The sequence below is a fragment of the Campylobacter showae genome (genome assembly GCF_900573985.1).
Taxonomy (GTDB): domain Bacteria; phylum Campylobacterota; class Campylobacteria; order Campylobacterales; family Campylobacteraceae; genus Campylobacter_A; species Campylobacter_A showae_E.
This window is the reverse complement of the sequence record NZ_UWOK01000001.1, coordinates 1-113,478: the sequence shown is the minus strand read 5'-3', so window position 1 is coordinate 113,478 and position 113,478 is coordinate 1. Positions and strand designations below refer to the sequence as shown.

At 47.3% G+C, this 113,478-nt stretch carries 120 protein-coding genes and 2 pseudogenes (1 of these 122 only partly in view); 60 read left to right on the top strand and 62 right to left on the bottom strand.

The window, feature by feature from the left end:
- The 7 genes from EE116_RS00585 to EE116_RS00555 all read right to left on the bottom strand — a co-directional run.
- A protein-coding gene (locus tag EE116_RS00585; protein WP_122872787.1) for a DIP1984 family protein crosses the window boundary here: on the bottom strand, positions 1-301 show its 5' portion. It extends 158 nt beyond the left edge of the window; the window shows 301 of its 459 coding nt (coding positions 1-301); the start codon lies at positions 299-301; its stop codon lies beyond the left edge, outside the window.
- A 16-nt stretch (positions 302-317) separates the two neighbouring features.
- Entirely contained in the window at positions 318-998 is a 681-nt protein-coding gene (locus tag EE116_RS00580; RefSeq protein WP_122872786.1) for a DUF799 domain-containing protein, read from the bottom strand.
- Positions 988-1,542, bottom strand: a complete 555-nt coding sequence (locus EE116_RS00575; protein WP_122872785.1) for a DUF4810 domain-containing protein — start codon at positions 1,540-1,542, stop codon at positions 988-990. The genes EE116_RS00580 and EE116_RS00575 overlap by 11 nt, the downstream gene beginning before the upstream one ends.
- A 9-nt stretch (positions 1,543-1,551) precedes the next feature.
- On the bottom strand, positions 1,552-2,220 hold the full coding sequence (locus tag EE116_RS00570) for a CsgG/HfaB family protein (RefSeq protein ID WP_002952372.1): 669 nt from the start codon (positions 2,218-2,220) through the stop codon (positions 1,552-1,554).
- Positions 2,221-2,327: 107 nt separating this feature from the next.
- Positions 2,328-3,491 carry an exodeoxyribonuclease VII large subunit gene (xseA, locus tag EE116_RS00565; RefSeq protein ID WP_122872784.1) on the bottom strand — a complete coding sequence of 388 codons (1,164 nt, stop codon included), beginning with the start codon at positions 3,489-3,491 and terminating at the stop codon, positions 2,328-2,330.
- Entirely contained in the window at positions 3,485-4,201 is a 717-nt protein-coding gene (gene ubiE, locus EE116_RS00560; protein WP_122872783.1) for a bifunctional demethylmenaquinone methyltransferase/2-methoxy-6-polyprenyl-1,4-benzoquinol methylase UbiE, read from the bottom strand. The genes xseA and ubiE overlap by 7 nt, the downstream gene beginning before the upstream one ends.
- Before the next feature lie 9 nt (positions 4,202-4,210).
- On the bottom strand, positions 4,211-5,629 hold the full coding sequence (locus EE116_RS00555; protein ID WP_122872782.1) for a CYTH and CHAD domain-containing protein: 1,419 nt from the start codon (positions 5,627-5,629) through the stop codon (positions 4,211-4,213).
- A gap of 143 nt (positions 5,630-5,772) precedes the next feature.
- On the opposite strand from EE116_RS00555, the gene serC reads away from it, so the two are divergent.
- The gene (gene serC / locus EE116_RS00550; protein WP_122872781.1) at positions 5,773-6,849 is read left to right on the top strand and encodes a 3-phosphoserine/phosphohydroxythreonine transaminase; all 1,077 of its coding nucleotides are present in this window, start codon (positions 5,773-5,775) and stop codon (positions 6,847-6,849) included.
- 184 nt (positions 6,850-7,033) lie between these two features.
- Here the strand turns inward: serC and EE116_RS00545 are convergent, their stop codons facing one another.
- The 10 genes and pseudogenes from EE116_RS00545 to EE116_RS00505 form a co-directional block, all read right to left on the bottom strand.
- The gene (locus EE116_RS00545; protein WP_122872780.1) at positions 7,034-7,234 is read right to left on the bottom strand and encodes a hypothetical protein; all 201 of its coding nucleotides are present in this window, start codon (positions 7,232-7,234) and stop codon (positions 7,034-7,036) included.
- Between the two features lie 56 nt (positions 7,235-7,290).
- Positions 7,291-8,523, bottom strand: coding sequence for a DUF2920 family protein (locus EE116_RS00540; RefSeq protein WP_122872779.1), 1,233 nt, complete (start codon positions 8,521-8,523; stop codon positions 7,291-7,293).
- Positions 8,510-9,796, bottom strand: coding sequence for a DUF2920 family protein (locus EE116_RS12545; RefSeq protein WP_206159252.1), 1,287 nt, complete (start codon positions 9,794-9,796; stop codon positions 8,510-8,512). Before EE116_RS12545 ends, EE116_RS00540 begins: the two co-directional genes overlap by 14 nt.
- Before the next feature lie 18 nt (positions 9,797-9,814).
- A pseudogene (locus EE116_RS12540) lies at positions 9,815-11,044 on the bottom strand (DUF2920 family protein); the annotation flags it as partial.
- A 170-nt stretch (positions 11,045-11,214) separates the two neighbouring features.
- Entirely contained in the window at positions 11,215-12,177 is a 963-nt protein-coding gene (locus EE116_RS00530; RefSeq protein ID WP_122872777.1) for a beta-ketoacyl-ACP synthase III, read from the bottom strand.
- A gap of 19 nt (positions 12,178-12,196) precedes the next feature.
- On the bottom strand, positions 12,197-13,186 hold the full coding sequence (plsX, locus tag EE116_RS00525) for a phosphate acyltransferase PlsX (protein WP_002952384.1): 990 nt from the start codon (positions 13,184-13,186) through the stop codon (positions 12,197-12,199).
- A gap of 5 nt (positions 13,187-13,191) precedes the next feature.
- Entirely contained in the window at positions 13,192-13,338 is a 147-nt protein-coding gene (gene rpmF / locus EE116_RS00520; protein ID WP_002943740.1) for a 50S ribosomal protein L32, read from the bottom strand.
- 11 nt (positions 13,339-13,349) lie between these two features.
- Positions 13,350-13,706 carry a YceD family protein gene (locus EE116_RS00515; RefSeq protein ID WP_122872776.1) on the bottom strand — a complete coding sequence of 119 codons (357 nt, stop codon included), beginning with the start codon at positions 13,704-13,706 and terminating at the stop codon, positions 13,350-13,352.
- Positions 13,707-13,720: 14 nt separating this feature from the next.
- Positions 13,721-14,134, bottom strand: coding sequence for a nucleoside-diphosphate kinase (ndk, locus tag EE116_RS00510; protein ID WP_002952387.1), 414 nt, complete (start codon positions 14,132-14,134; stop codon positions 13,721-13,723).
- Positions 14,135-14,229: 95 nt separating this feature from the next.
- Positions 14,230-14,514, bottom strand: coding sequence for a DUF362 domain-containing protein (locus tag EE116_RS00505; protein WP_002952388.1), 285 nt, complete (start codon positions 14,512-14,514; stop codon positions 14,230-14,232).
- Between the two features lie 165 nt (positions 14,515-14,679).
- Here EE116_RS00505 and EE116_RS00500 point away from each other — a divergent pair, with 165 nt between their 5' ends.
- The 8 genes from EE116_RS00500 to EE116_RS00460 all read left to right on the top strand — a co-directional run bounded on the left by EE116_RS00500 (position 14,680) and on the right by EE116_RS00460 (position 23,670).
- Positions 14,680-15,279, top strand: coding sequence for a peroxiredoxin (locus EE116_RS00500; RefSeq protein WP_122863178.1), 600 nt, complete (start codon positions 14,680-14,682; stop codon positions 15,277-15,279).
- Positions 15,280-15,444: 165 nt separating this feature from the next.
- Positions 15,445-16,167, top strand: a complete 723-nt coding sequence (locus EE116_RS00495) for a PilZ domain-containing protein (RefSeq protein ID WP_122872775.1) — start codon at positions 15,445-15,447, stop codon at positions 16,165-16,167.
- Positions 16,168-16,306: 139 nt separating this feature from the next.
- Positions 16,307-18,610 (top strand): ATP-binding protein, encoded by a 2,304-nt coding sequence (locus EE116_RS00490; RefSeq protein ID WP_122872774.1) that lies wholly within the window; start codon positions 16,307-16,309, stop codon positions 18,608-18,610.
- A 672-nt stretch (positions 18,611-19,282) separates the two neighbouring features.
- Positions 19,283-19,897: a glycerol-3-phosphate 1-O-acyltransferase PlsY gene (gene plsY / locus EE116_RS00480; protein ID WP_122872772.1), complete on the top strand. Its 615-nt coding sequence runs from the start codon at positions 19,283-19,285 to the stop codon at positions 19,895-19,897.
- Positions 19,894-20,208, top strand: coding sequence for a dihydroneopterin aldolase (locus tag EE116_RS00475; RefSeq protein ID WP_122872771.1), 315 nt, complete (start codon positions 19,894-19,896; stop codon positions 20,206-20,208). The genes plsY and EE116_RS00475 overlap by 4 nt, the downstream gene beginning before the upstream one ends.
- 73 nt (positions 20,209-20,281) lie before the next feature.
- Positions 20,282-20,953 (top strand): homeostatic response regulator transcription factor HsrA, encoded by a 672-nt coding sequence (gene hsrA, locus EE116_RS00470; protein WP_002947350.1) that lies wholly within the window; start codon positions 20,282-20,284, stop codon positions 20,951-20,953.
- 38 nt (positions 20,954-20,991) lie between these two features.
- The gene (locus EE116_RS00465; protein ID WP_122872770.1) at positions 20,992-22,221 is read left to right on the top strand and encodes a sensor histidine kinase; all 1,230 of its coding nucleotides are present in this window, start codon (positions 20,992-20,994) and stop codon (positions 22,219-22,221) included.
- The gene (locus EE116_RS00460) at positions 22,222-23,670 is read left to right on the top strand and encodes a Ppx/GppA phosphatase family protein (protein WP_122872769.1); all 1,449 of its coding nucleotides are present in this window, start codon (positions 22,222-22,224) and stop codon (positions 23,668-23,670) included.
- A 62-nt stretch (positions 23,671-23,732) separates the two neighbouring features.
- On the opposite strand, the gene EE116_RS00455 is transcribed toward EE116_RS00460, so the two are convergent.
- From EE116_RS00455 to trpB, 5 genes are all read right to left on the bottom strand, one after another.
- Entirely contained in the window at positions 23,733-24,671 is a 939-nt protein-coding gene (locus EE116_RS00455) for an excinuclease ABC subunit A (protein ID WP_122872768.1), read from the bottom strand.
- A complete protein-coding gene (fliN, locus tag EE116_RS00450; RefSeq protein ID WP_034957998.1) occupies positions 24,668-24,964 on the bottom strand; it encodes a flagellar motor switch protein FliN in 297 nt (98 codons plus the stop codon). The genes EE116_RS00455 and fliN overlap by 4 nt, the downstream gene beginning before the upstream one ends.
- 56 nt (positions 24,965-25,020) lie before the next feature.
- The gene (locus EE116_RS00445) at positions 25,021-25,434 is read right to left on the bottom strand and encodes a chemotaxis protein CheX (RefSeq protein WP_122874408.1); all 414 of its coding nucleotides are present in this window, start codon (positions 25,432-25,434) and stop codon (positions 25,021-25,023) included.
- A 65-nt stretch (positions 25,435-25,499) separates the two neighbouring features.
- Entirely contained in the window at positions 25,500-26,249 is a 750-nt protein-coding gene (gene trpA, locus EE116_RS00440; protein ID WP_122872767.1) for a tryptophan synthase subunit alpha, read from the bottom strand.
- Positions 26,242-27,423 carry a tryptophan synthase subunit beta gene (gene trpB / locus EE116_RS00435; protein ID WP_122872766.1) on the bottom strand — a complete coding sequence of 394 codons (1,182 nt, stop codon included), beginning with the start codon at positions 27,421-27,423 and terminating at the stop codon, positions 26,242-26,244. The genes trpA and trpB overlap by 8 nt, the downstream gene beginning before the upstream one ends.
- 212 nt (positions 27,424-27,635) lie before the next feature.
- Between trpB and EE116_RS00430 the strand changes: the two genes are divergently transcribed.
- The 3 genes from EE116_RS00430 (at position 27,636) to EE116_RS00420 (ending at position 29,258) form a co-directional block, all read left to right on the top strand.
- The gene (locus EE116_RS00430; protein ID WP_122872765.1) at positions 27,636-28,256 is read left to right on the top strand and encodes a hypothetical protein; all 621 of its coding nucleotides are present in this window, start codon (positions 27,636-27,638) and stop codon (positions 28,254-28,256) included.
- 54 nt (positions 28,257-28,310) lie between these two features.
- Positions 28,311-28,559: a hypothetical protein gene (locus tag EE116_RS00425; protein ID WP_122872764.1), complete on the top strand. Its 249-nt coding sequence runs from the start codon at positions 28,311-28,313 to the stop codon at positions 28,557-28,559.
- A gap of 270 nt (positions 28,560-28,829) precedes the next feature.
- Entirely contained in the window at positions 28,830-29,258 is a 429-nt protein-coding gene (locus tag EE116_RS00420) for a hypothetical protein (protein WP_122872763.1), read from the top strand.
- A gap of 72 nt (positions 29,259-29,330) precedes the next feature.
- On the opposite strand, the gene EE116_RS00415 is transcribed toward EE116_RS00420, so the two are convergent.
- From EE116_RS00415 to EE116_RS00395, 4 genes are all read right to left on the bottom strand, one after another.
- Entirely contained in the window at positions 29,331-29,930 is a 600-nt protein-coding gene (locus EE116_RS00415) for a phosphoribosylanthranilate isomerase (protein ID WP_122872762.1), read from the bottom strand.
- Complete coding sequence (trpD, locus tag EE116_RS00410) at positions 29,927-31,540, bottom strand: anthranilate phosphoribosyltransferase (protein ID WP_122872761.1); 1,614 nt, start codon at positions 31,538-31,540, stop codon at positions 29,927-29,929. Before trpD ends, EE116_RS00415 begins: the two co-directional genes overlap by 4 nt.
- Before the next feature lie 417 nt (positions 31,541-31,957).
- Positions 31,958-33,313 (bottom strand): anthranilate synthase component I family protein, encoded by a 1,356-nt coding sequence (locus tag EE116_RS00400; RefSeq protein WP_122872760.1) that lies wholly within the window; start codon positions 33,311-33,313, stop codon positions 31,958-31,960.
- A gap of 48 nt (positions 33,314-33,361) precedes the next feature.
- Complete coding sequence (locus EE116_RS00395; protein WP_122872759.1) at positions 33,362-33,790, bottom strand: DUF302 domain-containing protein; 429 nt, start codon at positions 33,788-33,790, stop codon at positions 33,362-33,364.
- Between the two features lie 77 nt (positions 33,791-33,867).
- On the opposite strand from EE116_RS00395, the gene EE116_RS00390 reads away from it, so the two are divergent.
- Entirely contained in the window at positions 33,868-34,620 is a 753-nt protein-coding gene (locus tag EE116_RS00390) for a sulfite exporter TauE/SafE family protein (RefSeq protein WP_122872758.1), read from the top strand.
- Between the two features lie 89 nt (positions 34,621-34,709).
- Here EE116_RS00390 and EE116_RS00385 read toward each other — a convergent pair whose 3' ends face one another.
- The 3 genes from EE116_RS00385 to EE116_RS00380 form a co-directional block, all read right to left on the bottom strand.
- The gene (locus EE116_RS00385; protein ID WP_206159222.1) at positions 34,710-35,972 is read right to left on the bottom strand and encodes a methyltransferase regulatory domain-containing protein; all 1,263 of its coding nucleotides are present in this window, start codon (positions 35,970-35,972) and stop codon (positions 34,710-34,712) included.
- Between the two features lie 34 nt (positions 35,973-36,006).
- Positions 36,007-36,294 (bottom strand): class I SAM-dependent methyltransferase, encoded by a 288-nt coding sequence (locus EE116_RS12535; RefSeq protein WP_206159221.1) that lies wholly within the window; start codon positions 36,292-36,294, stop codon positions 36,007-36,009.
- 93 nt (positions 36,295-36,387) lie between these two features.
- Entirely contained in the window at positions 36,388-38,013 is a 1,626-nt protein-coding gene (locus EE116_RS00380) for an SLC13 family permease (protein ID WP_122872757.1), read from the bottom strand.
- Between the two features lie 175 nt (positions 38,014-38,188).
- On the opposite strand from EE116_RS00380, the gene uvrA reads away from it, so the two are divergent.
- Together uvrA and EE116_RS00370 are read left to right on the top strand one after the other, a co-directional pair.
- Positions 38,189-41,044, top strand: a complete 2,856-nt coding sequence (uvrA, locus tag EE116_RS00375; RefSeq protein ID WP_122872756.1) for an excinuclease ABC subunit UvrA — start codon at positions 38,189-38,191, stop codon at positions 41,042-41,044.
- 115 nt (positions 41,045-41,159) lie between these two features.
- On the top strand, positions 41,160-41,600 hold the full coding sequence (locus tag EE116_RS00370) for a pyrimidine dimer DNA glycosylase/endonuclease V (RefSeq protein ID WP_122872755.1): 441 nt from the start codon (positions 41,160-41,162) through the stop codon (positions 41,598-41,600).
- A 447-nt stretch (positions 41,601-42,047) separates the two neighbouring features.
- Here the strand turns inward: EE116_RS00370 and EE116_RS00365 are convergent, their stop codons facing one another.
- Positions 42,048-43,676, bottom strand: coding sequence for a formate--tetrahydrofolate ligase (locus EE116_RS00365; protein WP_122872754.1), 1,629 nt, complete (start codon positions 43,674-43,676; stop codon positions 42,048-42,050).
- Between the two features lie 134 nt (positions 43,677-43,810).
- Here EE116_RS00365 and EE116_RS00360 point away from each other — a divergent pair, with 134 nt between their 5' ends.
- A complete protein-coding gene (locus EE116_RS00360; protein WP_122872753.1) occupies positions 43,811-44,407 on the top strand; it encodes a DJ-1/PfpI family protein in 597 nt (198 codons plus the stop codon).
- Between the two features lie 115 nt (positions 44,408-44,522).
- Here the strand turns inward: EE116_RS00360 and EE116_RS00355 are convergent, their stop codons facing one another.
- Genes EE116_RS00355 through EE116_RS00345 form a run of 3 tightly spaced genes read right to left on the bottom strand, consistent with a single transcriptional unit; the run spans position 44,523 to position 47,394 of the window.
- The gene (locus tag EE116_RS00355) at positions 44,523-44,858 is read right to left on the bottom strand and encodes a hypothetical protein (RefSeq protein ID WP_122872752.1); all 336 of its coding nucleotides are present in this window, start codon (positions 44,856-44,858) and stop codon (positions 44,523-44,525) included.
- Between the two features lie 29 nt (positions 44,859-44,887).
- Positions 44,888-46,804, bottom strand: a complete 1,917-nt coding sequence (locus EE116_RS00350; RefSeq protein WP_122872751.1) for a hypothetical protein — start codon at positions 46,802-46,804, stop codon at positions 44,888-44,890.
- Between the two features lie 20 nt (positions 46,805-46,824).
- Complete coding sequence (locus EE116_RS00345; RefSeq protein ID WP_122872750.1) at positions 46,825-47,394, bottom strand: YcxB family protein; 570 nt, start codon at positions 47,392-47,394, stop codon at positions 46,825-46,827.
- Positions 47,395-47,617: 223 nt separating this feature from the next.
- On the opposite strand from EE116_RS00345, the gene EE116_RS00340 reads away from it, so the two are divergent.
- Entirely contained in the window at positions 47,618-50,071 is a 2,454-nt protein-coding gene (locus EE116_RS00340) for a molybdopterin-dependent oxidoreductase (protein WP_122872749.1), read from the top strand.
- A 202-nt stretch (positions 50,072-50,273) separates the two neighbouring features.
- A complete protein-coding gene (gene polA, locus EE116_RS00335; protein WP_122872748.1) occupies positions 50,274-52,928 on the top strand; it encodes a DNA polymerase I in 2,655 nt (884 codons plus the stop codon).
- A 281-nt stretch (positions 52,929-53,209) separates the two neighbouring features.
- On the opposite strand, the gene EE116_RS00330 is transcribed toward polA, so the two are convergent.
- The 8 genes from EE116_RS00330 to EE116_RS00295 form a co-directional block, all read right to left on the bottom strand.
- Positions 53,210-53,839, bottom strand: coding sequence for an arylesterase (locus tag EE116_RS00330; protein WP_122872747.1), 630 nt, complete (start codon positions 53,837-53,839; stop codon positions 53,210-53,212).
- A gap of 277 nt (positions 53,840-54,116) precedes the next feature.
- On the bottom strand, positions 54,117-54,728 hold the full coding sequence (ttdB, locus tag EE116_RS00325; RefSeq protein WP_122872746.1) for a L(+)-tartrate dehydratase subunit beta: 612 nt from the start codon (positions 54,726-54,728) through the stop codon (positions 54,117-54,119).
- Positions 54,725-55,624: a L(+)-tartrate dehydratase subunit alpha gene (gene ttdA / locus EE116_RS00320; RefSeq protein WP_122872745.1), complete on the bottom strand. Its 900-nt coding sequence runs from the start codon at positions 55,622-55,624 to the stop codon at positions 54,725-54,727. Before ttdA ends, ttdB begins: the two co-directional genes overlap by 4 nt.
- On the bottom strand, positions 55,617-56,087 hold the full coding sequence (locus EE116_RS00315) for a ribosomal maturation YjgA family protein (protein WP_122872744.1): 471 nt from the start codon (positions 56,085-56,087) through the stop codon (positions 55,617-55,619). Before EE116_RS00315 ends, ttdA begins: the two co-directional genes overlap by 8 nt.
- A 53-nt stretch (positions 56,088-56,140) precedes the next feature.
- Positions 56,141-56,887 (bottom strand): nickel pincer cofactor biosynthesis protein LarB, encoded by a 747-nt coding sequence (gene larB, locus EE116_RS00310; RefSeq protein WP_122872743.1) that lies wholly within the window; start codon positions 56,885-56,887, stop codon positions 56,141-56,143.
- Positions 56,874-57,656, bottom strand: coding sequence for an ATP-dependent sacrificial sulfur transferase LarE (larE, locus tag EE116_RS00305; protein WP_122872742.1), 783 nt, complete (start codon positions 57,654-57,656; stop codon positions 56,874-56,876). The genes larB and larE overlap by 14 nt, the downstream gene beginning before the upstream one ends.
- Positions 57,628-58,869 carry a nickel pincer cofactor biosynthesis protein LarC gene (larC, locus tag EE116_RS00300; protein ID WP_122872741.1) on the bottom strand — a complete coding sequence of 414 codons (1,242 nt, stop codon included), beginning with the start codon at positions 58,867-58,869 and terminating at the stop codon, positions 57,628-57,630. The genes larE and larC overlap by 29 nt, the downstream gene beginning before the upstream one ends.
- Before the next feature lie 2 nt (positions 58,870-58,871).
- Positions 58,872-60,122, bottom strand: a complete 1,251-nt coding sequence (locus EE116_RS00295; protein ID WP_122872740.1) for a lactate racemase domain-containing protein — start codon at positions 60,120-60,122, stop codon at positions 58,872-58,874.
- A 213-nt stretch (positions 60,123-60,335) separates the two neighbouring features.
- Here EE116_RS00295 and EE116_RS00290 point away from each other — a divergent pair, with 213 nt between their 5' ends.
- Positions 60,336-62,015 (top strand): anaerobic C4-dicarboxylate transporter, encoded by a 1,680-nt coding sequence (locus tag EE116_RS00290; protein ID WP_122872739.1) that lies wholly within the window; start codon positions 60,336-60,338, stop codon positions 62,013-62,015.
- 587 nt (positions 62,016-62,602) lie between these two features.
- On the opposite strand, the gene flhB is transcribed toward EE116_RS00290, so the two are convergent.
- Positions 62,603-63,679, bottom strand: coding sequence for a flagellar biosynthesis protein FlhB (flhB, locus tag EE116_RS00285; protein WP_122872738.1), 1,077 nt, complete (start codon positions 63,677-63,679; stop codon positions 62,603-62,605).
- An 89-nt stretch (positions 63,680-63,768) separates the two neighbouring features.
- On the opposite strand from flhB, the gene EE116_RS00280 reads away from it, so the two are divergent.
- The 28 genes from EE116_RS00280 (at position 63,769) to EE116_RS00145 (ending at position 86,378) form a co-directional block, all read left to right on the top strand.
- Positions 63,769-64,380 carry a hypothetical protein gene (locus EE116_RS00280; RefSeq protein WP_206159220.1) on the top strand — a complete coding sequence of 204 codons (612 nt, stop codon included), beginning with the start codon at positions 63,769-63,771 and terminating at the stop codon, positions 64,378-64,380.
- Positions 64,325-65,308: a hypothetical protein gene (locus EE116_RS00275; RefSeq protein WP_122872737.1), complete on the top strand. Its 984-nt coding sequence runs from the start codon at positions 64,325-64,327 to the stop codon at positions 65,306-65,308. The genes EE116_RS00280 and EE116_RS00275 overlap by 56 nt, the downstream gene beginning before the upstream one ends.
- A gap of 550 nt (positions 65,309-65,858) precedes the next feature.
- On the top strand, positions 65,859-66,893 hold the full coding sequence (locus EE116_RS00270; RefSeq protein ID WP_122872736.1) for a cytochrome-c peroxidase: 1,035 nt from the start codon (positions 65,859-65,861) through the stop codon (positions 66,891-66,893).
- A 151-nt stretch (positions 66,894-67,044) separates the two neighbouring features.
- Entirely contained in the window at positions 67,045-67,359 is a 315-nt protein-coding gene (rplU, locus tag EE116_RS00265) for a 50S ribosomal protein L21 (RefSeq protein ID WP_002947447.1), read from the top strand.
- An 11-nt stretch (positions 67,360-67,370) separates the two neighbouring features.
- A complete protein-coding gene (rpmA, locus tag EE116_RS00260) occupies positions 67,371-67,628 on the top strand; it encodes a 50S ribosomal protein L27 (RefSeq protein WP_122871695.1) in 258 nt (85 codons plus the stop codon).
- 272 nt (positions 67,629-67,900) lie between these two features.
- Positions 67,901-68,956 (top strand): GTPase ObgE, encoded by a 1,056-nt coding sequence (gene obgE, locus EE116_RS00255; RefSeq protein WP_122872735.1) that lies wholly within the window; start codon positions 67,901-67,903, stop codon positions 68,954-68,956.
- A 126-nt stretch (positions 68,957-69,082) separates the two neighbouring features.
- Entirely contained in the window at positions 69,083-69,424 is a 342-nt protein-coding gene (locus EE116_RS00250) for an EF-hand domain-containing protein (protein WP_122872734.1), read from the top strand.
- A gap of 116 nt (positions 69,425-69,540) precedes the next feature.
- Positions 69,541-70,461, top strand: a complete 921-nt coding sequence (gene fmt, locus EE116_RS00245) for a methionyl-tRNA formyltransferase (protein WP_122872733.1) — start codon at positions 69,541-69,543, stop codon at positions 70,459-70,461.
- Between the two features lie 90 nt (positions 70,462-70,551).
- A complete protein-coding gene (locus tag EE116_RS00240; RefSeq protein WP_122872732.1) occupies positions 70,552-71,187 on the top strand; it encodes a biotin--[acetyl-CoA-carboxylase] ligase in 636 nt (211 codons plus the stop codon).
- Positions 71,188-71,347: 160 nt separating this feature from the next.
- The gene (locus tag EE116_RS00235; RefSeq protein WP_002947459.1) at positions 71,348-72,130 is read left to right on the top strand and encodes a ParA family protein; all 783 of its coding nucleotides are present in this window, start codon (positions 71,348-71,350) and stop codon (positions 72,128-72,130) included.
- A gap of 3 nt (positions 72,131-72,133) precedes the next feature.
- Positions 72,134-72,988 (top strand): ParB/RepB/Spo0J family partition protein, encoded by an 855-nt coding sequence (locus tag EE116_RS00230; RefSeq protein ID WP_122872731.1) that lies wholly within the window; start codon positions 72,134-72,136, stop codon positions 72,986-72,988.
- A 98-nt stretch (positions 72,989-73,086) separates the two neighbouring features.
- Entirely contained in the window at positions 73,087-73,509 is a 423-nt protein-coding gene (locus EE116_RS00225; RefSeq protein ID WP_122872730.1) for a F0F1 ATP synthase subunit B family protein, read from the top strand.
- 1 nt (position 73,510) lies between these two features.
- Complete coding sequence (locus EE116_RS00220) at positions 73,511-74,008, top strand: F0F1 ATP synthase subunit B (protein WP_122872729.1); 498 nt, start codon at positions 73,511-73,513, stop codon at positions 74,006-74,008.
- Entirely contained in the window at positions 74,008-74,538 is a 531-nt protein-coding gene (locus EE116_RS00215; RefSeq protein ID WP_122872728.1) for a F0F1 ATP synthase subunit delta, read from the top strand. The genes EE116_RS00220 and EE116_RS00215 overlap by 1 nt, the downstream gene beginning before the upstream one ends.
- 12 nt (positions 74,539-74,550) lie before the next feature.
- Positions 74,551-76,068 carry a F0F1 ATP synthase subunit alpha gene (gene atpA / locus EE116_RS00210; protein ID WP_002952438.1) on the top strand — a complete coding sequence of 506 codons (1,518 nt, stop codon included), beginning with the start codon at positions 74,551-74,553 and terminating at the stop codon, positions 76,066-76,068.
- A gap of 9 nt (positions 76,069-76,077) precedes the next feature.
- On the top strand, positions 76,078-76,962 hold the full coding sequence (atpG, locus tag EE116_RS00205; protein ID WP_009494955.1) for an ATP synthase F1 subunit gamma: 885 nt from the start codon (positions 76,078-76,080) through the stop codon (positions 76,960-76,962).
- Positions 76,963-76,975: 13 nt separating this feature from the next.
- The gene (atpD, locus tag EE116_RS00200; protein WP_002947477.1) at positions 76,976-78,373 is read left to right on the top strand and encodes a F0F1 ATP synthase subunit beta; all 1,398 of its coding nucleotides are present in this window, start codon (positions 76,976-76,978) and stop codon (positions 78,371-78,373) included.
- 17 nt (positions 78,374-78,390) lie between these two features.
- Positions 78,391-78,780: an ATP synthase F1 subunit epsilon gene (atpC, locus tag EE116_RS00195; protein ID WP_002952434.1), complete on the top strand. Its 390-nt coding sequence runs from the start codon at positions 78,391-78,393 to the stop codon at positions 78,778-78,780.
- 116 nt (positions 78,781-78,896) lie between these two features.
- A complete protein-coding gene (locus EE116_RS00190) occupies positions 78,897-79,361 on the top strand; it encodes a MotA/TolQ/ExbB proton channel family protein (protein WP_420886353.1) in 465 nt (154 codons plus the stop codon).
- The gene (locus EE116_RS00185; protein WP_009494953.1) at positions 79,358-79,750 is read left to right on the top strand and encodes a biopolymer transporter ExbD; all 393 of its coding nucleotides are present in this window, start codon (positions 79,358-79,360) and stop codon (positions 79,748-79,750) included. The genes EE116_RS00190 and EE116_RS00185 overlap by 4 nt, the downstream gene beginning before the upstream one ends.
- Positions 79,743-80,567, top strand: coding sequence for a TonB C-terminal domain-containing protein (locus EE116_RS00180; RefSeq protein ID WP_122872726.1), 825 nt, complete (start codon positions 79,743-79,745; stop codon positions 80,565-80,567). The genes EE116_RS00185 and EE116_RS00180 overlap by 8 nt, the downstream gene beginning before the upstream one ends.
- 10 nt (positions 80,568-80,577) lie before the next feature.
- Positions 80,578-81,852 carry a Tol-Pal system protein TolB gene (gene tolB, locus EE116_RS00175; protein ID WP_122872725.1) on the top strand — a complete coding sequence of 425 codons (1,275 nt, stop codon included), beginning with the start codon at positions 80,578-80,580 and terminating at the stop codon, positions 81,850-81,852.
- 53 nt (positions 81,853-81,905) lie between these two features.
- Positions 81,906-82,424, top strand: coding sequence for an OmpA family protein (locus EE116_RS00170; RefSeq protein ID WP_039895131.1), 519 nt, complete (start codon positions 81,906-81,908; stop codon positions 82,422-82,424).
- Positions 82,425-82,432: 8 nt separating this feature from the next.
- Positions 82,433-83,332: a tetratricopeptide repeat protein gene (locus EE116_RS00165; protein ID WP_122872724.1), complete on the top strand. Its 900-nt coding sequence runs from the start codon at positions 82,433-82,435 to the stop codon at positions 83,330-83,332.
- 59 nt (positions 83,333-83,391) lie between these two features.
- On the top strand, positions 83,392-84,003 hold the full coding sequence (locus tag EE116_RS00160; RefSeq protein WP_122872723.1) for an FKBP-type peptidyl-prolyl cis-trans isomerase: 612 nt from the start codon (positions 83,392-83,394) through the stop codon (positions 84,001-84,003).
- Positions 84,004-84,013: 10 nt separating this feature from the next.
- On the top strand, positions 84,014-84,934 hold the full coding sequence (gene fabD, locus EE116_RS00155; RefSeq protein ID WP_122872722.1) for an ACP S-malonyltransferase: 921 nt from the start codon (positions 84,014-84,016) through the stop codon (positions 84,932-84,934).
- Positions 84,931-85,614, top strand: a complete 684-nt coding sequence (locus EE116_RS00150) for a 5'-methylthioadenosine/adenosylhomocysteine nucleosidase (RefSeq protein ID WP_122872721.1) — start codon at positions 84,931-84,933, stop codon at positions 85,612-85,614. The genes fabD and EE116_RS00150 overlap by 4 nt, the downstream gene beginning before the upstream one ends.
- Positions 85,611-86,378 carry a tRNA 2-thiocytidine biosynthesis TtcA family protein gene (locus EE116_RS00145; protein WP_122872720.1) on the top strand — a complete coding sequence of 256 codons (768 nt, stop codon included), beginning with the start codon at positions 85,611-85,613 and terminating at the stop codon, positions 86,376-86,378. Before EE116_RS00150 ends, EE116_RS00145 begins: the two co-directional genes overlap by 4 nt.
- A gap of 101 nt (positions 86,379-86,479) precedes the next feature.
- Here EE116_RS00145 and EE116_RS00140 read toward each other — a convergent pair whose 3' ends face one another.
- Entirely contained in the window at positions 86,480-87,649 is a 1,170-nt protein-coding gene (locus EE116_RS00140; protein WP_122872719.1) for an ankyrin repeat domain-containing protein, read from the bottom strand.
- Positions 87,650-87,710: 61 nt separating this feature from the next.
- Here EE116_RS00140 and EE116_RS12950 point away from each other — a divergent pair, with 61 nt between their 5' ends.
- A complete protein-coding gene (locus EE116_RS12950; protein WP_277418934.1) occupies positions 87,711-87,833 on the top strand; it encodes a hypothetical protein in 123 nt (40 codons plus the stop codon).
- Between the two features lie 6 nt (positions 87,834-87,839).
- On the opposite strand, the gene recO is transcribed toward EE116_RS12950, so the two are convergent.
- From recO to EE116_RS00065, 15 genes are all read right to left on the bottom strand, one after another.
- On the bottom strand, positions 87,840-88,454 hold the full coding sequence (gene recO, locus EE116_RS00135) for a recombination protein RecO (RefSeq protein WP_122872718.1): 615 nt from the start codon (positions 88,452-88,454) through the stop codon (positions 87,840-87,842).
- Positions 88,455-88,456: 2 nt separating this feature from the next.
- Positions 88,457-89,377 (bottom strand): tRNA dihydrouridine synthase, encoded by a 921-nt coding sequence (locus EE116_RS00130; RefSeq protein ID WP_122872717.1) that lies wholly within the window; start codon positions 89,375-89,377, stop codon positions 88,457-88,459.
- The gene (locus EE116_RS00125; RefSeq protein ID WP_122872716.1) at positions 89,371-90,408 is read right to left on the bottom strand and encodes a fatty-acid--CoA ligase; all 1,038 of its coding nucleotides are present in this window, start codon (positions 90,406-90,408) and stop codon (positions 89,371-89,373) included. Before EE116_RS00125 ends, EE116_RS00130 begins: the two co-directional genes overlap by 7 nt.
- Positions 90,409-90,417: 9 nt before the next feature.
- Complete coding sequence (gene dksA / locus EE116_RS00120) at positions 90,418-90,771, bottom strand: RNA polymerase-binding protein DksA (protein WP_122872715.1); 354 nt, start codon at positions 90,769-90,771, stop codon at positions 90,418-90,420.
- 9 nt (positions 90,772-90,780) lie between these two features.
- Positions 90,781-91,236: a 23S rRNA (pseudouridine(1915)-N(3))-methyltransferase RlmH gene (locus EE116_RS00115; RefSeq protein ID WP_122872714.1), complete on the bottom strand. Its 456-nt coding sequence runs from the start codon at positions 91,234-91,236 to the stop codon at positions 90,781-90,783.
- A 2-nt stretch (positions 91,237-91,238) separates the two neighbouring features.
- Positions 91,239-92,132 (bottom strand): acetyl-CoA carboxylase, carboxyltransferase subunit beta, encoded by an 894-nt coding sequence (accD, locus tag EE116_RS00110; protein ID WP_122872713.1) that lies wholly within the window; start codon positions 92,130-92,132, stop codon positions 91,239-91,241.
- A gap of 298 nt (positions 92,133-92,430) precedes the next feature.
- Positions 92,431-92,859: a ribosome maturation factor RimP gene (gene rimP / locus EE116_RS00105; RefSeq protein ID WP_122872712.1), complete on the bottom strand. Its 429-nt coding sequence runs from the start codon at positions 92,857-92,859 to the stop codon at positions 92,431-92,433.
- Positions 92,846-93,217, bottom strand: coding sequence for a 30S ribosome-binding factor RbfA (rbfA, locus tag EE116_RS00100; protein ID WP_002943703.1), 372 nt, complete (start codon positions 93,215-93,217; stop codon positions 92,846-92,848). Before rbfA ends, rimP begins: the two co-directional genes overlap by 14 nt.
- A complete protein-coding gene (gene infB / locus EE116_RS00095; protein ID WP_122872711.1) occupies positions 93,214-95,907 on the bottom strand; it encodes a translation initiation factor IF-2 in 2,694 nt (897 codons plus the stop codon). Before infB ends, rbfA begins: the two co-directional genes overlap by 4 nt.
- On the bottom strand, positions 95,873-96,157 hold the full coding sequence (locus EE116_RS00090) for a YlxR family protein (protein ID WP_002947517.1): 285 nt from the start codon (positions 96,155-96,157) through the stop codon (positions 95,873-95,875). Before EE116_RS00090 ends, infB begins: the two co-directional genes overlap by 35 nt.
- Positions 96,158-96,182: 25 nt before the next feature.
- Entirely contained in the window at positions 96,183-97,067 is an 885-nt protein-coding gene (gene thrB, locus EE116_RS00085; RefSeq protein ID WP_122872710.1) for a homoserine kinase, read from the bottom strand.
- Between the two features lie 8 nt (positions 97,068-97,075).
- Positions 97,076-97,402 (bottom strand): glycoprotease family protein, encoded by a 327-nt coding sequence (locus EE116_RS00080; protein WP_009494930.1) that lies wholly within the window; start codon positions 97,400-97,402, stop codon positions 97,076-97,078.
- A 125-nt stretch (positions 97,403-97,527) separates the two neighbouring features.
- Positions 97,528-98,412, bottom strand: a complete 885-nt coding sequence (lpxC, locus tag EE116_RS00075) for a UDP-3-O-acyl-N-acetylglucosamine deacetylase (protein WP_122872709.1) — start codon at positions 98,410-98,412, stop codon at positions 97,528-97,530.
- A gap of 63 nt (positions 98,413-98,475) precedes the next feature.
- Entirely contained in the window at positions 98,476-99,843 is a 1,368-nt protein-coding gene (pgp6, locus tag EE116_RS00070) for a peptidoglycan metallopeptidase Pgp6 (protein WP_122872708.1), read from the bottom strand.
- Between the two features lie 73 nt (positions 99,844-99,916).
- On the bottom strand, positions 99,917-100,747 hold the full coding sequence (locus EE116_RS00065; RefSeq protein ID WP_122872707.1) for a prephenate dehydrogenase: 831 nt from the start codon (positions 100,745-100,747) through the stop codon (positions 99,917-99,919).
- An 80-nt stretch (positions 100,748-100,827) separates the two neighbouring features.
- Between EE116_RS00065 and bamA the strand changes: the two genes are divergently transcribed.
- Complete coding sequence (bamA, locus tag EE116_RS00060) at positions 100,828-103,098, top strand: outer membrane protein assembly factor BamA (protein WP_122872706.1); 2,271 nt, start codon at positions 100,828-100,830, stop codon at positions 103,096-103,098.
- A gap of 147 nt (positions 103,099-103,245) precedes the next feature.
- On the opposite strand, the gene EE116_RS00055 is transcribed toward bamA, so the two are convergent.
- Entirely contained in the window at positions 103,246-103,704 is a 459-nt protein-coding gene (locus EE116_RS00055) for a DUF3137 domain-containing protein (RefSeq protein WP_122872705.1), read from the bottom strand.
- A gap of 216 nt (positions 103,705-103,920) precedes the next feature.
- Between EE116_RS00055 and ribD the strand changes: the two genes are divergently transcribed.
- Complete coding sequence (ribD, locus tag EE116_RS00050) at positions 103,921-105,012, top strand: bifunctional diaminohydroxyphosphoribosylaminopyrimidine deaminase/5-amino-6-(5-phosphoribosylamino)uracil reductase RibD (RefSeq protein ID WP_122872704.1); 1,092 nt, start codon at positions 103,921-103,923, stop codon at positions 105,010-105,012.
- A gap of 46 nt (positions 105,013-105,058) precedes the next feature.
- Positions 105,059-105,913, top strand: coding sequence for a sulfur carrier protein ThiS adenylyltransferase ThiF (gene thiF / locus EE116_RS00045; protein ID WP_122872703.1), 855 nt, complete (start codon positions 105,059-105,061; stop codon positions 105,911-105,913).
- 324 nt (positions 105,914-106,237) lie between these two features.
- Here thiF and EE116_RS00040 read toward each other — a convergent pair whose 3' ends face one another.
- The 3 genes from EE116_RS00040 to mqnF all read right to left on the bottom strand — a co-directional run bounded on the left by EE116_RS00040 (position 106,238) and on the right by mqnF (position 109,265).
- On the bottom strand, positions 106,238-106,726 hold the full coding sequence (locus EE116_RS00040) for a hypothetical protein (RefSeq protein ID WP_122872702.1): 489 nt from the start codon (positions 106,724-106,726) through the stop codon (positions 106,238-106,240).
- Between the two features lie 279 nt (positions 106,727-107,005).
- A complete protein-coding gene (gene sppA, locus EE116_RS00035; RefSeq protein ID WP_122872701.1) occupies positions 107,006-107,875 on the bottom strand; it encodes a signal peptide peptidase SppA in 870 nt (289 codons plus the stop codon).
- A 163-nt stretch (positions 107,876-108,038) separates the two neighbouring features.
- Positions 108,039-109,265, bottom strand: a complete 1,227-nt coding sequence (gene mqnF / locus EE116_RS00030) for an aminofutalosine deaminase family hydrolase (protein WP_122872700.1) — start codon at positions 109,263-109,265, stop codon at positions 108,039-108,041.
- A 92-nt stretch (positions 109,266-109,357) separates the two neighbouring features.
- Here mqnF and aroQ point away from each other — a divergent pair, with 92 nt between their 5' ends.
- The 9 genes and pseudogenes from aroQ to EE116_RS00005 form a co-directional block, all read left to right on the top strand.
- The gene (gene aroQ, locus EE116_RS00025; protein WP_122872699.1) at positions 109,358-109,846 is read left to right on the top strand and encodes a type II 3-dehydroquinate dehydratase; all 489 of its coding nucleotides are present in this window, start codon (positions 109,358-109,360) and stop codon (positions 109,844-109,846) included.
- A gap of 13 nt (positions 109,847-109,859) precedes the next feature.
- A complete protein-coding gene (locus EE116_RS00020) occupies positions 109,860-110,885 on the top strand; it encodes an aminopeptidase P family protein (RefSeq protein WP_122872698.1) in 1,026 nt (341 codons plus the stop codon).
- A complete protein-coding gene (gene folK / locus EE116_RS00015; RefSeq protein ID WP_122872697.1) occupies positions 110,882-111,382 on the top strand; it encodes a 2-amino-4-hydroxy-6-hydroxymethyldihydropteridine diphosphokinase in 501 nt (166 codons plus the stop codon). Before EE116_RS00020 ends, folK begins: the two co-directional genes overlap by 4 nt.
- Positions 111,383-111,494: 112 nt before the next feature.
- Positions 111,495-111,704, top strand: a complete 210-nt coding sequence (locus EE116_RS13185) for a hypothetical protein (RefSeq protein ID WP_241091602.1) — start codon at positions 111,495-111,497, stop codon at positions 111,702-111,704.
- Between the two features lie 17 nt (positions 111,705-111,721).
- Entirely contained in the window at positions 111,722-111,904 is a 183-nt protein-coding gene (locus EE116_RS13180; RefSeq protein ID WP_241091601.1) for a hypothetical protein, read from the top strand.
- A gap of 50 nt (positions 111,905-111,954) precedes the next feature.
- Positions 111,955-112,413, top strand: coding sequence for a flagellar biosynthesis protein FlhF (locus tag EE116_RS13175; RefSeq protein ID WP_420886347.1), 459 nt, complete (start codon positions 111,955-111,957; stop codon positions 112,411-112,413).
- Positions 112,400-112,537 carry a hypothetical protein gene (locus tag EE116_RS13170; protein WP_420886352.1) on the top strand — a complete coding sequence of 46 codons (138 nt, stop codon included), beginning with the start codon at positions 112,400-112,402 and terminating at the stop codon, positions 112,535-112,537. The genes EE116_RS13175 and EE116_RS13170 overlap by 14 nt, the downstream gene beginning before the upstream one ends.
- Positions 112,534-112,932, top strand: coding sequence for a flagellar biosynthesis protein FlhF (locus EE116_RS13165; protein ID WP_420886346.1), 399 nt, complete (start codon positions 112,534-112,536; stop codon positions 112,930-112,932). The genes EE116_RS13170 and EE116_RS13165 overlap by 4 nt, the downstream gene beginning before the upstream one ends.
- A 78-nt stretch (positions 112,933-113,010) precedes the next feature.
- A pseudogene (locus tag EE116_RS00005) lies at positions 113,011-113,478 on the top strand (AAA family ATPase); the annotation flags it as partial.

The window sequence follows — 113,478 nt, the reverse complement described above, 5'->3', positions numbered from 1 at the left end:
GCGCAGAAGCTTGCGCGAAAGCCCGCAGCGCGCCAGCTTTTAGCGTGAGTACGTCGCGTTTGGCGATCAGCTCGGTTAGGCTCTTGCCGTCCGCTCTTGCGGTGCAGTTGGTTAAATTTATCCGAACTATCAGGCGCTCAAGCTCGCTTGTGAGTGCGTCTAGCTCGGCCAGTAGCGTATTAGGCTCTTCGCTGGGCTTCTCGCCCTCTTGCACCTTTGCGTTATCTGCGAGCCTTGATTTTAGCTGCTCGATGCGTTTCTGTATGTCGGCGCGCAGTATCAGCGCCTCGGCTAGTTTCATTTTCGTCCTTTTAAATTTATTTGCCGCCGCCAAGCTGTCGATCTTGTCCGTAGTGCGGGGAATACGGGCCGTAGAGCAGGCAGTCTTTGCAATCGGTGCTAAACAAAATCGCGTCCGCGCGCGCAGAGAGATCAAAGCTCGCGTCCGAGACCGAGTCGGCGATCTGTTTAACTAGCGCGGAGACTAGCATGCCGATGAGGTTGCCGCCGCCGTCGCCCGAGTCGTTTGCCGCGGTGGCGCTTTTTTGCCAGAGTACGGCGCCCGTGTTTAGATCTACTAGAGTCGCCGTTACGCTCACGCGCGTGACGCTGCTAATGAGCATATACGAGGTGCCGTAGTCGGCGATGTTAAGGTAGAGCGCGGCGTCGGCGCCGAATATCTGCTTTAGCTTGTACGTAGAGATCTGCGCGATCTCGCCTGCGTCGTAGATGCCGTTGTTTTTAAAGGTCTCGTTTACGAGTGCGGGCGAAAATACGTAATACCCCGCCTCGCTAAGCGGATAGAGCGCGTTTGCCAGCACCGCTGCGGAGGCCTTTATCTCGGCTGAGTCGCTGGTTGGCATCATGACGACGATCGAGCGAGGCTTAGTCTGTAAAAACGCCGAATAGTCGTAAACCTCGGGCTGCGATCCTGCGCACGCTCCCAAAAACAGCACTGCAAACGCGCAAAGAAGCGCCGATTTTATTTTATTTTTCATTTTGGCTTCCTTTTGCGGTTTTGCTCGTTTTGGCTGGTTTTGTTTGCTTTTTTTTCAAATCTTGCTTGCTTGTTTGCTCGCTTAAATTTGAGCTTTTGTCATTTAAATTTGACTCGCTCGCGCCTGATTTTTCCTTCGTCTGCTCACTCAAATTTGCCGCAGTTTTGACCGCCGCGCCTTTAGTTTTGCTATTTTGATTTAGCAAAAACATCGCGTAGTCGCGCGACTCGGGATAGAGCTCGGCTTCTTTTTCGACGTAGGCTTTAAATTTAGCCCCGTTTCCTTGCGAAAGATAGAGTAAGCCTAGATGCGCGTGTAGTCCGGGCGGAGCTTTGGCGGCTCTTTGATAGGCTTTTTGCAGGCTCTCCTCGAGTGCGGCGATCTGCGCGCCCGCGTCGCCCTCCTGGGTTAGGTACTCGTAGACCGAGCTCGTGTAGGCGCCATCCCAGTAGTATAGCTGCCTAGGCGAGTCGTCCGCGCAGCCCGAGAGTAGCATGGCGGCGGCGGAGGCGAGCGCGAAATTGGCTAGAGTTTTAAAGCGCAAAATTTATCCTTATTTCGCGTTAAAAGCGCCGCTTTCAAGCCCGCGCGTTAGGTTGTTTACGGCCTCGATGATGGCTAGGCTTAGCACCTTGCCGTTTAGCGTAGAATCATACCCAGCGCTTCCGCCAAAGCCCAGCACCTCGCGATTTGATAGTTCATACTCGCCGGCACCCTGAGTGGAGTAGATCACCTCGGAGTTTTTCACGTCCACGACGTTAAGATTTACCTTCGCGTAGGCGGTTTGGGTTTTGCCTTTGCCAAGTATCCCGAAAAGCTGGTGATCGCCAGTTGTTTTACGGCCAAACTCCGTCACGTCGCCCGTGATGACGTATCTTGCGCCCTTGATGTTTTGCGCCTCTTTGTTTAGCGCGCTTTCTTCTTTGATGGCGCGCATGTTGCTGCGGTCAAGCACCGAAAAGCGCCCGCTTTGTTGTAAATTTGAGATGAGGATGGTTTGGGCTTGGTTGCCTAGTCTGTCCTCGCCGTCTGAAAATACGCCGTTTTGGTATGAGGACTGGTTGCTAAAGCGACCGATCGAGACGGCGATCTTTTGTCCTTGATAGGCGGTGTTTAGGGTTTGAACTTTTGGCGTTTCGACTACGCGAGATCGCTCTGTCGCGCAGCCGGTTATCAGCATCGCAGCGCACGCGGCTAGTAAAAATTTTACGTTCGTTTTCATATCGCTCCTTTAAATTTTGATTTGCGTTATTATCTTACTATTTTTAGCTTAAAAATTTTTAACCTGCCTAAAAACTTAAGCCGCGGCGTCGGCTGGGTCAAATTTGATTATAAAATTTCCGCCTCTTTGCTTGCGTTTACCGAGCTTAGCGCGATGCGGTCGCCCGGTTTTAGCTCGCTTAGATTTACCGTTTTGCCGTCTTTTTGCACTCGGACGAAATTTGAAATCTGCGCGAAAAACGACTCTTGCTGCGCATATGCAGCGCGAGCGAGCTTGAGCGCGTTTTCAAATTTGAGCAGTTTGGTTTGCACGGCGGCGTTTAAAGCTTGCCGTAAATTTAGCAAAATTTGCTCTTTGCGAGCGATTTTTTGCGTTAGGCTCGCCTGAGAAAATCTCGCTCTCATCATCGCTAGAGCGTTAAATTTACGCTCCCAAACGCGCACGAAAGCCGCGTCCGCCGCCTCGCTTAGCCCGTCTATGCTTTGCATTAGCTCGCCCACATCGGGCAGTAGCGCAGCCATCGCCGCGCTTGGAGTCGGAGCGCGAAAGTCCGCCGCAAAGTCGCTGATCACGTAGTCAATCTCGTGCCCAACGGCCGAGATCACGGGCGTGCGCGCCGCGTAGATCTCGCGGGCTAGATTTTCGTCGTTGAAGCACCACAGATCCTCTCTGCTGCCGCCTCCTCGGGCGAGCACGATCGCGTCAGCACCGCTGGCGCCCGCTCTTTTTAGCGCGCGTATGAGCGAGGCGGGCGCGGTTTCGCCTTGCGTTAGCGAGTCAAAAATTATGATTTCCGCCAGCGCCCAGCGCTGCGAAGCGATACGCAGCATGTCTTGCAACGCGGCTGATGTTTTTGATGTTACGAGCGCGATCTTGCGCGGAAATTTAGGTAGCGGTTTTTTGCGCGAGATATCAAAAAGCCCTTCGCTCTCAAGCCGCGCTTTTAGCTGTTTAAATGCAAGCTCGAGCTCGCCTTCGCCGCTTGGGCGTATGAGGGTTGCTATAAACTGATAGCTGCCGCTTGGCGAGTAGAGCGAAATTTTGCCGTAGAGAGCGACTTTCATACCGTCTGCGACGTCAAATTTGAGCTTGGTGGCGTTAAATTTATAAATGACCGCCGAGATCGCGGCCTTTTCGTCTTTTAGCGTGAAGTACCAGTGGCCCGAGCCGTGTTTAACGAGCCGCGAGATCTCGCCCTCTACCTCGACGTAGGAAAACGTCGTCTCAAGCAGCGTTTTGGCCTGCTCGTTTAGCTCGCTGACGCTTAGCACTCACGCGCCTTTTGCGCGATGAAAAGGGTAGAAATATCCATCGAAAAGCTCTTGCAAAGGCGCATCTCAAAGCCAGCGCTAGCAAGTTCGTCTGCAAAGCTAGCCGCGTCTAAAAAGCTCTCGATCGAGTTTGGCAGATACTCGTAGGCTTCTTGATTTTTGGAGATAAAGCCGCCTATCTTAGGCAAAATTTTACCTAGATAAAAGTCGCGAGCGCTCGCGAAAAGCCCGCTTTTTTTGCGCTTAGTAAATTCTAGCACTACGACGTATCCGCCCGTTTTTAGCACCCTGTTAAACTCTCTTAGAGCGGCCTCGCGCTCGACCACGTTTCTGATGCCGTAGCTGATGCTTAGCACGTCCACCGAGCCGCTATCAAGCGTCGTTTGAGTCGCTAGTGCCTCGATAAATTTAAACTCGGGAAATTTTTGTTTAGCGACTGCTAGCATACCGCTTGAGGGATCGACGCCGATTAGATTTTCGATTTTTGCGTTAAACTCCCCCGCCGTCTTTTGCCAAAAGCCCATCATATCGCCCGTGCCGCATGCGACGTCTACGATATTTACGCTTGAGTCTTTGAAATTTGACAAAACCGTTTTGCACGCGATCTTGCGCCAGCTCACGTCCGCGCCCATGCTTAGCACGCGGTTTGCTAGGTCGTAGGTAGGCGCGATGTCGTTAAACATCTGAACTATTTTTTCTTGTTTTTCCATTTTTTCTCTTTAGATATAGTAGATTTTTAAGCCGTGCGAAAGCTTTGTGAGGCTTTTTAAAATTTTAGGCTTTGAGTCTAAAATTTCGCTTCGTAGCTCGTAGATTTTTTTGTAAATTTTAGCTTGGAGTTTGTTTATGCGCTTTTGCTCGGCGCCGCTTTTTATGTGCGCTAGCAGGCCTAGCCAGACGTCGGCGTCTTGCAATGAGCCGAAAACTTCTTGTAAAATTTTGTTCTTTTTAAAGCATTTTTTAGCCGCAGGGAAGTCAAAACCGCCGCCGGAAATCTCGCTTAAGTATCTCAGCCTTTTTATCTCGATGCGGCACTTGTGAAACTGCGCATTCTCGGTTGTTTGGCTTAAATTTGAGAGAGATTTTTTAAGGCGTAAAATTTGAGCTCGCATGGATTTTGCGACGAGTTTTTTTATCGGCGCGTCTCCTAGCTCGCCTTTAAAAAAGTCGCTCCCCTCGCGTAAAAATACCTCCCAGTCGCGCAAAATTTCGTTCGCTTCGTCGCTTTGTAGCTCGGCTTGGACGCTTTTAGCTATGGTTTTGCTTAAAATTTCTAGCTCGCTAGCTAGCGCTTCAAAACCTTTTTGTTTTTGCAAAAACTCGCAAAATACGTCTATATCGCGCTTTTGGTTAGTTAGCTCGGCTAGTTTTTTAAAATTTAGCAGAAAATAACAAGCCGTTTTTTGGTCAAAAACTGGAGTGAAAATTTTAAGTAGAGAGCGCGTTTTGCGCAAATTTATGCGGATCTGGTGCAGCGCCTCGGCATCGCTAGAGCTTGCGTACTCGTTTAGGTGCTTGCTAAGCAGCGTAAAGATCTGAAAAAACACCATCCGCATCGCATCCATCGCGCCGATGTAGCTTGGTAAATTTAGCTCCAGCCCCGGACTGTTTTGTAAAATCTCAATGCTCTTTTGCGCGTCAAATTTGCCCTGCGGCAAGCCAAAAAGCGCTAAATTTTTATTTTTATAGCGCTCATCCTCCGTGACCTCGCTAGCTATGTGCGCGGCGATAAACTCGGGCGGGTTAAACTCCGTCGCCTCGCGCTCGCTAGCAAACTCGGCCTCTAAAGTAACAAGCCCCTCTAAAGCACCATGAAAAATATCGACGTTGCAAGCGGCGCCGTCAAGCCGAAATAAAAATCTCGTCTTTTTTATCGGAGTGGCGACCGCGTTTTTTAGGGCTTTTTTAAAGCTTTTGGCGTCCGTTTCGCTCTCATTTTCCTCGCGCGCTAGGCCGATGCCTGATTTTTGAGCGATCGTAAAAACGCCCGAAGCCTCGCGAAATCTAATCTCCTCAAGCGGAGTGATTTTGACGTAAATTTGCGTCACCTCTTTTTGCTGGACGTCGATGTCGCGGGCTTTTAGCTCGTTTATGACGGCGGCGTCACGCAGGATAAATTTACGCTCGATCTCTATCAAATTTCGCTCCTTAATATGAAAAATTGTATCAAAAGGTAGCTTAAAGTGTAAAATTTGCGAGCTTTTGCCGTCGACCTTGCGACGCGAAATAATTTTTTAACGCAAATAACGCTAAAATCAGCTCAAATTTGAAAGGAGTTTGGATGAATAGAAAGCTAAATTTTAGCGCGGGACCTTCGGCTCTGCCTCTTAGCGTGCTTGAGCGAGCGCAAAACGAGCTCACGGACTATCAGGGCAAGGGCTTTTCGATAATGGAAATCAGCCACCGAAGCAAGATTTTTGAAGAGGTGCACTACGGCGCGATGGCGAAGGCGCGCGATCTATACGGCATCGGCGAGGAATTTGACGTGCTATTTTTGCAAGGCGGCGCGCATTTGCAGTTTGCGATGATACCGCTAAATTTAGCCGCCAAAGGCGTCGCGCAGTATGCCGACACGGGCGTCTGGACTAGCAAGGCGATCAAAGAGGCCGCAAACGTCGGTGTATCCTATGAAGTAGTCGCTAGTAGCAAGGAAACCTCCTACGACCGCATCCCTGAGGTTAAATTTAGTGATGACGCCGCATACGGCTACCTCTGCACAAACAACACAATCTACGGCACGCAGTACCGCGCGCTACCTCACTCCAAAGCCCCGCTGGTAGTCGACGCGTCGAGCGATTTTTTCTCGCGGCCGATTGATTTCACGGACGTGGGGCTGCTATACGGCGGCGCGCAGAAAAATGCCGGCCCAAGCGGCGTAACCGTCGTCGTCATCCGCAAAGATATGCTGGAGCGAGCCTGCATGGAGCGCACTCCGACGATGCTTCGCTACGACACGCACGCGTCGGCCTCGTCGCTATACAACACGCCTCCGACATTTGGCATATATCTGCTAAATTTGACGCTGGGCTGGGTACAAGAGCAGGGCGGTCTAGCGGCGATAAATGAGATCAATGAGCAAAAGGCGGCCCTGCTTTACGGCGCGATCGACGGCTCGGGTGGCTTTTACAAAGGTCACGCGCAAAAAGATAGCCGCTCGCTGATGAACGTTAGCTTTACCATCGCAAACCGCGAGCTGGAGGCGGCCTTTATCTCCGAGTCCGAAAGTGCGGGCATGCTGGGTCTAAAAGGGCACCGTCATGTAGGCGGCATCAGAGCCTCTATCTACAACGCCGTGAGTATCGAAAACGTGCGGACTTTGGCTGAGTTTATGAAAGAATTTGCAAGGAAAAACGGGTAAATCAGGGTAAATTTGACGGGGCGCGCCGCGCGAGTTTGGCTTTACTTCGGGTAAATTTAAGCCCGAGGCTAAACTGGGCGGTACAATAAATTTTGCTTTTTACCGAAATTTAAGCGGCTTGGCTTTGGGGCGGTCGCTTAAATTTTCTTTGGTTTTACGGCGAGCTAATCTTAAATTTGCCGAGCTAAATTTGGCTTGTGCTCGTCGTTAGGTTTAGAGCGATGCGCAAACGATATGCAGATACCAAAAGACGACTGGAAGCGTAAGATGAGGCGGTTTTTAGTTTAGAGTAAATTAGGCTTAAGCTTTTTGTTAAATTTTCATATAAATTTGCTTTTAGTTCGCCGCGCTGCTTTTTGTGTTTTAAATTTATATCGTTTCTCAAATTTGCCGCTAAACCTGCCCCTCCTTTTTTCAGTAAATGCAAATTTATAAATAAAATTATCTTTTTATCTCCAAATTTATCTTACCGTTTGCCTCTGAAAATTTATATTCCAGCTCGTCCGAGCGATAGGCTATGCTTTTGTTTTTGCAAATTTGCTTCTTGCGGGACGCTATCTTTTTTAGCATCGGCGGCAACTCCTTAGCGATCAAAAGCTTGATAGACATATCCAAGCCGTGCGTTAGCTTTTTGAGAAACCTGCCGTCAAGCTCGCTCTCGTCTTTTATCATATGCAAGGTCGCATCAAAGCCGAGTTTTTGCAGTTCCTCGTAGAGCTGTGCCTTTTCCTCGGGCGGCGCGCAGTGGTCGTTTACGGCGCATTGGTAGCCGACGTAGATAGGCTTTGGATACTCGCTTTGGACTTTCAGATGTGCGACGTCTAGGGCGTTTCGTATATCTTCGCGCGCCTGCGAGAAATATCGAGGCGAGGATTTATCCAGTAGCGTCCACATCGTTTTGGTAAAGACGTAAATTTTGATATTTTTAAAATATATATCGGTCGAGTATTCGCGAAATTTGAGATAATCCGCCTCTTTGCCTAGGCCTATGAGCTCCCAGTTTAGCTTCGCGTAGCTGCTGTTGTCGATGAGGCCGTCCACGAGCCACGGCACAAATTTGGCTGCTAAGGCGTTTATGTATGCGCCGTGCGAACTGCCGACTAGGACAACTGGCAGCTCGTCTATATCGGTTACGGATTTAAACGGCGGATTTGCCTTGATGAAAAGCGCGGCATTTATCACGTCTTGAGCTTGCATAACGCCGAAATTTTGATACTCGTTTTTGGTCGGTTGCAGCGTTACGGATATTTCTAATTTAAAATCACTCGGCAAACCGCCGCTTGATTTTACCTTGTCTAGATAGGCATCTAGCACTGAGAGTTCGCCGTAGCTGATATCGTTTGGGATTTCTATACCGATTTTCGAGCATTTGTTTTTAAGGATGATTTTGTCTAAATCGTTTAAAAAATAGGTTGCCCCCGTTTGCGGTCTGTTGCCGATACAGTGGTAGTTCGGACTCGCTACTGCTACGTTAAATTCGCTAGCTACGAACTGCGCTAAATGCTCTCTATAGTTTTCGTTCGCATCGCCGCCAAGCCCAGGCACTATGAAAACTAGGGCTCTAACGGGCTTTTCGTCGTTGTAGCAGAGCTTAAACTCAAGTAGCGAATCTCGCTTTATGCCAAGCTCTACGTCGTCGCAGGATGGGATCTCGTATGTTTTATTTATTATCATGATTTTTTTGCGGTAGATTTTGTTTTTTTATCTCTAAATTTATCTTGTCGTTCGCTTCAAAAAATTTATATTCTAAATCGTCTGAAACGTAACTTATGCTTTTATCCTCGCAAGGCTGTTTCGGTCGAGCTGTGATTTTAGCTAGCATCGGCGGTAGCTCTTTTGAGATTAGCGTTTTTATCGACATATCTAAACCGTGCGTTAGCGTTTTGATAAATTTACCGTCAAGCTGACTTTCATTTTCTATTATATTTAGAGTAGCGTCGTAGCCTAAATTTTTCAGTTCGTCGTAGAGTCGTTGTTTTTCGCTAGCCGGAGCGTAAAAATCGTCATAAGCGTAATGATAGCTCGTGTAAATTTGCTTTTTGTAGCCGCTTTGGACTTTGAGGTGTTGCGGCAAAAGAATTTCTCTTATATATTTTCTTGATTTAGAAAAATAAGCCGGCGAAGCCTTGTCTAGCGTCCAATGCGTCTTGTCGAATAAATAAAGCTCGATATTGTGATAGCATTCGCTGGTGTAACCGCTGTAATATTTCATGTAATCTATCTCTTTGCCAAAGCCGATAAAAGGCCAGTGCGCTAGCGCGTAGCTACTATTATCTATGACGCCGTCTATGAGCCATGGGGCGATTTTGGCGGCCATATGCGATAGATAGCCTCCGTGCGAGCTACCTATCATGACGACTGGTAGGTCGTTTATGTCGGTTGCGCACTCAAAAGGAGCGTTGGCTTTTACGAAAAGTAGCGCATTGATCAAATCCTGCGCCTGCATAATGCCGAAATTTTGGTATTCGTTTTTGGTCGGTTGAAGGGAAATTGATAGTTTAAGCGACAAGTCTTGAGGTGCTGTCTTATCGCGTTTTCTTGCGTCTATTAGATTGTCGATATCAAGCAGGGTTTGCATATCGATTACGCTTAAATTTTCCGGGAGCTCTATGCCGCACCTGGCGCATTCTTTTTTTAATATCGATCTATCTAAATCGTCAAAAAATATCGTCGCTCCTGTTTGCGGTCTATCGCCGATACAGTGGTAGTTTACGCCTACTACGGCTACGCCAAATTCGCTCGCGACAAACTGCGCTAAGTGCTCACGGTAGTTGCTGTCCGCGTCTCCTCCGTAGCCAGGTATTATAAAAACTATTGACGAGACCGGCTTTTTGGTATCAAAGCAAAGGTTAAACTCTAGCAAGCTTTCGCGCTTTATATTAAGCTCGGTATCGTCGCAGGAGTGGATTTTATACGTTTTTTTAACTACCGTGCCGTTTTGCCATATTTTTGAAACTTGTAGATTGATTTTGTCGTTTGCTTCAAAAAACTTATATTCTAAATTTTCCGAGATATAGGTTATGCTTTTATCCTCGCAAGGTTGTTTTTGGCGAGTTGCTATCTTGGCTAACATCGGCGGAAGTTCTTTTGAGATCAGCGTTTTGATGGACATATCAAAGCCGTGAGTTAACGATTTGATAAATTTGCCGTCAAGCTCGCTTTCGTCCTTTATTATTTTTAACGTCGCGTCTATGCCGCATGCGTTAAATTTGCTATAAAGTTCTGATTTATCAGCGATAGGAGCGATGTCGTCTCCGGCATAGTGATAGCTTAGATAAATCGGATTTGGATATTTGCTTTGGGTTTTTACGTGGTCTAAATTTAAAATATAACGTATCTTTTCGTGCGCTGGCATAAATCTCTTATCGGAGCCATCTTTTAAGGTCCAAAGCGTCTTGTCGGAGATGAAAAAATTTATATGTTTAAAAAGCATATCGTTCGATGAGCAGCAGTGATTCATATAGTCAAGCTCCTTACCAAATCCCACGATCCTAAGCGGATATTTGGCATAACTGCTGTTATCGATGACGCCGTCTATGAGCCACGGAGCGATCTTAGCGGCCATATGCGATAGGTAACCTCCATGCGAGCTGCCGATCATGACGACTGGTAGTTCGTTTAAATTTTTAATCGCTTTAAACGGCGCATTTACCTTTATAAAAAGTAGGGCGTTTATCAAATCCTGCGCCTGCATAATGCCGAAATTTTGGTATTCGTCTTTTGCCGGATCAATCGTAAGGGATAAATTTAAAACAAAATCTTTTGGAAATGCTCCGCTATTTTTATTGTTGTCTATATAGTTACTAACCGCAGACAAGACGCCGTTTAGCTTATCTAAATTTTTTAGCGAGCTCAGATCGCCGCCTAGTTGCAGGTTTATTTCTCGGCATTTTTCTCTTAAAATTTCTTGATCAAATTCGTCCATATAGTATCTAGCACCCGCAACTAATCTGTTGTAGATATGGTGATAATCTACATTGATCACGGCTACGTTAAATTCTCTCGCCGTAAATTCGGCTAGGTGGTCTCTATATGCTTTATCGACGTCGCCGCCGCATCCAGGCACTATAAAAACTATGGCGTTAACCGGCTTATCGTCATCGTAGCACAGTTTGAAGTTTAATTTCGTAGAGCGTTTAACGCCCAGCTCCATATCGTCGCAAGAGTTGATTTCGTAGATTTTACTGACTACCATTTTTTGCCTTCCGTGATTTTTTGTATTATACCTCTGCCGAGCTAAATTTAGCTTTTTTGGTCGGGTGTAATCGGTCGATCGTAAGCTATGCGGTGGTTATACTAAGGATTGTAGAATCGGTTTTTGGTTTTGATAAATTTAAGCGCAAGATTTAAATTTTAACTGCGAGATTAAAAATTATTTGCAGTTTCGCCGCCAAATTTCAGTAGCGCCGAACCCCAAGTAAAGCCGCCGCCGAATGCGTCCAGTAAAAGCAAATCGCCTTTTTTGAGCCTGCCCGCTTCGTATGCGTCATTCATCGCCATAGGTATAGAGGCTGAGCTTGTGTTGCCGTATTTTCCGACGGTTACGACACACTGTTCGTTTGTAAAATTTAAGCGCTGCTTGACCGCCTCGATGATGCGTAAATTTGCCTGATGAGGTATAAAAAGATCGATTTTATCGCTTGAAATTTGATTTTTTTCTAGGATATCTACGACGTCTTTGGTTAGCGTCTGGACTGCGATTTTAAAGACTTCGTTGCCCGACATCTTGATAAATTTCTCTTCGCCACCTGGAGTTATGAGCAGGTTTGCGTAGTTGCCATCGGCTGCGGTATGAACGTCAATGATCTCGTTTTCTTCGGCTGCGCTTACGACTGCTGCACCCGCTCCGTCGCCAAATAGTATGCAAGTCGTTCTGTCCGTCCAGTCGACGATCTTGCTTAGTTTTTCGGCTCCGATTATCAATACGTTTTTTTTGCTTCCGCTTTTAATCAGTGATTTTGCAAGCTCAAGCAGGTAAATAAAGCCCGTGCATGCCGCGCTTATATCAAATGCCGTAATGGTATTTATGCCTAAATTTTTAGCGATTTTACACGCCGTTGAGGGCATACAAAAGTGATCTGGCGAGATGGTTGCGCAGATAACCGCATCGATATCTTTTGCCGCCAAATTTGCTCTTTCAAGCGCTATTTTTGCCGCTTTCGTGCCAAGCTCGCTCGTGTCTTCGTCTTGCGCTATATGCCTTTGGCTGATACCTGTACGCTTAACTATCCACTCGTCGTTGGTTTCCACCATTTTTTCAAGGTCGAAATTTGTTAAAATTTTAGGTGGAGCGTATGCGGCTATGGATATTAGCGAGGCTTTTGGCATTAAATTTTTCTTTGTAATTTCATTTTGCGAAGTGCGAAAGCTCGTCTTCGATGACTTTGTTTATATCGGAGTTTGCGAATTTTAGAGCTTGAAATATCGCGTTTTTGATAGCTTTCGGTGTGCTTTTACCGTGGCTTATTATGACGCAGCCGTTCACGCCAAGTAGCGGCGCGCCGCCGTATTCGTCGTAATCAACTTGCTGTTTTAGAGTTTTAAAAACTTTTTTCATGAGAAGCGAACCGGCTATGGCGACCGGGGATTTTTTAACATGTTTTTTGATGATTTTAGTTATCGCGTCAGCTACGCCTTCGCTTGTTTTTAGTAGGATATTTCCGACAAATCCATCGCAAATAACGACATCGACGCTTCCATCAAAAACCTGATTTCCTTCGGCATTGCCTACGAAGCTATCGAGTTTTGAGATCATTTCAAAAGCTTCTTTAGTCGCCTCGTTGCCTTTGCTACTTTCTTCACCGTTAGACAAAAGTCCTAGTTTGGGGGATTTTATTTTTAAAATCTCTTTTGCGTAGGCTTCGCCCATTATCGCAAATTGAAATAGATGCTCCGGCCTACAGTCCACGTTTGCGCCGACGTCCAAAACTAGCGTGTTGCCGCCGGTTACGTTTGGCATTAGCGTCGCTATCGCCGGGCGCGAGACGTTTTTAAGCCGTCCGACTCGAAGCGTGGCAAGACTCATCGTAGCTCCGCTGTGTCCTGCCGAAACTACGGCCATAGTTTGTTTATTTTTAAGTAGCTCGATAGCCTTAAAAATACTGCTTTCTTTTCGCTTTAACGCATCGGTGGCGCCGTCGCTCATAGAAACGACCTCGTCGGCTTGAATAAATTTTACGTATTGTTTTAAATTTTGCGGAACGAGGCTTTCTAAAATTTTCGTATCGCCTACCAAAACGGCTTCAAATTTTACTTCTTTTAAAGCCTCGATCACGCCGCCAATAATAGGTTGCGGACCGAAGTCGCCGCCCATCGCGTCAATGCATATGCTGGTCATTTGTGTCAATACTCTCCGGTAGTTTTATTTACGCGGTGAGGCATTTTCCATGAGCCGTCTTTATCTTTTACGGGAACGGGAAGCGTTACTTTATAGTGCGTTCTTCTCTTTGCCGCGCGAGTATGACTTACTCTTCGTTTAGGTACTGCCATTTTATTCTCCTTTATAGATTTTTACATTTTTCACAATAAAAATAATCGCTCTTAAAAGCTTCTATTTCGCTTGTTAATACTTCTTCTAAATTTATGAAGCCGTCGAAAAACTCTACTACATCGTCGAGATTTTCTTCTTTATCTTTATAAATTCCGTCGCTTAATATCAAATTTACATCTTCATCAAGCTTTAAATTTATATCTTCGCCGCATCGGTCGCAGTTGTGAGCTATCTTGCCTGCGATTTTGCCTTTACAGCTAACTAAATTTTGATTTATTCTTTTTAGATCGCCGTTAAAATTTACTCCGTCCAAATTTAACTCGAACGGCATTTGGTTATTTACGATTTTGGCGAAAGATATTTTCAAAATTTAACCTAAATTTAGCAAATTTCTCTTGTTGCAAAGAAAAATGCGATCTCGTTTTTAGCGTTTTCTAGGCTGTCGCTACCGTGAACGGCATTTGCGTCGATGCTCTCTGCAAAGTCGGCTCTGATAGTGCCAGGTTTTGCTTCTTTTGGATTTGTTGCGCCCATTAGATCGCGATTTTTAGCTACCGCATCGTCGCCCTCAAGAACCATAACTACGACCGGTCCGCTTACCATAAAATCAACCAAATCGTTGAAGAAAGGTCTGTCTTTGTGAACTGCATAGAAAGCTTTTGCGTCGCATGTGCTTAGTTTGACTTTTTTCATAGCGGCGATTCTTAGTCCGTTACTTTCGAATCTATCCACGATTTTTCCGATAACGCCCTTTTTTACGGCATCAGGCTTAATAATAGAAAGCGTTTGTTGCATAAAATTTCCTTTTTGTGGTTTTTATAAGGCGGTGATTATATCAAAAAAAAATTAAATTTCAAAATAAGCCCCGCAAAAGGGCTTAGATGCGGAGTTTACGAGATGACGGCAGTTTCGCCCGTTCTCATATCAGCAGTTATCTCGGCGCGAGAAGGCTGTCCTGCAAAAGGAGCGTCCCAAACGATGCAACCGTCGGTCGGACAGGCTGAGGCGCATGCCGGCTCGTCGTTATAGCCTACGCACTCGACGCATTTATCCGCATAGACGTAGTATGCGTCCTCGCCGGTCGGGTTATCCGCGTCGTCTACGATAGCGCTCGTCGGGCACTCGTCGATGCATGAGCCGCAGCTGATGCAAATATCTGTTATTTTTACTGCCATTTTTTATCCTTTTTGGTCAAAATTTTCGCAAGAATATCAAAAACTAAGTAAATTTGATATTAAATTTTTGCGTTAAATTTTAAAACGAAAACGTTAAATTTTTAGCTCTTTTTAATCTTTAGATGATATAATTTCGCTACAAATAAAAATTATTAAGGAGAAAAAATGTTAGTAACAAAAAAAGCACCTGATTTTACAGCTGCAGCAGTTTTAGGAAGCAATCAAATCGTAAATGATTTCAACCTATATAAAAATATCGGCGAGAAGGGCGCGGTAGTATTTTTCTACCCTATGGACTTTACATTCGTTTGCCCTAGTGAGATCATCGCGTTTGATAAAAGATACGATGAATTTAAAGCTCGCGGTATCGAAGTTATCGGCGTTTCAACAGATAACCAATTCTCTCACTTCGCGTGGAAAGAAACTCCGGTAAACAAAGGCGGCATCGGCCAAGTTCGTTACCCGCTAGTAGCTGACATGACGAAGTCTATCGCTCGCGGCTTTGACGTACTTCTAGAAGACGCTGGCGTCGCGCTTCGCGGCTCATTCCTGCTAGACAAAGACGGCACCGTTCGCCATGCGGTCATCAACGACCTTCCGCTTGGAAGAAACATCGACGAGATGATCAGAATGGTAGATACTATGCTATTTACGAACGAGCACGGAGAGGTTTGCCCTGCTGGTTGGAACAAAGGCGATAAAGGCATGAAAGCCGATACTGCAGGCGTCGCAGACTACCTATCTCACAACGCAGATAAACTATAATCATCCAAATTTAAGGGCGAGCTCTCGCCCTTAGTGCTTCTTTTCTACATCTTTACATCAAAACGACATTAAGTTTAATACAAAATATCAGTACTTAAATGAAAAAATAAGGATTTTTTACTATAATCTAGTTTTAAACTTTATTCGGAAGGAATCATATTTCAGATGAACGGCACGTATAACGACAGCTCTTTTATGCGCGAGGACGCAGTGACCGTATTTGCCAGAGTACGAAACGATAACCGCCAGGTGCACTTTCTAAATCTTTACAACGGCGTAAAAGTCGAGTGCATGGGCGAAGTAGAGCATGTAGAAGACGATACGGTCGTCTGCAAGGTAACATTAGAGCAAATTTTGGCCATGAAAGAGGAACAAAACGCCTATATCGTACGCGATGAATATTTTTCCGAAAATTTAAGGGCGGATATCATCGGATTTGATCTTGCAAATTTGACCGTAACGTTACAAAATTTCACGTATATGCAAAATTTGCACGCGAATTTAAGAAAACACCAGCGCGTATATCCGGATCGTTACACCAAGGTGATCCTCACACAAAACGGTAGCGAAATACAGGGCAATCTATACGATATCTCAAGGGGAGGTCTAGGCGTCGTTAGCTTGGATGACGGCGGATTTAAAGAGGGCGAGCTTATAAATGCTAAATTTGAGCTATGCATACCGGACGAGGCGGGCGACTCTAATAAAAATATAAACATAAATACAGATCTAAAACTTGTCGCAGCGCTAAAATATAAGGGCGCGATGAGATACTGTTGTCAGCTAGCCGATAAAGACGGTGCAGGCGAAGATATAGCAAAATTTACTAAAAAACGCGTAAAAGAAACTCTCGAAGAGCTAAAAGAGCAGCTAAAAACTTACCAATAAATTTAACGCAAAATAAAAAGGCGAGCCCCGTGCTTGCTTTTTTAAATTTTACCCGTTTCGATTTCAAATTTACCCCGCAGCTTCACCCGAAATTTAAACAAAAATCAGTAAAATAGCCCAAAATCTACAAGGAAATTTTATGAAAACCATCCAAGAAAATTTAAAGCTATTTTACGTCGGTCTCAAAGACAAAGAGCCGTTTTTTTACAAAAACAAAGACCTCACGACTCACGCGGCCATCATCGGCATGACCGGTAGCGGTAAAACCGGCCTTGGTATCGGCATCCTAGAAGAAGCCTGCATCGACAATATCCCGACCTTTATAATCGACCCAAAGGGCGATATGACAAACCTTGCTTTGGCCTTCCCACAGATGCGCGCGCAGGATTTTGCGCCCTACGTCGATGAAAACGAGGCGCAAAACAAAGGCATGAGCACGGATGAATTTGCCGCGAGTGAAGCGCAGACGTGGGCAAAAGGCATCGAGGGTTCGTTCCAAAGCTTAGAGCGCGTGGGACTTTTTAAAGATAGCGCCGAGCTAAAAATTTACACGCCAAAGAGCAGTAGCGGCGTCGGCGTGGCGCTGCTCGGGGATTTTGCCCGTCCGAGTTTAGAGGTAGGCAGCGAGGAATTTAGCGAGTACGTCGGCTCTCTGGCTAGCTCGGTGCTATCACTCTTGGGTATAGAAAACGACGTAAATTCAAAAGAACACCTACTCATCTCAAACATTTTTATAGATAAATTTAGCCAGGGCGCGGACGTGAGCCTAGAGGAGCTCATCGGCTTTATCGCGACGCCTCCGTTTGCCAAGATTGGCGTATTTGACGTGGAGAAATTTTACCCAAGCTCCGAGCGCATGAAGCTAGCCGTCAAGATCAACACGCTGCTTGCAAGCCCCGATTTTCGCGCATGGCTAAGCGGCGAGCGACTCGACATCTCAAAGATGCTTTTTAACGCAAACGGCAAAGCAAAGTGCAATATCTTTACGATCTCGCACCTAAAAGACAGCGAGAGGATGTTTTTCGTGACGCTGCTATTAAACGAGATCATCGCGTGGATGCGCAAGACCGAGGGTACGAGCTCGCTTCGCGCCGTGCTTTATATGGACGAGATTTTCGGATTTTTCCCGCCAAACGGCAACCCGCCGTCTAAAACCCCGATGCTAACTCTACTCAAGCAAGCCCGCGCGCACGGCCTTGGCGTGATACTAAGCACCCAAAACCCGGTCGATCTAGACTATAAAGGCCTTAGCAACATCGGCACGTGGTTTATCGGGCGCCTGCAAACCGCGCAGGACAAAGCGCGCGTGATCGACGGTATGACGGGGCTTGCGGGCTCTGCGATGGATAAAGGCGAGATAGAAAATCTCATCTCAAATTTGCAAAAGCGCAATTTCCTCCTAAAAAACATCCACGAGGACGGACTATCCGTCATCTCGACGCGCTGGGCTCTGAGCTATTTAAAAGGACCGCTTAGTCGCGAGCAAATTTCAAATTTGATGAAAGAGCAAAAGAGCGGGTCAAATTTGAGCGGATCAAGCCTGGCAAAAAGCTTTGCCGCCAAACCGGTGCTATCGCCGGACATCGCTCAAATTTACGCCGCAAGCCCAAATTTGCAGGAGGGCGGCGAGCTGGAGGGGTATCTTTACAGCGAAGCCAAAGTGCGATTTTACGACGCTAAAAAGGGGCTTGACGAGGTTCGCGAGGTAAATTTCACGCTAAGGTTGGATGAAGCTCAAAAAAGCGCCGACTGGAGCGAGGCTAGCGAAAATATGCATTTTACCGCGGTTGCAGAGCCGAATTTCAAGCTCTCGTACGCGCCGCTGCCGGGCTTTGTCGCCGGAGCTAAAAATTTCAAAGATCTAACCAAAAATTTTAAAGAATTTATCTATAGAAACTATAAGCTTAGGCTCTTTAGCGCGCTAAATTTAAGCTCGGCGCCGGGTGAGAGTAAGGAGGAGTTTTACGTCCGTTTGGCCGATAAATGCAACGAAATTTTAGAGGCGCAAACGGCCAAGCTCACGGCGGAATTTGGCAAACAAAAAGCTCGCCTAGAGGAGAAACTAAACCGCTCGGTGGCAAAGCTGGAAAAAGAGCAGCGAGACTTTAAAAGTAAGGGCATCGAGACCGCGATCTCGGTGGGGGCTAGCATTTTGGGCGCGATTTTCGGCAAAGGGCTACTAAGTAGCGGCAACATCGGCAAGGTCGCGACCTCCGCGCGCTCGGCAAACAGCGTGCTAAAAGAGCGTAGCGACGTCAAACTAAGCGAGCAAGAAGTCGCCCAGCTAAACGCGCAGATCGAGGAGCTGATGGCGAAATTTGAAGAAGACGCCAGCGCGCTAAAAGCCAAAAACGACGTGCAAAACGTGGAGGTGACGGAGGTGGAGGTTAGTCCAAAGAGTAGCGATATATACGACGAAAAACTCTATCTTCTTTGGAAATAAATTTAACGGCTTGTCTCGCGAGCGCTTTTAAATGATTTCGTAAATTTCGCCCTGCGATAGGCTACATGCCTTATCTTGGGACGAAATTTACTTCAAAACATTTAAAATCATCTCACGATACTTCGCCTTATCGTTTTACGCTCAAATTTTGACATTAAATTTAAAAATTTGACTCGCCGAGACCCAAACCTTGAAAATGCAAATTTAAAACACGCGACGCGATAGCGTCAAATTTAACCTGCACGCAGTGCAGCAACTTCTCACGTGCAGTGGGGTTAGAGAGGGCTTGGGGGCGGAAGGGGCGACGCTTCGTAAGTAGAAACCCCTTCCGCCTCCAAAGAAAGAGAAAGGTGGATACAAAAGGGGAACTCTTTTGCTTCGGCTTTGCCTCGCCTTGTGCTTGCACTCTCTTTGAGAGCTGCAAAGCAGAGCGCAATTCAAGCCCCCACCCCCTTTATAATAAAGTAAAAAACAACCTCAAATGGTTATTTTTTACGTAAGGAGCCTAATTTGCAACGCCAAATTTAACCAAACCAAATTTAGTACCTTAAAGGTGCGGGTCTCGGCTAGCAAAATTTACAAATTTATCGCCCTTTAAAACGACCGATTTATCAAAAAATCAGCCGAATTTAATTAATATTGCGAAATCGAAACAAAAATCAGGATAAAAAAATGAACGAAAATTTGATAGCTTACGCCGCGGCGTATCTGCTAGGCGGTATCCCCTCGGGCGTGATTTTGGCGTATATCTTCGGCGGAGTAAACATCAGAAGCGAAGGTAGCGGCAGTATCGGCGCAACGAACGTTTTGCGCGTGCTAAAGCAAAAAGATCCCAAACTCGCTAAAAAAATCGCGATTTTGACCGTCGTTTGCGACGTTTTAAAGGGTGTTTTGCCGATACTGATCGCGAAATTTTTAGGCCTTGCGCCGGCGACGCTTTGGGCGATGGCGGTACTTTCCGTGCTCGGACACTGCTACTCGCCGTTTTTAAAATTTGAAGGCGGTAAGGGCATAGCCACGGGAGCTGGCGTTTTGGCGGTTTTTTTGCCGCTTGAAATCGCTATCGCGCTTGGAGTTTGGTTTGTCGTGGGCAAGCTGCTTAAGATCTCCTCGCTAGCCTCGCTAGCCGCGCTTGTGGCGTTTATCGTAGCGACTTTTGCGCTTCAGCCGCAGATTCCCGACATCGACTCCTATGCGCCGATATTTTTGATCGCGTTTTTGGTCGTTTACAAGCACCTGCCAAACATAAAACGCCTGATAACAGGGCAAGAAAAGCGCGTAATTTGACGACGATTATCAAAGATTACGAGTTTAGTACCATCATCGGTCTGCTTGATTTTGAGCGCGTGACGCCGCAGAAGGTAAGAGTGAGCGCGGAGTTTGAAAGCGGCGAGTTTATAGACTACGTGAAAGTGATAAATTTGATCGAGGAAATTTACGCGCGGGAAAAATTTGGCACCGTGGAGAGCTCGCTTGAAATTTGCGCGAAAAAGTTGAAGGAAAAATTTAGCTCGCTCAGCTTTTTGAAAATGGAAATTTTAAAAATCGAGATCGTCAAAAATGCGATGGTTGGCGCAAGAGCCGAGTTTAAATATTAAATTTTTTTTAAAGTATCTTGAAATCTTGCTTAATTTATGATACAATCCCAACAAATTTCACTGAAGGGAAAAAATGAGAATTTTAATAGTTGAAGATGAGGTAACTCTAAACAAAACCATCGCCGAGGGCTTGCAAGAGTTCGGCTATCAGACCGACAGCTCGGAGAATTTCAAGGATGCCGAATACTACATCGGTATTAGAAATTACGATTTGGTTTTGACTGACTGGATGCTCCCGGACGGCGACGGCGTGGATCTAATCAACATCATCAAACACAAATCCCCGCGCACTGCAGTAGTCGTACTGTCTGCGAAAGACGATAAAGATAGCGAAGTTAAGGCATTTAGAGCTGGTGCGGACGACTATATCAAAAAGCCGTTTGATTTTGACGTTTTGGTAGCTAGAATCGAAGCAAGACTGCGCTTTGGCGGCACCAACGTTATCAAGATAGACGACCTTATCATCGATCCGGACGAGGAGAAAATCACCTACCTAGGCCAAGATATCGAGCTAAAAGGAAAGCCGTTTGAGGTGCTAACTCACCTTGCTCGCCACAGCGATCAAATCGTCAGCAAAGAGCAACTACTAGACGCGATCTGGGAGGAGCCTGAGCTCGTAACTCCAAACGTAATCGAAGTAGCAATCAATCAAATCCGCCAAAAAATGGATAAACCGTTAAATATCTCGACTATCGAGACGGTCAGAAGACGCGGGTATAGGTTTTGCTTTCCCAAAAAAGCCTAAGATTTAGGTTTATAGTGCAATTAGCATCGGCTTCTACGATGCTAATTCTCATCATCTCCGTTCTTTTATACCAGTATATCAAGGTCACGATATACGAGGGCATCTCACAATCGCTCGCATACGAAGCTAAAATTTTATCCACGAGCGCAAATTTATCTAAAGTAGAAAAACCGTTTGAGTACTTCACGCTAAACGATAGTCCCACTAGGGCAAAGCTCGTCGAGGGAAAGACCGTGTCGCCTTATTTCGCTACGGAAAGGGTGGGACAAAAGACTCATTTGACGTTATTTTATCCGTATATGGATGACACGAGCATCGCTCTAACTAAAGACACCACTCATCAAAGCAAACTCATAGATCAAATTTTAATCGATATCATCATGGTAAACGCCACGTCGATACTTCTGATTATTTTTTACGTGCTGTTTTTGTCGCGAATGCTGCTTGTGCCGATTAAAATTTTAAGCAGAAAAATGACGAATTTAAACGAGCGATTTTTGCAGACGGTGAGCCTTGAGGAGCTACCACCCGAGTTTAAGCCGCTGGGCAAAAGTCTAAACCGCTTAATCGAGCGCATTCAGACGTTTGTGCTTTACCAAAAAGAGCTTTTTGTCGGCGTCGCGCACGAACTAAAAACTCCGCTTGCGGTGATGAAAACCAAAAACGAAGTTACGCTAATAAAGCCGCGTGAGAGCGAAAAATACATCGAAGCGCTCAAAAACAACAACGAAGCCATCAATCAGATGAACAAAATGATAAGCTCGATCCTAGAGATCGGACGGCAGGAGGGCGCACAGTTTGAGGAGGCCGTGCGTATCGACATCATCGAGTTTTTAAATCAATCGGCGAATAATTTTAAAATTTTAGCTCGCGGCGAGGGCAAGGATATAGCGACTGATTTTGCGCCTAGCAGACTTGAAATGACGCTACAAACGACGCTTTTAACGCATGTTATCCAAAATTTCGTCCAAAATGCGATCAAATTTTCTCCTCGCGGCGCCGTGATCACGCTTCGCTCTCGTCTTAGCGAAAACGAATTTATCATCGAGGTCATAGACGAGGGCTGCGGCATCGATGAGAGCAAGGACCTTTTTGCGCCGTTTAAGCGTTTCGGCGATAAGGGCGGAGCTGGGCTTGGGCTATTTTTGGCTAAGGGCGCGGCTCAGGCTCTGGGCGGCTCCGTGTCTATCAAAAACCGCACCGACGGGCACAACGGCGCGATCTCGACACTCACTCTAGCGATAAATAAAAATAATAAAGGCAAATAAATGGCAAAACGAACCGCCGTCATAGATCTAGGCTCAAATTCGATGCGAATGGCGATTTTTGAGAAGACTTCGCGTTACGCGTTTCACATCATCGGCGAATTTAAGATGAAGGTGCGCCTGGGCGAGGGCGCGTACGAGCACAGCGGCGAGATCGCTCAAAGGTCGATGCAAAAGGCTTGTGAGGCGCTTAGCGAGTTTAAAAATATCGCACAAAACTACAAATGCTCGAAAATTTTCGCCATGGGCACCTCGGCTCTGCGCGACGCTCCGAATGCCGGCCTGCTCATAAGCATGGCGCGCAAAGAGCTTGGGATAAATTTAAAAGTCGTTAGCGGCAAGGACGAGGCGACGTTTGGCGGCGTGGCGGCGTTAAATTTGCTCGAGCCGCTAGAGGAGTTCGTCACGCTTGATATCGGCGGGGGCTCTGCGGAGTTAGCGCTTGTTAGCGGCGGCAAGATAATAGACGCCGTGTCATTAAATTTGGGCACGGTGCGGCTAAAGGAGCTATTTTTCGATAAGAAAAATTTAAACGCCGCAGCGCCTTTTATCAAAGAGGCGTTTAAAAGCTTGCCTAAAAATTTTAAAAGCAAAAACCTAGTCGCCATCGGAGGCAGCCTGCGCGCGATATCTTCTGCTATTATGTCGGCGCAAGACTATCCGCTAAAAACTGTGCACAACTTCGCCTACAAATTTCAAAACCATAAAAATTTTATCGAAAATTTAGCCCGAGCGAGCGTGTTAGAGCTTGGGAAATTTGGCATAAAAAAAGATCGCTTCGATACGATTAGAGAAGGCGCGCTCATATTTTTGGGCGCAGTGGATGCAGTGGGCGTGCAAAACATCTATACTAGCGGCGCGGGCTTTAGAGAGGGCGTGTTTTTGAGCGATATATTGCGTCCGACGCGTAAATTTCCGCCAAATTTTAACCCGAGCGTGAGGAGCTTGCAGGATAGATTTTTGCTAGACGATAACAAAACTATCGTAAAATACGCAAAAGACCTCTTTGCCGCGCTAGAGCCGCTGCACGGGCTTGATGGGCGCTACGAGAGCGAGCTAGCCGTGGCTGCGAGGCTACACAGCGTGGCGCAGTGTTTGGGATTTTACGGCGAGCATGCTAGCTCGGCGTTTTTTGTATTAAATGCCCTAAACTACGGCTTTTCGCATGTGCAAAAATGCTTAGTCGCCGCGATCATCGCGCAAAACGGCAAAAAAACCTCGAGCGAATTTGAGCGATTTAAAAACCTGCTACCGAGCGAGGATGTCGTGCGCTGGCTGAGTTTTATCCTCGCGCTTGCTAAAAACCTCGATGCAAACTGCGCTCATAAGAAGCTGGAGTTTGAGTTTATCAACCATACTTTGCAAATTTACGGCGCTAAGGAGCTGTTTATGGCGAAGGAAAATATCAAAAAGATGACCAAGCCCGATACGTTTGCGATCTGTTTTGCGTGAAATTTGTTGGAGGAATTTGATGAAATTTGCGGTAAATTTCATCAAATTTTAAAAAGGCAAATTTAGTCTATACTCGCCTTGTCTTTATATGCGTCCAATGTTTGACGGTTTTCGATGTAGGCGTTTAGCTTTTTTTGATTTTCTTCAAAAAAACTCTGAAAATCTTGCTCGCTCGCCATCTGTTCTTCGCCGAATTTATCCAAAAGCACGTTTGACGTACCAGTTAGCACGAGGTAGCGTCTGTCAAGGTGCTGAAAAAGAATGACTTTGTTCGTATCATCAAGCGGTTTTTCGTAGATTATCTCCACGCCTCCCTCGCTTTTTACCTTTTCAAACCAGCCGTTTTCGCGTTTTGTTTTTATCGTTTTTTGCTTGTTTTTTAGCTTTGCCTTGATGAACAAAAGCACGACTAAAAGTAGCGCCAAAACGCCTAAAACCGAGTAATATCTATAATCAATCATATCGCTCATGCCCTGCGTCATGAAATTTACGTCGCCGTTTTGTATGCCTAAATTTAAGCCGGCACCTTGAGTAGACGGGGTCAAATTTGATGCGTTTTGATCACTGGATAGATTCGTCGCTTCGGTTATATTTTCTCTAGTTTCTTGCGGCGAGAGCGCAGTTGCGGCGGCTGAGTTCGCTGCATTTTCAGGCGTCACACGTATGCGCAGGCCAAAGCCGTCGGTGGTTTTTGACGCGCTAACGGCCACCTGAGTGTCGCTTTTTATCACGAGGGCTAAATTTTGCCCTCTGGGCTCAAACAAAAGCTCTTGCAGTATGCTTGAGTTTACGCTTTTTTCGATATTTTGATCATTTTGTAGGTCTTTAAAAAGCAGGGTTATCACGCCGTCTTTACGCTCTTGCAAGATCGCGCCGCTATAAGGAGCGTCAAAGCTAAGCATGATATCGACACGGTCGCTGCGCTCGTAGATGTTATATGTGGATAAATTTGAACCCCAAAGCGCTACGAAAAACAACAAAAGCGCGGCGAAAATCCTCATAGTTGCTCTCGTTTAAAGTACTGGATGACGGACTTTGAGTCTAGGATTTCATTTATCCTGATGGCGAGGTTTTTTTCGTAGACCATTACTTCGCCCTTGCCGAAAATTCGGTTGTTTATAAAAAGCTCTACGCTCTCGCCGGCAGGCTTTTCTAGGTCGATAACCGAACCAACTTCGAGCTTTAAGAGCTGCTTTACGCTAATCGTCGTAGTGCCGAGCTCCGAGATAAAATCCACGCCGATATCCATCAGCTCGTCGTAGCTTTTAAAAAGCCCGCCGCGCTCTTGCAACATCTCCTGAATCCCTTGCGGCGCCGTTTCTACGGCGGTTACTTCTTGTAGTTCTTCGCTCATATTTTTTTGTATCCTACTTGAAATGTTCTATTTTTGATCTTATAGACGCGTTTGTCGTCTAGTTTGACGTGAAAGCTCGTCCTGCCTAGATACTCCGGAGTGCCTAGTTTATAGGCGTTTGCTTCGCGTTCGTTGAGTAGATTTTTGGCGTAGCCGATTGCGAGATTTGCCACCTCTTTGCAGATGTCGCTTAGCTCGTCCTCGGCCAGTTTATCGACGCCAAGGAGCACGCTAGCAAAGCGATTTAGCGTATCTTTTTTAAAATAAAGATAAAAATGAAACTCCTCTTTGCCCTTAAAAATCGGCAAGCTCGAGCCGTAAAATTCGCCTTCCGCGCTCTTTGCGCTCTCTACTTTGTAGCCTAGGGTATCCTCGCACAGATGTTTGATCCCAAGCTCCGCAACGTCCATCATCGCGCCGTCCTTTAAACGAAATTTTTTGATTATACTTAAATTTAACGCAAACGCGGCTAAATTTAAAAAAGTTTATTGATTTGCTTTATCAGCTCTTCGCCCTCAAATTTGGCCGTGAGCTTTACTATCTCGGTGCCGATTATCGCGCCGTCGGCGTAGGTTTTTACCTCGTCCGCGTCGTTTTTATTTTTCACGCCAAAGCCCACCGCTACGGGCAAATCGCTTCTTTGTTTTAGACCCTCTACGAGCGCTTTTAGCCTCTCCTCGCTAGCTCGCTGCGATCCGCTCACGCCGATAGCGCCGAGCGCATAGATAAAGCCTGAGCCGAATTTTAAAATTTTATCCGCTCGGTTTTGCGACGTGACGCTGATTAACGGGATGAGGTCAAGGTCAAATTTAGCGCACAGTCCCGCTACCTCCTCGCTCTCCTCAAACGGCAGATCGGGGATGATGAAACCCGCGATACCGACCTCTTTTGAGCGGGCGATAAACCTCTCTACGCCGTAAGTAAACACGATGTTAAAATACACGAGAAAAACGATCGGTTTATTTATCTTGCCTTTGCACTCTTCAAGCATGGCAAATACCGTGCCCGTGTTTACGCCCTTTGCGGCGGTTTCAAAGCTAGCTTGCGCGATGAGTTTGCCGTCTGCGAGCGGATCGGAGTATGGGATGCCAAGCTCTAGTAGATCCAGGCAGCTGCCGTCTAAATTTAGTAAAAATTCTTTCGTCGCTTCGACGCTAGGATACCCCGCCACGACGTAGCCGATGTTTGCTTTTTTGCCTGCGAACGCGTCTTTTACCTTAGCCATAAATTTTTCCTTTCTCGTAGCTCATCACGGTGTTTATGTCTTTGTCGCCGCGTCCCGAGACGTTTACGACGATGACGCTTTTTTTTGTCAAATTCGGGCAGAGCTTTTCTAGATACGCTAGCGCGTGCGAGCTCTCGATCGCCGGGATGATGCCCTCTAGGCGGCTGGTTAGATATAGCGCGTTTATGCACTCGTCGTCGGTGACGCCGTAGTAGGCGGCTCGCTTGCTCTCGTGCAGGTGCGCGTGCTCGGGGCCCACTCCTGGATAGTCGAGTCCCGCCGAGATACTATGTACGGGCTCGATCATGCCGTATTCGTCCTGTAAAACGATCGTTTTCATGCCGTGGATGATGCCTGTGCGGCCCTTCGTTAGAGTTGCAGCGTGATACGGAGTATCAGCGCCTAGGCCTGCAGCCTCGACTCCGATCAAATTTACGTCCGCATCGCCCAAAAACGCACTAAAGATACCGATCGCGTTGCTGCCGCCGCCGACGCAGGCGATGACGTAGTCCGGATGTACGCCGTATTCTTTTAGCTGCTCTTTGGTCTCGCGGCCGATGATGCTCTGAAAGTCGCGCACGATCCTAGGATACGGGTGCGGGCCGACTGCCGAGCCGATGACGTAAAATGCGCTTTCTATCTCGTTTACCCACGCTTGGATCGCTGCGGTAGTGGCCTCTTTTAGCGTTTTTAGCCCATCTTCTACGCTAACGACTCTGGCGCCTAAAAGCTGCATGCGAAACGCGTTTAGCTGCTGACGCTCGACGTCTGTCGCGCCCATATATACGTCGCACTCAAGACCAAGCAATGCCGCCGCCGTCGCAGTCGCTACGCCGTGCTGACCCGCACCCGTCTCTGCTAAAACCTTCTTTTTGCCCATTTTTTTGGCGAGCAAGGCCTGAGCCAGGGCGTTATTTATCTTATGCGCGCCCGTGTGGTTTAAATCCTCGCGCTTTAGATAAATTTCATGCCCGTAGTGCTCGCTTAGGCGTTTTGCGTGATATAGCGGACTAGGGCGTCCGACGTAGTTTTTTAGTAGATCGTCTAGTTCGGCTTTAAATTCAGCCGTTTTTGCGATGCGTTCGTAAGCGGCCTCTAGCTCATCTAGCGCGAACATAACGGTTTCCGGCACGAACTGCCCGCCGAATTTGCCGAAATATGCTTTGGTGTTCATCGGTATCCTTTAAATTTTTGTTTATTTTAGCATTTTAAGTTTTTATTAGGCTTATTTTACGGTATTTTTTGCACGCGCAAATTTGAATTTAGGGTAAAAAACGATATGATTCCAAATATGTTACGGCGATATAAAAAAGCGGCTTTTGGCCAAATTTGGTAAGCGAGTCAGGAGGTATTTAAAAGACGAAATAAAAACCAAAGGATAAGAATATGGGCGCCATAAAAGAAGCATTAAATAAAAATAAAATTTGGGCTGGAGGTTTGGCTGCCGTTTTCGGCGGTATTTCCGACATTTGTCAGCCGATAGCTCCTTTTGCGAAATATCTATTTTATGCTAGCATAATTATCACTTGCGTCCTATTTTTGGCTTATATCGGGCTATCTAGATTAAGGCAAAGGGTTTTGCCGATCATGGTGTTTACGAGTCTAAGCATAATCGCCACCGGCTCCATGTACGGACTGCAAAGCGCGGAAGAAAAAGGTAGCGAAAACGGCTACTTGGCAAGCATCATGCCGCCGCTTGAAAAAATTCAAAATTTACTAGGCATGATTAAAAAAGACACCGGCGAGATCAAGCAGACGGTAATGGAAATAAAAGAAGATACCGGAAATATAAAATCCGCTATACAAAACGTTGATACAAAAATAGACAAACTAAGCGAAAATATCGGCAAAGGCGGCGGCATCATCGCAAACCCGAAAACGCAAGAGGATTATTATCATAATGCGCGCATATACGAGCTTGGCGGAGATTACGGAAATGCGAGAAAATCGTACGTAAAATATTTTTCGTTTAGCGACCGCAAACTAGATCCGCATATAAGATTTTAGTCATTTTTAAAGATCCAAGAGGGCAAAGCCGGCGCAAAAGAAATTTACAACGAAATGTTTAAAAATGATGATATTTTGATCGATAGTTACGCCAAAATTTTACTCGAAGACGGAAAACAAAAAACAGAGAAATTAACCGATTTCGTTAAGCAAAATCCAGATTTCGCGCCGGCTTACTACGAACTGGCGCGCGCGTACTCAAAGGTAGTTTTGGGAGATCAGACGATGTCCGATAAAAAGCTAGAAAAAGAGTATGCGGATAAATTTTTAAAGCTGAACGAAGAAGGAAAATTGGCGCGCTAATTTACCGATAAAGACGAGCTAAACGCCCAGATAAAATATATCCGCGAGCGTAAAACGGAGCTGGATAAAATCAGTCAAAGTATCTTTGAAAATCCCGTAACGGTCGAAAGAATCCATACCAATCAGGGCTATCAAATAGTAGCGAACATTTCAGACAAACCGACTGAAATTTTTTACCGTATAGACGGGCAGGGGGAGTTTATCAGCACCGGATATTTTGATATAGTTTACCAAGATAGCGGCGAAAAGAAGCCCAAAAACTGGTTTGGATTGCCGGGCGACACGCAAGTCGTAAAAGAGTATATAGAGTTTAAATACAAAGACCGAAACGGCAATATAAACGGGCCGTTTAAGTACGAATGGTACAAAAAGCTACCAAGCGGAGAGATACTAGACCCAAAAGCCGAAAGTGATATAAAGATGCTCAAACAAACATCAAACCACTGGGTGTCAAATGCCGGCCGTAAAGATATAGTTTATTTCACCCACATCCTCTCGTACGGCGACGGCGTGGAAAAGATCGTTTACGGTATCAACAAAGACGTTCCCGATACCGAGCTGCCAAAGCCGTATAGCACAAAAACGGAGGCCGACAATACATACAAAGAAGCGCCAAATATCCAAAAAGTGTCGGTGCAGATTTATTTTAAGGACGAGACGAAAAGTGATGTGAAAATTTTTAATTTTAAAAGCGAGTAAGGCGGTAAAAGTCGGCTTTGCGTGGTTGATTTAAAGCCGACCTTTTATTATCTTATTTTTACTTTTGAAAATTTACGCCTTTATCAGCTCCAAAATTTTATTTATTTTTTCAACCGATTTCACGCCGTTTTCATCCTCGACTTTTGAGTTTAGATCGAGCACTCGCGGGTTAAATTTGATCGCTTCGCGCGCATTATGTTCGCCGATACCGCCCGCCATACCAAAGTCAAATTTAATCCCTCGCAAAATCTCCCAATCAAAGCTAATGCCGTTGCCGCCGGCATTTTCGCCCTTGCAATCAAAAAGCGGCATATCGCAAAGTGAGGTATCTACGGAGGGCAGCACGTCTAGCACGCTATGAACGCGCCAAACCTCTAGCCCCGCGGCCTTTAAATTTTCGTACAAATTTGAGCTAACCTCGCCGTGGATCTGCACCGCGTCAAGGGCGGCAAATTCGCAGATTTCCATTATCTCGCAGTCGCTTTGCCTGGCAAAAACGCCGACGCATTTTTTGCCTGCCTCGTGTGCGATATCTGTTATCTCACGCGCCGTTTGCGCACTCACTTGCCGTTTGCTTTTGGCAAATATCGCGCCCAAAAAATCGACGTCCAGGCTCGCCACGTCGCGCGCCTCCGCAGGTGTTTTGATACCGCAAATTTTAACCAGCGTCACGCTTCGCCTCGCACGTAGTCCTCAAAATAGCGATAAACTTTACCGCTTTTTATCGCGTCCAGGATGACCTCTTTTGCCTGCGCGGGACTATCAGCGACGCCAGCGGCATAGAGCGCAAACATCGCGTTTAGAACGACTACGTCAAATTTCGGCCCGCTAATCTCGCCTTTTAAAATTTGCTTTAAAATTTCGGCGTTTTGCTCAGGCGTGCCGCCCTCGATCTCGCTGTGAAACGCCCGTTTGAAGCTAAACTGCTCGGGCGTGATGCTGTACTCGCTGATCTGGCCGCCTCGTAGCTCCACGACGCGCGTCTCGTCGCATAGACTGATCTCGTCTAGTCCGTCCTCGCCGCGAACTACCAGCGCTCGCTCGCGCCCTAGTAGCTGCAGCGTCTCGGCGTAGAGGCGCAAAACGGGCTTATGATAGACGCCAACAAGCTGATTTTTGAGCGCCAAATTTGGATTTAGCAGCGGGCCTAGCACGTTAAAAACCGTGCGGATACCCAGGCGCTGACGTACTTCGCGCACCTCGCCCACTAGCGGGTGGAAAAACGGAGCGTGGAAAAAGGCTAAGTTTTTGTCGTTTAGCAGCTCGCGCTGTCGCAGGAGTGAATTTGAGCTCTGAACGCCTAAAATTTCCAGCACGTCCGAGCTGCCTGATTTGCTAGAAACGGCTTTGTTTCCGTGCTTTGCGACTTTGACGCCAAGGCTTGCGAGGATAAACGCGACGGTCGTTGATATATTTATCGTCTTAAAGCCGTCGCCGCCCGTGCCGCAAAGGTCGATCATCGGCGAAGGATCGCGGTAGGTCTGCGAGTATTTTAGGATGTTTCTGGCGAGGCCTGCTAGGCTTTGCGGATAGAGGCTTTTTTCGCTGATTAGCACCAAAAGCGCCGCTAGCTGCGTGATCTCGTACTCTTTGCTAGCGATGATTTCGCAAATTTGCTCAAAGTCGCGGTCGTCTAGCCGCTCGTTTTCTTGTAGTTTGATTAGAAACGGCTTGAGCGGGCGGATTTTGGGCTCTTTGGCTACTTCGGCCGCAGGCGTGGCTTCGTAGTTGATGAAATTTTCGATGATTTTTTTGCCGTACTGCGTGAAGTAGCTCTCAGGGTGAAACTGGATACCAAAAATCGGCCTGTCTTTCACGCTAAGCGCCATCACTACGCCGTCCTCGCTCACGGCTGTGGCCTCTAAATTTGACGGTAGCTCGTCCACGTAAAGCGAGTGGTAGCGCATGACCTCAAATTCGTCCGGCAACCCCGTAAATAGCGGCTCTTTATGGTTAACTTTTATGAGCGAAGTTTTGCCGTGATAGGGCTTTTCTAGGCGTTTGATTTTGGCATCGTAAACGAGCCCGATCGCCTGATGCCCGAGGCAGATACCAAGCACTGGCGCGGCGATATCGCTTTTTAAAATCTCTAGGCAAATGCCGCTATCTTGTGGGTGTTTTGGGCCCGGGCTTAATACGATTTTGCTCGGATTTAGCCTGCGGATTTCATCCAGCGTGATCTTGTCGTTACGCACGCAGCGCACTTCTTCGTCGGTTAGTTCGCGTAGGTACTGCTCTACGTTGAAGACGAAGCTGTCATAGTTGTCTATCAATAAAATCATTTTTTTCCTTTTAAACGGCTTGTCTCGCGAGTGCTTTTCCGAGATTTTGCAAAATTTTCGCTCCGCAGGCTATATGCCTAGCGCACGCTCAATTTTGCTTCTTCTGCTTGCAGCTGCGAGCCTACGAAGCAGAAAACTCGAAAAAAATCATCTCGCGATACTTCGCCTTATCGTTTTATATTCAAATTTAAAGCCAAATTTACCCGCCGAAACCCGCACTCTAAAAACTCAAATTTAAAATTTGCGACGCTTTGCGCGAGCAAAGCAGTGTCGCCACCTCTCACGTGCAGTGGGGTTGGTGGGGGTTTGGGGGCGGAAGGGGCGACGCTTCGTAAGTAGAAACCCCTTCCGCCTCCCAAGAAAAACAAAATTTAAAAAGTTTTTATATAGCAAACCCTAGTCTGCAACGACAATTTCTCAAATTTCCCTTGCGTTTTTCGCAAACACGTTTAGCACCGAGGCGCGTTTTTTGCAAATCTCTTTATATTCGTATTCTGGAACGCTATCTATCACGATGCCGGCTCCGGCCTGTACGAAAATTTCGGCGAAATTTCCACCGAGCTCGCCACCCTCTAAATTTGACTCGTTTGCGCCGTCAAGGTGCGGGTCATGCCCGCTAGCGTCAAATTTGCGCGCAAATATTGCGCTTCTAATCAAAATCGCCATTTGTGCGTCGCCGTTAAAGTGGAAAAATCCGATGCCGCCGCCGTATGCGTTGCGCCTATAGGGCTCAAGCTCGGCGATGATCTCCATGGCGCGGATTTTGGGCGTACCGCTGAGCGTACCTGCGGGAAAGATACTACCGACCGCGTCAAATGCGTCTAGATCGTCTGCCTTCGCGCCGTAGACGTCGCTTACGATATGCATCACGCTCTCGTAGCGCACGATACGCATGGCGTTTTTGACCGCGACGCTTTTTGGCTTGCTGACGCGGCCGATGTCGTTACGAGCGAGGTCGATGAGCATTTTGTGCTCGGCTAGCTCCTTTTCGTCGCTTAGCAGTTCGCGCTCGAGCGCGGCGTCTTCGATCGCGTCTTTGCCGCGTCCGCGCGTGCCGGCGATAGGCGCGACGTAGATCTTGCCCTCTTTGATCTCGCAGACCAGCTCGGGGCTAGAGCCCGCGACGTCGCCGTACGGGGTCGGAAAGTGAAACATATATGGGCTTGGATTTGCCTCGCTCAGCACTCGGTAGAAGTCTAGGCTGTCCATATCCGAGGCTAGTTTTAGCTGTTCGCTTAGCACGACCTGAAAGACGTCGCCGCTTTTTAGGTACTCTTTGGCGCGCTCGGCGATACTCAGAAAATGCGTTTTTTCGCCTTCTAAATCGGTTAAAATTTTATATTTGCTCTGTCTTTTTGCGCGCTGTTCCTGGGCGGCCGCTTCATCGTCTGCGCTAAATTTAACGAGAAAATCGTAATACCGCTCGCGGTCGCCGTAAAAAGTGTAAATTTTGCTATTTTTATCAAAGTGCAGGTAGGCTCGGGCGTTAGCGTAGAAAAAGTCAGGGAAATCGTACTGCGAGGTATTAAACTCGGGGATTTTTTCAAAACATTTTATCCCGCCGTAGCCTAGCACTCCAAACAGTCCCGCAAAAGGGGCGCCCGATTTTTGAGCTTTAAAATAGCTCTTAAGCCCTGCAAAATCGGTCTGCTCGCTGCTAATGTACTCGCAGTCGATGCCGACGATGGTCTGCGTCGTGTCCTCGGCGAGGTAGGAGTTGGCGAATTTTTCGCGGATCTTTTCGTAATAAAAAACGGGGCTCAAAAGTAACATAAAATATCCTTTAATGAGCGTAGATTATATAAAAATTAAGCTTAATTTTCATTTGACGGCGGCGTCAAAAAGCTCGCGCTCTAGCCTTTGCGCCGCGTCTAGGGCGTGGCAGTCAAAGACGCCGTATCTAGCCGCGATGCTTTTTATATCCTCAAAGCTCACGACCGTTTTGCCCTCTATTTTTTGAAATAAAAACTTAAACGGAAGCTCCAGCGCTAGGCGCGGTTCGCATTCTATTAAGGGCGCAAGTACGCCCGGCGTGCCGAAAATCACCGTAACCGACGGCGTCAAATTTGCGCCCATTTGCGCGGCGAAAACGTGATGAGGCACTACGGCAAATTCGCTAATATCCTTCATATCAAGCAGTCTTTGAAATCTCTTAACCGCGGTTTCTAGCTCTAGCTCGCTTTGGCCTGCCGTGACGCCAGCTAAGGCCAAATTTAACCCCGCAAAAATCATCAAAAACAATCTTTTCAATAATTTTCCTTTTTTAAATTTTAAAATTAATTTTACCCAAAAACGGCTAAAATCGGATTTTACTTTAAGGCGAGATTATGGAAATTTTATCGGTTGCATCAATCGGCTACGTGTGTTTGGGGCTATTTGTCGGCTTTTTGTCTGGATTTTTGGGCATCGGAGGCGGCGCGGCGGCCGTGCCGATACTCGTGTTTTTGGGCTTTGACGTCAAATACGCAATCGGCGTAAGCGTCCTTCAGATGATGTTTAGCTCGGTTTACGGCTCGCTTTTAAATCTCAAAAACAAGACCGTCGATCTAAAGCCCGCTTTGGTGCTCGGTATCGGCGGCTTTTGCGGGGCGAGCGCTAGCGGCTTTATCGTGGCGAGCGTACCGTCGAAGTTTTTGCTTCTCACGCTTATTTGTATTCAAAGTTTTAACGTTATTAAACTGTTTTTTAAAAATCCGGAGCCAAAAGGCGCGCAAAACCCCTCTCTCGTACCGCTTTTTTTCGTCGGCCTTTTCGTCGGCGCGGTGGCTATCAGCGTGGGTATCGGCGGCTCGGTCATCATCATGCCGGTTTTGATAAATTTTCTTAATTACGACATCAAAAAGGCCGTTAGCACGGGGCTATTTTTCGTGATATTTTCGTCGATTTCGGGCTTTATTAGCCTGTCCTCGCAGGGGCTCGTGCAGTACGAGGTCGGCGTTTTGGTCGGTATCGGCTCGCTTATAAGCGTGAGGTTTGGCGTAGCTTTGGCGCAAAAGATCGACCGCACCGTCCAAAAAAGATGCCTGCTTGCGCTTATCTCCACGACGCTAATTATAATGATAAATAAGCTTTTTGCTTAAATTTGAGTTTATGGATTTAAAACAATACGATTAAATTTGCGATAAATAAGGGAGTGGGGTAAATTTACCCCACTCCCTTCCAAGTAAAATCAGAAATATTCTAAAAATCCGCCGTCGCTTAGTTTTAGCTCGAGGTCTTTTACGTACTCTTCGGCTGCTTTTTGGTATTCGTTTTTGCTGACGGTTTTTATTGTTTCGCCGTTTTTGCCGGCAAACTCCAGATTCCTTTCGCGTGCAAATTTTACCGTTTGTTTTACGATATTTTCAAACGAGTTTTCGCCGTTAAATTTAAGCGCGATAAAGGCGTCAAACTGCGAAAAATTTGCCGGTACGTTTAGTTCGTCAGCGATTTTTATCACTGGTTCGCCCGCGGTGCTGAAATATTCAAAATATCCGCGTACTCGCTCTTTTAGGCGACTTTTGCCGGTTTCGTAGACGATTTTCGGACGCTCGTATGTCGTTAGCTTTGCGCAGTCTGCGGCCAAAATCTCCATAAAGCCGAAATATGCCGATTTTACCGCATTTTCGTCGTCTTTTAAAAGCGCTGCGACGTCGGCAAAATTTATGCTTGCCGGATATACGTCGGTAAAGACTTGATAAAGCCAGTCATAATCCGGCTTCATTAGAGCATTTTTGGCATCCACGTAACCGTCTTTCGTTTTATTGAAACCTGTAGATATATGTAGTTTGCAAAGCTCGTCTACGCCGATATTTACGCTAAAATCACTTGGGAAGATTTCTTTGTGTACTATCATGCTGCTTCTAAAAACTCTATTGGTTAAAAAGTCAAGTATCTGCTCTCTTTCGATACGCGAGTTAAAATTTGCATTGATATACGAGTCGAATTCTTCCAGTCCCAAATTTGACTGAAAAACGTCCTCGAGCCCCACTTCGGCTAGATAAGCAAGGTTGTTTTCTGTCAAGTGATCTATAAAATGTCTAAAATAAATCGGGTTATTAAAAGCTTCTAAGTATTCGTGCGCTATGTATGAGTCTGCGGTAGTTAGAATGTGATCGATATGAAATTTTAAGCTATCGAAATTTACCCAAACTTGACTTACGTTACCGTCTTTTTGGCAAAATTTGGCGTATTCTCCCAGCACCTTTAAAAGCTCCCTTGCTTTTGCTACCTTTTCCGTTTCGCTCTCTATGTCGCGCGTACCGAAAATCAAAAAATCTCTGATCGTGTCTTTTATTTTCCAGCCGGGATACGTATTGTAGCTCACGTAAGCGACGCCATTTGGGCTCAAAAATCGCTTGATGGTTTTTAGGATCGCGTCCTTTACGACGTCGGGTACCCAGCTATAAACGCCGTGGCAGATGATGTAGTCGAATTTACCGTAATCGCTCACGTCCGCATCCGTAAAATCGCAGATATCTTTTGCCCTAAATTTCGATATTATCCACGCGCATTTGTGCGGCTAGCTCTTTGGCTTTATTTATCTGCACTTCGCTTAGATCTATGCCTAGCACCTTTGCCTGCGGATTTGCGATAGCAAAAGGAAACAAATTTCCGCCGTAGCTGCAGCCGATTTCTAGCACTTTGGCTGTTTTGGACGGCGGCGGAGTTAGCGATAAAAACGAAGCCAAAGCCTCAAGCCGCGCAGGCGAAGTGCCAGGGAAGGCAGCCGAGATATATGGAAGCTCGTCGTAGGATTTTTGGATGTCGTTCATTTTGTAGCCTTAAGTTAAAATATTTTTTACGATGATACAGCAACGGCTATTAAATGTGGGTAAATTTAGGCGGTTAAGGCCGCCTAAATTTGATTAAAATTTAAGCCCGAAAACGGCCGAAGCGATAAAGACGACAGTTGCCGTGATAAGAAAAATGCCGATGATATTTAGCCAGATTCCGGCTTTTATCATTGAGCTGATTTTTACGTAGCCAGAGCCGTATGCGATAGCGTTTGGCGGCGTGGCGACGGGCAGCATAAATGCAAACGTAGCCGCCATAGCAACCGGGATCGTAAACAGCATAACGTTTGCGCCGGAGTATCCAAGACCTGCGCTAACGCCTGCGATGACAGGCAAAAAGGCCGCTGCGGTAGCGGTGTTTGACGTTATCTCAGTGAGGAAAATGACGAGCGTTACGACGGCCATGATGATCGCGGCGATAGGTAGCGCGCCGAGTGCCGAGACCTGATGTCCGATCCAAAGCGACAGCCCGCCGCCAAAGAGTATGAGGATATCCCACGGTAGCTTTTTGGCGCTGTCCCAGTCGATGAGGCGTTCGCCGCTTTTGTTTGCAGGCACGATAAAGAGCAAAATCGCCGTACTCATCGCGATTATGGCATCAAGGCTGGCGATTTTTACGTCAAATGATTTTAGGATAAAACCTAACGATATCCAGCACGCAGCCGCCGCTACAAATATGACTCCGACAAGCTTTTCTGGCGTGGTTATGGGCCCTAGTTTATCTAGCTCGTCTTGGATCACTTTTTTGCCGTTTGGTATCTCGCCGATTTCTGGCCTAAAGAGTACATAGGTGAGCAAAAACCAACACGCCGCGAGCATAACGACGCTAAGCGGTACGCCCACTAACATCCACTCAAAAAAGCCGATCTCGATGCTAAATTCGTTTTTCATATATGCGACCAGAAGGGCGTTTGGCGGAGTGCCGATAATGGTGCCAACAGAGCCTATCGAGGCGGCGTAGGCGATGCCTAGCATCAGCGAGATGCCGAAATTTGAGCTAAAGGAGCTCGTTTTTTCTTTTATCTCCTTTGCGATGTCGCGGCCTTTGTGAAATATCGTATTCATCACGCCGCCTTGCACGCCTTTTCGCGAAATTTCGTCCAAATTTGCCACGTCCTCGATCGCCGTAAACGTCCATTTCTGTGTCGTTAAGCGTCCGACCAAATGCAGTACGCTAAGGCCCACCGGAAGCATCATTATGGCGGTTGCGGTGTTGCTCACCCACATGGATAAAAATCCCGTTGCCACCATAAAACCCGCCACTAGCCGTCTCGGGCTCGTACCTACTAAAAGCACGATGCCAAGGGCGATTCTAGTGTGCAGATTCCACCTTTGCATCGCAAGGGCTAGCACGAAGCCGCCCATAAAAAGATAGATCGTGTCCGAAGCATACGGCGCCGCGACTACCTTAAACGCATCGACGCCAAGCACCGGAAACGCCACCATCGGCACCAGGGCGGTTGCGGGTAGGGCGATAGCCTCGGTCATCCACCACGCCGCCATCAGCGCGGCTACTGCGGCGACGACGGGCATGGCTTCTACATGCAGCTTTTTACCCTTTGCCGCCGCTAGAGCGATGTCTCCTGCGTTTGCGGGGAAGATTTTATAAACCCAAATCGCTAGCAAAACGCCTAGCACCAGCCCGATGAGCTCGACTCGGTTTGTTCTTCTGTCTATAGGAATGTTTGGATTTGCCATGATTACTCCTACGCTTGGGATAATTTATAATACATCCAAAAAGCTTATAGCTTAAAAAATTCTTTTGCTTTAAAATTGATTTTTTACTAAAGTGTTGATAAAAGTAACAGCGATTTTAGTTAAAGCGATTTTAGGTATAATGACGGGTTAAAAATTTAAAATCACGGAAGCGAAAATGAACGCAAACGACACCATCAAAATCACGGGCGCGCGCGAGCACAACCTAAAAAATTTAAACCTTGAAATTCCGAAAAACAAGCTCGTAGTTTTCACCGGACTTAGCGGCAGCGGCAAGAGCACGCTAGCCTTTGATACGCTTTATGCAGAGGGACAGCGCAGATATATGGAGAGCCTTAGTAGCTACGCTAGGCAGTTTTTAGACCGCGTGGGTAAGCCAGACGTCGATAAGATCGAGGGGCTCACGCCCGCTATCGCGATAGATCAAAAAACCACGTCCAAAAACCCGCGCTCGACCGTAGGCACGATAACGGAAATTTACGACTATCTGCGCCTCCTTTACGCTCGTATCGGCATCCAGCACTGCCACAAGTGCGGCAAACCGATCTCTAAAATGTCTGCTAGCGACATCATAAACGAGATCCAAAAGCTGCCCGAGGGCGCTAAAGTCGTCATCTACGCTCCGCTCGTGCGCGAGAAAAAGGGCACGTGGGCGGATCTGATCGAAAATTTACGCGGCAAAGGCTACGTGCGCGCCCAGATAGATGGCGTGCAGGTGAGATTAGACGAGGAGATCGAACTAGCTAAAACCAAAAAGCACACGATAAAGCTCATCGTAGACCGTATCGTGATAGACGCGGATAACGCACAGCGCCTAGCTCAGGACGTAGAAAAAGCGCTAAATGAAAGCTACGGCGAGGTCGAGATCGAGATCGCAAACGCCGAAGAACTCGGGCTAAAAGAGAGCTTCATCCACTACAGCGAGCACTCGGCGTGCTTTGATTGTAAAATTTCATTTACGCCGCTAGAACCGCTTAGCTTTAGCTTCAACTCCCCAAAGGGCGCGTGCGAGAGGTGCGACGGCCTTGGTATCAGATATAGCCTAGATCTCACCAAAGTGATCGACGAGGAAAAAAGTATCGAAGGCGGCGCGATAAAGCTGCTTTACGGCTACAACATGAGTTATTATTATAAATTTTTGCTGGCTTTTTGCGAGCAAAACGGCATCGACGTAAAGCGCCCCTACTGCGAGCTTAGCGAGGACGAGAAGCGCCTCGTACTCTATGGCAACGTAAAAGAGGTCGAGTTTTTCTGGAAGCGAAACAAGCTGCTGCGTAAATTTGAAGGCGCACTAAAAATCACGCACGGACTGCTAAAAGACTACAAGGACTTTGACGAATACATGAGCGAGAAGATCTGCGACGACTGCGGCGGACACAGGCTAAAGCCTCAAAGCCTAGCCGTCAAGGTCGCAGGGCGCGGTATCGGCGAAATTTTAGACATGAGTATCGAAAACTGCACCGCGTTTTTCTCAGACGAGTCAAATTTTAGCTACCTTAGCGAATACGATAAAACGATCGCAAAGCCGATATTTAAGGAGATAAACGAGAGGCTGTTTTTCCTCTACGACGTGGGGCTGGGATATCTATCGCTCGGACGCGATGCGCGCACGATTAGCGGCGGCGAAGCGCAGCGTATCAGGATCGCTAGCCAGATCGGATCGGGCCTTAGCGGCGTGATGTACGTGCTAGACGAGCCTAGCATTGGCCTGCACGAGCGCGATACGCTAAAGCTCATCAAAACGCTGCGAAATTTGCAAGCAAAAGGCAACTCGGTTATCGTCGTCGAACACGATAAAAAGACTATCGAGGAGGCCGACTACGTCGTGGATATCGGGCCTGGAGCGGGGAAATTCGGCGGGCAGATAGTTTTTGCCGGCGACGTGCAAAGCTTGCTAGGCTCAAGTACGCAAACCGCGCTTTACATAAACGGCGAAAAGGAAATCGACTACCGAAAAGACCGAAAAATCGACACGTGGCTTGAAATCTCAAACGTAAATATCAACAACATATCAAATTTAAGCGCGCGCTTTCCGCTGCGAAATTTAGTCGGTATCACGGGAGTTTCTGGCTCTGGCAAAAGCTCGCTCGTGCTGCAAACCCTGCTGCCTGAAGCCCAGGAGCAGCTAAACCGCGCCAAAAAGGTAAAAAAGGTCGCTGGGGTAAATTTGAGCGGCCTGGAAAATCTAGACAAGGTGATCTACCTCGATCAAAGCCCAATCGGCCGCACTCCGCGCAGTAACCCAGCCACCTACACGGGCGTGATGGATGAGATCAGAGGGCTTTTTGCGCAGACTAAGGAAGCCAAACTGCGAGGCTACAAGATCGGCAGGTTTAGCTTTAACGTCAAGGGCGGACGCTGCGAAAAGTGCCAAGGCGAGGGCGAGATCACGATCGAGATGCACTTTTTGCCCGACGTAAACGTCGTCTGCGACTCGTGCGGCGGTACCCGCTACAACGCGCAGACGCTAGAAATCCTCTACAAAGGCAAAAATATCGCCGATGTGCTAAATATGAGTATCGACGAGGCGGTAGAGTTTTTTAAATCCGTGCCTAAAATCGCCAGCAAACTAACGACGCTGCAAGACGTGGGCCTAGGCTACATCACGCTGGGGCAAAACGCCGTGACGCTAAGCGGCGGCGAGGCACAGCGCGTAAAGCTCGCAAAGGAGCTCAGCCGCTCGGATACGGGAAATACGCTCTATATCCTCGACGAGCCGACTACGGGGCTGCATTTTGCCGACGTCGATAGGCTCGTGCGCGTGCTGCACCATTTGGTCGATCTTGGCAACTCGGTCTTCGTCATCGAGCACAACATGGACGTCATCAAAAACTGCGACTACATCGTCGATATGGGGCCTGAAGGCGGCGCAAAGGGCGGTAAAATCATCGCTGAGGGCAGCGTAAAAGAGGTCGCTAAAAATCATAAAAAAACGGGTAGCTATACGGGTAAATTTTTGGCTGAGGAGCTGGAAAATATGAAAAACGCGGCAAAAAAGGCAAAGAAAAAATAAAAACTTTGAAAAGTTTGAAGCGGATCAAATTTTCGGTATAAATTTGATGATTTGCGGGCTTAACCGCGCCAAATTTAGCCCGCAAAAACGGCGTCAAATTTAACGAAAGGCAACAATGAGGCTTTGGACGATAAACTTTAAATATCTCGATGCAAAGGGGCTCGTGGCGCTTTGGCGAGAGGCGCTGCTGGCTAAAAACGTGCTGGCTGGACTAACTAAGGGCTACAAAAATCACCCGCAGCTTGACCGCTTTTACGCGCATGAAAACGCGCGTGAGGCGATAAATGCGTATCTGGCGGAGGTTTATGCGCAGGCCTGCGCTCGCGGCTATAAATTTGACGCGGCAAAAGTAGGCGAATTTGACGAGCGAAATTTGGCTAAAATCAGCGTCACTCGCGGACAGATAGAGTATGAATTCGCCTTTTTACAAGAGAAGCTAAAGTCGCGCGACATCAAGGCTTACGAGCGAAATTTGAGCGTAAAAAATATAGAAATCGCGAGCATTTTTAAAGAGGTCGAGGGCGAAATCGAGCCGTGGGAGAAGGTGAAAATTTAGCGCCGTCCTTTTGGCTTGCTTGCGCAAATTTGATTAAAAACGCCAAAATAAATTACGTCGATTTTGCCGTAAATTTGACGTAAAAAACGGTGAAGCTAAATTTGCGACGGACGGCGATTTTATCAAATTTCGAGTGTTAAATTTGGCTTTTAAAATTGCTATGTTGATAGAGTGCTACTTCTTGTACGGCGCTTGAATTACTCCGCGACTTTGAGCGGTAAACATGCACGGTTTTAAAGAGCGCTGAAGCCAACCGACTTAAATCTATTTTTACGATGTCGGCTGTTAAATTTAGTATTTTAAATTTGACGGCAAATTTAGAGTCAACCCGTCAAATTTAAAAAGGTGAACCTGACGTCAAATCCCCGTCAAATTCGCCTTTGTTTTTCAAAAAACTTCGCCGACCGATCAAATTTTACATTCAAATTTGACGAATCGGAGCTCGTTTTACTCCGCTTTCATCTGCTCGGCGGCAGGCACCTTAGGCAGTCCCGGCATCAGCATAGTTGATCCGCTGACCGCCACGATAAAGCCGGCTCCGCCGCGGATCTCAAGCGCGCTAACCTCGAAGCTAAAGCCCTTCGGTCGTCCTAGTAGTTTGGCGTCCGAGCTAAAGCTATACTGCGTCTTTGCGACGCAAACGGGCATACTTTCAAAGCCTAGACGTGAAATCTCGGCTAGATCAGCCTGCGCGCGCGGGCTAAATACGACATCTTTGGCGCCGTAAATTTTAGTCGCGATCTTTTCGATCTTGGTTTTTACGGAGTCGTTTGCATCGTAGGTGAAGTTTATCTCGCGAGCCGGCTTTTCGCAGATTTGTGCGACTTTTTTAGCTAGATCTTCCGTGCCGGCGCTTCCTTTTAAAAAGCCTTCGCACAGGCTAAACCCAGCCCCCGACTCCTCGCAAAGAGCGCGCACGTGGGCGATCTCCTCGTCCGAGTCCGCGGCAAATTTATTTAGCGCGACGATGACGTTTTGATTGAAATTTTTTAGATTTTCTATGTGGGCTTTTAGGTTTTCGCCGCCTAGTTTTAGCGCGTATAAATTTGGCTGCGAGATGCCGTCCTTATCGCATCCGCCGTTATATTTTAGCGAGCGGATGGTGCTTACTAGTACGACGCACTTTGGCGCAAGTCCTGCGGTGCGGCACTTGATATCGAGGAACTTTTGCGCTCCTAGCTCAGCGCCGAAACCCGCCTCGGTCACGACGTAGTCGGCTAAATTTAGCGCCGTTTTAGTCGCGATCACGCTGTTGCAGCCGTGCGCGATGTTTGCAAACGGTCCGCCGTGGATGAGTACTGGCGTGCCTTCTAGCGTTTGCACGAGGTTTGGTTTTATCGCCTCTTTTAGCAGGACGCAGACGGCGTCGGCGCAGTTTAGGGATTTTGCGCGCACGAGGCCGCAGTCTTTATCGTAGGCGACGACGATGTTCTCGACGCGCTCTTTTAGATTTTTTAGATCGGTTGCGAGGCATAGGATTGCCATTATTTCGCTAGCGGCGGTGATTACGAAGCCGTCCTTGCGGGTAAATTTATTGCTCTTTTCAAGGCCGATTTCGATCTCTCTTAGCGAGCGATCGTTCATATCCATGCAGCGTTTGAAAACGACGCGCGCAGGGTCGATATTTAGGGCGTTGCCGTGGTGGATGTGGTTATCTAGCATCGCCGCGATGAGGTTGTTTGCCGAGGTGATAGCGTGAAAGTCGCCGTTAAAGTGCAGGTTGATATCCTCGCTAGGCGTCACCTGCGAGTAGCCTCCGCCAGTCGCTCCGCCTTTTATACCAAAAACAGGCCCCAGGCTCGGCTCTCTAAGCGCAGCGCACACGCGTTTGCCGATACGCGCTAAGCCGTCAGATAGTCCCACGGTTACGGTCGTTTTGCCCTCTCCGTAGGGCGTCGGGTTAGTCGCGGTAACTAGGATGAGGTTTGCGCCCGTCGCACTGCCTAGTCGCGGTTCGATCTTGGCTTTTAGCTTGCCGAAGGTATCTAGCGCCTCCTCGCCTAGCCCCAGTTTTGCACCGATTTTTACGATATTTTGCGGCTTTGCGCTCGCTTCTATTTCTCTGTCGCTTAGCATCGTTTTTCCTTAAAAATTTGATTTAAAATGATTTTGTAATTTTACCTCGCAAATGCGAAAAGTCTCATTAAATTTTAGCCGCTCGTAATCAAATTTGGGCTAAATTTGAAACTAAAATTTGACAAAGGATCGTGATGAAGGCTGTGAATGTTTTGCTGTTTGAGAGATTTACTACTATGGACGCGCTGGGGCCGGCCGAGGCGCTATCTCGGGCGCTGGATGACGGGCGAAAGTGCTATGAGATAGAGTATTTCTCGGCTACTGGCGGGCTCGTGGGCAGCAGTACGAATGCTAAAATTTGGACGCGAAAGCTAAGCGAGATCGCCAAATTTGACGTTTTGCTCGTGCCGGGCGGTTTTGCGGCTAGAGAGCTTGCGCATGAGGGCGAGTTTATCGCGGCTCTGGGCGAGCTAGCGCGCAGACACGAGTACGTGATCACGGTATGCACGGGCTCGTGTCTGCTAGCTAAAACAGGGCTTTTGGACGACATAGAAGCTACGAGTAATAAACTATCATGGCAGTGGGCGATCTTGGAGGCTCCTAGCGTGCGCTGGGTGCGTGCAGCCAGGTGGTGCGTTAGCGGGAAATTTTACACTAGCTCGGGCGTGAGTGCGGGTATCGACGAGGCTCTGGGTTTTATCGCCGACATGCACGGACGGGACGAAGCACAGAGGATCGCTCGGACGATGGAGTATGTCTACAATAGCGACAAAAACGCGGAGTTGTTTTAAAATTTAGCTTGCGGCGGCCGCTAAAATTTGACGGCCAAATATAAGCCGAGTCAAATTTACCGCGCTGCGCGCCAAAATCGTAATTTTTAAAACAAACGGCTCGTTTTGCCCCGCGCTACCACAATTTTAGGCAGACTTGCCCTATTATGACGGCGATAGGAGCTCCGTTTATTTCGTAGGTGTTGCTCGAGTTTGAGCCAAAATCGGGCTTGACGACATTGCCTTGTATAACCCAAGTGTTGCTTGAGTTTGCGCCGTATTTGGGTTTTATTTTTCTCCCGTCAAACTCAAAGGTGTTAGAGGAGTTGGCTCCTGTTTTGGGCTTTAGCACCCCGCCGTCAAATTCAAAGGTATTGTGCGTGGTTGCGCCGTATTTTGGCTTTAGCTCGTTGCCTTCGTATACCCAAGCGCCGTTGCCCGCAGACCTTCCGTCCCAGTTGATTTTCGGCATTTCGTCCTCCTAAAATGAGTTATAATCAATCACTTTGCGCGGCTTGCTTCTTTTGCTTTTACGGCTTCGTAAATTTCATCCGCGTTCGTCAAATTTGCGTCAAAAAACTCCTGCGCCTTTTTTAGCGTGCGCGCGCCCATGATGCCGTCGGCTTTGACGCCGATAGCCTTTTGCACGTATAAAATTTTCTCTTTTTGCGTCATCTGCGGCGCGGTTTTAGCGGCGGCGGTGGAGTTTGCTTCGTGTGCGGTCTCGTTTGAGCCGTCAAATTTAGCCGTCATCTCGCGAAATTTAGCCTCCAGGCTGCGCGATGCCTCAAAACGCTCGTCAAGCTGCATAAGAGTCGGAGCGTAACCAAAACTAGATATCGCGCCATAGATCGCGCCGACTGCTCCAAAGCCCGCTAAAATTTTAAAAAACAGCGAAAAAGCCTCTTTGTTTCGCATGCTTTGGCGGTACTCTTTGGGCACGGAGCTGCGGCGAATCAGCGTAACCAGCGCGCTAAGAGGCGCCAAGACGCACAAGGCAACGCCCGCGCAAAGGGCTAAAAATACAATCGTATAAATAGGCGACATAATGTAGCGCTCGGCTAAATTTTCGCCCAAAAATCCCGCCGTAAAAACTAGCGCAATCAGCCAAAACACAGAGCCTAGCCCGAACCAAACCGCAGGCGAGTAAACGGGAGAGATTTTATCCAGGCATTTTTTCATCGTATCGCCTAGCTTGCTCGCCGCGCTCCTTGAGACGTAGCCTTCGCAGGCCTCTATCACGGCGTTTGCGGCCTCGGTTTGCGCGCCGCCTGTTTTAGCTATACGCTTTAGCGCGGAGTCTAGAGCTGGCTGCGAGCAGTAGCGCGTGAAAAATTTAAACGCCTCGCGCCTAGTTATCTTGCCGTCGGCGTCGATCTTTTCTAGCATAGAAATCTCGTCTGCGAAAAGATCGTCGAAAAAGGGCGGCCTGATAAAGGCGTAGGGTGGGTTGCTAAAGCCCACCGCCTCGTACTCCTTGCCTAGCAGTATAAAATTTAGCCTCGTTATCGCGCTAGAACCTACGTAAGAAAACAGGTGCGAGCTCTCGTCGCCGCTCTCTTCGTCTTGATAAAACGGTATCGTTTGCGAGAGAAATTTACAGCTGCGAGCGCATAAAAAGTCCAAAAGCTCGTCGGCGTAGGCGCGCGATTTTATGCGTAAATTTACGCTGGGTTTCGCGTAGGTGCCGATGTTTGCTATCGTAGTAAAGTATCCGTGACCGCTACACTCGGCGCACTGCACGTAGCCTAATCCCCCGCATCCGCCGCACCTAACCGTGCCCGATCCCGAGCAGCCGTAGCAGGTGTTTGAGCCGCTGCTGCCGCATGACGAACAGCTCTCGTAGCGATACGTCACGTAGGTGCTGCCGTCCGAGTTATACTGCGTGTGAGGGCGATTTACGCCGCCGCTGCCTCCGCACGTGGAGCAGCTTTGTCGTCCGCGTCCGCCGCAGCTAGAGCAGGTTTTTTTACCTCGTCCGCCGCACTCGCCGCAGCGAGTCTGCCCGTCGCCGCCGCAGTTGTCGCAGCGCTCGCTCATGCTAAAGGGCTTAAAGTCGTAATACCTAACCGCGCCGCCTGATTTTGCGACGGCCTCGTTTGCGTTTTGGCGTAGTTCGGCGAGTAAAATTTCGTGCAAATCGGCGCTATCTCTAGCCTGCAGCAAGCACTCTCTGGCGTGATTTTCGTAGCCACGCACGTCGTCGCCGAAGTGTATCTGCTCTTTTGCGCCGCCTGCGATTTTGCTCTCTTCGCGCTTGCCGTAAAACTCCCACGTCACGGTCGCCATCGCTTCAAAATCAAAAATTTCGTGCGAAATTTCTACCAAATCCTCAGGCTTAGCTTGGTTGCCGTTTATTAGATTGCGCAGCCCTTTTAAAAACGGCTCGTGTAAACTTAGCTCGTCAAATTCGCTCATTTTAAATCCTAAATTTGATTTTACGCGTCTAGTCCCGCGCGCTTTTTTATCTCGCTTAAAAACTCCGCTCCGTCGTCTGCGAAAGCCTCTCGCGGCACGGCGCAAAACATGGAGTTTGCGATGATAACGACGACGAAACTACCGACATAGCGGGCGTCGCTGATGACGTTATAAAAATATCTGCCCTCGCCGAATTTGCTTTTTTGCACGAAAAACCCATCCTCTAAGATCACGCTTTTTGGTCCGAATTCGCCGTAGTTTGCTTTATTTATCAGCGCGCGAGTAAGCAGCCAAGGCCGCAGCCCAGTAGCGTAAAGCAGAGTAAAAAACGCGGCCATCCACGATAGGTAGGCTAGATTTTCCACGCCGCTAAAACCGTAATCCCTAAGCAAGTCGCTAAGCTCCCTGAAGTAAAATTTGACGCACAAAAGCGTGATAAAAAACATGCCAAGAGCCGACGCCGTAAAGTCGCATATATGTATGTTTCGCATAAATTTATCGCCTTTATAAACGATCTTTCCCACCTCGCGCGTCATAGCTTTATACTCGGCGCTAGGCTTTAGCTCAAATTCGGCTTTCAAATTTGACATTTGCTTCCTTTAAATTTTGATGAAATATTATCAAATTTGGCCTAAATTTACGCTATTTTTAAAACGGCTTTTAAAACGAGAATTAAGCCTAAATTTCGTAAAATCACCGCCAAGACGCGAGGTCGCGTAATACGTTAAAAGGCAAACGATGCAAAACTTAACCACATAAATTCCGCTAAATTTAAACCAAATCAACCACCAAATTTAAATTTAAGGCAGAATCATGAAAAGACGAGATTTTCTAAAACTAGGCGCGCTAGCTGCGGCTTCAGCGCAGGCAAAGCAATTTAACGCGGCGGCGCAGGCGATATTTGACGAGCAGATGGGGCTTTGCGCGAATAAATTCGGCGCGTTTTACGTCCAAACCATCGGCGGCAGGGTCGTTGGTACTGAGCCATTCGAGGGCGATGCGATGCCTACGGTGCTAAACAACGCCCTAAGCGATCACATCCAAAACGAAACGCGCGTGAAATACCCCTACGTGCGCAAAAGCTTCCTGGCTAGTCCTGCAGATCCAAAGCCGCAGCTTCGCGGTAAAGAGCCCTTCGTGCGCGTTAGCTGGGACAAGGCGATAAAGCTAAGCGCTAAAATTTTAAAAGAAAACTTCGACAAATACGGCTCGGAGGCCATTTACGGGCAGCTTTATCAGTGGGGTAGCCTCGGCAAGGTCGGTCACTCGCAGCGCACCGCAAAGCGCATGCTAAACGCGCTAGGAGGCTACGTGAGCGAGCTTGGCGGCTACTCATACGGCGCGGCGACGGCTTTTTTGCCTCATGTGACGGGCTCGATCGATCCGACGCATAATCCTACGCGCTGGGAGGGCGTGGTAAAGGAGGCCAAAACGATCGTATTTTGGGGCACGAATCCCGTCGTCTCAAACAAGATCGCTATAGGCGTGCCGATGCACAACTCCTACGCCTACTACGATATTATGAAGGATAAATTTAAAAAAGGCGAGATGAAAATTTACAGCGTGGACGTCTACCGCAACGAAACGGCGGAATATTTCGGCGCGGATTATCTTGCCGTGCGCCCTTGCACCGATACGGCGATGCTGATCGGGCTTTGCGAATATCTTTACGAAAACGGGCTTTACGACAAGGAATTTATCGAGCGCTACACGGTCGGGTTCGATAAATTTAAAGAGTATTTCACCGGCGCGAAAGACGGCGTGAAAAAGGATCTAAAATGGGCGAGCAAAATTTGCGGCGTGAGCGAAAAGGAGCTAAAAGAGCTAGCGGGTACGCTAGCTAAAAAAGACACGCTCATAGTTACAGGCTACGCGATACAGCGTCAGCACCACGGCGAGATGGCGTACTGGGCGCTCATCGCGCTAGCAGCGATGCTAGGCGATATCGGCAAGACGGGGCGCGGATACGTGATGAACGATCAGATGCATAAAAACGCCGACATTAGCTTCATCGCGCCAAAGCTTCAGGCATTTAATCCCGCGGTAAACGAAAAATACATCGCCCCGCAGGGTAAGCTAGCTAAGGCTAAATACCACGAGATACCAAACAGCAGGCTCATAGACGCGATCATGGAGCCGGGCAAAGAAATCGAGCGCAACGGCAAAAAGTACGTCATGCCGCACATCCGCGTGATGTTTAACGCCAACGGCTCGACCTTCACTCGCCACCCCGACACCAACCGCGCGGTCGAGGCGATGCGCAAGATCGAAGCGATCATCACCACAGAGCCGTTTTGGACGAGTACGGCAAGACTTAGCGACATCGTACTGCCGTCGGCTCTTGAGTGCGAGCGCACGGACATAGAGTTTGCAAACTCCACTAGCGAGTACCTTTTTGCGATTAAGCCGCTAGTAAAGCCCGCAGGCGAGAGTAAGAGCGACTTTGAGATAGCGCGGCTCATCTGCGCGCAGTGGGGCGAGGAGTACGAACAGGCCTTTAGCGAGGGCAAAACGGAGCTTGAGTGGGTGAAGGAAATCTACGCCGATGCAGTTCAAAAGGCTGAAGGCATGGGCGTAGCGATGCCTAAATTTGAGGAGTTTTGGCAAAAGGGCTACGTCAAATTTGATCAAGTAGACGAGAAAAAACGGTATTTCACAAACTACGCGGACTTCCGCGCTGATCCAGAGAAAAACGCGCTAAAAACTCCATCGGGCAAGATCGAGCTCTACTCTGAGGCGGTCGAAAAGCTAGGCTATCCCGACTGCCCGCCGCACGCGACGTGGATGGAACCGTTTGAGTGGCTGGGCGGCGACGTGAGCAAGTACCCTATCGCCATCAGCGGCGCGCACTCTAAATTTAGGCTCCACTCGCAGCTAAACAGCTCGCTCATCCGCAACTACGCCGAGATCGCAAACCGCGAACCTGCGCTAATTAGCCCCGCCACGGCAAAGGCGCGCGGCATAAAAACTGGCGACGTGGTGAGGATATACAACGACCGAGGCGAGATCCTCTGCGGCGCGCTGGTAAGCGATACCGCGCAAGATAACGTCGTGATCGTGAGCGAGGGCGCATGGTACGATCCGGCCGTCTGGGGCGAGCGCAGCCTATGCAAACACGGCAACATAAACGTGCTAACCAAGGACGTGCCTAGCTCCCAGCTATCGCAAAGCAACACCGCGCACACGAGCATGGTGCAGATCGAGAAATTTAAAGGCGAACTGCCGAGCGTAACGGCGTTTGATAGGCCTGCGACGATAGAGGCTTAGGCTTTTGTGATTTAAATTTGAGCGGTAAGCTAGCCGCTCAAATTTGATGACTTTTTAAATTTACCCGCTTAAATTTAGCGTCAAATTTAACTCAAATTTGACTGCTCCAGCGCTTGCTCCGCGCCGCTAAATTTAAATTTGCCTCAAATCAGCCGTTTTTTTGCCTAAAATTTGTAAAATTAGCCCAAAAAAAGGATAAAAAATGAGCCAAAAAACGCTAACGATCATCGACACTTTCGGATTTTTTTTCAGACTTTACTACGCGATGAGCGGACTAAAAAACCGCGAGGGCAAGCCAAGCGGCATGGTGAGCGGCTTTGCTAGCTTTATCATGAGTCTGCGCCAGGAGTTTGCCAGCGACTATATCATCTTCGCGCTAGATAGCAAGGGCAAAACGCTGCGCCACGAGATCCTGGGGGACTACAAAGCCAACCGCTCCGAGCCGCCCGCCGCGCTAAAAGAGCAGCTGCCCGTGTGTATCGAGATGATAGAAAAAATGGGTCTAGCCGCCGTGAGCCGCGAAGGCTACGAGGCCGACGACATAATCGCTAGCGTCGTAAAGGAGTGCAAGCAGCGGGATATATTCGTACGTATCGTGACGCATGATAAGGACCTCTACCAGCTCATCGAGGACGGCAAAGTAAGCATCTATAGTCCCCAAAGCAAGATCGACCACGATAGCGCGAGCTGCGTCGAAAAATACGGCGTTCCGCCAAGCTGCATACGCGATTTTCTTGCGATCGCGGGCGATAGCTCGGATAATATCCCGGGCGTCAAAGGTATCGGCGCGGTGGGTGCCAAAAAGCTTTTAAATGAATTTGGCAATCTAGAAAACATCTACGAAAACCTGCCGCTAGTGCGAAACGAACGTATCCGCGGTATGCTGGCAGAAGGTCGAGAGAGCGCGTTTTTGAGCAAGCGCCTAACCTCGCTCTTTGACGACGTGCCTGACGTGCTCGATCTAAAAAGAGCGGAATTCCCCGAGCAAAATCCGCTCGTAAAGGTCGCCGACACTCTGCGAGAATACGATCTAAACCGTCTTTTAAAAGCGCTGCAAAACAGCCAAGACGCGGGCGAAAACGCGGAATTTAAGCTCGGCTTTAACGCGCGGCTTCTAACGGACGAGAGCGAAATCGAGCGACTGCTGGCAAATATAGACGCGGACACGCTAGTGGCCTTTGACACCGAGACCACGGACGTCGATACGCAAAACGCCCGCCTGGTCGGCTTTAGCTTTTGTTTTAACGACGAGGAGGCCTACTACGTGCCCGTGTCGCACGAGTATCTGGGCGTGCCAAAGCAGGTGAGTGAGAAATTTGCCGCCTGGGCGATAGGGCAAATTTACAAAGGCTGCGTGATAGGGCAAAATTTAAAGTATGATTTTAAGGTCGTAAAGCGAAATCTAGGACTCGAGCCGCCCGTAAATTTTAAGGACACGATGATACTGGCGTGGCTCATGGATCCGGGTTCAAGCGTCGGTATGGACGCGCTAGCTAAGCGCCTCTACGACTACGACACGATCAAATTTGAAGATGTGGTAAAGCGTGGCGAGACCTTTGCGTCCGTGGCGCTGGAAAACGCGGCAAAATACGCTGCCGAGGACGCGTGGATAACGCTGAAATTTTACAAAAGCTTTTTAAATTTGCTTGATCCGGAGCTGCTCGCGCTCGCCGATACGCACGAGTTTGCGTTCATCCTCACGCTATTTGATATGGAGCGCGAGGGCATCGCGATAAATCAGGGGAAAATGCAAAATTTGATCCTGCGAAACGACGCTAAAATCAAGGCCTTAACAGCTGAAATTTACGAGCTAACGGGCGAAAATTTTAATATAAACTCCGTTAAGCAGCTAGGCTCGGTGCTGTTTGAACACCTAAAACTACCCGTAAAGAAAAAGACCAAAACGGGCTACAGCACCGACGAGGCCGTACTAGCCGAGCTGATCGACGAGCATCCCGTCATCGAAAAACTACTCGAGTACCGCGAGCTATATAAGCTGCAAAGCACCTACTGCGAACCGCTGCTAAATTTGGCTAAAAAAGACGCCGACAGCAGGATATACACGAACTTTATCCAGACGGGAACTAGCACCGGCAGGCTCTCGTCTAAAAACCCGAACCTGCAAAATATCCCGGCTCGCGGTGCGCTGGCAAAGGACGTGCGAGGCTGCTTTGAGGCCAAAAGCGGCTTTAGTTTCGTAGGCCTTGACTACTCGCAGATCGAGCTGCGACTGCTCGCGCACTTTAGCCGCGACGAGGCGCTTTTGCGGGCGTTTGCGAACGACGAGGACATCCACGCGCGCACGGCGATTAATATATTCGGCAGTGCCGAGGGGCAAAACCGCGCGGTAGCCAAGAGCATAAATTTCGGCCTCATCTACGGCATGGGCTCGAGCAAGCTGGCAAATCAAGTAAGCATAACGCGCGCCGAGGCAAAGGAGTATATCGAGCGCTATTTTAAGGCGTTTCCGACAATAAAGGGCTTTTTGGAGGGGATAAAAACGGCCGCGAAAAACGAGGGCTTCGTGCGCACGCTGCTGGGTAGAAAGCGGTTGTTTGACTTTACTACAGCGACGCCGATGCAAACGGCGATGTACGAGCGCGAGGCGGTAAATACGATATTTCAGGGCTCGGCTGCCGATATCATCAAGATGGCGATGGTAAAAATCCGTCCGCTTTTAAGCTCGCGCGCGAAAATGCTTTTGCAGATACACGACGAGCTGATTTTCGAGGTCGAGGACGGCTACGCTGAGGAGTTTGGCGCAGCGGCGCAAAAGATAATGCAAGAAATTTATAAACTAAACGTGCCGCTAAAAACGAGCCTAAACGTGGCGAAGGATTGGGGTGAGTTGAAGTAAAATAGGCAAATTTGAGCGTTTAGTCTGCGTCAAATTTGCCGGCTAAGCTTATGGGTGCAACGACGATAAATTTAGATAAATTTGCTAATCGGTAAAGGCGGTTGCAAGCGGCAAGATGTGCGACTACGGCGTTTTTGGCGCACTAGGTTTAAATTTGCCCCACTTTTATTTTTGGCGTCTGGTTTTTTAGTTTAGCTAGCTACTACTGGCTAGCAAAAGCGTGCACGGCAAAATAAATTTTGCATTTTTAATTAGCCTTGTTGTTTGCGGCTTGGTAAAATTCAGCGTAAAAATCCCTGCTTGCGTAGAAATTTTTCTAGACTCGCGGTAAATTCGGCGTAGCCCGTAGCGTTTGGGTGGATCTGATCGGACATCAGGCGGCTTTGTTTCATCACGTCGCCCCAAGCGTCAGATAGCAAAGGTACGCCGTGCTCCTTGGCTAGCTCCTCATATAGCTCGTGATCGCTAAATATCCCCAGAGCCGCACCCGAAGTTAGCTTGGGAACGCCGATGAGCACCACGCGGCTGCCGCTTTCTTTTGCCGTGCGCAAGATGGCGGCGATATTGGCTCTCGTCGCGCTAGCGGGTTGCCTGCGCAAAAAGTCGTTGCCACCTATGCTAACTATCACGAGTGCTGGCTTATGTTCTTGCAAAAGCACTGGCAAGCGCGCCAAAGCCTGCGCGCTAGTATCGCTCGAAACTCCCGCATTTAGCACTTGCCAGCCGCTCAAGCGCGCCAAAAGCGCCGGCCACGCGCTCTGCTCGCTAGCGCCCACTCCCTGCGTGATCGAGTCGCCCAGGGCCACCACGACGCTACCAGCCGGTAGCGGGCGTTCTTTACCCTTGCCACCACAAGCCGCGATAGATAGCGCAATGAGAGCGATAAGCAGTATCGCGAAAAATTTTCTCATAAAAGCTCCGTTGAGTACCTATTTTGATTTATAAATAAAAACCGTGCCGCGATAAATTTAATCGCCGCACGTAAGCAAACTCGCTCAAATTTATAAATTTGCATAAATTTAAGATACAAGCCGTCGCACGCGAAAATTTGCGCTAAATTTTAAAATTTAACGCAAATTCTAAAGCAAATTTCGTGCGCTTTGCCGCCCGCTCGCGTCCGCCGGTTTAAAGTTTTTAAAATTTAGCGACCCAGGGCAAAATTTAAAAACCCGAGCCGCCAAAATTTAACTACTTTATAAACCCCACCTGTGGTAAAATTTCAGCTAGCGCCGCGTCCTTTTTCTCGTTAAATTTGACCTTGTTCTGCTCAAAAAGATTGTTTCCGTGCGCGTCTATGGAGACGATGAGCGGACCAAACTCCTTGACGCGGCACTTCCACAGCGTCTCGGGCATCCCAAGCTCCGTCCAGTCCGCGCTCTCGATCTCCTCGACCTGCGTCGCGGCGACCACCGCGCAGCCCGCGGGAAATACGCAGTGTATCGCGCCAAACTCCTTGCAGCCGCTCATCGTGCCCTCGCCCATGCCGCCTTTGCCCACTATCAGGCGCACACCCGTTTTAGCGATAAACTCGCGCTCAAATTTCTCCATCCGCATGCTCGTAGTAGGCCCGACCGAGACCATCTCAAAGCTTTTTTCGCCCGTTTTTCTGATGATCGGCCCCGCGTGCAGGATCGCGCCGCCTCTGATATCTAGCGGCAGCTCGCGGCCCTCCTCTACGACGCGTCTGTGCGGCACGTCGCGACAGGTGACGATGTGCCCACTGAGGTATATGACGTCGCCGATCTTGATGTCTGCTAGATCCTCGGCTTTGATCGGCGTGGTTAAAATTTTCTTACTCATAGCGCGAACTCCTTGTGCGATTTTACGTCGAAATTTATCTGCTCGTCCCAGACGATATGGCCTTTGCGGTGCGACCAGCAGCCTACGTTTACTGCAACGGCGATGACGCTTGGGTGGCGGGCGCAGTTTTCGATATGCACGCCCATGACCGAGCTTGCGCCGCTCATGCCTTGCGGGCCCAGGCCTATTTTATTGATGCCCTCTTCGAGCAGCTTTTCGGTTAGCGCGGCTCGGTCGTTTGGATTGCGCGAGCCTAGCGGCCTCATCAGCGCTTTTTTAGATAGTAGCGACGCCACGTCGATCGAGGTGCCCACGCCCACGCCGACTAACAGCGGCGGACAGGCGTTTATGCCGTAGCTGGTCATGATGTCCATGACGAATTTTACGACGCCCTCATAGCCCATGCCGGGCATCAGCACGGTCGCCTTGCCGGGCAGGCTACAGCCGCCGCCCGCCATGTAGGTGTAGATCTCGCACTCGCCGCTATCCGGCACTATCTCCCAAAATACGCTCGGCGTGCCCTTGCCGACGTTTTTGCCGGTGTTATACTCGTCGAAGGTCTCGACGCTGTTGTGACGCAGAGGAGCCTCGCGCGTCGCTCGCAGTACGGCTTCGCGCAGCAGCTCCTCAAGCTCGCCGATGAGCGGGAAGTTCGCTCCGCAGCGCACGAAAAACTGGATCACGCCCGTATCCTGACAGGACGGACGGTCTAGCTGCTTAGCTAGGCGCTGGTTTTCAAACATCGTTTTGTAGATCTCCTTCGCTAGCGGCTGCGTCTCGCGTTCGCTAAGCTCCAGCAGCTTCGCCGTCACGTCGTCGGGTAGCACCTTGCCCGTGTAGCCGACGAATTTCGCCATGACCTCGGTCATCTTTTGCACGGCTTTTTGTTTATCCATCGCTTCTCCTTTGCTGGTTTTTACTTTCAAATTTTTCGGCGGCGCCCGCCAGGACGCAGCCCGCAGCGTAGCAGAGCAGGTCGGCAAAATCAAACGTCCCGCCGATCATTACTTTTAAAATTTTATTTTCTATGCCTAAAATTTGCACTGCGCCAAAATACTGCGCTAGCTCCAAAGCCGCCGCAAATGCGAAAATTTTAAGCGGCAAATTTAAAGGCGGCACGCTAAAAATAGCCCGAGCCAACGCGTAAAGCAAGATAACGGCCAAAACGTCGCCCGCGTAGTGGCGCACGAAGCCGCCCTTTACGCAGATCGCGATATAAATTTCTACCGCTAAAATCAGAACCGCCGCGGCTAAAAACGCTAGCCTCGTCCGCGCGCTTTGCCTTGTTTGCGCCTTTTGCGTGAGCTTTTTCGCGCCCTTTGGTCCAGTCTTTTGCTCGTTTAAATTTTCCTCTCGCAACGCTTTCCTTTTAAATTTAGCCGTTAAATTTTACCCGCGCGGCGGGCGTAAATTTAGAGATGGTTTATCAGGCTCGCGTTATACGCGGCGCCAAATCCGTTGTCGATATTTACGACGCTAACGCCGTTTGCGCAGCTGTTTAGCATCGCTAGCAGCGCCGCCAGCCCGCCGAAACTCGCTCCATATCCCACGCTGGTGGGCACCGCGATCACCGGCACGCTCACAAGGCCCGCTAGCACGCTAGCTAGCGCGCCCTCCATACCCGCCACCGCGATCACGACTTTTGCGGCGCGTATCTGCTCTAAATTTGCGATCAGCCTATGCAGTCCCGCCACGCCCGCGTCGCTAAATTTACGCGCGTCGTTGCCTAAAAATCTCGCCGTCTCGTATGCCTCCTCCACGACCGCGCCGTCGGCGGTGCCGGCAGAGACTATCGCGATGTAGCTTTGCGTGAGCGCGGGCTCTTTGAATTTGACGCTGATCACGCGGCCGCGAGCGTTAAACTCCGCCTGCGGCAACGCCTCGCGCACCCGCTTAAAAACTCGTTCGTTCGTGCGCGTGATCAGGATATTTTGCCGCCTTGCGCCGATCGCACAAGCGATACGCAAAATTTCATCATCCGTCTTGCCCTCGCCGTAGATCACCTCGCCCGCGCCGTTTCGCAGGGCGCGCTGAGTGTCGATCTTGGCGCAGCCCACGTCCTCGTAGGGGTAGTTTTTTAGGTATTTTAGCGCCTCTTGCTCGCTCACGCGGCCGCTTTTTATCCCAGCGAAAAGCTCTAAAATTTCATCCTCTCTCATGCAAAACATCCTCTCTAAGCCCCTTTAGATCGAGCGTCACCTCCGCTGCGCCAAGCGTCACGAGCTGCCTAACGATGCTTTTAAATTTCGCGTCGTTTAGGAAGTCCCGCATGCTAGAAAAGGGCATTTGCAGCTTTATATTTTTGCGGTCGCACCTCGCGCGGACGTTTGCGTAGCCGCTTGCGATTAATAGATTTTCCGCCGCTTCGATCAAATTTAGCTCGCCCTGATCGATCTCGCGTCCGTGAGGCAGACGCGTTAGCAAGCACGCATAGCCAGGCTTTTCGGCGGTGGGCAAGCTTAGCTCGCGCGATAGCTCGCGGATTTCTGATTTGGTTAAATTTATCAGCGGCGAGAGCACGCCCAGCTCCTCTTTTGCTTTGAGCCCGGGGCGGTGTTCGCCCAGATCGTCTCGGTTCGTGCCGTCTGCGACGCGGCTAAATCCAAGCTCGCGGGCGCGCTCGATCAGTCGCGAAAAGACCGCCTTTTTGCACAGATAGCAGCGGTTTTCGGGGTTATTTTTGATCCCCTCCGCGACGCCTAGTTCTAAAATTTCGTGGCGGATGCCGTAAATGCTAGCAAATTCTACGGCTTCGGCGATCTCGCGCGAGGACATGTAGGGCGATCTTATCGTTATGCCGATCGCTCGCGCACCTAGCGCATCGTGCGCCGCTCGCAGTAGCAGAGAGCTGTCCGCGCCGCCGCTAAATGCGACCGCTAGCTCGCCCAGCCCGCGCAGATCAGCCTTTAGTTTTTCTAGTTTCGTCATAGATTTTCAGCGCCTCTTTTCGCACCCGCTCGATCGTCGTGCCGTGCGCGAGCGCCGCGGCCTTGCAGTCTTCAAATTCGGGCTTTGCTTTTTGCACTTGCCCGTTGCCCGAAATTTTGAGCCCTATCTCGCCGAATTTCGTCTGCACCCGCGCAAACTCGCGCTTTAGCTCGGTTTTAGCAACCTCTACCTCGCGGACGCCGATCGCCGTCGTGTGCGTAAATATCAGATCCTTTAAATTTTGCGCGTCCTGCTTGTGGCACAGCGCGTTTAGCTCAAAGCCCGCGCGCCCCTTTTTCATAAAGATCGAGCGGCTAAACACGTCCAGCGCGCCGTTTTCGCGCAAAATTTCGCACGCAAGCGCGAAGCTCTCGGCGTCTATATCGTCGATGTTGGTGGAGATTAAAATTTGCTTGCAAACTGCGCCGTAGCCAGCCTGCGCGCTTAAATTTGGCTCGCCGCTTTCGCCGCTTAAATTCGCCTCGCATATCATCGCGCGAAGCACGTTTGCAAAGCCCGCCGCGTCCTTACCGCCCGCGCCGTAGCCGATCTTTTCTATCCTAAAACTCGCGCTATCTGCAAACTCATCTGCGCAAGCCTTTAAAATCGCAGCTCCCGTGGGCGTAGTCATTTCGAAATTTGCGCGTCCGAGGCTTACGGGCACGCTTTTTAAAATTTCGCAAACGGCGGGTGCTGGCACGCTAAGCGTGCCGTGATCGCAGATCACTACGCCGCCGCCAAGCTCTATTTTAGAGCTTACGACGCGCGAGACGCCTAAATTTTCAAAAAGATATTCAAGACAGATCGCCGCGCCCACGACGTCCACGATGCTATCTATCGCGCCGAGCTCGTGGAAATGCACCAGATCTATCTGCGTGCCGTGGACTTTGGCCTCGGCCTGCGCAATCGTGCGAAATATCGCGTCCGCTCTTTGTTTGCAGCTATGGTTTAAATTTGAACTCTCTAAAATTTGCTTGATATCCGCGTAGCTTCTGGCGTGAGGCTGCGATTTTAGCGGCACGACGTCGATTTTGGTCGCGGCGATGCCGTTTTTTAGCACGCTTTTGCGCTCCAGCTTAAATTCGCCGGCTAAATTTAACTTCTCAAGCTCGGCGCAAAGATAGCCAAAATCCACGCCAAGCTCCACCAGCGCGCCTAAATTCATATCGCCGCTGATACCGCAGCTCGCATCGTAATATAAAATTTTAGCCAAACTTACGCCTTAGGCACCGTCATCGAGCCAAACGGCAGGATGATGATTTTAGCGTCCGCGCCCTTTTGCGCGAGCGCGTCGTCCACGGCCTTTTGGATGTCGTGGTAGGGCTTTAGATGCACGGCGCGCATCTCATCGTCGCTTAGATCACTTACCGCCCAGGTCTGCGCCCAGAGCGAGATTTCGGCCATCTTAGCGGCCTTGTGATAGCCGAGCTTAAAGCCCGCGCTGATCTTTTCTAGCACCTTTTTTGGCGTGTCGGCGGAAGCCATCAGATCAAAAAACGGCTTTGGTCCGATACCGGTGCGGCACTTTGCGACCATTATCAAAATCCCGTCCTTAGCAAGCGCTAGCTTGCCGTTGTCTAGGGCTTTTTGCGCTTGATAGAGATCGACGTCCATCGGATAGGGCGCGACCGAGATCACTATATCGGCTTTGCGCGGGATATTTACGCAAAAGACCTCGTCTGCCTTTTTCACGCAGTCGTAAAAGCTATCGTTTAAGTGTCCGGCGCTTGCGTAATACACGCCGTGTTCGCTATCAAGCACCGTCTGGATCGAAAAAACGTCGATGTGCGTGAGCACCTTCATCGCGTCGATCATATCCTCGTGCACGGGGTTGCCCTCTAGGCGCAGAGCTTGCGCATCGGAGCTTAGTGCGAGCTTGTGATTTTGCGTGATGCTCTCGTACGACGCCGTGCCCGGCAAAAAGGCCTTTCTGCCGCCCGTGTAGCCCGCGAAATAGTGCGGCTCGACCGAGCCGATGACGATCACTTTTTTAGCTTCGGCTACTATTTTGTTTAGATACATCTGCGTGCCGTTTTTGCTCTCGCCTAAAAATACCATCTCGTCGTGCTTGGAGTCGTGATCGTGAACTTCGTTTTTGGCACTGATTTCAGCATAAATTTCTTTGCCGAAGATCATCTCGTACTCATCGAGCGTACCCTCTCTGTGGCAGCCGGTGGCGATGATGAAAATTTTATTTTTCTCGCGGATTTTTGGGTAAATTTGCTTTAAAACTTTTGCCGTCGGCGTAGGTCTCGTGCCGTCGTTTACGATGACGACGATCTTTTCGTCGCCCGCGATAAACTCATCGAAGCTTTTTTGATTTATCGGATTTGCCAGAGCCTTTGCGATGAGCGCCGTTTCGTCAAATTTAGCCACGGGGTTTGGATCAAAAACGCCGAGCAAATTTTTCTCGTTTATCTCTAGATTTAGATGATCGTCTTTGCCGTATGCGATAGGGATTTGCATATTTACTCCTTAAGCAGATATATTAATTTTTAGTCTTGGGATTATATATCAAATTTTCTTTTAAATACATTTGGCGCGGTCAAATTTGACTAGCGACCGCATCAAATTTCGTAAATGTATGATTAATATTTACAAATGTATTTTTAATTTTTTTATTAGTATTTAATTTTAATATTTATATAATCGCGGCGTAATTTCCAAAAAGGAGAACAAATGGAATTCCTAACCAGTTTGAGTGAAAGCACTCAGTTCACTCTCCAACTAATCGTAGTGCTCGGATGTCTATTCTACGGCGCTAAAAAAGGCGGTATGGCGCTAGGCGTACTAGGCGGCATCGGTCTTGTTATCTTGGTATTTGCATTCAGTATGAAGCCTGGCAAACCAGCAGTAGACGTCATCCTAACGATCCTAGCCGTCGTCGTAGCAAGCTCAACGCTACAAGCCGCGGGCGGTCTTGACGTTATGCTTCAGATAGCGGAAAAAGCGCTAAGAAAAAATCCTAAATTCGTCTGTATCCTAGCTCCTCTTTGCGGCTGGACGCTAACCGTTCTATGCGGCACGGGACACACGGTTTATACGCTACTACCGATCATTTACGATGTATCTATCAAAAGCGGCATCCGTCCAGAAAGACCGCTGGCTGCTACTACGATCTCGTCTCAGCTAGCTATCATCGCTAGCCCGGTTTCGGTTGCGGGCGTATCTATGGTCGCCGTTTTGCTAGGTACCGGTACCGTTCATATCGACGGCTTTACTAGCTACGTGGATCTACTAAAAGTCACTATCCCGGCAACCTTTATCGGTATGCTTATCATCGGTACTTACTCGATCTTTAGAGGTAAAGACCTAGATAAAGACCCTGATTTCCAAGAGAGGATCAAAGACCCTGAGCAAAGAAAATATATCTACGGCTCAGACGAATCTCACTCTCTAATCGGCGTAAAACTTCCTGCTAAACAGTGGAACGTGATGTGGATATTCTTAGCTACTATCGCTATCGTGGCGGTTCTAGGCTACTATAAACAACTCCGCCCTAGCTGGACTAGCGACGTCCCTGGCAAATCTATCGAAATCGTAGTAGATAAAAAAGTAGTTAAAAACATCACCGTAAAAGACGGTCAAGTAGTCTCTACCGTAGATAGTAGCAAAGTCGTCTCAAACGTAAAAGACAGCAAAGTAAAAGACGCTACTAAATTTACTAACGTAGAAGTCCTAGATAAAGACAAAAAAGTAACTCAAACCATCGTGCTTCAAGACGGCAACGTAGTTATTACTAAAGGCGACAAGACCGAAACCGTCGCAAACGCTAGCATCGTAGTAAAAGATACTATGAAAAAGACCGCCCCTCTAGGCATGGTCGATACGATCCAAATTTTCATGCTATTAGCTGCGTCCATCATGATGATCTACTCAGGTATCAAGGCTGCTAAGATCGCTCAAAACGAGATTTTCCACAGCGGTATGGTTGCGCTCGTAGCGATCTACGGTATCAGCTGGATGGCAGATACGATGTTCCACTCGCACATCGAGATGCTAAAAGGCTCGCTAGGAGAGGTGATGAGGGCCTATCCGTGGATGTATATCGTCGTAGGTATGCTGATTTCTAAGTTCCTAAACTCTCAAGCAGCAGCCGCCGCGACTTTCGTACCGCTTGCCGTTCAGATCGGCGTGGATCCTGGTATCATTGTCGCGTTTGCTACGGCTTGCTACGGATACTTCATCCTTCCTACATATCCGAGCGACCTTGCGGCGATCCAGTTTGACCGCTCAGGTACGACTAAGATCGGTAAATACGTCATCAACCACAGCTTCATCATCCCGGGTCTTATCGGCGTGTTTAGTTCGTGTGCAGTGGGTTGGGTGTTGGCTAACCTGTACGGGTTTATTAAATAATCTTACTTTTAGACAAGCTGCCTTAACGGCTTGTCTTTTTCCTTTATACTTCGTTGCTTTTAAATTTGGCTCGGTCATTACCGACAAGGTAACTCCCGTCGCCAAATTTAAAAGCGCCTCGTCTAGAACAAAAATACTTCGCCTTATCGTTTTACGTTCAAATTTGCAAATTTTACTCGCCGAAACCCGTACCCTGAAAATGCTAAATTTAAACTCGCGACGCTTTGCGTCAGCAAAGCTATGTCGCCACCCTTAACTTCGCTTCGCTCGTTACGAGACGGCAACAAGTTGCCCCTACGAAGAAAAGCGTCGTAGGGGGAGGGGGATTAAAAAAAAAAGGGGGGGGGGGAGCGACTTCGCCATTCAAGCCCCCACCCCCTTTGCAACAAAGTAAAAAACAACCTTATACGGTTGTTTTTTATGCAAGGAAGCCAAACTCGCAATGCCAAATTTAACCAAATCAAATTTAGCATTTTAAAGTTGCGGGTCTCGGCAGGTAAAATTTGCAAATTTATCCAAATTTGAGCGGCGCAAATTTGATCTCAAATTTAACTTCAAATTTACAGCCAAAAAAGCAAATTTAAACCTCACTTCAGCCTATCGCCGAATTTTTGTTTGTCACTCATATAGACGAAGCTTAGCACCTCGGCGACGGCGCGAAAGAGCTCCGCAGGTATCATATCGTTCACCTCGCACATCTTGTATAGTTCGCGCGCTAGCGGCGGATTTTCGACGATTTTGACGTTATTTTGTACCCCGATTTGCTTGATGCGAAGCGCTAGAAAATCCACGCCCTTAGCGAGGATCACCGGCGCTTTTTCCTTTGTTTTATCGTAGCGAAGCGCGACGGCGTAGTGGGTCGGGTTTGTGATGATGACGTCTGCTTGCGGGATATTTTGCATCATTCTGTTGCGCGCGGCTCGCATTTGTAGCTGGCGGATGCGACCTTTGACCTGCGGGTCGCCCTCCATCTGTTTGTACTCGTCCTTGATCTCCTGCTTGCTCATGCGCAGGTCGCGAAAATACTGAAAACGCACGATCAGCACGTCAAGAAGCCCGATGATAAACATCACGATGAGCATCACGGCAGCCAAAATCAGCATTTTTTCCTTTAGCCACGCTAGCTGCGCCGCCATCGAGAAAAACAGTGTATGCGGCAGTTCTTTGATGAAGCTTAAAAACATCAAAAATCCGACCGTAAAAACCGCCGTGACTTTGAGCACCATTTTGATGCCGTCTATCAGTTTTTTAAGAGAAAAGAGATTTTTGAGCCCTTTTAGCGGGTTGATTTTGTTTAAATTTGGCTCCAAAGGCTTTGTGGTAAATATAAACCCAAACTGCATGAGGTTGGCGACGACACCCGCGATCGCGATGCAAATGGCGATAGGTAGGATGATGAGCAGCGTGCGAAATATCGTCGTGATCGCGACGCTAAAGAGCAGCTTGCGCGTAAATTCCTGGCCGATTAGGCTCTGATAGTAGTTATACAGCGTGAAAAACTGATCGCCAATGAAGCCAAGAAGTGCCACAACGACAAAGATCGCGACCGCGAGCGTGACGAAGCCGGCTAAATCTTGGCTTTTGGGGACGTTGCCGTCCTTGCGCGCGTCTTCGATTTTTTTGGAGGTGGGTTCTTCGGTTTTTTCTTGGTCTTCGCCTGCCATCTCTATCCTGAATTTGCTTAAATTTGGGCGATTATATCTAAAACGAGGTTAAATTTTACGCTACAATTGCCTAAATTTAAAGGATAAAAATGCAAAAGCTTGACGATCACGTAAGCGAGTGGTTTTGGCAGATGAGGGCGCGCAACGAGGCTGCCACGGATCACTTTAAAAGCCGTAAAATCCCCTACGACGAGTCAAATTTGATAGAGGTTTTGCAAAGCTCGCAGGATAAATTTGACCTTCTTTGGGCCGCCGTCGCCCTGCGCGAGCTAGGCACGGTGCGTGCGATACCTGCTCTAAAAGGCGCCGTCAAATTTAAAAGCCTAGACGTGCAAGGTAATGCGGCTCTAACGATCGCGTTTTTAGCAGGCGGCATCGAGAACGGCTTTTTGGCGAGTTTGCTTGTCAGTAAAGAGTACCGTGCTAAATTTTACGCGATGACGGGGATTTTGTATAAAGAGGACGCGGCGCACTCAGCTTTGCCTTTTGTTTTGGAGTATTCGGCCAAAGCGACCAAAGGCGGCAAGGCGATTGCTAAAACAGCGTGCGAAGGGCTAGACTGGCTATATCTGGCCAGATACGGCTCGCATCTGCCGCAGGCGCAAGAAATTTTTGATAAAATAAATAAAAACAGGAAATATATAGATGAAAGTATCTTCACGGCCCTTGCAGGAGAATTCCCGCAAATTTTCACAATCTGAAAAACCGCAAAAAAGCGAAACCGAGCTGCTTTTGGACGAGTGCGGCGAGGTTTTAGCCAAACTAAAAAAGAAAAATTTAAGCGAGCGAGAGTTTTTGTGTGAGCTAATAAAACTGATGGCTTTTTCGATTCCGCAAATTCCTTATGAAATTTGGCTCGAAAAATGTATAGAAAGCGGCGACGTAGAGGCTTTAAACGACCTTGTTTTTCAGTACGCTAGAAACGAGCTACTGCCCGGCTGCGCGGGCGGATACGATCAGTGCGAGAGACTGATACATACGTTTCTTGCGCTAGCGTGCGGCGACATGAGCGGCGCCAAAAACGTAATGACGCACTCTATGCCGCCTAGCACGAACGGATATAGATTTTTGTGCGTGATGAGCGATCTGGTTTCGGCGCTGCTATGGGACGATAAAAAATCGCTTGAGCCCGCACTGAAAAAAGCGCGTAGATTTGCGGACTCCAAAAAGCCGATAAATGAAATAGAAGCGGTGAAATTTATCCTTGCGCTACACGAAAAAGACGCGGCCGCTATGAGCGAGAGTTTGAGTAATTTTTGCGTGAAAGTCGCCAGAACCGCCGCGCCGCAATTTGAAAAGCGGATTAGCTTTTTTGCGCACGGACTTTATGCGTTGGCGCACTATCTCTTGCCTTTTGAGATTTTTGAGCGCATTAGCTTGCCAAAAGCTAAAAATTTCAGCGAAATTTACGCAAAAAGGCTTTTGGGCGGCGAACCGGCGCAGCCCAAATTGTATTTTAGCTTTCCGCCCGAATTTGAAGTTTTTAATCAAATTTTAAACGCTTTACCGGCTAAAACCGTGCTTCATCAGTCTTTTGACGGGCCTTCGCCGAGCGATCAAATACGATTCCTAGATCATGACGCGATGGTCGAAAATTTAGCGGATGAAATTTTAAAAAATCAAAAATAACAAAATAGCGCAAGCCGGTTTTAAAAGTTTGCCGAAAATTTGCTTAATAAAGTGGGCTTTTAAAGGATTTTATACGCTTGCGCGATTACGGTTTTAGCGATTAAATTTGACTTTAGCAAGCGGTATGGACTAGTTTTGCGGGCTTTATTGGACGAGAATCGCTTTGCGATTGTCCCTAACGGACGCAGGCTATATACTGCATCTGCCGCGCGCATATTTTATTTTTAGTAATCTCTTCTTCATTTTTTTGATCTTTGCCTACTATTTTTCTAAATTTATCTTTCCGAACGTTTTGGCTCAAATTTGCTTAAATTTGAGCGATTATGCCTAAAAGTAGGTTAAATTGAAATGTTTGTAAAGTAAGAGCGCTACGGCAAATTTGGAAGTGATTTAATAATTTATACTATCTAATAAAGATAAATAAGATATATTTTATCTTAAATAATTATAAATACTTAAAAATAATTTCTAACAAACAATAAAATTTATTTGTATTTAACCAAAAAAACATTACAATTACATTCTAATTTTATTTTCAAAGGAGCATTTAATGAAAATTAAGTCAGTTTTGTTGGGTTCGGTTGCGTTAGCGACGGCGCTAAACGCTCAAAATTTGATCCAAGATGCGCTAGATGCGGGTCTAGTCGCTATCCCTAGCGACCCGAAGGCACTAACCAAAGCGATAAACGAAGCTTCTCCGGATGCTGAGAAATATCCAACCACTATGGCTGCATATGAGCTTGGCAAGAGGCTTTATTTTGATCCGAGATTATCAAAATCTGGCATCATTAGCTGTAACACCTGTCACAACTTAGGCCTAGGCGGAGCAGACGGCGTACCTGCATCTACCGGCCATAAATGGACACCAAACCCTCATCACGTAAATGCTCCGACTGTTTATAACTCGGTATTTAACTCAGTGCAGTTCTGGGACGGACGCGCAGCTCACTTAGCCGCTCAGGCTGCTGGCCCGATGACTGCGATGCCGGAGATGGCCTCTACTCCTGAGCTGGTTGAGCAAAGGCTAAAATCTATCCCTGCCTATGTGAGCGAGTTTAAGGCTGCGTTTAATAGTGATGTGAGCTTTGAGCTAGTAACGACTGCGATAGGTATCTTTGAAAGAACGCTCGTAACTCCGTCTAGATTTGATAAATTTTTAGAAGGCGACGAGGCTGCACTAAGCGGCGCTGAGAAAAAAGGCCTAAAAACCTTCATCGACAAAGGCTGCGCCACATGCCATAACGGTATAAATTTGGGCGGTACTTTACAGCCGTTTGAGGTTGCGGGCAAATACGAATTTGCAAATTTAGGCGACTTTAAAGGCGATGCAAACGGCCTAGTAAAAGCTCCTACGCTGCGCAATATCGAGCTAACGGCTCCATATTTCCACAATGGTGCAGTTTGGTCGCTAAAAGATGCCGTCAAGATGATGGGTAGCGTACAGCTAGGTATCGAGATAAACGATAAAGAAGCTGCCGATATAGTGACGTTTTTAAATTCATTAACAGGCAAAATGCCTAAAGTCGAATATCCGTCATTCCCTGCATCTACCGAAAAGACCCCAAAACCGGAACTCGACTACTAAGCTAAACAAAAAGGCGGATAAATTTCCTCCTCATTCAACTTAAATTTATAAATTTTTGGGTATTATCCGTCTCTTACAACCAACAAAGCTCCCCAAGTCTTTTGAAATCCAAAAGCGCTTTTTGGTCTTACCAAATTTAGAAAGGTAGAGTATGTCAAAATACGCTATATTTAAGCACGGCGGCAAGCAGTATCGCGTCAGCGAAGGCGAATATCTTAAGCTTGACCATTTCAGTGCTGAAGCAAAATCATCAGTCGAGATTACGGACGTTTTGTGCGTAAACGACGGTGAAGTAAAGGTAGGCGCGCCGTTCGTAAAGGGTGCGAAAGTCGTTCTTGAAGTCGTAAACGAGGGCAAGGATAAAAAAGTCGTTATTTACAAAAAACGCAGACGCAAAGACTCAAAACTAAAACGCGGTTTTAGAAGACAGTTTACACGCGTAAAAGTCGTAAGTATCGCAGCTTAAGGAGATAAGAAATGGCACACAAAAAAGGTCAAGGCTCAACCCAGAATAACCGAGATTCCATCGGACGACGCTTAGGCGTTAAAAAATTCGGCGGCGAATTCGTTCGCGCGGGCAACATCATCATCCGCCAGCGCGGTACCGCTACTCACGCGGGCAACAACGTCGGTCTAGGCAAAGATCACACGATTTTCGCTCTAATCGACGGTTTCGTTAAATTCGAAAGACTAGATAAAAACAGAAAAAAAGTTTCAGTTTATCCTGCTGCGTAATCTTTGGGGCGAAAGCCCCTTTTTCTTTTAAAATCATCCAAATTTTTAAAATCTAAAAAGCTTTTACCTAATAAATAATCGTTACGTTATTTGTCAATTTTTAAAATTTGACCCAAATTGCGCAAATTTATATCGTGCCAATAACAGTACTTGGCAAATCATTTGAACTTTTCGGCAAATCAAATTTTAATCAATAAACCGATATAATCCGAAAATTTCGCAAAATAACAAACTAAAAATAATAGAATAAAATTTAAAAACTAAGGCAAAAAATGTTTATAGATAGCGTAAATTTAACTCTAAGCTCGGGTCACGGCGGGGCCGGATCGGTGAGCTTTCGCCGCGAAAAACACGTGATTTTAGGCGGACCGGACGGCGGCGACGGCGGCGACGGCGGGGATGTATATTTCGTCGCCGATAACAACACGCACACGCTGGCGGCGTATAAAGGCAAAAAGGCCATGCGCGCGCAAAACGGCGAGGCGGGTACGGGGCGGAGAATGCACGGCAAAAGAGGCGAGCATCTCGAGCTCATCGTGCCTCCAGGTACCGCGGTGCTGGATGCCGAGACGGGCGAGCTACTCTGTGATCTAACCAGCGAGGGGCAGCGCGAGCTATTTTTAAAAGGCGGTAAAGGCGGGCTTGGCAACGTGCATTTTAAAAGCTCGATCAATCAAGCTCCCGAATACGCACAAAAAGGCCTTGATGGCGAAACACGCGAGGTGAGGCTGGAGCTTAAGCTCATTGCCGACGTGGGGCTCGTGGGCCTTCCAAACGTCGGTAAAAGCACGCTGATCTCGACCGTCTCAAACGCCAAACCGCAGATCGCAAACTACGAATTTACCACGCTCACGCCAAAGCTAGGCCTAGTCGAGGTCGATGAATACAGCGGCTTTGTCATGGCCGATATCCCGGGCATCATCGAGGGCGCAAGCGAGGGGCGAGGCCTTGGCGTGCAGTTTTTAAAGCATGTCGAACGCACGAAAATTTTGCTTTTTATGCTCGATCTTGCAAACTACCGCAGCCTTGAGGAGCAGTTTGACGCACTGCGAGCCGAGACGGCGAAATTTTCCGGCGAGCTAGCAAAAAGAGACTACGCGATCGCTCTAACCCGCGCGGACGCGGCCGAAAATTTGCAGGAAAAATTTGACGCGTTTTTGTCGCATTTGGGGCTTGTAGGCACGGCGGGCGAGATAAAATTTAAGCAAGATATTTATGAATTTGACGCCGCCAAGCCGTTTTTTGTGATGCCGATATCTTCGGCGACGGGACAAAATATAAACGAGCTAAAATTTAACCTGCTTGAACTACTTAAAAAGGAGCTGTAGATTGCGCTAAAGCCGCGCCGTAGAGGTCTTTGACGAACGCGGGCCCTAAGCGCGCCCGAATATGTGGGTAAATTTTATATTTATCGCTCGTAAGCGTCGCAAAAAGATAAAATTTAAGGAAGCGAAATGAATAAAATTTTTATTCTAGTATTTTTATGCTTCGGCGCATACGGTTGTGATACCGCCGATCCGGTGCCGAATTTTATGGACTTTAACGACAAGGATCGCGACGGCGCGCTAAGCCTGGATGAGTGGGCGGCTAGCGAGGTGCCGTCTGGGCTGAGAGTAGAGTTAAATCTGCGCTCGGGCTCGGAATTTAAGAGGCTCGATGCTAATCGTGACGGCAAGATTAGCCTAGATGAGCTGGGGGCGAAACCGTCCGCAAAGATTTATTGGTCCGAAGATCCGTGTGCTTTTTGGCCGTGGAAGGATCAAAGCGGAGATGAAAATCAATCCGCCGTCAAATAGCGCGCGGGCGAGTATGGACTCTGGTTTGCTTCGCGGTTGCGTAATATTTATTTTGCGCGCGGTCGGCGCTCGTGTGATCGCTCGCGCCGTGATTTGGCTAAATTTAAAGGAAAAGAATGAATATAGTTTTTATGGGAACGCCCGAGTATGCGGCTAAAATTTTACGCGCGCTTACCGAGGCGAAATTTGACATCGCGGCCGTCTTTACGCAGCCCGATAAGCCTGTGGGCAGGAAGCAAATTTTAACTCCGAGCGAGGTGAAAACTTACGCGCAGCAGCACCTGCCCGCCGTGCCGATCTTTCAGCCTGTGACTTTAAGAGACGAGGCGGTCACGGCGCAGATAAAAGAGCTAAAGCCTGATTTTATCGTGGTTGCGGCATACGGTAAAATTCTGCCGCAGGCTATCCTTGACATCGCGCCTTGCATAAATCTGCACGCCTCGATCCTGCCAAAATATCGCGGCGCGAGCCCGATCCAAAGCGCGCTACTAGCGGGCGAGAAGCAGACGGGCGTGACGGCGATGCTGATGGATGCGGGGCTTGATACGGGCGATATGCTTGATTTTGCCTACACGCCTTGCGAGGACAAAACGGCGGCGCAGCTGTTTGACGAGCTCGGGGATCTGGCGGGTGAGCTGATCGTAAAAACGCTGCGAAATTTTGCAAATTTGACACCGCTTAGGCAGGACGACGCGCAGGCCACGCACTGCAAAAAAATCGCAAAATCTGACGGACTTTTTGGCTTTGAACAAAGCGCACAGCAAATTTATAATAAATTTCGCGCGCTGACGCCATGGCCGGGGATTTATCTAGCTAGCGGGCTCAAAATTTTGGATTTAGAAATCTTACGCGAATCTCGCGGGCGTAAATTTGAACGCGTTGGCGAAATTTTAAGCGTCGATAAGCTCGGCTTTTGCGTTTCTTGCGGTGAGGGTGCGGTTAAGATCATAAAGGTGCAAGAGCCGGGCAAAAAGCCGGTGGACGCTAGCGCCTATCTAAACGGCAAGCGGCTCGGTGTCGGCGATATAGTATCATAAATTTGAGCCGAGCGAAGCTTGCCTTGTAAATTTATGATACTAATGCGCTCGCAATGTAAAATAAAACAGCAAATTTAAAAGGAATAAAATTTGAGAATAGAGTTCGCAGATAGCGTCCCATCTACGCAAAAAGTTCTGGTCGAAGGACTGCGAAACGGCGAAATACAGCCGCCTTTTGCGCTCGTGTCAAAAGAGCAGACGCAGGGTATCGGCAGCAGAAACAACACGTGGAGTGGACTGGAAGGCAATCTATTTTTTTCGTTTTGCATGAGCGAGACGGCGCTGCCCGCCGATCTAAAAGGCGAGTCGGCGTCGATTTACTTTTCGGTGATAATGCGCGAAGTGCTCGCGGCTCGCGGCTCGCAAATTTGGCTAAAATGGCCGAACGATTTTTACGTCGACGACAAAAAAATCGGCGGAACTTTGACGACGAGAGTCGGCGAAATTTACGTTTGCGGCATGGGTATAAATCTAAAAAACGCGCCCGAAAACGCCGGAATTTTAGATATAGACGTGAGTCCTAGCGCCGCGGTCGGAGAGTTTTGCAAGAGGCTGCAAACGGCTCCGTCTTGGGCGGAAATTTTTAAAAAATTTGAGAGCGAATTTGAAAAATCAAGAGAATTTATCACGCACTTTGAGGGCGAAGAAGTGGCGCTCAAAGACGCAAAACTCCTATCTGACGGATCTTTGGACATAGATGGGCGAAGGGTTTTTTCGCTCAGATAAATTTGCTTAAATTTGACGTAAAATTTAATATTTTTACAAAATATCGGCGGATACGCACCGCGAAATTCTTTCAGAAATTTTAAAGCCGAAACTAAACTTGGACAAAGTAAGTTTTTTGTAAAATTAATCAATTAAAAAACAAAAAAATTGGAAAATTCTCATGTGTGAAATTATAACTATCGCAAACCAGAAAGGCGGCGTCGGAAAGACGACTACGGCGGTAAATTTGGCTGCATCGCTAGCGGTAGCCGAAAAAAAAGTCCTACTCATCGACATCGATCCGCAAGCAAATGCGACGACAGGAATGGGCTTTAGCAGAAACGACTACGAGTACAACATCTATCACGTGCTCACCGGTCGTAAAAAACTCTCTCAAATAGTGCTAAAAACCGAGATACCGACGCTTTTTCTAGCGCCTTCAAACATCGGTCTCGTGGGTATAGAGCAAGAACTAAGCGAACAAAACAAAGACTATCAAAAGATACTAAAAAGCAAGATAGAGGAGGTTGAGGGGCAGTACGATTTTATCATCATCGACAGTCCTCCGGCGCTAGGCAGTATCACCGTAAACGCACTAAGTGCTAGCGATAGCGTGATAATCCCGATACAGTGCGAATTTTACGCATTAGAGGGGCTTGCACAAATTTTAAATACGGTAAAAATCATCAAAAAAACCATAAATCCGAAGCTAAATATAAAAGGCTTTTTGCCGACTATGTACAGTTCGCAAAATAACCTCGCCAAGGAAACGGTGGCAAATTTAAAGCAGCATTTTGAAAATAAACTGTTTAAAAACAAGGATATGGGTGATGAATTCGTAATAGTACCGCGAAACGTAAAGCTTGCCGAAAGCCCGAGCTTTGGTAAGCCAGTGATTTTATACGACATAAAATCACCCGGCTCGGTAGCGTATCAAAATTTAGCATGCTGTATTTTAGGATAACGAATGGCTAAAAAAGGCGGACTAGGGCGCGGACTAGAAGCGATTTTGGGTGATGTAGAGCTAGCGTATAAAGCCGAAATAAACGAAGGTAACAGCGAAATAATAAAAGAAATAGACCTTGAGTTGATTACCGAAAACCCGTATCAGCCGCGTAAAAATTTCGACGAAACGGCGCTAAGAGAGCTTAGCGAAAGTATCAAAAGACATGGTCTTATCCAGCCGATAATCGTTATAGAAAAAGACGGCGGATATATGCTGATCGCGGGCGAAAGGAGATTTCGTGCGACTAAGCTGCTAGGCGAAAGTAAGATAAAGGCTATAGTCGCCGACATCGAAAGCCAAAGCCTTCGCGAACTAGCACTCATAGAAAATATCCAAAGAGAAGACTTAAATCCGATCGAGCTTGCCAATTCCTACAAAGAGCTCATAGACGAATACAAAATTACGCAGGACGGGCTTGCAAACATCATTCACAAAAGCAGGGTTCAGATAACAAATACGATGCGGCTTTTGAGCCTTAGCGCCGTAACGCAGGAGTATATAAAAGAGGGCAAACTAACGCAGGGGCACGCCAAAGTCATCGTGGGGCTTGATCCAAACGATGAAAAAACGGCGGTTGATACTATCATCGGGCAGCGTCTTAGCGTGCGCGAGACGGAAAATTTGGTCAAAAATCTAAAAAATAAATTACCGCCTAAAGCCGCACTTAAGCTAGATGAGAGGTACCTTGAAAGACTAACGAATTTAAAAGAGATTTTTTCTAAATTTGACGTACCAATTAAGATAAAAGGCAAAAAAATCACTATCGAATTTGATGATATAGCTGATATCGATAGGCTAATAAACAAGATAAAATAAAAATATTTGTTTAAATTTAGCTTGTTTTATCCTTTTTTTTTGTAAAATAAGCACGGTTTTGTTATGCTTAAGAAAATATTAAACTTTAAGGAGATTTGATGTTGGAAATTAATTTGCCGCTAGTTGTCCTAACGGCAGTTATTTTTCTAGGGCTTATCGCCGTTTTAAATTTCATCCTTTACAAGCCTCTACTTAAATTTATAGACGCTAGAAACGATGCGATAAAAAATGACGAAGAGAGCGCTAGTAAAAATACGAGTGATCTTGGCGTGTATGAAGCGCAGATAGAACAGCTCATAGCTGCCGCAAGAAGCGAGGCCGGCAAGATCAAGCAGGAGGCTATTAATGCCGCAAAAGACGCGGCCGCTAAGATAGTCAGCGAAAAGCGCGGAGTTTTGGAGGCTGATTACGATGCTTTTATCCAAAATTTAAACTCTCAAAAGAGCGATTTTAGAGCTGATTTGCAGCAAAAACTGCCTGAACTTCAAGCTGCTTTAAAAGCAAAACTCGCAAGGATTTAATATGAAAAGCAAAATTTTACTTTTATTATGTCCTTTTGTTTTGATGGCTGACGGCGGATACGACATCGTACCTAGAACGATAAACTTTATCGTTTTTGCCGCAATTTTGTATTATTTCATAGCAAACCCTATTAAGAACGCATATAAGGGAAGAATCGCCGGTATCGCGGCAAGACTTGATAATATCGAGCAAAAACTAAAAGACTCAAAAGCCAAAAAAGACAATGCTCTAAGACGCGTAGAAGAGGCTAAAGCAAATGCCGCTAGCCTAGTAGAAACCGCTAGAAAAGAGGCCGTTTTGATCTCTGAACGCATCAAAGAAGAGACTAGACAAGAGGTCGCAAATTTGGAAAAAAGCTTCCAAGATCAAAAAGAATTTGAAAAAAGACGCATGGTTAAGTCCGTCGTAGGCGAAATTTTAAATGAAATCTTCGCAAGCGACAGCGTTAAAATGGATCAAAGTGAGCTTATAAATATCATGCTTAAAAGGGTCGGCTGATGAAAGAACTTATCGCAAAAAAATACGTAAAAGCCCTAGTTAGCGACCTTAGCAAAGATGAGTTTAATAGCTTTACCGCCAAGCTACAAGAGATCGCAAACGCATTTGCAAATGAGAAATTTCAAAACATCATCGTTTCGCCGAATTTAAAAAATAGCCAAAAAGCGGATTTCGTCCTATCTTTAGTCGATGAGGCGGATCAAAAATTTGTAAATTTCATAAAGCTACTCGGCGAAAATAAAAGACTTGATATTTTGCCTAATATCGTTTCGGAGCTTTTAGCGCAAAAATCAAAAATGGATAATGTTTTTTACGGTAAAATTTACGGAGGCTCTCAGATCAGCCAGGCTCAAATTTCAGAGCTTGAAAGCAGCTTTTCTAAGAGATTTAACGCAAAAATCATTTTAGAGCCGGTAAAAAGCGACTACAACGGTATCAAGATCGAACTAGATGATTTGGGCGTGGAGGCTAGCTTTTCAGTAGATAGGCTAAAAGCCCAAATGAGCGAATACATATTAAAAGCAATATAAAGGAGAAAAAGCGTGAGTGCAAAAATAAAAGCAGATGAAATCAGCGCCATCATCAAGGAAAGGATTGAAAATTTCAGCCTTAACGTCGATGTAAACGAGACGGGCAAGGTTATATCCGTAGCCGACGGCGTTGCTAACGTTTACGGCCTAAAAAACGTTATGGCCGGCGAGATGGTCGAGTTTGAGAACGGCGAAAAAGGCATGGCTCTAAACCTAGAGGAAAGCAGCGTCGGTATCGTTATCTTGGGTAAAACGGACGGTATCAAAGAGGGATCAAGCGTAAAACGCCTAGCTAAGCTTTTGCGCGTTCCTGTGGGCGATGCTTTGATAGGCCGCGTCGTAAATTCACTCGGCGAGCCGATAGACGCCAAGGGCCCGATCGAAGCTAGCGAGACTAGATTCGTCGAGGAAAAAGCAAAAGGTATCATGGCTAGAAAGAGCGTTCATGAGCCGCTTCAAACAGGGATCAAGGCTATCGACGCGCTAGTGCCGATCGGCCGAGGACAACGCGAGCTCATCATCGGCGACCGCCAAACAGGTAAAACTACCGTTGCGATAGACACAATTATCAACCAAAAAGGTCAAGACGTTATTTGTATCTACGTAGCGATCGGACAAAAACAATCAACAGTCGCGCAAGTCGTTAAAAAGCTTGAAGAGTACGGTGCTATGGAGTACACTATCGTGGTAAATGCAGGCGCTTCCGACGCTGCTGCGCTTCAGTACCTAGCTCCTTATGCGGGCGTAACAATGGGCGAATATTTCAGAGACAACTCTCGCCACGCCCTAATCATCTACGACGATCTTTCAAAACACGCCGTCGCATACCGCGAAATGAGCTTGATTCTTCGCAGACCGCCGGGTCGTGAAGCTTATCCTGGTGACGTTTTCTATCTACACTCTCGTTTGCTAGAGCGCGCATCTAAGCTAAATGATAAGCTTGGCGCAGGTTCTCTAACGGCGCTTCCTATTATCGAGACGCAAGCGGGCGACGTTTCAGCGTATATTCCAACAAACGTTATTTCTATCACCGACGGTCAAATTTTCCTTGAGTCCGATCTATTTAACTCAGGTATTCGCCCTGCGATCAACGTCGGCCTTTCGGTTTCTCGCGTCGGCGGCGCGGCCCAGATAAAGGCAACTAAACAAGTTTCTGGAACATTGAGACTTGACCTTGCGCAATACCGCGAGCTTCAAGCGTTTGCACAGTTTGCGAGCGACCTTGACGAAAGCTCTAGAAAACAGCTCGAGCGCGGTCAGAGGATGGTCGAGGTATTAAAACAGCCTCCTTACAGCCCGCTTGCCGTTGAAAAGCAAGTCGTTATCATCTTTGCCGGCACGAAAGGCTATCTAGACGATATTCCGACCGTAGCTGTTACAAAATTTGAAGCTGAGCTTTATCCTTATATTGAGGCGAAGTATCCTGAAATTTTCGAGCAAATTCGAACAAAAAAAGCACTTGACAAAGAGATCGAGGAGCTTTTGCATAAGGCGCTAAAAGACTTTAAAGCGACGTTTGCTGCTAACTAAGGCTAGAATATGTCAAATTTAAAAGATATAAAACGAAAGATCAAGAGCGTCCAAAACACCCAAAAGACGACGCGCGCGATGAAGCTGGTATCTACAGCCAAACTTCGCAAGGCTGAAGAAGCTGCTCGTCACTCTAGGGTTTATGCGCTCAAGATCAACGAAGTTTTATCTGAAATCGCCTACAAGATCAATCAATATCGCTCCGTAAACGCCGAGAGTAAATTTTTCGACGTTAAGGAGAATATTGAGAAGGTCGATATTATATTCGTTACCGCGGACAAGGGTCTTTGCGGCGGTTTTAATATTCAGACTATTAAAACCGTTAGAAATATGATTAACGAATTTAAGGCGAAAAAAGTAAAGATTAGACTTCGTGCGGTAGGTAAAAAAGGTATAGAATTTTTTAGCTTCCAGGGTATAAATTTGCTTGAAAAATACGTCGGCGTTAGTTCATCTCCGACTTATGAGAAAGCTCAAAATATCATAAAAGACGCGATAGACGACTTTATAAGCGGTGCGACAGATAAGGTTATTTTGGTACATAACGGCTACAATAACATGATCTCTCAACAAATTCGAATAAACGATATCGTGCCGGTCGAGCCGCCAAAACTAGTCGAAGTTGAGACGAATTCTTTGATGGAATTTGAGCCAAGCGATGACGGTAAAATTTTAAACGAACTACTTACGAAGTATTTCGAGTATAGTATGTATTACGCTTTAGTTGATAGCCTTGCGGCTGAGCATAGCGCTAGAATGCAAGCGATGGATAATGCGACTAATAACGCCAAAGAGCGCGTCGCACAGCTAAAACTATCGTATAATAAGGCTCGCCAAGAGTCTATCACCACTGAGCTTATCGAGATCATCAGTGGCGTCGAATCAATGAAATAATTAAGGAGTATGGATGAAAGGTATCATTTCTCAGGTAATGGGTCCGGTAGTCGACGTCGATTTCACGGATTATTTACCCAAGATCAACGAAGCCGTCGAAGTAAATTTCGAGGTTGAGGGCAAGCAAAATAGACTTGTGCTAGAGGTTGCCGCGCACCTTGGCGATAACCGCGTAAGAACGATCGCCATGGATATGAGCGAAGGTTTAACCAGAGGCCTTGAGGCTACGGCTCTTGGTGCGCCTATTAGCGTTCCGGTTGGCGAAAAAGTTTTAGGCAGAATTTTCAACGTCGTCGGCGATCTAATCGACGAAGGCGAAGGTGTAGAATTTGACAAAAAATGGTCTATCCACCGTGATCCTCCGCCGTTTGAAGAGCAAAGCACAAAAAGTGAAATTTTTGAAACGGGCATAAAAGTAGTTGACCTTTTGGCTCCTTATGCAAAGGGAGGTAAGGTTGGACTATTCGGCGGTGCCGGCGTTGGCAAAACGGTTATTATCATGGAGCTTATCCACAACGTTGCATTTAAACACAGCGGCTATTCTGTATTTGCTGGCGTTGGCGAAAGAACTCGCGAAGGAAACGACCTTTATCACGAGATGAAGGAAAGTAACGTTTTGGACAAAGTTGCCTTGTGCTACGGCCAAATGAACGAGCCACCAGGGGCAAGAAACCGTATCGCTCTAACAGGTCTTACAATGGCTGAGTATTTCCGCGACGAGATGGGACTTGACGTTTTGATGTTTATTGATAACATCTTCCGTTTCTCCCAGTCGGGTGCAGAGATGTCGGCACTTCTTGGACGTATCCCGTCTGCCGTTGGTTATCAGCCGACTTTGGCGAGCGAAATGGGTAAATTCCAAGAGAGAATTACATCAACTAAAAAAGGTTCAATTACTTCGGTCCAGGCTGTTTATGTCCCTGCAGACGACCTTACCGACCCGGCTCCTGCGACCGTTTTCGCACACCTTGATGCGACTACCGTTCTAAACAGAGCTATCGCGGAAAAGGGAATTTATCCTGCGGTCGATCCGCTTGATTCGACATCAAGAATGCTCGATCCTCAAATTTTGGGCGGTGAGCACTATAAAGTAGCTCGCGGCGTGCAGGCGGTTTTACAAAAATATAAAGACCTCCAAGACATCATCGCTATCCTTGGTATGGACGAGCTTAGCGAAGAAGATAAGGTCACAGTTGACCGCGCTAGAAAGATTGAGAGGTTTTTATCTCAGCCGTTCTTCGTTGCCGAGGTATTTACGGGAAGCCCTGGTAAATACGTAAGTCTTGAGGAGAATATTGCTGGCTTTAAGGGAATTTTGGAAGGTAAATATGATGATTTGCCGGAAAATGCATTTTATATGGTAGGAAACATCGACGAGGCGATAGCAAAAGCTGAAAAACTTAAAGCCTAAATTTAAAGGAAAAAGTAATGAATAAATTACATTTAGAAATCGTTACGCCTGAGGGTTTAGTGTTTTCAAACGATATCAAAAGCGTAGTTTTGCCTGGTAGTGAGGGTGAGTTCGGGGTTTTGCCCGGGCACGCTTCGCTTATTTCGCTTTTGAAAGCCGGCGTTATAGACATCGAGAGCGAAGATAAAAGCCATGATGCCGTCGCGATAAACTGGGGATATGCCGAGATAAACGAGGGTAAGGCGACCATCCTTGCCGACGGTGCCGTTCACGTGTCTGGAAATTCCGAGAGCGAGATAGCAAATTCATTGCAAAAGGCGAAGGATCTGATCGCTAGCATGAGCAGCGAGAACAACGCTATGGCCGCTGCCGTAGCAAAACTAGATAGTATGGCTCGGACAAGATAGTGGCTGGGCTTGATATTTTTTTGAACTACTTATCAAGAAGTAGTTTTATCACTATATTCGTACTTAGTTGGCTCTCTTTTTATTTCATAATAAGCCTTACCATACTTTTGTCTCGTATGGCAGGGCTTAGCTCTTGGCAAAAAAAAGAGCAAAATGCGCTTGAGTCGCTGTTAATGGGCGGCTCTAAACATACTCTAAACGGCTCTGTTTTAAAAAGATTCGTAAGTGGCTCCGTGTCCAAAGAAAAGCTTTCGGTTGCCGTTAGTATCTCGGAAAGAAATGCCACTAGCGGCATCACTTGGCTTAGCATCATCGCCTCTACATCGCCTTTTATCGGACTTTTCGGTACGGTTGTTTCTATCTTGGAGACATTTTCTCAGCTTGGTCAAGGCGGAGGAAATTCGTCGTTAGGAGTTATTGCTCCAGCTATTAGTGAGGCTCTCGTGGCTACCGGAGCAGGTATATTTGTAGCAATTCCCGCTTATACGTTTAGCTTGCTTATCAAACGAAAAGCTTACGAGCTCATGGGCGTCATCAGGCGCGAAGTCGATATCCTAGTAACGCTTAAAGAAGATCAATGATAAATCTCGACGAAACTCCGGAGCTAAACATAACTCCGCTCGTGGATATCATGCTTGTTTTGCTGGCGATCCTTATGGTTACGACGCCTACTATCGTTTATGAGGAGCAAATTTTGCTACCGGACGGCTCAAAAACTAAAACATCCTCGGCTCAAAAAAAAGATTTGACTGTTATCGTTGATGCCACAAAAAAGGTTAGAATAGATCAAAATACCATGAATTTGCGCGAACTTCCTGACAATATAGTGCTTATCGGGGCAAAATACGATAAAAACTCGCCTGTTTATATTAAGGCCGACAAAAGCCTCATATACGATGATGTGATGTTTGTTTTAAAGAGCGTAAAAAACGCAGGCTTTACAAAGGTAGCGCTCCAGACTAATGGATAAATTTGATCTCAAATTTAACACTTCCGGTTACTTCTTACTATCGGCTTTTCTTTACCTTTGTATCATAAGCGGTATTTTTATCAAGCTTACCTATTTTAAGGAAGAGCCTAAAAAATACACCGATACTAAAGATGCTTTTATGGATATTATGATAGTTGAGCGCGAGCCTGACATCACCGTAAAAGCACCCGAGCCCAAAAAAGAGATTGTAAAAGAGGAAAAACCTCAACCGGTAAAGGAAGAGGTTAAAAAAGAAGAGCCAAAGCCGGACACTACAAACAAGCCGCCTGAACCGGATCCTGCGCCGCCAAAACCTGAAGAAAAAAAGATCGAAGAGCCAAATTTAAAGGATTTATTCGGCAGTATCGACACCTCTAAACTAAAAGAAGATAAGGTTGCTAAGAAAAAAGAGCAACCAAAAGAGCAAAGTCGTAAAAAACCGGAAAAAGTCCAGATAACGAGCCAGCAAAAAAAAGCTAGCGACGTTATAAATGCGCTTACCTTAGATCAGGTTGCCAAGACTCCAAAGTCGCAAATGACAGGCGAATACAACGAATACTTCGGTATGATTAGTAGAATTTTGCAGAGTAAATGGAGTGCTTATAAGGCCGATTCTACCGATGAGGCGGAGGTTGAGATCGTCATTGGTATTGATGGATCGTTTAGTTACGATATAAAAAAGTTATCGTATAATAGCGAATTTAATAACAAAGTTAGGGATTTCTTGCAAAGTATGACTTTTGAGAAATTTCCGCCGCCTACACAGATAGGCAGAGCCGTTAGGCTCGGAACTAAACTAGAAGACAAACTAGAATAACGGAGGAGAAATGAAGAAAATTTTACTTTTTCTTGCTTTTGCCAGTTGGCTTTTTGCCGTTGACGCCACCATTTCGGTCGTTAACAAAGGCTTAGCCCTACCAAAAATCGTGCTTCAAGACGCTACAACGGCTGTCGGCGATCAGGCTTTTAAAAGCAAATTTCATAAAATTATGTTGGGCGACTTGAAGGTCAGCTCTGATTTTGAGGTTGTGGACGAATATATCGCCAGTAGCTATGAAGGCGACTCGAATACGAACGTGATGAGCGAAAAGGGTGCGCAGCTTATATTTAGATACGCGCTTGAGGGCTCTGCAAACTCGCCTCTAACCCTCAGGGTTAAGCTAATTAATGCAAAAACGGCAACCACTCAGTATGAGAAAATTTACAATATGAACGACGGGGCAAAGTATCCATTTATCGCACACAAAGCGATAGTTGAGCTCATTAACGAGCTAAAAATGCCACCTGTAAACTGGATGGAGAAATTTATCATCTTTGCCAAAGGAACCGGTTCAAAGCAAAGCGAGATCGTTATAGCCGACTACACTTTAACCTACCAAAAAGTACTTGTTCGCGGCGGTTTGAATATATTTCCTAAATGGGTAGGAGCTGATCAGAGCGCGTTTTACTACTCTGATTACAGCGGTAGAAACTTAGTTCTTTATAGATACGATGTTGCGAGCGGCCAAAAAACTAAAATTTTAGATAGTAAGGGCGGTATGCTTATAGCCTCCGACGTTAGCCAAAACGGAGATAAAATTTTGCTAACTATGGCTCCGCAAGATCAGCCTGATATCTATATATACGATCTAAATTCAAAAAGACTATCTCAGGTAACTAACTATAGCGGTATAGACGTCAACGGCAACTTCGTTGACGGCGACAGACGCGTAGTTTTCGTTTCCGATAGACTTGGCTATCCTAATGTTTTCGCGCAAAATGTAGATGGAAGCGGTTTTGAGCAGTTGGTCTATCACGGCAAAAACAACAACTCCGTCAGCACCTATCAGAACTATATAGTTTATTCTAGTAGAGAAGACGGTAAGAGTAGCTTTGGAACAAGAGATTTTAACATATATATGATCTCTACGCAGACTGATTACATTAGACAGCTCACTGCAAGCGGTAAAAATTTATACCCTAGATTTTCTAGCGACGGACAAAGCGTAGTGTTTATCAAAGAGCTTGGCGGCCAGAGTTCTCTTGGTATAATTCGCGTAAATGAGAACAAAAGTTTCCAATTTCCATTAAAAATCGGTAAAATTCAGTCTATTGATTGGTAATATTTAGTAAATTTTATGATATAATCACGTTAAATTTCTATAAAAGGATGAAAATGAAAAAAGTAGTTTTAACTTCTGCTGCTATTGCAGCTTTATTGTTGAGCGGTTGTAGCTCTAAAAACCCTGAAGTTGATATGAGCGCTGACGCTAATCAAAATATGGGCGGTATGAACTCAAGCGATAACATGATGAGCGATAGCGAGAGATTGCAACAATTAATTTCAAGCATCGAAGGTCAAGTTCAAACTGTATACTTTGACTTTGACAAATTTAACATCAAAGGCGACATGCAGTCTGCTATCAACACAAACGCAGGTCTATTTAATCAATCAGAAGCTCAAGCTCTTTCTGTAAAAGTAGAGGGCAACTGCGACGAGTGGGGTACAGATGAGTACAACTATGCACTTGGTCTAAAAAGAGCAAAAGCTGCTAAAGACGCGCTTGTAAAACAAGGCGTTGCAGCTGACAGAATCACGGTTGTAAGCTACGGCGAAAGCAATCCTGTTTGCACAGACAAAACAAAAGCTTGCGACGCTCAAAACAGACGTGCTGAATTTAAAGTTCTTCCATAATTAGATTTATGACGAATTTAAAAACTTTCGTGGCTCTTTTTATAGGAGCCACTCTCTCTTATTCCGCTTCCAATGAAATTTCGGTATTTGATGCTGGAAATTTGGACAGCTCTAGTCCCTACGGTTTGACTGATAATGAAAAAACTTTTCTAAAAAACAAGCAAAACGTAGAAAATCTAAGTAGAAATATGGGCGACGTCGAGTCAAATTTAAATGCCATACAAGAGCGCTTAGAAGGCTTGCAGAGCGTACTAGACGGACTAAACTCAAGAATGTCTAGAATAGAAAAAAGACTAAACGATCTTGAAGGAAACGACGGAAATTCTACCGCAAAAAGTGATTTTGACGAGCTTAAAAAATACGTAGAAGAAAGCCGAAAAATACAAGAGGCCAACAACGCTAAAATCACCAAAGCCCTTAAGGATATGGGTGCTTTGATAGATAAGAGCAACGCTGCGCCTGCTACCACAAAAAAAAACGATGAAGACAAGCCGGTAGCTAGCAATAGCCCAGCCGCTGCTGAGCCACAAGCTCCGAAAATTGATTTTACCAAACAAAAAAATCAAGATGTAGCAAGCGAAGCTAAAAAGCTATTTGACGCAGGCAAGCTCGATGATGCAAAGGCTAGATACGAATATCTTTTAAGTAAAGATCATAAGCCTGCGATGGCGAATTTTTATCTCGGCGAGATAGCGTATCAGCAGAAAGCTTACAACAACGCCATAAAGTACTACCAGCAAAGTATCCAGCTCTACGACAAGGCCGAGTATACGCCAAAGCTTCTTTATCACACTGCTATTAGCTTTGATAAGATAAAAGACACGGCGAGTGCGAATAAATTTTACAAAGCGCTAAAACTAGGCTATCCGGATAGCAAAGAAGCCAAAGCCGCACCTACTCGAAACTAAAACTTTATTTAATAAATTTAACGATATAATCACGTTATTTTCATAAATAGGAGAAAAACGTGAAAGAACAAGTTATAGCTATGTTTTATGAGCTAAAAGACGCAAAAACGGGCGAAATTTTAGAGTCCAATATGCAAGTAGGGCAGGAGATTTCCTTTTTAACGGGCCGCGGACATATCATCGAGAAACTAGAAGAAGAGGTCGCCAAACTAGAAAAGGGCGAAACAAAAGTTATCGTTATTCCGGCTGCGCAGGCTTGTGGCGAGTATGACTCTAGCGCCGTTCAGATGCTACCTAAAGAGCAATTTGCAGGCATCGAGCTAAAAGAGGGCATGGAGCTTTTTGGTCAAGGCGAGCACGGCGAGAGTGTACGCGTGATAGTAAAATCTATCGGCGAGGACGACGTGACGGTTGATTTTAACCACCCTTACGCAGGCAAAGATTTGGAGTTTAAGGTTCAAATTTTCGACAAACGTGACGCTACAGAGGACGAGATAGCTACGGGTATGGTAGCCGGTGCTCACACATGCGGATGCGGCGGGCACGACCACGACCATCATCACGGCGAGGGCGGTTGCTGCGGAGGCCACGGCCATCATGAGCACAAAGAAGGCGGTTGCTGCGGCGGGCACGGTCATCATCACGATGACGGCGGATGCGGTTGCCACTAAGAGGATCTAGATGAGAGCGGCGTTTATATTCCCGGGGCAAGGCTCGCAAAGCATCGGCATGGGTAAGGAAATTTACGAAAATTTCCGCCCAGCCGCCGAGCTTTTGCAAAATGCAAGCGATAGCCTAAAAATCGACTTTTCAAATCTACTTTTCAACGAAAACGACCTCATAAATAGGAGCGAATTTACCCAGCCGGCCATCGTTTTAAACTCGCTTATGTGCTATCTCGCGCTAAAGCAAAGCGTAAATTTAAAGCCTAAATTTGCACTTGGACACTCTTTGGGCGAGTTTAGCGCGCTTGCGGTTAGCGGCGCGTTTGATTTTGTTGATTCGCTTAGGATCGTAAATTTGCGCGGTAAATTTATGCAAGAGGACTGCACGGGCAAAGACGTGACGATGAGCGTTATTTTGGGTCTTAGTGACGAGACGGTAGAGCAAATTTGCAAAAACGCGCAAGCGGACGGCCATCAAATTTACGCCGCGAACTACAACTGCGACGGCCAGATCGTGATCGCGGGGCTAAAAGAAGATATCGCCAAATTTGAGTCTGCGTTTAAAGAAGCGGGCGCTAAACGCGTATTGCCTCTAAACATGTCCGTCGTCAGCCACTGCCCGCTTTTAAAGAGTGCTAGCGAGAAGCTAACGGCGCAGCTAGAGCCAGCGTTGGCCGCTAAATTTGACCCAGTCGTTTCAAACGCGTCGGCGAAGCCTTACGGCTCAAAAGACGAAGCGCTAAATTTGCTAAAAGCCCAGCTCGTTAGCCCCGTTTTATACAAACAAAGCATCAAAAGTATCGAAAACGAAGTCGATATATTCGTGGAGTTCGGCGGTAGCGTGCTAAAAGGCATCAACAAAAAAATCACCGAGAAGCCGACATTTAGCGTCACCGATCTTGGCAGTCTTGAAGAGCTTTTAAAGGAGCTTAAATGATAGCGATCTTAGGCGCGATGCGCGAGGAGGTCGCTCCTCTGCTTGAGCTCATCAAGGACTATAAAGAGGTTAAGCACGCAAATAACGTATTTTACCTCGCAAATTTCGGCGGCAAAGAGCTTGTGATCGCCTACTCTAAGATCGGCAAGGTAAATGCCGCTCTTACCGCAAGCGCGATGATCGAGAAATTTGGCGCCAGGAAGCTACTTTTTACCGGCGTCGCAGGCGCGCTAAATCCAAATTTGAAAATCGGCGATATGCTTTACGCAACTAGCCTCGTGCAGCACGACGTCGATATTACGGCGTTTGGACACCCGCACGGCTACGTGCCTGAGACCAGCATCTTTATCAAAAGCGACGACGCACTAAATGCGTTAGCTTCTAGAGTCGCGGCCGAAAAAGGCATCGAGCTAAAAGGCGGCGTCGTAGCTACAGGCGATCAGTTTATCTGCGATAATGCTAAAAAAGAGTGGCTAAAAGCGACCTTCAAAGCCGATGCGGCCGAGATGGAGGGCGCTAGCGTGGCGCTGGTTTGCGAGAGTCTAGGCGTGCCGTTTTTCGTGCTTCGCGCGATTAGCGACGAGGCAGGCGGCAGTGCGGAGTTTGACTTCGATAAATTTTTACAAGACTCGGCAAACGTGAGCGCGCAGTTCATACTCGCGATGATCGAGCGGCTATGATAGAGCTTAGCAAGCGTCTGCTGCGCCAAGTCGGGCAGACTAACGCCAGATACCGCATGGTACGCGGCGGGGATAAAATTTTGCTCGGTCTTAGCGGCGGCAAGGACAGCCTCGCGCTCGCGCATGTGCTAAAACACATGCAAAACGTCACGCCCGAAAAATTTGAGTTTAAGGCCGTGACGCTAAGCTACGGCATGGGCGAGGACTACGCCTATCTCACGCGCCACTGCGCCGAGCACGGCATCGAGCACGACGTGATCGATAGCTCGATCTTTGAGATATCAAAGGACAAGATCCGCAAAAACTCCAGCTTTTGCAGCTTTTTCTCGCGTATGAGGCGCGGCTATCTCTACACCTACGCGCTCGAACACGGCTTTAACAAGCTCGCCATCGCCCACCACCTCGACGACGCGGTCGAGAGCTTTTTTATGAATTTTACTTATAACGGCGCGCTTAGGACGCTTGCTCCAAAATACGTTGCGGCAAACGGGATCGAGGTTATCAGGCCGTTTATATTCGTGCGTGAGCGGCAGCTACGCGAAAACGCCGTACGAAACGGGCTTACGGTTATCGGCGACGAGGCGTGTCCCGCGATGCGATTTGATATCAAGATGCCTCACGCTAGAGCCGAAACCAAGGAGCTTTTGGCAAATTTAGAAAAGCAAAATCCAAAGCTTTTCGTCTCGCTAAAGGCCGCTTTTGAAAACATCCACAGTGATACGTTTTTCGCCGCTCAGGCTCAAAATTTGACCGACGAGGAGTGAGTACTCGTCAAATTTAGCTTAAATTTGACCGCTCTTTCGGTCAAATTTGACTTTTGCCGGTCGGCTATCTCCTTGCTCCTACCGCGCCATATAGCGATCTGCTATCGTCGCTCTGCGGCGTTTTTGCTCCTTCGTTTTTGGATTAGTTTATTTGATATTAGTTTTTCTTTATCTTGACCACTTATGTTGGCGTCGATATAGATTACTTTGGATGGATTATTTTTTAAGCCATCCCAAAAGTTTATCATATTTTTAAGTTTATTTTTTTCGTTTGCCCAGTACATAAATGTGCGAGTGTCGCCAAATGTCCCATCTTTATCTGGACAATACCGCTCTCCATTTTCTATAGACATACGTATCAATAAAGGTATGGTCTGATTTTTGTCTATTTCTTTTTTCCACGTATCAACGTGCCATCTATAACTTTTATAACACTTTTCATACGCCTCTTTTAGCTCCTCTTTAGTAGGTTGTCCAGAAACGTTGTTGTCTAGTAGCAAATTTAGCATAGGTTCGTAGTTTGGCATATATTCCATATCTTTAAAATAGTTGCCGTTCTCGTCAAAATACCCCATACTAAATAGTATTTGTAGCATCTCGGTAAAGTTGCCAAAGGTAATATAATCAAAAGGCAATATCCAGCCTTTTGAGCCTGCGTTTTTCTGACCGTATTTTACTTCGTACTCTACAAATATATTATCTCCGTCGATAGTCAAGCTTTTTATCCTATCGTTTTGGGGCGCTTTTAAGTACCTTTGAATTTTTTCTTTATTGCTAAATTTAACCCCGCTATCAAGCAAGAGCTTGGCGGTCTTTGTCGAGTTGTTTTCTATGGCGTAGGCCAGGGGCGAGAGTTTGTAATTATCTTTCGCATGAGCGTTTGCGCCCATATCTATCAACCTTTTTGCCGTGGCTTCGTCATCGTAAAAGCTAGCGTACATCAGCGGAGTCGTGTTTGCCTTCATCTTTACGTCGGCGCTAAGTCCGTTTCTCGTCATAAAATTTAAAATCTTATCCGTATCTTTTAGTTTCAGCAAATTTCTTAAAGCGTTAAGGGTGGCGTTGTGCTCCTCGTATTCGTCTATACCCCAGTATCTAAAAGCAAAATCGTCCACTTCCTCTTGCGTTACGTATTTGGCTAGCTCGGAGTTTGGGTCTATTTTGGTATCGGGAGTGACGGTAAAATGAGTAGGGCGAGACAGCTTTTTGTAAATAAAATTTACGAAAACGGCAAGGAAAAGAGCGGCAAAACCGAGTGCGAATTTCTTCAAATTTATCCCTTAAATCAAATTTGCGAAATATTAGCCAAAACCCGGTAAAGAGGCGGTAAATTTGATGAAATTTAAGCCGATAAATTTGGATATCTGGGGTAGGGCGCGGCGAGATCCGTTTGCATCAAATTTGAGCGGGTTAAATTTGAAAGCAAATTTGGGCGAGTCAAATTTGAAACGGTAAATTTGATCAAAGTCCCTGAAGTAAAACCGAGTAGAGCGCGTCTATCTCGTCATCATCAAGCAGCAGCGTAGAGTGCTCGCTAAAGAGCATTTTTATCTTTTCTATCTCAAAACCCTTTTGTGCGGCGCAGTGCTCGTGAGCGGGCAAGAAGCTCCTAGCTAGTGCCACGCTATCCTCCACGGGCTCGTCGCAGATAAAGCAAAAAAGCTCGTCGTGTAGCCTGCCCTCGGCCTCTAAAATGCGCACGTAGCTCTCGATGAGTAGGCGTTTGGGAGCGCCTCTGTCAAAGCGTGAGGCGCAAAGCTCAAGCTCGCGAAAATACACCTCGTCTATCTGCTCGACGTCTCGCAGGTGCGCGTAGAGTAGGCGCATAAACTGCTGCCACGCGAGTAGCCGCTCGCGCGAGAGTAGCCAGCGGTAGCCTAGGTGCAGGACGCTGCGCAGGTGCGGGAGGAAGTTTTCGCCGCCTTCGAGCTCGAAGTCGATCTTGTAGCCTTGCAGGACGTTTGAGTGGCGCGCGCCGTAGAAGCGGTAGGATTTGACTAGCAGCGAGGGCGTGAGGATGTAGACGAGCAGGTCCTCGTCGCGCACTTTTTGCGTGTGCAGGATGTAGCCTTGCATGGTTAGAAAAAGGCCTGGATTTTTTGGCGCAGGATGTCAGGCTCGGCGATATGGTTTATCTCGTCGCGAAAGGCGCTGGCGCCGTCTATGCCTTTGGAGTAGCGGTGTAGGTGCTTGCGAAAGATCGCCGCTCCGTGCTCGCCGTAGTGCTCGATCATCGCGTCAAAATGCGCCAAGATGATCGCCTTTTTCGTCGCCGCGTCGATGCTGCCGCCCGTCTTTATCTCGTGGAAAACCCACGGCTTGCCGATGCAGGCGCGTCCTATCATTAGCGCGTCGGCGCTGGTTAAATTTAGCGCGTCGGCCGCATTTTCTGGCGAGATGTCGCCGTTTGCGATGACGGGGATGCTTACTGCCTCTTTAGCTCGGCCGATCGCGGCGTAGTCTACCGCTGCCGTATAGCCGCCGGCTCTCGTGCGTCCGTGAAATGCGATGTAGTCAGCTCCGGCGTCCTGCGCGGCGAGGGCTAAAATTTCGGGTATTTTTTCATCAAAGCCTAGGCGTAGTTTGACGCTAGTCATTTGCTTATTTGAGGTTTTTTTGATGGTTTCTACGATGCGTTTTAGATTTGAGATATCTTTTAGCAGAGCAGAGCCTGCGGACTGTTTGACGACCTTTGGTACGGGGCAGCCACAGTTTAGATCGATACCGTCGATACCGTCGATACTGTTTAAAATTTCCACCGCTTTTTTGACGATGTCTGCGTCGCTGCCCGCGATCTGCACGATATAGGGCGTTTCAAGCGGAGATTTTTTGAGCATCTCAAGCGTTTTGCTACCCTCGTAGACTAGGGCGTTTGCGCTTATCATCTCGCTTACGGTCACGTCGCAACCAAACTGCTTGACCGCGCTTCTAAGCGGCAGATCCGAAAAGCCCGCGAGCGGAGCTAGAAAAAGCGGCTTTTTTGAAAAATCTATTAGCAATGCGCGTACTTAAAAAATAGATCTGTCGGGACGTTTTTGCCGTTTTGTCTGAGATATAGCAGGGTGCGGAAATTTTGATATTCGCTGGCTTCAAAACCCGCCAAAACCTCCTGCGCGCGCTCGAGCATCTCAAACTCAAACAGCAGATAGACGTATGCTTCCTGCGCCTCTTGGCGTTCGTTTTTGAGGCGCTCGAATATGCCGATGACGGCGTCCGGAGCGATTTTGCTTTTTAGCGTCGCGGCGCTGATACCAAAGCTGTCTTTTGAAATTTTATCCGAATTTAACAGCTCCAAAATCTCGTCGTTGCTCAAATTTATCTCGTCTTTGGCAAAGCGGGCGATAAGAGTCATGATCTCTTTTTCGTCCAGATCTGGAGCAAATTTTTTGATATCGGCGAGCGAGCCTAAATTTATTAGCTTTTTCCTTGCTTCGCGGACTATTTCGCCCTGATCGCCCATAGGTTTTTTAAGCGTTTCTAGATAGTATCCGTCCAAATTTGCTATTTTGTTTAGCTCGTTTTTGATAAAGAGCGGATTGTCCTTAGGTAGCTTAAATTTCTTTAGGTCGGCGACTTCGCCGTTTTTGACCGTGCGCATTACGCCTAGGACGTTTTGTAGCTCCTCGCCCTCGATATTTGCGTCTTTGTATCTATCCCAGGGCGAGAGGATTCTTGCTATCTGGGACGGGATTTTATAAAAGTTCGTTTTAAAGTCTTTGTTTGTATCAAGGCCGAGTAAAATTTCCTTGCTTAGGTCTCTATAGAATTTCTCGTCGTGCGAAATTTTGCGTTTAAAGGCATAAAATTTAAACCCGTGATAGGCCATATGAAGTACGCAAAATATCGTCAAAATCGCAGGCGGTAGTATCATCCAAACGGCGACGGGTAAATTTAACGTATACTCGGCGTCGCTGCCAAAGAGGGCAAATTTAAGATGAAGCTCGTAAGAGCCGCTCTCAAAAAGATAAACGATCGCGCCGACTACGACCAGGTAAAGCACGGCGCAAGCTATAAAACGTTTGATTTGCATAGCGTACCCCTATTTTGCGGTTTTTTCCACTATCTCGCGGCAGGTGATGCAGTATCTTGCGTGCGGCTTGACGCGCAGACGCGCTAGGCCGATCTCTTCCTCGCACATCTCGCAGATGCCGTAGGTTTTGTCGGCGATCTTTCGCAGCGAGACGTCGATCTCGGCTAGTTCTTGTCTTTGTTGAGCGCTGATTGATTGCTCGATGAGCTGATCGGCGTTTACGGAAGCGATATCAAACTCGTCGCTGACGCCGCTTTGGCGTAGTCCTGCCATCTCGTTTGAAGAGTCTAAAATATTTTTAGTTATCTGTGCTCTTCGCTCCAGTAAAAGTGCCTTAAACTGCTCCAGGTCGCTTTTGCGCATTTTGTTCCTTTATTTGTGATATGGGTGGTTAGCGTTTATGCAAAGAGCTCTAAAAATCTGCTCGTGAAGCATAAGCTTTGCTATCTTGTGCGCCATCGTCATGCGGCTCAGGCTAACGACTGCGTCCGTTTTTTGTTTAAAATTTTGGCTAAGTCCGTAAGCTCCGCCGATAAAAAACGAAATTTGAGCCTTGTCCGAGATGAGTTTGGCAAACTCCTCGCTGTTAAATTCCCGACCCGCTTCGTCAAGTGCGACGCAAAAGCCGTTTAAATTCGGCTCATAAACCTCGTCGTAGGCTTTTAGCGCCTCTTCTCGCCCCTTGCTCTGGGCTTTGGCGATCTTGTCGTTAAAGATAACGACGTCTGAAATTTTGGCGAATTTCGACGACATCTTCGCGTACTCTTTGATCTCGTTTTCAAAATTTTCACGTTTTGACTTTTGGATGCAAAACACGGAAATTTCCAAATTTATTCCTCGTCATCCAAATTTTGAGCGCTAGGCTGCTTGGCGGCGTAGGCCGGGTTTTTTGAGAGTAGTCTTATCATATCGCTCAAAAACTGCTTATGCTCTTTGCGCTCGACTATGGCGTCTATTAGGCCGTGCTCTAGCAAAAACTCCGATCTTTGAAAGCCCTCAGGCAGATCGGCTCCGATGGTTTGCTTGATAACGCGCTGTCCGGCAAATCCTATGAGAGCGCCGGGCTCTGCGATGATGACGTCGCCTAGCCACGCGAAAGACGCGCTCACGCCGCCCATCGTAGGATCGGTTAAGACCGATATATAGGGCACCTTGGCCTCATCAAGCAGCTTTAGCGCGGCGGAAGTTTTTGACATCTGCATCAGCGAAAACGTACTCTCCTGCATCCTCGCTCCGCCCGAAGCCGAAACAATGATGAGAGGCTGCTTTTTATCGAGCGATCTTTTTACGGCGCGCACGATCTTTTCGCCCTCGACCGAGCCTAAAGAGCCGCCCATAAAGCTAAAATCAAAAACCGCCAGCTGCACGCTCATGCCGTCGATCTTGGCCTCGCCGCAGATCACGGCCGAGCTTCTGCCCGTTTTTTCCTCGTTTTCGCTTATGCGTTTTTTATAGGATTTTTTATCAACGAATTTGATCGGATCGACGGGTTTTAGCTTAGTGTCAAGCTCGACGAAACTGCCTTCGTCGCAGATCATCGCTATCCTCTTGTCGGCGGCTAATCTCATGTGAAAACCGCACTTTGGACAGACGTTAAAATTTGCCTCGACCTCTTTGTAATACATCAGCGAGTGACAGCTGTCGCATTTGACCCAGTGCGCCGGAGCCTCGCTAGGAGCGGATTGTTGCTTTCTCGTTTTGGAAAAAATATCTAAAAAGCTCATGATTCCTACTTTTTAAAAAATTTAGGGATTATAGCCAAAATTAGCTTATGTTTTGCTAGTCGGGTATTAAATTTACGCTGTGCGCTTTCAGGAGTAGGCGGGTAGAATCGCGTAAATTTGCACTGTCATTTTTATGTTTTTCGTAGAAATTTTAAATTTACGCGGAGGCGGTTTTAAAATTTGAAAGGTTAAATTTGAGAGATTTGACTGCGGTGTGTTTTAACTTTGCGATATAAATTTAAAGAGCTCAAATTTGTAAAATTTGACTCAAATAAATTTGAGCCTTTAAATTTGCGGCTTACCACTCGATGTAAGTTTTCGCCTTTTTTATGTTTGCGATTTTTATTTTTAAAATTTGACCTTCGTTTTCAAACGAGATCTCATTGTCGTCGGCGGATAAAATTTTGCCTTTTAGTTTTTTGTTTTCACCGTCTACTTCGGCTGAAATTTTAGCCAGTTCACCAACGCTTGATATAAAATGGCTCGGTTTTTCCAGCTTTCGCTCAAGTCCAGGCGAGCTAACCTCTAGTACGTAGTCTCCGCTAAGCGGCGGCTCGACGTCAAATATCGGCGAAAGCAAACGCGAAACCTTTTCGCAGTCGTCTAAATTTACGCCGCCTGGTTTTGCGATGTAGATCCTATAGATCGCTCTGCCGTTTTCGTTTGCAACCTCGACGTCATAGAGCTGCACGCCGCACTGCGAGATCAAATTTTCAAGATTTTGCATTTTTATTTAGATCCTCTGAGATTTTTTCAAACAAATCGTCCATATGGTTTTGGTACTCGAGTCTGTCGTCGAATTTAAAGTGAAAATTCGGCGCTCTATACCAGCCCTCGGCAGCCATGCAGTGATTTTGCAGATGCTTTGATACGCGCTTTAGGCGGTCTAGTATGTAGGCCTGCTCGCGCTCGTCAAACATCATTTTATCTAGATAAACAAACGCGTCGTATCTGCCCTTTTTACACTCGACGTCGGTCACGCAAAGCCCGCGTAAAAGCTCGTCCTCAAGCGTAGATAGAGCTTCGGGCAATAGCTCTTTTAGTACGCTTTGCGTGCGCAGGCGCTTTATCTCCGAGGGGTTCATAGACTAGCTTGCTCCTCTACTTCTTTAAAGCTCTCTATGTAGTCGCCCTCTCTGATGTCGTTATAGCCGTCGATACCTACGCCGCACTCAAAACCGCGTGCTACCTCTTTCACATCGTCTTTGAAGCGTTTTAGCGAGCTTACCGTACCCTCGTGTACGACCACGCCGTTTCTGATCAGGCGGATTTTCGCGCCGCGGTTTATCGTGCCTTCGGTTACCATGCAGCCTGCGATCGCGCCTACTTTAGGGACGTTGATGACTTGGCGTACTTGTGCTTGGCCGAGCTGCTCCTCGTGAATAACAGGCGACATTAAGCCGCTTAGAATCGCCTTGACGTCGTCAAGTAGGTTATAGATGACGTTATAGGTTTTGATTTCGACGCCGCTTTCTTTGGCTTTTTCTTTCACTTCGCCCGTTGGTCTTATATTAAAGCCCAAAATCACGGAGTTTTCGCTCGCTCTGGCCAGCTCCACGTCGCTTTGAGTTATGCCGCCCACGCCTGAGTGGATGATATTTACTTTTATCTCGTCGTTGCGAAGCTTTTCTAGGCTTGCCTTGATGGCTTCTAGCGAGCCGCCCACGTCGGCTTTTACGATAACAGGGAGCGATTTTAGCTCGCCCTCGGCGATCTTTTCGCTAAGCTCTTCTAGGCTTACTTTAGTAGTTTTGCTGAGCTCTTTTTGGCGTAGGTATTCAGCCTTTTTCTGTGCGTATTCACGGGCTTCTTTGTCGGTTTTGACGCTTATTAGTGTTTCGCCGGCTTCCGGAATCTCGCTAAGGCCCATTATCACGCCGCATTCGCCAGGTTTTATCTCTTTTAAAATTTTACCTTGGTCGTCGGTTATCGTTCTTATCTTGCCGTATGCGACGCCCGCGACCACGATATCACCGACTCTTAGAGTACCGTTTTCTACGATAACTGTAGCTACCGGACCGCGGCCTTTTTGCTGAGAGCTTTCTATTATAGCGGCTTTTGCGTTTGCTTTTGCGTTTGCTTTTAGTTCTAAAATTTCAGCCTGCAAAAGTACGATCTCAAGTAGATCGTCTATGCCCGTGCCCATTTTTGCAGAGATAGGTACAAACTCGTACGTGCCGCCCCAGTCGGTAGATAGGATATCTAGCTCGGCTAGCTCACTTTTGACCTTGTCTGGGTTTGCAGCCTCTTTATCCATCTTGTTTATCGCGATGATGATAGGCACGCCCGCGGCTTTTGCGTGGCTCACAGCCTCTTTGGTTTGCGGTTTCACGCCGTCGTCGGCTGCGACCACGATGATGACGATATCGGTGATCTTGGCACCTCTTGCGCGCATAGCCGTGAAAGCTTCGTGGCCCGGAGTGTCGATAAAGGTAATATTTTTACCGTTTTTATTTACCATATAGGCGCCCACGTGTTGCGTGATGCCGCCCGCCTCGCCCGCTGCCACGCGCGAGCTTCTGATGTAGTCTAGTAGCGAGGTTTTACCGTGGTCGACGTGGCCCATGATGGTGATAACGGGAGCTCGGACGGTCAAATTTGCATCGTCTAGCTGCTCCTCTTCTTCGTCGTAGGCTTTAACGTAGTCAAATGCTTCTTGCGTATCGACGATATTTACCTCTATGCCAAACTCATCAGCTAAAATCTCTATCGCGTCTTCGTCCAGGAAGTCGTTTTTGGTCGTCATCATGCCTAGCATAAAGAGCTTGCCGATGATTTCGCTAGGTTGCTTGTTGATCTTGTCGGCAAATTCGTAAAGACGGATCTCTTTTGGTATCTCGACGTAGGTTACCGCCTCGCCGTTATGGTCGGCTCGTTGTGACTTTTTATGTTTTTTACGAGGCCTGCGCGCAGTACCTTGCTCTAGAAATGAACTTACCGATGTATTTAGTACCGGTTTGTAGCTAGTATTTGCAGGTTGTCTTATTTTTTGAGGCTCCGGAGTTTGCGTTCGTACGGAAAAATCAGGCAATATAACCACGTCCTCATCGTCTATCACGATGTCGGCCATGTCGCGGTCGCCGAGTAGATCCATCTTTGTAGCGCCGTCTTTTTTGGTTGCGATGACTGGTTTTTTCTCTTTTTTCTTTTTGCGCTCGATCTTTTCGTCGCTAAATTTAAACATACTTTCCAAATTTAGCGCCGGCGCAGACTCTTTTCTCTCGCTTGTTCTAGGTGCTGACTGCTCGTCTTTTTTCTTTTTTACGATGACTAGGCCGCGTCTTTTTTGCAGACTAACGTCGGCTAGGCTCTCTTTTGGCTGGATCGGCTCGGCGGCAGGCTGGGCCTTTGGTTCCTCTTTTGGCGCTACTTGCGTTTTTGGCTCCGATGCTTTTTCTGCCGGTTTTTGAGTGACTGTTTTTTGTTCTTTTTCAGATTTTTCGTCGTTTTTTGTTTCTACTTTTTCTTTCGGTAAAGGCTTTTCTTCTTTTGCGGCGCTTGGTTTTTTGGCCTCTTTAGGTTTGCTTTCTTTTTCCTCTTTGCTCTCTTTAGTTTCGGCCTTTTTGACGGTCGGTTTTTTCTTTTCCGGCTTTTTCTTGAGAGCTTCGGGGATCTCGCCGGTTTGAATGTAGGTGTATAGCGCCGCCGCTTCTTCAGGACTAACGCCGCTTGAGTGCGTTTTGACCTTTAGCCCAAGCTCAATAGCCTTTTCTAAAACCTCTTTGCTATTGTAGCCGAGCTCATTTGCTATCTCTGAAATTCGAACAGTCCCCATTTAAGAGTATCTCCTTTAAATTTTGCCCGTTTTGTAGCGTCGCTATAAAGCTGCCTGCGACTCTTCCGAGCGATTTTCTTAAAATTTTCTCGTCTTTTTTTAGACATTCTTCGCAAAGATAAAAGCTGCGTCCGTTTCCGTTTCCGAAAAATAGCGAAGAATTTATCAGTCTGTATCTACGCAAAATTTGCTGTTCAAAGCGCTTTTTGCAGACCACGCACGTCCTGATAGGGATAAATTTTTGAGCCATTATTATAACTTCTTTTAGCTTTTTTTTAGCTTTGTAGGATTTTTATCCCGTCGTTGTCGAAATTAAAAATTTCAACCCGAAAGCTCTTAAATTTATCTTGCAGTTTTTGTTTTAAATTTGCCGCATCGCCCGCGTAAACGATATTTAAAAAGCTCGATCCGCTGCCTGAAAGCGTGCTTAAAAGCGCGCCGTTTTCGTAGGCTATCTTGCGCGCTTCAAAGAGCTCTGGCAGGCTTTGCATGCGGATTTGTTCGTGCATGACGTCTTTTGCCGCCGTCCTTAAAAGTTCGTAATTTTCGCTAAAAAAGCAAGCCGTGAGAAATGCGGCGTGAGAGAGGTTGCTAACGCACTCGCCCATAGTGAAATTTTTAGGTAGCTTGGCGCGAGATTCGTTTGTGCTCATCGGCTTATCCGGGATCACGACGACGGCTTTGATATCGGCGCTTAAAGGTTTTTTTAGAGATTTTACCTTGCCGTTTTCAACGACCGAGCTAACAAAGCCGCCAAGCGTCGCAGGAGCGATATTATCCGGGTGATTTTCGTAAACTAGAGCTTGGTTTAAAATCGCGCTTTTATCAGCCTTAAATCCTGCCGCCGCATAAGCTGCCGCGATGGCTGAAGTGATTACCGCAGAGGAGCTTCCAAGGCCGCGAGAAAACGGGATCTTATTGGTAAAAATCATGCGAAAAGTATCTTTTTTGCCCGTTAGTTTGACGTAAATTTCGTTGAAAATAGATAAAAAAATGTTGTTTTTCTTAAGAAGCGCGTTGTCTTTGCCTTCGCCCAAAATGCTCACGGAGGCGAAATTTGCCCTCGTTATCTCGACTGTGTTGTGTAGCTCTAGGGCAAGACCCAAGGCGTCAAAGCCGGGACCTATGTTTGCGCTTGTGGCTGGAACTAAAATTTGCAAGAAATCTCCTAAACGGCTTGAATAACGTAATTTGGTAGGGTATCTAAATTTAGATTTAAAACGGCTAAATTTTGCGGCAAGCTAAATTCGCCGGCCTCTGCTTTTTGCAGTTTGACGCCATCGGGCGTATCTACGAAACTTAAATTTTTATTCGCCCGTATCGGCGCGCCGCCGTTGAGCTCAAAGCCGCTAACTGCGTAAAATTCGCACTCTTTTACTATACTAATCGTCTTTAAAACAACGTAAGCGACCTTTACGCCCATAAAGCTACCAGGGCCGTTTGCGTAGATGATTTTTTTTAGGTTAAATTTGCCGTCGTTTAAAACCTCGTCCATTATTTTTACGAGGGAGACGTCGGATTTTTCTTCGCTAGAAATTTGCTCTAAAAGCTCGCCGTTTTCGTCATAAATACCGACGATTAGCGGCGAGCTAAGAGCGATAACTAAAATTTGGATATTTTTTATGCAAATACCTTTTGATACTCGCGCGCGAAATCGCCTTTTAGCGTGATAATCTCGTAGTTTTTATCGTCGCTTAGGATAGCTAGCGTTAGCTCGTGATTTAGCTCGTGACTGCCCGCAAAGCTCGTATAATCAGCCATCAATGGCGCGCCCATCAGGCTTAGATCGCCGATTGCGTCTAAAATTTTATGACGAACGAATTCATTTTCAAAGCGCAGGCCTTCAGGATTTAAAATTTTATTATCATCGATGACTACGGCGTTATCTAGGCTACCGCCGAGGGCTAAATTTTGCGCCCTTAACATCTGCACGTCTTTTAAAAATCCAAACGTCCTTGCACGCGCGATCTCTTCGATGTAGGCTTGTTTGCTAAACTCGAATACGTAATTTTGCTCGCCGATTATCGGGTGGGCAAATTTGATAGTAAAGTCAAATTTCGGGTTATTCGACGGCGTTACTCTGGCGAATTTTCCGTTTTTGTTTACTTCTACTGGGCGCTTGATTACGATTACTTTTTTATCCGCGTCTAGCTCAGCCGTGCCCGCTTCATCCAGCATCATGCAGTAGCTTATCGCCGAGCCGTCCATTACCGGCACTTCGTTGGCATCTAGGACTATGCGGATATTGTCAATGCCGTAGCCGTTTATCGCGCTAAGGAGATGCTCGATCGTCGAGATGTAGCCCTCTTTGCCGCCGATTACGGTTGCCATTTGAGTATTTATCACGTTTTTTGGCTCCGCTTTAAAGCTCACTCCGAGGTCTTTTCTGTAAAATATTATTCCCGAATTTGCCCCGAGCGGCTCAAGCGTGATTTTTATCGGTTCGCCCTTGTGAAGCCCGATACCTACGCCTTCTATGGCTGATTTTATAGTTGTTTGTTTCAAATTTTCGCCCCTATTTTTCCTATTCTTGCCATTATACAACAAATTTACAACAAAACGGCAAATTTATTCGACCATTTTTTTAGCTGCGCTTAAAACGCCTGTTACGTTATCCTTCATCCAGCCGTTATCCATCCACTCCTCCGGACGCACTTCTATGCCTTGAACTAGCATGCCAAAGTGTAAGTGATCACCCATCGCTAGGCCGGTAACTCCGGTGTTTGCGATGACGTCGCCCGCCTTGACCGAGTCGCCGGCCTTGACGTTTAGCGAGCTGCAGTGTCCGTAGAGCGAAAATAGTCCGAATCCATGATTTATCAGGATATTGCGCCCATAGATGCCGTTATCCGCGGCAAATTCGACTATGCCGTCATTGCTAGCCACGATGTCGGCTTTTTGGGTCGAGGCTAGGTCGATACCCATGTGCCAGCTTTCGCTGACGTCTTTATCCTCAAATGTATAATATCTGTGGTCGCCAAAGCTCGCCACGGCTTTACCGTTTTTTAGCGGATAAAATTTATTTACGCTAAAGTTTTCAGCCGTGTCTATCTCAACTTTTGCGGCGATTTGCGAGATTATTTTTTCGTTTGCCTCGCGGAGATTTTCATTGACGAATTTCATCTTTTCCAGATTGCTCATTGCGTCATAATTTTTTGCGTATTGCTGCGCTAGTTCCGGGATTTTTTCGTTTAAAAATCTACTTTGACCGTCTAGTTTTATCTTTGAGGTGCGGTATTTTTTGTCTTGGTAGAAAAATCTTATCTTGCTTTTGGTTATATTTCCCGCTGCGTCAAGCGCCACGACGTCGGCGCCAAACGAGCCTTGCTGCGCCGGCCAAGCTACTAGCGAGGCGTAATAGCCGTCTTTTACGAATTTGCTCGGGATAAATTTTTTACCATAGTTTGTCTCGATATAGACCTCTTTTAGCATTTCATCAGTCGCCTTAAACACGACCGTCGCGCTACCGCCTTTGGTGATGGCGTATGAGTGGTTTAGGATGTTTACGTCGGGTTTTTTGTTATCGACGGTGATTTTGACCTCTTTTTTTTGCGTGTTGCCGAGGAAAAATCCCCATTTGCTAGTATCCGTGGCCTCGATCACGATGTTGTAGATATCTTTTTGTGCGCCAAATCCCGTTTTCGGAAAGGTTAAATTTAAATCGACGATCTCAGACGGCGCTTCAAATTTTTGAGTCAATAAATTTACGCTGCCTTTTTCGTCTATAAGCGAAATTTTAACCGATTTCACGCCGCCTTCGTCGGTTATTTTGATCGGTAGAGGCGAGGTTAGATTCCAGTAAATTTGATCTGAGATAGCTATGCTCGGTGCTTCGCGTTCAAATGTTTTTGAGGTAAATAAAAAAGCTATCGCCGCAACTAAAAGTAAAATAATAATGCCGAAAAATATCAAATTCGGATTGCCGCGTCTTCTCATAAAAATCTCCTAAATCTTAAAGAGACCGATTTTACTAAAAAGCGATAAATTTAAGGTAAATTTGCGCCCGAATTTATAAAATTTCGCGTATTTTTCTAGCTTCGCCCATCCATTCTCGCAGCTCGTCCCACTTCTCGTTTTTGATTAAATTTTCGCATTCGTCCAGCTCTTTTTTGAAAAGGTCTATCGAATTTATCAAATTTTGCTTGTTTTGTTTAAAGATATCCGTCCACATCACTGGCGAGCTTTTGGCGATCCTGATCATGCCGTTAAATCCCGTGCCGCTTAGCGCGATGATATTTTTTTTGTTTTCCTTTTTTAGTACGCTGCTAGCTAGCGAAAAGCTGATGGCGTGGGGCAGGTGAGAGATGACGCTGGCGTGATGGTCGTGCTCCGCCGCGCTCATAAAAATGATCTTCATGCCTAGGTGTGAAAATAGCTCGACCGAGCGCTTGACGTGCATCTCGCCGCTTTCTTTAAAGTCGCAGATAGCTACGACGGCGTCTTTAAAAAGCCCAGAAAACGCGGCAGTCGGACCGGAGTATTCCGTGCCCGCCATCGGGTGCGCGGGGATGAAATTTTGCCTGATGCTCTCGGGCACCGCTTCGATTATTTTTTGCTTGGTGCTACCAAGATCGACGATAGTCGTGTTTTCGCCGATACCTTCAAATTCTTTAACGATTTTGATGATGCCTTCGACGGGGATGGCTAGAAATATCATATCGCATTTTTGCTTCATCTGCTCAAGAGTTAAAATTTCATGCACGAGACCGAGCTCAATGGCTTGTTTTTCGTGCTCTTTGTTTAGATCCATGCCGCTAACGCAGCTGATTAGTTTTTCGTTTTTTAGGCTAAGACCTAGCGAGCCGCCGATGAGTCCTAGGCCTACGATACCGATTTTCATAAATTCACCTTTTAAATTTATATTGTTTAAAAATAAAATGTGCTATTATACAGCCTTATCATCACTTTTAGGTTAAATAAATGAAAAAAAGCGTTTTTCTACTACTTCTGGGTGCTGTTTTGGCAAATGCCCAGCAGATAACTTCCATAAATTTTAAAGGTCTTGTGCATCTGTCTCCAGAAACTGCAAAGGAGATAATGGGGCTAAAAGTCGGCGACGATCTAAACGGCGATAGTACGGATAGGGCGATCGCAAAGCTGTTTAGGCAGGGCTATTTCGACGATATATATATCGAAAACGAGGGCGGCGACGTAACCGTAACGGTAAAAGAAAAGCCTAGCATCGCTCGTATCGATATCAAGGGCGTAGTGACTAACGATAAAACCGCTATCGACGGGCTAATCAATATCAAACAAGGCAATATGTACGACGAGCTAGCTATCGAGCGCGCAAAAGAGCGCATCAGGCAGTATTACGAGTCAAAAGGATACTTTGACACTATCGTGGACGTAACAAAAGAGCCGGTAGCGGGCAATGAAAGCAGCCTTTTTGTCACGATGAACATAAATCGCGGCGAAAATATCATAATAGAAAACGTAAATTTAGTTGGCGCAAAGCTTTTTGATTATGACGACGTGGAGCCTGTGGTAGCGAATAAAGAGCGCGAATTTATGGGCTGGATGTGGGGTAGAAACGACGGTAAGGTTAAGCTTTTCGAGCTACCAAACGATCCTGCGAGAATCCAAGACAAATACTACCAAAAAGGCTACCTAGACGCCACCGTCTCAAACCCGTATCTAAACGCCTATATGGATAACTACACCGCAGACCTCACCTACTACGTGACCGAGGGCGAGCAGTATAGGGTATCTAGCGTAGATATCGAAGCGCCTGAGTTTTTAGAGCTTGATAAAGAGAAAATTTTAAAAGACTTTAGGCTAGAGAGCGGCGACGTGATGAACTCCGCTCGCCTAAGGCAAGACATGAAAAAGCTCGACGATATGGTAGCGGATAAGGGCTACGCGTTTGTAAGGATAAATCCAAAAACCGAGAAAAATGTCGAGGACAAGACTGTTAGTATCGTCTATGAGGTTTTACCGGACGAAAAAGTATATATAAGAAACGTGCAAATTTCAGGTAACGACAGAACCGTGGATAGGGTCGTTAGACGCGAGCTATACCTCACGGAGGGAAATTTATACAGTAGAACAGACCTGCAAGACAGCAAGGACGCTCTAAGGCGAACGAGTTATTTTGACGAGGTTGAGATCGAGGAGCAGCGCGTCGGAGCAAACCAAGTTGACTTACTCGTAAAAGTAAAAGAGGCCTCCACGGGCTCGATCAGCGGCGGTATCGGCTACGGTAGCTCGGACGGTTTGCTACTTAACGCGAGCGTGTCTGATACGAACGTATTTGGTAGCGGCTTGAAAGGCGTCATAAGCGTAGATAGGAGCGATAACGAGCTCTCCGGGCAGATAGGTCTAACCAACCCGCGCCTTTTTGATAGCGAATATAGCCTTGGCGGCACTCTTTATGCTAACGACTATAGCTGGAATAACTACGATGAGAAATCATACGGTCTAAACGTCGTCGTAGGCAGAAAACTAACTAGAAATCTAAGCGCGTCTCTGGGTTACATCATAGAGCAAAGCCGTATCAGCGGGCTTAGCGACGTGCTAAAAACCGTCGGGTACAAAGACGGCAAGAGCCTAAAAAGCTCGCTCATACCGTCTATCACGTATAATAGCACGGATGACTACTACCTACCTCGCACCGGTATCATCGCAAGCACCAGCCTAGAGTTTGCGGGCGTGGGCGGCGACGAGAAATTTTTAAAGAGCAGAACGAATTTCAACTGGTATCAAGGTATCAGAGAGTGGGTGGACTACGACCTTATTTTTAGATTCAAATCAAGCTTTGGCAAAATTTGGGATCGCGGCTGGGTGCCTATCAACGAGAGACTATATCTAGGCGGCATCAGAAATCTACGCGGATTTGAGAGTAGAACCGTCTCGCCTAAAGTCAAAGTCGCCAGCGGTAGCTGGTACGAGACGGGCGGCGATACGTCGTTTAACAGCTCGGCAGAACTTAGCTTCCCGCTAATAGAGCGCGTAAAGATGCGCGGATTGCTGTTTGTTGACTACGGCGTTATTCGCGGCAGGATCGCAAACGTAACGGCGCCAGGCATCGTGGATTATATCGACGGACGTATCAGTAGATATAGTGCGGGCGCAGGTATCGAGTGGGTAACGCCTATGGGGCCGCTACAGCTAATCTTTGCCAAACCGCTCAAAAAGCAAGACGGCGACGATACGAGTACGTTTGAATTTACTATCGGACAACGTTTCTAATATTACAATAAAACGGCGTTTTGTGTGGCAAGACGCCGTTTTTAACTTTCTATCCCATAAATACTGCTTTTATCTCGATACAAATTTGTACTAAATTTTGCCTTATTTACGTTGCGATTTAATTTTATCTACAAAATCCCCAATCATCTAAACCGTCAAATTTGCCTCTTGCTTAAAAATATCAAGGTTTAAATTTAATTCGTCTATGATAGATAAAAGTTCTGAAATTTCCTTTTTTATCCGCGCGGCGTCCTCAAGGCTAGGCGGTAGCGAAAATGGCGTAGTTTCAAATCTATTTTTCGCTCCGTTTAAAAATAGATAAAATTTATCGTCCATAAACGCAGCGCTCACGCCCATCTCTCCCGCAAATTTTATCTTTAATTCGCGCAAGCGCTTCATGAATGCGGGCGTCAAAAGATACCTCGCTTCGACCTTGTCGTCCGTAAAAACCCTAAATTCATCGTTAAAAAGAGCATCGTCCATCTGCTCTTTTTCGCCTAAAAATTTAGTGTTTAGAGTGCGGCTTGCCACTATCGTTTGCCCGCTAAATTTCTTATCAAACTCGCAGACCAAGACAGAGCCGCTAAAGGCCTGCATATCTTTCATCGTCTCTCACGCAAAAATTATCACTCGGAAACTAAAAGCTTCTCATGGTTTATGATACACATGACTTCGTGAGATTAATTTGATATTGTTTGGAGCGAAATTTACGCCGTAAGGGTGCGGGTTTGGCGGGCAAGCCAGTAAAATATGGGCGTCAAATTTAAAAATTAGCCGCGCAAATTTTAGTATAATACCCCAAAATTTAACTAGGCGGAAGCGATGATAAACGACGAATTTTATATGTCTTTAGCCATAAAAAAGGCTTGGGAGTTTCAAATTTTAACCTACCCAAATCCAGCTGTCGGTTGCGCGGTTTTAGACGCCGGCGGCAGGCTTCTCTCGGTCGCCGCGCATAAAAAGGCGGGCTTTCTACACGCCGAGCCAAGCGCGATTTTATTGGCGCTCTGCGAAAAAAGCGAGGCATTTTTGAGCGATTTTTTACGCGATTATCATGCGGCTTCGGGCGTCAAATTTGAAAGCGCTGCAGAGCTTGAAAATGCGGATTTGGAGCCAAATTTCACGTATGAATACATCCTGCAAAATCACGGCGATCTGCTAAAGGGCGCCAAGGCCTACGTGACGCTCGAGCCCTGTGCTCACCGTGGCAAAACCCCGCCATGCGCCGAGCTTTTGAGTCGGCTAAAATTTGCCGAAGTCGTCATCGCTAGAGGAGACGAAAACGCCGTAGCTAGCGGCGGCGCGCATATCTTGCAAAGCGGCAGCGTAGCGGTCAAATTTGACGTACTACGGCGCGAAGCGGACGATCTGGTTGAGCCGTTTCTAGCGTGGCAGGGCGGAAATTTTAGTTTTTTTAAGCTCGCCCTTAGCGCAAACGGCGTCGCAGTCGGCACCGCGCAGAGCAAAATCATCTCAAACCTAGCCAGCCGCACGCACTCTCACCGCCTTCGCAGCGCGGCCGAGCTGCTAGTTATCGGAGGCGCCACCGTCCGCGCCGACCGCCCGAGGCTAGACACCAGGCTGATAGAGGGCAGCAAAAACCCAAACGTGATGATCTACTCGCGCGAGCGCGAGTTTGACGCGTCTATACCGCTTTTTGGCATGGCGAGCAGGAGCGTGCACGTAACAAGCGACATAAATGAAGCTTTCATGCCGCGCTTAACGATGTTTGAGGGCGGCGAAAACGCGCTAAAGGCCCTAGACGAACGCGTAAAATGGCTGCTGCTTTACCGCTCGAGCGAGTTTTTAGACGCGCCCGCGGTTAGGCTAAATTTAAAACTCAAACCGCTATTTCACGGCGAGCTTGGCGGCGACGTTTACGAATGGTATAGGATCGAGCAGGATTTGGGCTAGAGCGCGTCAAATTTAGCCAAATGATTTTGTAAATTTAAGGAGAAAAATGAAAAAAATAACGCTAAACGGAGCGAAATTTAAAGTCGCGGCAAACACGATGGAGGAGCTAAAAAACGAGGCTCTGGGCGATAAAAACGGCGAGATGTATAAATTTCTAGCCAAATTTAACGCTAGCGAGCCGGATATCTTTATCCTGGACGGCTTTGCGACGAAGGAAAATTTGGAGATAAAAGATGGCGCAAATGTCGTATTTATAAGGCGCGGCGTGATGCCTGGACGAGAGGTGCTAAAGGCCATGATCGCCTCCAGAAACAGCCCCGAGCTAAACGCGGCTCTAGCTAGCGGCTGCGTGGGCGTGGCGGGACTTGGCGGTCTTGGCTCAAATATCGCGCTAAGCCTTGCCCGCACGGGAGTCGCTAAGCTCGTGCTGGCCGACTTTGACGTCGTGGAGCCTAGCAACCTAAACCGCCAGCAGTACTTCGTCCGCCACATCGGCATGAAAAAAACGGACGCGCTAAAAGAGCTCATCGCCGAGGTAAATCCATTTGTCGAGGTGGTGACGCACGACGTGACGCTAGACGCGAGCAACGTCGCCGAGATTTTCGCGCCGTGCAGCATTATCTGCGAGGCCTTTGACAATGTCGCGGGCAAGGCGATGATGGTAAACGAGGCGGGCGCGAGCCTGCGGGACAAAAAGATCGTCGGCGCGTCGGGCATGGCGGGGCACTTTAGCTCAAATCTCATAAAAACGGTCAAATTCGCGCGAAACGTCTATCTGTGCGGCGATCTGCAAAACGCTGCGGGCGTAGGACAGGGGCTCATGGCCGCGCGCGTGGCGATCTGCGCAAATCACGAGGCAAACCTTGCTATTAGGCTTTTGATGGGGCTTGAGGAGGTTTAAATTTGACGGCGGCGACCTTTTAGCTTGCGCTCAAATTTAGCTTTAGCGAGTTTTTGATTGCGATAAATTTGAGTAAATTTCGTTGCGATAAAGTTAATGGCTTGCGTTTTGCCGTGTCAAAATTTAGCTTGCAAATCGGTTATTTATCGCATGAAATTTTGTAAATTTGCGTCTAATTTATATAAAATTTGACCAAATTTACTCGTCTGATTGCTTGGTTAGTTGTTTGCGTTTGGCGGACTTTACCGAAGTTTGTTTTAAATTTTATCGTGAGATTCAATCCAAATGAGCGCGCGCCTAACAAGAAGTCAAATTTTACCTACGCTACTTCATCTTCGGACGAAACGAGCGTTTTACGTCAAAGCCCTTGCCTGCGATTTTTATATCGTTTGGGATCGCGCCTGTTGGGGCGGAGGCGTCCTTTTTGGCGGACAAAAACTCCACTAGGCTTTGCCAGACGAAATCAGCATCCAGATAAAGCCCCATCGCTCTAAGTTGCGGATTTATCGCTACAAAGTCGGTAGTTTTCGTTTTTTTAAAAAGCACGATCGGCGCATTTAAAATCTCGTCTGCGCTTATCGCTTTACCGTCGCGAACGATGTTTTTTAACGATTTTTCGCAGGTGGCGCCTAGGGGGTATTTTATGTCGAGCAAAATATCCTCTCTCGTGGCGCGATCGCCTATCTGCCGAAACTGCGAAACGATATAGGCGCGAAAACCGTCGTTAAACGTCAAGATCCCAGTTTTGTTATCGGTTTCTTTAAGATCAAGGCTCGTGTAAATCTTACCCTGCGCGGCAAAAATATGGACCAAATTTTGGCCGATAAAGATGATGGAGTGCAGCAGGCGCGGAACTTCATTGATGTCGGTTTTGTTTAAATTTATAAATTTACCGTCAGTAAATCGGTAGCCGCCCAGTTTTCGCTCAAAATCTATTTGATCTATTTGGTTTAGTTTCCATAGCTCATCGGCGGCGACGAGAGTCGAGTTTCTGCGGTCATAGATTAGCGTCTAGTCAAGGCCGTATTTTGAGACCATAAAGTCGTAGTTGTCTTTAAATTTCGAGATTATTTTCACGGCGCGCCTTTAAATTTACCTCGCCTTAGTTTCAAAAAATGCCGAGATTAGCGAGTTTGCGCCCTGATTTATAAATTTTTGCATCGCTTTTTCGTAGACGGACGGCTTTGCCCAGACGGGCTCGGCCACGCCGCTTAGCTTTTCTAGCTCGGCGCGCGCAGAATAATAATCGCTCACCTCGTCGATGAGTCCGAGTTTTGCCGCATCGCGAGCGAGAAATACCCGCGCGTTGGCCCACTCTTTGCTTTTGTTTGCGTCTAGATTTCTATCCGCCGCCACGTCGCTTACGAACATCTCGTAGCTGGCGTTTACGAGCTCTTGCAGTTGCTCGCGCTCGATCTTGCTCCACGGGCGCAGAAACGTCCCCGCCTCTTTATACTCGCCCGCTTTTACGACTTGCTGCGAGACGCCGATTTTAGCCGCTAGCTCGCTAGCATCCGCGCCTTGCATTATCACGCCGATCGATCCGATGAATGCGCCCGGATTTGCTAAAATCTTGTTCGCGCCAGCGCCCGCGTAGTAGCTACCGCTCGTCATCGACCCGCCCGCATACGCGACCACGGGCTTTGCGGCGCGTAGATTTTTGATCGCTAGGTGCAGCTCGACGCTAGGCGCCAGCGCGCCGCCGGGGCTATCGATGTAGAGCAGCACGCCTTTGATGTTGGCGTCCTTGCGCGCGGCCTCGATCTTTTCTAGCGCCTCGTTTGCGTCCATGATCGCGCCTGAGAGGTTGATCTGGGTTAGGTTGGGCGGATTTACGCTCTCGCCTTTGCCGCTAAAAAATATCAAAAAGACGATGAGCAAAAACAACATCGCCTTAAAATACGTGTTTATGAACCTAAAAATCGCCGCGATCGGCGAGAAAATAAACTTAAAAAATCCCATTTTTTTCCTTTAAATTTGTCGTTTTCGTGAAATTCGGGCGCATTTTACCATTTAAATTTATAAATTTAGCTAGCGGGCGGGATTTAAGAAACGAGCCACAAATTTGAGCTTAAATTTAGCATTTTTATTTTTTCGCGCCAGAGCCTAAACCGTAAAATTCGGCTTAATCGTTTAAATTTACCTCCGCGCCGCCAACAAATAGCCGCTCGCAGCCTCTGGCATGCAAGATGAGCATGAGCGGTAGCTGCGCCGCGTCGGCGTCTGCAAAACCGCCGTATAGCGCGAGGTCGGCCAGCTTGCCCTCTTTTATCTCGCCTGCGTCCAAATTTAGCGCCTTTGCCGCGTTTTTTGTCGATGCTAGAAGCAAAATTTTAGCAAGCTCAAGCGGATCAAATTCGGCGTGAATGAGTAAATTTGCCCGCAGCTCGTCCAAGAAATTTAGGCTCATATTTGAGCTAAGCCCGTCCGTGCCGATGTTTATGTTTGCTCCCACGTCCAGCGCGGCGCGTAAATTTAGCGTGCGTTTGCTAAGCAGCCTGTTTGAAACCGCGCAGTGCGTGAGACTGTGAAGCTCCGGGTCAAAACCCGAAAAATCATCCGTCCAAACGCAGTGCGTAAAGAGCGTGCGAACGCCCGCAAACATCGCTACAAACGAGCTTGGCGAGTAAAGCGGGTACGCGGCGGGGTTAAATTTGCCCAGCCACTCTTTAAAGCCGCCCGTGCCGCCCTCTAGCCAGCTTTTTTCATGCTCGCTCTCCATAAAATGCGTCGAGACGACCAGCTCCAGCTCGCGGGCTAAATTTAGCGCCGCAGCGGCTAAATCAGGGTGCGTAGAGTAGGGCGAGTGCACTGAAACCGCAGGCGTAAAAAGCGGGCTTTTGCGCTTTTGCGACGCTTCAAAGCGGGCGGTGAAATTTGCCAAATTTTGCTCGAGCGCTGCTTCATTCGTACCTAAAATTTCGTTAAAAAACACGACTCGCCCGCCGCAGTTCGCGCACGCGTCCAAATCCCGGCCAAAGCTCGACACCGCTCCGAAGCTCGCCACGCCGCTACGCTGCATGGTTTTTATCGCAGAGGCGATGAGGTCATCGTTTGCCGCCTGCGAGAGCGCGCCGCGAGAGGCGATAACGGAGCTTAGCCACTCTAAAAAATCGCCGTAAACGAGGCTGGTTTTGTTCGCGCTAAATTCCAGATGTACGTGCGGATTGATGAAAGCAGGCGCCAAAACGGCATCCGGATACTCGAAAAACCGCGCATTAGGGTATCTTTTGCGCAGCTGCTCGGCCTCGCCAACGGCCTCGATACGCTCATCAAAAGCGACCGCCGCATCCTCTAAAACGGTAAAATTTTCGTCGCATAGCATTGTAAATTTTGGTTTAACGATGATCATTTTTTAAGCTCCTATTTTTCGTGATTGTAGCGAAAATTTAGCTTAAAAAATGTATAATCAAGGCTAAATTTAAATCCTTTAAAAGGCTAAAAATGGAAACAAAATCTAAACTAATGGTCATCCAGGGCCCGAATATCAACATGCTGGGCACGCGCGAGACCGATATCTACGGCTCGATGAAGATGGAGGATATCCACGCGCAGATGAAGCTTTTTGCCGAGCAAAACGGCATCGAGATCGAGTTTTTTCAGAGCAATTTCGAGGGCGAGCTAGTGGATAAGATCCAAGAGTGCTTCGGCGAATTTGACGGCATCATCATAAACCCAGCCGCCTATACGCACACATCTATCGCGATCCGCGACGCTATCGCAGCCGTCGGGCTTCCGGTCATCGAGGTTCATATCAGCAACATCCACCGCCGCGAAGAATTCCGCCAAAAAAGCCTCATAGCGCCGGTGACTGCGGGACAGATCGTCGGCTTTGGACCTGTGGGCTACCACCTAGCCATGATCGCGATTTTACAAATTTTCGAGCAGATAAAAGCCATGAAAGCCGCAAGAGCGGGCGAAAAAGCGGAGTAAAACGAGGCAAAATTTGAAAAATTTTATCCTAAAGGACGAAAACGCCGTATTTTACGAGTGCGGATACAGCTGCGACAACGCGATATTTTTGAGTCTTGCGGGGCGCAAATTTTTCCTCACCGATGCGCGTTATAGTATCGAGGCGCGCGAGCTTTGCAAAGATACCGAAGTGATCGAGGTCGAGCGAAATTTGATAAAAGACGCGCGACTATTTTTGCGAAAGGCAGGCGTAAAGGAGCTTGCGTATAACCCGTACGATTTTAGCGCGGGTGAGTGGGAAGCTCTGAGTAAGGGGCTTGGGATAAGATTTAAGGCGCGTGCGAATTTTTCGCAAATTTCGCGCATAGTAAAAAGCGAAGATGAGATAAAAATTTTAAAACGCGCGGCGCAGCTGGGCGCGGAAAGATTTGACGAATTTGCCGCGTTCGTGCGCTCTAGCGGCGAAGGCATGAGTGAGGAGGAGCTGTTTTTTAACGCCGAGCTCATCTTTAAGAAAAAGGGCGAGCTCGCGCTTAGCTTTTCGCCTATCGTCGCGATCAACGAAAACGCCGCCAAAGCGCACGCTCTGCCGAGCAAAAAGCGTTTGCGACAGGGCGATTTGCTCCTGCTTGATGCGGGGGTTAAATTTAACCGCTACTGCTCGGATAGGACGCGCACGGCGTGCTTTGACGAAAATTTTAACTTCGGCAAAGAGCAAAATTTTAAAAATGCCAAACGCCAAGAAATTTACGAAATCGTAAAAGAGGCTCAGGCTCTAGCGATCGCGGCGGTTATGCCCGGCAAAAAGGCGTGCGAGATCGACGCGGCGGCTAGGGATTTTATCGCCGCTCAGGGTTATGGCGAGGCGTTTTTCCACAGCACCGGACACGGCGTCGGAGTCGATATCCACGAGCTTCCGTTCATCTCAAAGCGCGGAGATACCGTGCTAAAAGAGGGAATGGTCTTTAGCGTGGAGCCGGGGATCTATCTGCCTGGCGAGTTTGGCGTGCGCATCGAGGACGTCGTGGTTGTGCGCGAAAACGGAGCTGAAATTTTATGAGGGTAGCGGGAGCGAGACGGTTTGATAAATGCCTCTTTTTCCCGAAGGTTTTTGATTTTAAACCGAGCTTTAAAAATAGCGTTATTTTGGGGCTCGGAGGCAATATCGGCGACGTGAAAAAGCGCTTTAATCGGTTGCATTTTAAACTCAGCCGTGACAGCAGGTTTCACGTCGTGGAAAACTCGGCGCTCCTTATCAACGAGGCGTTTGGGTTTAAGGAGCAGGCTGATTTCACAAATGCCGTAATGCTCGCGCAAACGAGCCTTGCCGCGAGGCAAATTTTAAAAATAACGGCAAATTTAGAAAAGCGTTTCGGACGCGTGCGAAGTTTTAAAAACGCGCCTAGAACGCTTGATATAGACATTTTGTATTTTAGCGGACGAAACAGGAATGATGCGCGGTTAACGCTACCCCATCCGGGCGCGCAAAGCAGGGCTAGCGTGATTTTGCCGCTTGGGACGATGAGGCGCGTTAGCAAAAGCGGAGTGAGATTTTAAAATTTAGCGGCCACAAAGCCTAGATTTGAAGCGGGAACGGAAAATGCATAGCCTTTGCCGCGACGATTTTGGCTAGAGGCGGCGAAATTTAGCGAGAAACGAAGGAGAAGATTTGGCGACGAAGTTTTATACGTTTACCGGCGAGAGCAGTATGGAGGCGCTAAAAAAGGCGCAGGCTCAGTGCGGTGAGAGGGCGATCTTGGTAACGACGAAGCAAATTCAGCCAAAGACGATAAACAAAAAGCCGCTTTATGAAATTTTAGTTAGCGTCGAAGAGGACGCGAGCGAGCAGAAAAAAACCAGCCTCAAAAGCAAAATTTAAAGGGCTACGAGGAGTTTTTGCGCGCTCAGGCAGCAAAAGAGGAAAGGCCGCAAAAGATCATTTTAGACGAGCGCGAGCTTTTTGAAGTCGAAGCTCAAAGCGCTTTAGCTGCGGCAATTTTAGCCAAAACTCCACGAGCTCAGCCTCGCAAAATCAAAACTACAAAACAGCCCAAAATAGCGGCGAGGACATACTTCTAAACATCTCAAAAGCCGCAAAGGAGATAAGCCAAATAGCAAATATAGAAACTATGCCAAGCCGCCAAGATCAAAACTACGATAAAAAGATAGACGACGTCGCAAGGCAGGTGAGCGCACTAAGCGAAAAAGTAAATATGATAGCCGATATGTTCTGGGAGGAGCGAGCGGGTGCTAGAAACAACCTAAGCATACCGCCCGAGTTTGCCGGTATCTACAAAGACGCCAAAAATAGCGGCATGAAAGAGGAACACCTAGAGCAGATAATGAAAATAACCGTGGAAAATATGTCGCCTCAGATGAAGGCTAATCCGACCGCGGTTAGGAGATATTTTAGCTCGCTACTTAGGAAGATGCTACCGTGCAGAAGCGAAGAGGACGATAGAAAACAAAAGATAATGATGCTGGTGGGGCCGACCGGAGTTGGTAAAACTACGACTCTAGCTAAACTTGCTGCAAGATTTGCGTATGGAGACGGTAAGCGCGTGAAAAACGGGCATCATCACGCTTGATACCTACCGTATTGGGGCGGTCGAGCAGCTGTTTCAATACGCCAAGATGATGAAGCTTCCGATCCTTGACGTTATCGAAGTTGATGATTTTAAAAAACGCTCTAAGCAGCTAAATCACTGTTGAGTTATCCTCATAGACACCACGGTAGCTCGCAGTACGATAAAGAAAAGCTATCAAGGCTAGAAAAATTTTTAAAAAGCTCGGATACGCATATAGACGTGCATTTGGTGCTCTCGGCAGGAGCAAAGATCGAAGATATGCTTGAAATTACAACGGATTTAGCTTTCTTGGACATCGCGATACCACTAGATTTATCACCAAATTTGACGAGACGAAGAGTTTTGGCAACGTTTTTCCCTAGTTTACGAGGACCGAATAAGCCTGTTAGTTTTTTCTCCGTCGGCCAGGGAGTACCGGGACCGAGTATCTTGGTGGCAAAGAAGCGAATTTTAGTAAGGCTGCGTATTAGGAGGGATTTAGCCAAGGGACATAATGAGAATCAGGGCCCGAGAAACTAAAGGCCATAGTGGCCGCCCAAGCCAAAGCAACAAGAACTACGCTATTATATTTTAGCGTAACTAGCGGCAAGGCGGAATAAAAGCACCATAAGCGCAAATTTGGCTAATTTGGCCAAAACGGGTAAGAGTCGCTCACGCGGACATAGGGCTAGCGAATTTAGACGTCATCTTAAACGTGCGCGTTAATAAAAATTTGCTCCACGTACTAAAAGGCGAATGTTCCTTAAAAGATATTTTGATCGAGATAAAGCCGAATTTGACGCTGATTCCCGGTGAAAGCGGCGAGGAGATATTAAAATTTAACAACCAATTTTTGTGCGAGCAGTTTTTTGCCGAGTCGGCGAACCTTGACGGGCTTGATTTTATCATCATCGACACGGGCGCGGGTATAGGCGGAAACACGCGGCTATTTTTAGAGGCCGCAGACGAGGTCGTGGTGGTTACTATGCCCGATCCTGCAGCGATAACGGACGCCTATGCCGTTATAAAAATCACTTCAAAAGATAAAGACAATCTTTTGATGGTTTTTAACATGGTGAAAAACGA

What these genes read in the sequence shown, in the direction of transcription:
- EE116_RS00580 (WP_122872786.1), bottom strand. Translation starts at nt 998, where the DNA reads ATGAAAAATAAAATAAAATCGGCGCTTCTTTGCGCGTTTGCAGTGCTG.
- EE116_RS00570 (WP_002952372.1), bottom strand. Translation starts at nt 2,220, where the DNA reads ATGAAAACGAACGTAAAATTTTTACTAGCCGCGTGCGCTGCGATGCTG.
- ubiE (WP_122872783.1), bottom strand. Translation starts at nt 4,201, where the DNA reads ATGGAAAAACAAGAAAAAATAGTTCAGATGTTTAACGACATCGCGCCT.
- serC (WP_122872781.1), top strand. Translation starts at nt 5,773, where the DNA reads ATGAATAGAAAGCTAAATTTTAGCGCGGGACCTTCGGCTCTGCCTCTT.
- EE116_RS00540 (WP_122872779.1), bottom strand. Translation starts at nt 8,523, where the DNA reads ATGATAATAAATAAAACATACGAGATCCCATCCTGCGACGACGTAGAG.
- EE116_RS00530 (WP_122872777.1), bottom strand. Translation starts at nt 12,177, where the DNA reads ATGCCAAAAGCCTCGCTAATATCCATAGCCGCATACGCTCCACCTAAA.
- plsX (WP_002952384.1), bottom strand. Translation starts at nt 13,186, where the DNA reads ATGACCAGCATATGCATTGACGCGATGGGCGGCGACTTCGGTCCGCAA.
- rpmF (WP_002943740.1), bottom strand. Translation starts at nt 13,338, where the DNA reads ATGGCAGTACCTAAACGAAGAGTAAGTCATACTCGCGCGGCAAAGAGA.
- ndk (WP_002952387.1), bottom strand. Translation starts at nt 14,134, where the DNA reads ATGCAACAAACGCTTTCTATTATTAAGCCTGATGCCGTAAAAAAGGGC.
- EE116_RS00505 (WP_002952388.1), bottom strand. Translation starts at nt 14,514, where the DNA reads ATGGCAGTAAAAATAACAGATATTTGCATCAGCTGCGGCTCATGCATC.
- EE116_RS00500 (WP_122863178.1), top strand. Translation starts at nt 14,680, where the DNA reads ATGTTAGTAACAAAAAAAGCACCTGATTTTACAGCTGCAGCAGTTTTA.
- EE116_RS00495 (WP_122872775.1), top strand. Translation starts at nt 15,445, where the DNA reads ATGAACGGCACGTATAACGACAGCTCTTTTATGCGCGAGGACGCAGTG.
- EE116_RS00490 (WP_122872774.1), top strand. Translation starts at nt 16,307, where the DNA reads ATGAAAACCATCCAAGAAAATTTAAAGCTATTTTACGTCGGTCTCAAA.
- plsY (WP_122872772.1), top strand. Translation starts at nt 19,283, where the DNA reads ATGAACGAAAATTTGATAGCTTACGCCGCGGCGTATCTGCTAGGCGGT.
- hsrA (WP_002947350.1), top strand. Translation starts at nt 20,282, where the DNA reads ATGAGAATTTTAATAGTTGAAGATGAGGTAACTCTAAACAAAACCATC.
- EE116_RS00465 (WP_122872770.1), top strand. Translation starts at nt 20,992, where the DNA reads ATGCTAATTCTCATCATCTCCGTTCTTTTATACCAGTATATCAAGGTC.
- EE116_RS00460 (WP_122872769.1), top strand. Translation starts at nt 22,222, where the DNA reads ATGGCAAAACGAACCGCCGTCATAGATCTAGGCTCAAATTCGATGCGA.
- EE116_RS00455 (WP_122872768.1), bottom strand. Translation starts at nt 24,671, where the DNA reads ATGAGGATTTTCGCCGCGCTTTTGTTGTTTTTCGTAGCGCTTTGGGGT.
- fliN (WP_034957998.1), bottom strand. Translation starts at nt 24,964, where the DNA reads ATGTTGCAAGAGCGCGGCGGGCTTTTTAAAAGCTACGACGAGCTGATG.
- EE116_RS00445 (WP_122874408.1), bottom strand. Translation starts at nt 25,434, where the DNA reads ATGGACGTTGCGGAGCTTGGGATCAAACATCTGTGCGAGGATACCCTA.
- trpA (WP_122872767.1), bottom strand. Translation starts at nt 26,249, where the DNA reads ATGGCTAAGGTAAAAGACGCGTTCGCAGGCAAAAAAGCAAACATCGGC.
- trpB (WP_122872766.1), bottom strand. Translation starts at nt 27,423, where the DNA reads ATGAACACCAAAGCATATTTCGGCAAATTCGGCGGGCAGTTCGTGCCG.
- EE116_RS00430 (WP_122872765.1), top strand. Translation starts at nt 27,636, where the DNA reads ATGGGCGCCATAAAAGAAGCATTAAATAAAAATAAAATTTGGGCTGGA.
- EE116_RS00425 (WP_122872764.1), top strand. Translation starts at nt 28,311, where the DNA reads ATGTTTAAAAATGATGATATTTTGATCGATAGTTACGCCAAAATTTTA.
- trpD (WP_122872761.1), bottom strand. Translation starts at nt 31,540, where the DNA reads ATGATTTTATTGATAGACAACTATGACAGCTTCGTCTTCAACGTAGAG.
- EE116_RS00400 (WP_122872760.1), bottom strand. Translation starts at nt 33,313, where the DNA reads ATGTTACTTTTGAGCCCCGTTTTTTATTACGAAAAGATCCGCGAAAAA.
- EE116_RS00390 (WP_122872758.1), top strand. Translation starts at nt 33,868, where the DNA reads ATGGAAATTTTATCGGTTGCATCAATCGGCTACGTGTGTTTGGGGCTA.
- EE116_RS12535 (WP_206159221.1), bottom strand. Translation starts at nt 36,294, where the DNA reads ATGAACGACATCCAAAAATCCTACGACGAGCTTCCATATATCTCGGCT.
- EE116_RS00380 (WP_122872757.1), bottom strand. Translation starts at nt 38,013, where the DNA reads ATGGCAAATCCAAACATTCCTATAGACAGAAGAACAAACCGAGTCGAG.
- uvrA (WP_122872756.1), top strand. Translation starts at nt 38,189, where the DNA reads ATGAACGCAAACGACACCATCAAAATCACGGGCGCGCGCGAGCACAAC.
- EE116_RS00370 (WP_122872755.1), top strand. Translation starts at nt 41,160, where the DNA reads ATGAGGCTTTGGACGATAAACTTTAAATATCTCGATGCAAAGGGGCTC.
- EE116_RS00365 (WP_122872754.1), bottom strand. Translation starts at nt 43,676, where the DNA reads ATGCTAAGCGACAGAGAAATAGAAGCGAGCGCAAAGCCGCAAAATATC.
- EE116_RS00360 (WP_122872753.1), top strand. Translation starts at nt 43,811, where the DNA reads ATGAAGGCTGTGAATGTTTTGCTGTTTGAGAGATTTACTACTATGGAC.
- EE116_RS00355 (WP_122872752.1), bottom strand. Translation starts at nt 44,858, where the DNA reads ATGCCGAAAATCAACTGGGACGGAAGGTCTGCGGGCAACGGCGCTTGG.
- EE116_RS00350 (WP_122872751.1), bottom strand. Translation starts at nt 46,804, where the DNA reads ATGAGCGAATTTGACGAGCTAAGTTTACACGAGCCGTTTTTAAAAGGG.
- EE116_RS00345 (WP_122872750.1), bottom strand. Translation starts at nt 47,394, where the DNA reads ATGTCAAATTTGAAAGCCGAATTTGAGCTAAAGCCTAGCGCCGAGTAT.
- EE116_RS00340 (WP_122872749.1), top strand. Translation starts at nt 47,618, where the DNA reads ATGAAAAGACGAGATTTTCTAAAACTAGGCGCGCTAGCTGCGGCTTCA.
- polA (WP_122872748.1), top strand. Translation starts at nt 50,274, where the DNA reads ATGAGCCAAAAAACGCTAACGATCATCGACACTTTCGGATTTTTTTTC.
- EE116_RS00330 (WP_122872747.1), bottom strand. Translation starts at nt 53,839, where the DNA reads ATGAGAAAATTTTTCGCGATACTGCTTATCGCTCTCATTGCGCTATCT.
- ttdB (WP_122872746.1), bottom strand. Translation starts at nt 54,728, where the DNA reads ATGAGTAAGAAAATTTTAACCACGCCGATCAAAGCCGAGGATCTAGCA.
- ttdA (WP_122872745.1), bottom strand. Translation starts at nt 55,624, where the DNA reads ATGGATAAACAAAAAGCCGTGCAAAAGATGACCGAGGTCATGGCGAAA.
- larB (WP_122872743.1), bottom strand. Translation starts at nt 56,887, where the DNA reads ATGAGAGAGGATGAAATTTTAGAGCTTTTCGCTGGGATAAAAAGCGGC.
- larE (WP_122872742.1), bottom strand. Translation starts at nt 57,656, where the DNA reads ATGACGAAACTAGAAAAACTAAAGGCTGATCTGCGCGGGCTGGGCGAG.
- EE116_RS00295 (WP_122872740.1), bottom strand. Translation starts at nt 60,122, where the DNA reads ATGCAAATCCCTATCGCATACGGCAAAGACGATCATCTAAATCTAGAG.
- EE116_RS00290 (WP_122872739.1), top strand. Translation starts at nt 60,336, where the DNA reads ATGGAATTCCTAACCAGTTTGAGTGAAAGCACTCAGTTCACTCTCCAA.
- flhB (WP_122872738.1), bottom strand. Translation starts at nt 63,679, where the DNA reads ATGGCAGGCGAAGACCAAGAAAAAACCGAAGAACCCACCTCCAAAAAA.
- EE116_RS00280 (WP_206159220.1), top strand. Translation starts at nt 63,769, where the DNA reads ATGCAAAAGCTTGACGATCACGTAAGCGAGTGGTTTTGGCAGATGAGG.
- EE116_RS00275 (WP_122872737.1), top strand. Translation starts at nt 64,325, where the DNA reads ATGAAAGTATCTTCACGGCCCTTGCAGGAGAATTCCCGCAAATTTTCA.
- EE116_RS00270 (WP_122872736.1), top strand. Translation starts at nt 65,859, where the DNA reads ATGAAAATTAAGTCAGTTTTGTTGGGTTCGGTTGCGTTAGCGACGGCG.
- rplU (WP_002947447.1), top strand. Translation starts at nt 67,045, where the DNA reads ATGTCAAAATACGCTATATTTAAGCACGGCGGCAAGCAGTATCGCGTC.
- rpmA (WP_122871695.1), top strand. Translation starts at nt 67,371, where the DNA reads ATGGCACACAAAAAAGGTCAAGGCTCAACCCAGAATAACCGAGATTCC.
- obgE (WP_122872735.1), top strand. Translation starts at nt 67,901, where the DNA reads ATGTTTATAGATAGCGTAAATTTAACTCTAAGCTCGGGTCACGGCGGG.
- EE116_RS00250 (WP_122872734.1), top strand. Translation starts at nt 69,083, where the DNA reads ATGAATAAAATTTTTATTCTAGTATTTTTATGCTTCGGCGCATACGGT.
- fmt (WP_122872733.1), top strand. Translation starts at nt 69,541, where the DNA reads ATGAATATAGTTTTTATGGGAACGCCCGAGTATGCGGCTAAAATTTTA.
- EE116_RS00235 (WP_002947459.1), top strand. Translation starts at nt 71,348, where the DNA reads ATGTGTGAAATTATAACTATCGCAAACCAGAAAGGCGGCGTCGGAAAG.
- EE116_RS00230 (WP_122872731.1), top strand. Translation starts at nt 72,134, where the DNA reads ATGGCTAAAAAAGGCGGACTAGGGCGCGGACTAGAAGCGATTTTGGGT.
- EE116_RS00225 (WP_122872730.1), top strand. Translation starts at nt 73,087, where the DNA reads ATGTTGGAAATTAATTTGCCGCTAGTTGTCCTAACGGCAGTTATTTTT.
- EE116_RS00220 (WP_122872729.1), top strand. Translation starts at nt 73,511, where the DNA reads ATGAAAAGCAAAATTTTACTTTTATTATGTCCTTTTGTTTTGATGGCT.
- EE116_RS00215 (WP_122872728.1), top strand. Translation starts at nt 74,008, where the DNA reads ATGAAAGAACTTATCGCAAAAAAATACGTAAAAGCCCTAGTTAGCGAC.
- atpG (WP_009494955.1), top strand. Translation starts at nt 76,078, where the DNA reads ATGTCAAATTTAAAAGATATAAAACGAAAGATCAAGAGCGTCCAAAAC.
- atpD (WP_002947477.1), top strand. Translation starts at nt 76,976, where the DNA reads ATGAAAGGTATCATTTCTCAGGTAATGGGTCCGGTAGTCGACGTCGAT.
- atpC (WP_002952434.1), top strand. Translation starts at nt 78,391, where the DNA reads ATGAATAAATTACATTTAGAAATCGTTACGCCTGAGGGTTTAGTGTTT.
- EE116_RS00190 (WP_420886353.1), top strand. Translation starts at nt 78,897, where the DNA reads ATGGCAGGGCTTAGCTCTTGGCAAAAAAAAGAGCAAAATGCGCTTGAG.
- EE116_RS00185 (WP_009494953.1), top strand. Translation starts at nt 79,358, where the DNA reads ATGATAAATCTCGACGAAACTCCGGAGCTAAACATAACTCCGCTCGTG.
- EE116_RS00180 (WP_122872726.1), top strand. Translation starts at nt 79,743, where the DNA reads ATGGATAAATTTGATCTCAAATTTAACACTTCCGGTTACTTCTTACTA.
- tolB (WP_122872725.1), top strand. Translation starts at nt 80,578, where the DNA reads ATGAAGAAAATTTTACTTTTTCTTGCTTTTGCCAGTTGGCTTTTTGCC.
- EE116_RS00170 (WP_039895131.1), top strand. Translation starts at nt 81,906, where the DNA reads ATGAAAAAAGTAGTTTTAACTTCTGCTGCTATTGCAGCTTTATTGTTG.
- EE116_RS00165 (WP_122872724.1), top strand. Translation starts at nt 82,433, where the DNA reads ATGACGAATTTAAAAACTTTCGTGGCTCTTTTTATAGGAGCCACTCTC.
- fabD (WP_122872722.1), top strand. Translation starts at nt 84,014, where the DNA reads ATGAGAGCGGCGTTTATATTCCCGGGGCAAGGCTCGCAAAGCATCGGC.
- EE116_RS00150 (WP_122872721.1), top strand. Translation starts at nt 84,931, where the DNA reads ATGATAGCGATCTTAGGCGCGATGCGCGAGGAGGTCGCTCCTCTGCTT.
- EE116_RS00145 (WP_122872720.1), top strand. Translation starts at nt 85,611, where the DNA reads ATGATAGAGCTTAGCAAGCGTCTGCTGCGCCAAGTCGGGCAGACTAAC.
- recO (WP_122872718.1), bottom strand. Translation starts at nt 88,454, where the DNA reads ATGCAAGGCTACATCCTGCACACGCAAAAAGTGCGCGACGAGGACCTG.
- EE116_RS00125 (WP_122872716.1), bottom strand. Translation starts at nt 90,408, where the DNA reads ATGCAAATCAAACGTTTTATAGCTTGCGCCGTGCTTTACCTGGTCGTA.
- dksA (WP_122872715.1), bottom strand. Translation starts at nt 90,771, where the DNA reads ATGCGCAAAAGCGACCTGGAGCAGTTTAAGGCACTTTTACTGGAGCGA.
- accD (WP_122872713.1), bottom strand. Translation starts at nt 92,132, where the DNA reads ATGAGCTTTTTAGATATTTTTTCCAAAACGAGAAAGCAACAATCCGCT.
- rimP (WP_122872712.1), bottom strand. Translation starts at nt 92,859, where the DNA reads ATGCAAAATCTTGAAAATTTGATCTCGCAGTGCGGCGTGCAGCTCTAT.
- rbfA (WP_002943703.1), bottom strand. Translation starts at nt 93,217, where the DNA reads ATGAACCCCTCGGAGATAAAGCGCCTGCGCACGCAAAGCGTACTAAAA.
- infB (WP_122872711.1), bottom strand. Translation starts at nt 95,907, where the DNA reads ATGGGGACTGTTCGAATTTCAGAGATAGCAAATGAGCTCGGCTACAAT.
- EE116_RS00090 (WP_002947517.1), bottom strand. Translation starts at nt 96,157, where the DNA reads ATGGCTCAAAAATTTATCCCTATCAGGACGTGCGTGGTCTGCAAAAAG.
- EE116_RS00080 (WP_009494930.1), bottom strand. Translation starts at nt 97,402, where the DNA reads ATGGACGAGGTTTTAAACGACGGCAAATTTAACCTAAAAAAAATCATC.
- pgp6 (WP_122872708.1), bottom strand. Translation starts at nt 99,843, where the DNA reads ATGAGAAGACGCGGCAATCCGAATTTGATATTTTTCGGCATTATTATT.
- EE116_RS00065 (WP_122872707.1), bottom strand. Translation starts at nt 100,747, where the DNA reads ATGAAAATCGGTATCGTAGGCCTAGGACTCATCGGCGGCTCGCTAGGT.
- bamA (WP_122872706.1), top strand. Translation starts at nt 100,828, where the DNA reads ATGAAAAAAAGCGTTTTTCTACTACTTCTGGGTGCTGTTTTGGCAAAT.
- EE116_RS00055 (WP_122872705.1), bottom strand. Translation starts at nt 103,704, where the DNA reads ATGAAAGATATGCAGGCCTTTAGCGGCTCTGTCTTGGTCTGCGAGTTT.
- ribD (WP_122872704.1), top strand. Translation starts at nt 103,921, where the DNA reads ATGATAAACGACGAATTTTATATGTCTTTAGCCATAAAAAAGGCTTGG.
- thiF (WP_122872703.1), top strand. Translation starts at nt 105,059, where the DNA reads ATGAAAAAAATAACGCTAAACGGAGCGAAATTTAAAGTCGCGGCAAAC.
- sppA (WP_122872701.1), bottom strand. Translation starts at nt 107,875, where the DNA reads ATGGGATTTTTTAAGTTTATTTTCTCGCCGATCGCGGCGATTTTTAGG.
- mqnF (WP_122872700.1), bottom strand. Translation starts at nt 109,265, where the DNA reads ATGATCATCGTTAAACCAAAATTTACAATGCTATGCGACGAAAATTTT.
- aroQ (WP_122872699.1), top strand. Translation starts at nt 109,358, where the DNA reads ATGGAAACAAAATCTAAACTAATGGTCATCCAGGGCCCGAATATCAAC.
- folK (WP_122872697.1), top strand. Translation starts at nt 110,882, where the DNA reads ATGAGGGTAGCGGGAGCGAGACGGTTTGATAAATGCCTCTTTTTCCCG.
- EE116_RS13175 (WP_420886347.1), top strand. Translation starts at nt 111,955, where the DNA reads ATGCCAAGCCGCCAAGATCAAAACTACGATAAAAAGATAGACGACGTC.